The organism is Bradyrhizobium sp. SZCCHNRI3052, assembly GCF_032484895.1.
Taxonomy (GTDB): domain Bacteria; phylum Pseudomonadota; class Alphaproteobacteria; order Rhizobiales; family Xanthobacteraceae; genus Bradyrhizobium.
Map to the genome: position 1 here is coordinate 285,739 of NZ_JAUETW010000006.1, position 101,831 is coordinate 387,569.

Sequence of the window (101,831 nt, forward strand, 5' to 3'; positions counted from 1 at the left end):
CCGAAAGCCTCCAAGGGAGGACACCGTGCATGGTGGGCAGGACTGGCGCGGCAGGCTCTATGGGGATTTGAGCGCTGCAGGCGAGCTCGCTGATCGAGCTCGAAATGGTGCAGCGAGCTTCGCGACGATGGCGCGGCGTTGCGCCTCGCGTGAAGTCGGTCTGCCTCGCGCTCCAGCAACCGGAGCGCTACGGCACCCCGCTCGGGCAATCGCTGACGACGCGTACGTCCCTCTCGTGGGCAGGACGGGGCGGAGCACGCACGACTTCCGAAAATAAGAAACAGAAATATTTTTTCAGGAGGGGCTGGACGGGCTTTCGCAGACACGACCCGTCGGGCAAATCATCACACCTATCCGCCGTCGTCGCCGGCGGCTTGGCTTTGATGGATCATGACTGCCCTGGCCGCGATCAGGCGATCCGCTTCAGGACGACCCGGAAGTGACATTCTGTCGGTGACGACTTCGGTGAGATAGTTCGCGATCGACTCGGCATCGGCACCATCGTCAAGCATGCTGAAGACCTGCAGAGCGTAGCGGTCATATTCGTCTTCGGCGCCCTCGCAGCCCGAAACACCGATCGGGTCCCACTCGGACAGCAGAAGAGCTCTGATGAGATCCAGCTTGGATGGCATTGTCTCGCGATTGCTCGGCTGCGGAGGTCCGCTGATCCTCTACGAAGCCGCCGCGCCGTTCCCCGCCGTCTCGTTCCGGAACGCCGCCGCAAACAGCGCGCGAGTGTAGTCGGTCTTCGGCGCCTTGAACAGCTCCACCGCCGGCCCCTCCTCCACCACCTTGCCGTGGCGCATCACGATCAGGTGGCTGGCGAGCGAGGCGACCACGCGCAGATCATGTGAGATGAACATGTAGGTGAGATCGAGCTTGCGCTGCAGGTCGCGCAGCAGCGCGACCATTTGCGCCTGAAACAGCATGTCGAGCGCCGAGGTCGGCTCGTCCAGCACGACGAAGCTCGGCTCGAGCACGACGGCGCGCGCGACCGAGATGCGCTGGCGCTGGCCGCCGGAGAATTCGTGCGGATAGCGGAAGCGCGTCGTCGGATCGAGCCCGACCTCGTTCAGCGCCTTGATGACCTTGGCCTCCCGCTCCTCTTCGCTGAGCCTGGGCTGATGCACGCTGATGCCCTCAGCGATGATGTCGCCGACCGACATGCGCGGGCTGAGCGAGCCGAACGGATCCTGAAACACGATCTGCATGTCGCGGCGGAACGGCCGGACATCCTTGAAGGACAGGCCCTGGATCTCCTTGCCCAGGAACACGATCGGGCCGTCGGAGGAGATCAGCCGCAGCAGCGCCAGGCCCAACGTGGTCTTGCCGGAGCCGGACTCGCCGACGACGCCGAGCGTCTCGCCCTTGCGCACGGCGATGCTGACGCCGTCCACGGCCTTGATGTGGCCGACCGTGGAGCGGAACAGGCCGCGCTTGATCGGAAACCAGACCTTGAGGTCCCTGGCCTGCATCACGACCGGCTGATCGGGCCGCGGCGGCGCCGGGTCCGGCTTCGGCTCGGCCGCGAGCAGCGCCTTGGTGTAGGGATGGGAGGGCGCGGTGAACACCTGCTCCACCGGCCCCTGCTCGACGATCTTGCCACCGTTCATGACGCAGACGCGATCGGCGATGCGCCGGACGATGCCGAGATCGTGGGTGATGAAGAGCAGGCTCATGCCGAGCCGCGCGCGGATGTCGGCGAGCAGCGCCAGGATCTGTGCCTGCACGGTGACGTCGAGCGCGGTGGTCGGCTCGTCGGCGATCAGCAGATCCGGCTCGTTGGCGAGCGCCATCGCGATCATCACGCGCTGGCGCTGGCCGCCGGAGAGCTGATGCGGATAGCTGCCGAGCCGGGTTTCCGGCTCGGGGATGCCGACCTGCGTGAGCAGCTCGAGCACGCGCGCCCGCGCCGCGCCGTTCGAGATCGGTCGATGCAGATGCAGGATCTCGCCGATCTGCCGCTCGATCGTGTGCAGCGGATTGAGCGAGGTCATCGGCTCCTGGAAGATGATGGAGATGTCGCTGCCGCGGATGCCGCGCATCTCGCCCTCCGACAGCGGCAGCAGATCGCGGCCGTTGAAGCGGATGCTGCCCGACGGGTGCGAGGCGACCGGATAGGGCAGCAGCTTCAGCACCGACAGCGCGCTGACCGATTTGCCCGAGCCGGACTCGCCGACGAGGGCAACGCACTCGCCGCGCCTGATGTCGAACGAGACGTGGTCGACGGCGGTCGACACGCGGCCCTGCTGGTGGAAGGTCACCGAGAGATCGCTGACCGAGAGCAGCGGCTGGCTGATCGCATCCATGTCGGTCACCTGAACGTCTTGCGCGGATCGAACGCGTCGCGCACGGCCTCGCCTATGAAGATGAGCAGCGACAGCATGATCGCGACCGAGAAGAAGCCGGTCAGGCCGAGCCACGGCGCCTGCACATTGGCTTTGGCCTGCGACAGCATCTCGCCCAGCGACGGCGAGCCGGGCGGCAGGCCGAAGCCGAGGAAGTCGAGCGCGGTCAACGTCATCACCGAGCTCGACACGATGAAGGGCAGGAAGGTCATGGTCGCGACCATCGCGTTCGGCAGGAGATGCCGCCACATGATGACGGCATTGGAGACGCCGAGCGCGCGCGCGGCCTGGATGTATTCGAAATTGCGGCCGCGCAGGAATTCGGCGCGGACCAGGCCGACCAGCGACACCCAGGAGAACAGCAGCATGATCCCGAGCAGCGTGAAGAAGCCGGGCACCAGCACCGCCGACAGGATCAGGAGCAGATAGAGATAGGGAATCGCGTTCCAGATCTCGATGAAGCGCTGGAACAGGAGATCGACCCAGCCGCCGAAATAGCCCTGCACGCCGCCGGCGGCGATGCCGATGATCGAGGAGAAGAACGTCAGGGACAGGCCGAACAGGACGGAGATGCGGAAGCCGTAGATCAGCCGCGCGACGACGTCGCGACCCTGGTCATCGGTGCCGAGCCAGTTGTATTCGAGATCCCGGCAGCTCTTCAGCCCCTTTCTCTCGACCACCGCCTTGCACTGCGATTCCTTCAGCATCCAGGTCGGCGGCGACGGTGCGGGCGTCGGCAGGTCGAGATTATGCGTGGCGTAGGAATAGCGGATCAAAGGCCAGATCACCGTACCGCCCTTGTCGGCGATCAGCTTCTGCAAATAGGGATCGCGGTAGTCGGCCGCGGTCTCGAAGTCGCCGCCGAATGCCGTTTCCGGATAGGAGACGAACGCCGGGAAGTAAAGGTGGCCGTCGAACTTGATCAGGAACGGCCGGTCGTTGGCGATCAGCTCGGCGAACAGCGACACGACGAACAGGAACAGGAACAGCCACAGCGACCAGTAGCCGCGGCGGTTGGCCTTGAAATTCTGCCAGCGGCGCTGGTTGAGCGGCGACGGGCGGAAACGATGCCGCGTCGGCGGCACGGCCTCGCCGAGCGGGGCCTGCGTCGTGGTCTCGACCGGAGGGGTGGCTGTGATCGTCATCAGACCTCCCGCGCCTCGAAGTCGATCCGCGGATCGATCCACATGTAGGTCAGATCCGAGACCAGGTTGATGGCGAGGCCGAGCAGCGAAAAGATGAAGAGATTGCCGAACACAACGGGATAATCACGATTCAGAATGCTCTCGAACGAGAGCAGGCCGAGCCCATCCAGCGAGAAGATGGTCTCGATCAGCAGCGAGCCGGAAAAGAACGCGTGGATGAAGGTGCCCGGAAAGCCGGCGATCACGATCAGCATGGCGTTACGGAAGACGTGGCCGTACAGCACCTGGTTCTCGCTGCAGCCCTTGGCGCGCGCAGTCATGACATATTGCTTGCGGATCTCGTCGAGAAACGAGTTCTTGGTCAGCAAGGTCATGGTCGCGAAGGCGCCGAGCGCCATCGACACCAGCGGCAAAGTGAGATGCCAGAAATAGTCGATGATCTTCCAGTACCACGGGAAGTCCGACCAGCCATCCGAGGTCAGCCCGCGCAGCGGGAAGATGTTGAGGAACGAGCCGCCAGCGAGCAGGATGATCAGCAGGATCGCGAACAGGAAGCCCGGAATGGCGTAGCCGACGATGATCACGGCCGAGGTCCAGACGTCGAAGCGCGAGCCATCCTGCACCGCCTTGCGGATCCCCAGCGGAATCGAGATCAAATAGGTCAGCAAGGTCATCCAGATGCCGAGCGACATCGACACCGGCAGCTTCTCCTTGATGAGCTGCAGTACTGACGTGTCGCGGAAATAGCTCTTGCCGAAATCGAAGCGCGCGAAGTTCCAGACCATCAGCGCGAACCGCTCCGGCGCCGGCTTGTCGAAGCCGAACTGCTTTTCGAGCTGCTTGATGAAGGCGGGATCGAGCCCCTGCGCGCCGCGGTATTTCGAGTTCAGCTCGCTGCCGGATCCCACCTGTCCCGGCGGCCGCGCGCCGAAATCCGAACCGCTGCCGCCTGAAATCCGCGAGGTGCCGCCGGTGTCGGCGCCGGTCAATTGCGCGATGACGCGCTCCACCGGACCGCCTGGCGCGAACTGCACCACGACGAAGGAGATGAAGAGAATCCCGAGCAGGGTCGGGAGCATCAGCAAGATGCGACGGGCAATATAGGCAGCCATGAACTACTTCGCCTGCTCCAGCTTTGCGGCCTTGGCGGCATCGTACCACCAGATGTCGGGGGCGCCGACGCCCGAGGCGTATTTCGGCGGCTTCGGCGGATGGTCGAACTGATCCCAATAGGCGATCGGGTGGGTCTGGCGATACCATTGCGGTATCCAGTAGTGGCCGGCGCGGAACACGCGGTCGAGCGCCCGGCAGGCCAAGGTCAGCTCGCTGCGCGTCTCCGCGGCGATCGCCTTGGCGACCAGCGCATCGATCGCGGGATTGCTGATCCCGGCGAGATTGTAGGAGCCCTTGGTCTTGGCCGTGTCCGAGGTGAAATAAGCCCGGAGGCCGTCGCCGGGGGTCGGCGACATCGACATCCGCTGAATGGCGATGTCGAAATCGAAATCCTCGACGCGGGCGCGGTACTGCACGGCGTCGACGATGCGCAGATCGGCGTCGATGCCGAGCGTCTGCAGGTTCTTGATCAGGGTGCCGTGGTGCGGCTTGAACGAGACCTCGTCGATCAGGAACTCGATCGCGAACACCTCGCCGGACGGCAGCAGCCGCTTGCCGTCCTTGACCGGCAGGCCGGCCTGCTGCAGCAGTTGCGTCGCCTTGCGCAGCAGCGCGCGATCCTGGCCGGAGCCGTCCGAGACCGGCGGCACGAACGGCTCGCCGAACACATCGTCGGGCACCTGGCCGCGGAACGGCTCGAGCAGCTTCAGCTCCTCGGGCGAGGGCGGCCCGACCGCGACCATGTCCGAGTTCTGGAACGGCGACACCGTGCGCGCATAGGCGCCGTACATGATGGTCTTGTTGGTCCACTCGAAGTCGAACGCGTAGGTCAACGCCTGGCGGACGCGGGGATCCTTGAACTTGTCGCGGCGGGTGTTGATGAACCAGCCCTGCCCGCCGGACGGCGTCTCGTCCGGCAAGAGCTCGCGCTTGACGCGGCCGTCCTTGATCGCCGGGAAATCGTAGCGCGTCGCCCAGATGCGCGCGGTGAACTCCTCGCGGAACAGATAGCTCTTGGCGGTGAAGCCTTCGAACGCGACGTCGCGGTCGCGATAGAATTCGTAGCGCACGATGTCGAAATTATACATGCCGCGGCTGACCGGCAGATCGGCCGCCCACCAGTCCTTGACACGCTCGAACTCGACGTAGCGGTTGATCTCGTATTTGCCGACCTTGTACGGCCCCGAGCCGAGCGGCACGTCGAGCGGACCCTCGTCGAACGCGCGGTTGGCGTACCAGGCCTTGGAGAAGATCGGCAGGGTCACGACATAGAGCGGCACGTCGCGCGCGCGCTTCTCGACGAAGCTCACCACGACGGTCGCATCGTCGATCGCCTCGGCCTTCACGAAGTCGCGCAGCTGAACAACGATCAGTGGATGGCCCTTCTCCTTCAGCGTGTTCAGCGAGAAGGCGACGTCTTGCGCGGTGATCCTGCTGCCGTCATGGAAGCGCGCCTCGGGCCGCAAGGTGAAGCGGTAGGCCAGCTTGTCCGCGGAGATCGCCACGGATTTCGCGACCAGCCCGTACACCGCGTCCGGCTCGTCGCTCGCGCGCACCATCAGGGTCGCGAACGTCATGTCCATGCCCTGCGCGCCCTCACCTTTCAGGACATAGGCATTGAACGAATTGAAGGTCTGATAGGACTGGTTATAGGCGCGCACCGACGGGATCAGCGAGAACAGCCCGCCCTTCGGCGCGTCCGGATTGACGTAGTCGAAATGGCGAAAGTCGGCCGGGTACTTCAAGTCGCCGAAGGCCGACATGCCGTGCGACTCGGGGCCGAACTCCGCGGCCACGGCCGGCGTCAGCAGCGGATAGCTGAGCGCGCCGAACCCAAGCCCGAGCACGCCGCGGCGCGACAGATGCGGGAGCCGGCTCAAGAGCGCTTCACCTTGGCGGCCTTGTCGGCATCGTACCACCACAGATTCGGCCAGCCGGACCGCGCATATTTCGGGAACGGCGTGAAATGGCTGAAGCGGTCCCAGCGCGCGCTGCGCGCAAACGGGTAGGTGAACTGGGGGACGACGTAGAAATTCCACAGCAGCACCCGGTCGAGCGCATGCGTCGCCGCTTCGAGGGAGGCACGATCCTTGGCGTAGATGATCTTCTCGATCAGCGCGTCCACAGCGGGGTTCTTGATGCCGATCGTGTTCTTCGAGCCGGACTCGTCGGCGGCCTTGGAACCCCAGAAATCGCGCTGCTCGTTGCCGGGCGACAGCGACTGCCCCCAGACGTCGATGATCATGTCGTAGTCGAAGGTGCGCACCCGGTTCTCATACTGGACATTGTCGACCTGGCGTACCGTCACGGCGACGCCGAGGCGCTCCAGCGACGGCTTGTAGAACAGCACGATCCGCTCGGAGGACGGGTCCTGGACCAAGAGTTCGACCGTGACCGGCTTGCCGGCGGGATCGACGAGCTTGCGGTCCTTGATCTCGAAGCCTGCGTCCTTCAGCAGCCTGGTGGCCTCGCGCAGATTGGCGCGAACGTTCTCGGGATTGCCGCCCACCGGGGCCTGGTAGACCGTGGTGAACACGTCCGGCGGCACCTTGTCGCGCAGCTCCTCGAGGATCTGCAGCTCCTGGCCCTGCGGCAGCCCGGAACAGGCCAGATCCGTGCCTTCGAAATAGCTGTTGATCCGCTTGTACTGACCGTAGAACAGCTGCTTGTTCATCTCCTCGAAATCGAAGGCGTAGTTGAAGGCACGCCGCAGCCGCGCGTCCTGGAATTGCGGACGCCGCAGGTTGAAGGCGAAGCCCTGCATGCGGCCGGAATCGCTGATCGGGAATTCGTCCTTGACCACACGCTTGTCGTTGATGGCCGGGAAGTCGTAGGCCGTCGCCCATTGCTTGGCGGAATTCTCGTTGATCCAGTCGGCCTGATCGGCCTTGAAGGCCTCGAGGGCGACGATGTTGTCGCGGAAATATTCGAACTGCAGCTCGTCGAAATTGTTCTGGCCGATCTGGACCGGCAGGTTGGCGCCCCAGTAGTCCTTGACGCGCTCCATCTTGATCGAGCGGCCGGGCACGAACTCCTTGATGCGATACGGGCTCGACCCGAGCGGCGGCTCCAAAGTCGTCGCAGTGACGTCGCGCTTGCGGCCCTGCGCGTCGGTGCCTTCCCACCAGTGCTTGGGCAGAACCAGCAGCTCACCGACGATGTGCGGCAGCTCGCGATTGCCCGGACCATCGAAGGTGAACTTGACCTCGAGGTCGCCGGTCTTCTCGGCCTTTACGACATGGCGGTAGTAGGAGGAGTAGTGCGGGCTGTTCTTCTTGAGCACGTCGAGCGAGAAGATGACGTCCTCGGGCGTCACCGGCTTGCCGTCGTTCCAGCGCGCTTCCTTGCGCAGCCGGTAGATGACCCAGGAGTAGTCGTCCGGATAGGCCGCCGACTCGGCGAGGAGGCCGTATTCGGTCGACACCTCGTCCTGCGAGCGCGTCATCAGGGTCTCGTAGACCAGCCCCGCCGCGGACGCGATATTGCCCTTCACATACATCACGACGATGTTGAAATTGTCGAAGGTGCCGAGCGAGATCATCCGCGCTGTGCCGCCCTTGGGCGCGTCGGGATTGACGTAGTCGAAGCGCTTGAAGTCCGCCGGGTACTTGATCTCGCCGAACAGCGACAGGCCGTGGCGCCAGACCAGTTGTTCACCGGCCTGCGCCTGCGCGGCGTCGAGCGGGGCAAGGCTGGCGGCGGTGCCGAGCACCGGGGTCATCGCAGCGAAGACGCTGCTCTGCAGGAGCTGTCGTCGGGTAATCGTCAAATGAGACTTCCTCTGAATAAGACCGCTTGAAGCAGGTGGTCGGCCGTGGCCGCTGCTGCTCCCAGATCCAACGTTCGATCGTAACCCAATTCGCAAGGGCAGGTTTCGCCGGCCTCAGCCAGGGTGCTCCGGCCCCGCGAACCCGTTCCATTCAGGGGACCAATATACGGCAAGGTTTCGACCAATAACCTTGCTTTTTCCTCATGATACCGGGTTGTGAACGAGGTGGATGCGACCAAAGGTCCCAAATGCGGCGAATTTCGTCCCGCAAAGCAAAACGGCCGGGCTTGAGGCCCGGCCGTCGGAAATTGGGGGGTTAGCAGCCGATCACTTGGCTGCGGTCGGCAGCGGCGCCGGATTGTCCGACAGCGAGTTCAGGTAGGCCAGCACGTCGGCGCGCTCCGAGTCCTTCTGGATGCCGGCAAAGCCCATCGCGGTGCCCGGGATGTAGCCCTTCGGATTGGCGATGAAGTGGTTGAGATCCTCGATCGTCCAGGTGCCGCCCTTGGCCTTCATCGCGGCCGAGAAGTTGAAGCCGCGGCCTTCGCCGATCTTGTCGCCGACGATGCCGTAGAGGTTGGGGCCGACGGCATTCTTGCCGCCCTTGTCGAAGGTGTGGCAGGCCGCGCATTTCTTGGCGGCGGCAGCGCCCTTCTCAACCGAGGCGGTCTGCAGCAGCTTCTCGATCGGCTCGGCCGCGGCCGGCGCAGCGGCTTCCTTGCCTGCGCCCTGGGCCTCCTTCACGGCGATCTCGAACCCCGGTTTCTCCGGCATTTTCGGCGCGAAGATCGCGCCAGCGGAGAAGCTCGTGACCAGCACGACCAGACAGGCGGCCAGAACGGCGCCGAGGATTTTGTTCAGTTCGAAGGAGTCCATTTTGGAATCAGGCTCCGAGGGCGGATTTCATTGCTTGGGAGGCCGCGGGGCCGCGACCGTGAATCGCCCCAGGATTCGTCAAGGCATCGAGCGGAATCGAGCCGTCGCGCCTCCCCCTGCGGCAGAAGTGAGATATCGGTTTGCCCGTGCTCTGGCAACCCGTATAAGCGGGCCGCCCCTGCTGTCCCCATCCAGTCCGGCCCGCGCTGTTGCGACCGGCTCCGACCTGCCGTTTCCCGGATGACCAAGTCCAAAATCCTCGTGCTGATCCCTGCCCGCATGGCCTCGACCCGCCTGCCCGGCAAGCCGCTGCTCGATATCGCCGGCCAGCCGATGATCGTGCAGGTGCTCCGGCGCGCGCAGGAGGCCGCGATCGGCCGCGTGGCCGTGGCAACCGACACGCTGGAGATCGCGAACGCCGTGACGGCGGCGGGTGGCGAGGTGGTGATGACCAAGCCCAATCATCCCTCCGGGTCGGACCGCATCTACGAGGCCATGTGCAAGCTCGACCCTGCGCGCGAGGCCGAGATCGTGGTCAATCTGCAGGGCGATTTCCCGACCATCGACCCGCAGAACATCAGCGACGTGCTGCCGCCGCTGGACGATCCCGCCGTCGACATCGCGACCCTTGCCGCGCAGATCCATACCGAGGAGGAGAGCCTCAATCCGAACGTCGTCAAGGCGGTCGGCTCGCCTCTCGGCGGCCGGCGCATGCGCGCGTTGTATTTCACCCGGGCCACGGCGCCGTATGGCGACGGACCGAGGTACCATCACATCGGGCTTTACGCCTACCGCCGGGCGGCGCTGGAGCGCTTCGTCAGCCTGCCGCCGTCGCCGCTGGAGCAACAGGAAAAGCTGGAACAGCTGCGGGCGCTGGAAGCCGGCATGCGCATCGACGTGATGGTCGTCGACGCCGTGCCCCGCGGCGTCGACACCCCCGCCGACCTCGAAACCGCACGCCGGCTGCTGTCCAAGTCCTAAGCTGCTGCTACAAGGCCCCTCATGAGCAAGATCTTGAAAATCGCATTCCAGGGCGAGCCGGGAGCCAATTCCCACATCGCCATTTCCGAGGCCTATCCGACCGCCGAGGCCATGCCGTGCGCGACCTTCGAGGACGCGCTGAGCGCGATCTCCTCCGGCGAGGCTGACCTGGGCATGATCCCGATCGAGAATTCGGTCGCCGGCCGCGTCGCCGACATCCATCACCTGCTGCCGGCCTCCGGCCTCTACATCATTGGCGAGTGGTTCCTGCCGGTCCGCCACCAGCTGATGGCGCTGAAGGGCACCAGGCTCGCCGACATCAAGACGGTCGAGAGCCACGTCCATGCGCTCGGCCAGTGCCGCCGCATCATCCGCCAGCTCGGCGTCCGGCCGATCGTCGCCGGTGACACCGCGGGCAGCGCCCGGGACGTCTCCCAGCGCGGCGACAGGAGCGTCGCGGCGATCGCCTCGCGCCTCGCCGCCGAGATCTACGGCCTCGACATCCTCGCCGAGGACATCGAGGACGAGGCCCACAACACCACCCGCTTCGTCGTGCTGGCGCGCCAGGAGCAATGGGCCGAGCAGAACTCCGGGCCGTTGGTCACGAGCTTCGTGTTCCGCGTCCGCAACCTGCCGGCTGCGCTGTACAAGGCGCTCGGCGGATTCGCGACCAACGGCGTCAACATGACCAAGCTCGAGAGCTACATGGTCGACGGCAATTTCTTCGCGACGCAGTTCTACGCCGACGTCGACGGCCATCCCGACGACAAGGGGCTGGCCTTCGCCCTGGAGGAATTGAAGTTCTTCTCGCGCGAACTGCGCATCGTCGGCGTCTATCCGGCGCATCCGTTCCGCGCGACCTTCAGCGAGCGGATGGAATGATCGGACCGTCATCCCGCGGCTCCACATAGGCCGCCAGCTCGGCCGGCGTTCCCACCGGGAATGCCTGCTTCAGATGGTCGAGAAAGGCGGAGACGCGCGCGCTCAACAGCCGCCGCGACGGATACAGCGCCCACAGCGCAACCGCTGGCGCGTCCAAATCGCCCCAATGCGCCAGCCGGCCAGCCGCCAGATCGTGGCTGACGAGCGAGAGCGGCAGGCATGCGGCACCGACGCCGGCACGGACCGCATCGCGCACCATGATCAGCGATGACAACCGCAGGATCGGATCGATCGCGATGCGCGACGATCCCGTTGCAGCCATGACGTCCCACGCTGCGATCTGCTCGGTGCTACGAACAACCGCAGGAACGAGCGCGCCGTCCGCCGGCCGCGTCAGGCTTGGGCTGGCCACGACCACCAGCCGATCGCGCAGGAAGATGCGGCCGACGAGGCTCTCATCGGGATCGGGATTGACCCGGATCACTAGGTCATAGCCCTCCTCGACCATGTCGACGGCGCGGTCGTCGGTCGTCACCTCGAGCCGGACCTCCGGATATCTGAGCGCGAACGTAGCGGCGAGCTTACCCATCGCGGTCTGCGAGAACAGCAGCGGCGCGCTGATCCGCAACCGGCCGCGCGGCTGATCGCCGCCTGAGGCTATCGCACCGACGGTCTCGTCGAGCTCGGTCAGCAGCGCGCCCGTGCGCTCGAACAGCGCCCGCCCTTCCTCGGTCAGCCTCAGTGTGCGCCCGCCGCGCTCGATCAGCCTGATGTCCAGGCTCGCTTCGAGCTCCGCGACGCGGCGGGACAGCGTTGCCTTCGGACGACCGCTGGCGCGGGCGGCCCGGCCGAAGCCGCCGTGGCGGGCGACGAGCGTGAAATCGGCGAGCGCGAGCAGATCCATCTGTTCCATCAATGAGACGACATGTCCAAATATAGCGCCTATTGGCTCGCGTTTGGATCGATATCTTCCGGGTGTCTCAACACCAACCCCGGAGTGATCCCATGACCATCCTCGTGACCGGTGCCACTGGAACCGTCGGCCGTCGCGTCGTCGAACAACTCGTCAGGCGCGGGGCCGATGTCCGCGCCCTCGTCCGCGATCCTGGGAAGGCCAAGCTTCCGGCGGGCGTTCAGATCGCCCAAGGCGACCTGCTCGACGTCGATTCGCTGCGCGGCGCGTTCTCGGGCGTCTCGACCCTGTTCCTGCTCAACGCCGTCACGCCTGATGAATTCACTCAGGCGCTGATCGCGCTCAATCTGGTCCGCGAGGCCGGCATCGAGCGCATCGTCTATCTGTCGGTGATCCACGGCAACGTCTACGTCAACGTGCCGCACTTCGCCGGCAAGTTCGCCGTCGAGCGGATGGGCCTGAACGCCACCATCTTGCGCCCCGCCTACTTCATGAACAACGATCTCGCGATCAAGGACGTCGTGCTCGACTACGGCGTCTACCCGATGCCGATCGGAGCCAAGGGCCTCGCGATGATCGACGTCAGCGACATCGGCGAGATCGCAGCGATCGAGCTGATCCGCCGCGAGCAGTCAGCCGTGCCGCTGCCGCTCGATCGCATCAACCTGGTCGGTCCGGACACGCTGACCGACGCTGATGCCGCTGCGATCTGGTCTGACGTGCTGGGCCGCACGATCGCCTATGGCGGCGACAACACCGCGCAGTTCGAGACCAACCTCCGGCAGGTCATGCCGAGCTGGATGGCGTTCGACATGCGACTGATGGCCGAGCGCTTCCTGACCGACGGCATGGTGCCGGGCGAGGGCGACGTCGCGCGCCTCACCACGCTGCTGGGCCGGCCGCGGCGCTCGTACCGCGACTTTGTCGCCGAGATCTCGGCCACGGCCTGAAGCCGAGCCGCTCATCATCCCCCGAAACCAAATTGCGCGGCGCGCTTCCGCGAATGCGCCCCCTCCATGGAGATCATCATGACCAGTCAAGATAGCAATGTCACCACACCCAAGTCTAACATCCTCGTGCTTGGCGCCACCGGCGGCACCGGACGGCTGATCGTGCGCGACGCGCTGGCGCGCGGCCATCACGTCACCGCGCTGGTGCGCTCGCCCGACAAGGCCGGGGACCTGCAAGGCGCGCAACTGATCGTCGGCGATGCGCGCGACGAAGCCACGCTTCGCAAGGCGCTCAAGGGACAGGATGTCGTCATCAGTTCCTTGGGCACCTCGCTCAGCCCGTTTCGCGAGGTCACCACGCTCTCGACATCGACGCGGGCGCTCGTCAAGGCGATGGAGGCCGAGAATGTTGCGCGCCTTGTCGCCATCACCGGGATCGGCGCAGGCGACAGCCGGGGACATGGCGGCTTCGTCTACGACCGGCTGATCCTGCCGCTGCTGCTGCGCAACGTCTATGCCGACAAGAACCGGCAGGAGGCGATCATCCGCGATAGCGGGCTCGACTGGGTCATCGTCCGTCCCGCCATGCTCAACGACAAGCCGGGCGGCCAGACGGTCCGCGCGCTGACGGACCTCACAGGTTTTCACGGCGGCACGATCGCGCGGGCCGATGTCGCGCGCTTCGCGGTGGACCAGGTGAGCGACGACAGCTTCCTGCGTCGTTCGCCGCTAATCACGTGGTGAGCAGGGAAGACGCGGAGCTGTCCCGACGAATAAGCCTGCTTGTGAATTACTCAGTCATGCCCGGGCTTGTCCCGGGCATCCACGTCGTTCTCAACATGCCGATCGACGTGGATGGCCGGGACAAGCCCGGCCATGACGATGTGGAGAGCGAGGGGCGCAAAACTCAGATCCTCGATCGAGATGGCGGGGAGATGATCCTGCTCTGCCGCTCCCCCCAAATCCGATCGAGGTCTGTTGACGACTCTCGTTACGCCGCCGCCTTCCGCTCGAGGCCGAAGGCGTCGGCAAGCAGGCTGTAGGAGCGCTTGCGGGCGTCGTGGTCGAAGGTCGCCGTGATCACCATCAGCTCGTCGGCCTGGCTTGCCGCGATCATCGGATCGAGCTTGGCTCGCACCGTCGCCGGGCTGCCCACGAACAGCCGCGACCGGTTGCGTGCGATCGAGGCGCGGTCGGCGTCTGTATACATGTACGCCGCGGCCTCCTCGGGGCTCGGCAGCGGCAGGAACTGGCCGCGGTCGCGCCTGAGGCGGTTGAGGTCCATCGACGACGCCAGCCGCTCCGCCTCGGCGTCGGTCTCGGCCGTCACCACCGCGACCGCCAGGATCGCATGCGGCTGTGTCCGCCAGCGCGACGGCGTGAAATGGGCGCGGTAGGTTCGCATCGCGTCGACGGCGTCGTGGCTGGCGAAATGATGTGCGAAGCCGAACCCCATGCCGAGCTGCGCCGACAGCTCGCTGGAATAGTCGCTGGAGCCGAGCAGCCAGATCGGCGGCAATGGCGCGTCGTCGGGCATGGCGATGACGTTGTTGTAAGGATGACCGGCAGGGAACTCGCGGGTCTCCCACAGCATCAGCTCATGCAGCCGCTCCAGGAAGTCGTCGCCCTCGCGGCGGTCGAGCCGGCTGCGCAGCGCATAGGCCGTGGTGCCGTCGGTGCCCGGCGCGCGGCCCAGGCCGAGATCGATCCGGCCGGGAAACAGTGCCTCCAGCATCTTGAAGCGCTCCGCGACCACCAGCGGCGCATGGTTGGGCAGCATGACGCCGCCGGAGCCGACGCGGATGTGCTGCGTCGCTGCCGCGATCTGCCCAATCATGATGTCGGGCGACGGGCTCGCCACCGACGGCAGGCTGTGGTGCTCAGCCAGCCAATAGCGGACGTAGCCGAGCTGATCGACATGGCGGGCCAGATCGATGCTGTTGCGCAGTGCCGCCGAGGCAGGCGTGGCGGTGGTCGTGACGGAGAGGTCGAGCACTGAAAGCGGGATCATGGCTTCAACCTAATGACTGCGCGGCGTGCCACAATGGGCCAACCGCGGCGGAGCCCTGCTGGAAATGCAGGGATCGACATCATCCCGAGTTGGGACGCGGACATTGTATACAACGTCGCCCTCGAAACATCCCACACTCGATCTCGATCAAATCCGTTCACCCACAGCCAACACACATTGAAACATCAACATTTTATCTGCCCATCACATGATCGATGATAGCGGACAAAAGTCATCAAAATACATACAAGTGGGCTAAATCCCATTTAGGGTGGGCTGTCTATTGCGACGCACTTCCCTTATCTTCCCACATCCAAAGAGCGATCCCCTCTTGAGTTGAAATTTACGCGCCACCGGGAACCTGCGCTGCCATGACCGACCTCGCCACCGCCATCGCCGACGGCCACTCCGCAATCATCCGGCCGAAGATCTCGTTCGAGTTCTTCCCGCCGAAGACCGAGGAGATGGACCGGACGCTGTGGGCCTCGATCGAGCGCCTCGCCCCTCTGGAGCCGAGCTTCGTCTCGGTGACCTACGGCGCGGGCGGCTCGACCCGCGAGCGCACCCACGCCACGATCGCGCGCATCCTGAAGGAGACCGCGCTGCTGCCGGCGGCGCATCTCACCTGCGTCGGCGCTTCGCGCCACGAGATCGACGAGGTCGTCGACCGCTATCACGAGGTCGGCGTCCGCCACATCGTGGCGCTTCGCGGCGATCCGCCCGGCGGCATCGGCACGCCCTACTACACCCATGCCGAGGGCTATCAGAGCTCGCCCGAGCTGATCGCCGGCATCAAGAAGCGCCATCCCGACATCGAGGTCTCGGTCTCGGCCTATCCGGAGAAGCACCCCGAGAGCCGCGACTTCGACGCCGACATCGACATGCTCGAGGCCAAGGTCGACGCCGGCGCCACCCGCGCCATCACCCAGGTGTTCTTCGACAACGATCTCTACTTCCGCTACCTCGACCGTGTCCGCGCCCGCGGCATCACGATCCCGATCGTGCCCGGCATCATGCCGATGCACAATTTCAAGCAGGCGCGTGGCTTCGTGACGCGCGCCGGCACGACGGTGCCGGACTGGCTGGCCGAAAAATTCGACGGTCTCGACGACGATCCCGAGACCCGCAAGCTGGTCGCGGCGACCGTCGCCGCAGGCCAGGTGCAAAAGCTCGCCAAGCATGGCGTCGACACCTTCCATTTCTACACCATGAACCGCGCCGACCTCGTGTTCGCGATCAGCCATCTGCTCGGCATCCGTCCGAAGTCCGCCAACAAGGCTGCCGCCTGATGTCCGTTCCCGTATCTCCAGCGCGTACCGCCTTCCTTGCCGCTGCAGCTAAGCGCATCCTGATCCTCGACGGCGCCATGGGCACGATGATCCAGGCGCTGCAGCTCGACGAGGCCGCCTTCCGCAGCGAGCGGTTCAAGGACTTCCATCGCGACCTCCGCGGCAACAACGACCTGCTGATCCTGACGCAGCCCGACGCCATCGAGGACATCCACGCGCAATATCTGCGCGCCGGGGCCGACATCGTCGCCACCAACACCTTCTCGGCAACCTCGATCGCGCAGGCCGATTACGACCTCTCCGACATCATCTACGAGCTGAACCGCGAGGGCGCCCGGCTCGCCCGCAATGCCGCGACCCGCGTTGCGGCCGAGGACGGCAAACAGCGCTTCGTCGCCGGCGCGATGGGCCCGACCAACCGCACCGCCTCGATCTCGCCCGACGTCTCCAACCCCGGCTACCGCGCCGTGACCTTCGACGACCTCCGGCTCGCCTATGGCGAGCAGGCGCGCGGGCTCCTGGACGGCGGCGCCGACATCCTGCTGCTCGAGACCATCTTCGACACGCTCAATGCCAAGGCGGCGCTGTACGCCATCGCCGAGCTCTGCGAGGAGCGCGGCATCGACGTGCCCGTGATGATCTCGGGCACCATCACCGACAAGTCCGGCCGCCTGCTCTCGGGCCAGATGCCGGAGGCGTTCTGGAATTCGGTCCGCCACGCGAAACCGCTGACCATCGGCTTCAACTGTGCGCTCGGCGCCGAGGATCTGCGCGCCCATGTCGCCGACATCGGCCGCGTCGCCGACGCGCTGGTGTGCGCCTATCCCAATGCCGGCCTGCCCAACGAGTTCGGCCAGTATGACGAGACGCCGGCCTACATGGCGCGACTGATCGGCGAATTTGCGCGGGACGGCCTCGTCAACATCGTCGGCGGCTGCTGCGGCACCACGCCCGAACATATCGCGGCGATCGCCGCCGCCGTCGCCCCGCACAAGCCTCGCGCCGTGCCGGAGATCGCGCCGCGGCTGCGGCTGTCGGGCCTCGAGCCGTTCGAACTCACGCCCGCCATTCCGTTCGTCAATGTCGGCGAGCGCACCAACGTCACAGGCTCGGCCAAATTCCGCAAGCTGATCACCGCCGGCGATTACACCGCGGCGCTGCAGGTCGCGCGCGACCAGGTCGAGAACGGCGCCCAGGTCATCGACGTCAACATGGACGAGGGCCTGCTGGATTCGGAAGCCGCGATGCGGACCTTCCTCAACCTCGTCGCTGCCGAGCCGGACATCGCCCGCGTTCCCGTGATGGTCGACTCCTCGAAATTCCACGTCATCGAGGCCGGCCTGAAATGCGTGCAGGGCAAGCCGGTGGTGAACTCGATCTCGCTCAAGGAAGGCGAGGAGAAGTTCATTCACGAAGCGAAGATCGCGCGTCGCCACGGCGCCGCCGTGGTCGTGATGGCGTTCGACGAGACCGGCCAGGCCGACACCTACAAGCGCAAGACCGAGATCTGCGCCCGCGCCTACAAGATCCTGGTCGAGCAGATCGGCTTTCCGCCTGAGGACATCATCTTCGATCCCAACATCTTCGCCATCGCGACCGGACTTGAGGAACACAACAATTACGGCGTCGACTTCATCGAAGCGACACGCTGGATCCGGCAGAACCTGCCGCATGCGCATGTCTCGGGCGGCGTCTCCAATCTCTCCTTCTCGTTCCGCGGCAACGAGCCGGTGCGCGAAGCGATGCATTCGGTGTTCCTGTATCACGCCATCAAGGCGGGCATGGACATGGGCATCGTCAATGCCGGTCAGATGATCGTCTATGACGACATCGATCCGGAGCTGCGCCAGGTGTGCGAAGACGTCGTGCTCAACCGCGACCCCGGCGCCTCGGAGCGGCTGCTGGCGCTGGCCGAGAAATTCCGCGGCCAGGGCAAGCAGACCAAGGAGGCCGATCTCGCCTGGCGCGAATGGCCGGTCGACAAGCGGTTGAGCCACGCGCTGGTGCATGGGATCACGGAGTTCATCGAGCAGGACACGGAAGAGGCACGCGCCGCCTCGACGCGACCGCTCGACGTCATCGAAGGCCCGCTGATGGCCGGCATGAACGTGGTCGGCGACCTCTTCGGCGACGGCAAGATGTTCCTGCCGCAGGTCGTGAAGTCGGCGCGCGTGATGAAGCAGGCGGTGGCCTATCTGATGCCGTTCATGGAGGCGGAGAAGGCTGCTAACAAGGGCCGGGCCAACGAGCGCTCCAACGCCGGCAAGATCGTACTCGCCACCGTCAAGGGCGACGTCCACGACATCGGCAAGAACATCGTCGGCATCGTGCTCCAGTGCAACAATTTCGAGGTCATCGACCTCGGTGTCATGGTGCCCGCGGCCAGGATCATCGAGACGGCCAAGGCCGAGAACGCCGACATCATCGGTCTCTCCGGCCTGATCACGCCCTCGCTCGACGAGATGGCGTATCTCGCCTCGGAGATGGAGCGCCAGGGCCTGAACGTGCCGCTCCTGATCGGCGGCGCCACGACGAGCCGTGTCCACACTGCGGTCAAGATCGATCCGAACTACCAGAATGGCCCGGTCGTTCACGTCAACGACGCCAGCCGCGCCGTCGGCGTCGCCTCCTCACTGCTGTCGCCGGAGCGCAAGGATACCTACGCCACGGAGGTTCGCAGCGAGTATCAGAAGATCGCCGCTGCGCATCTGCGCGGCCAGGCCGACAAGAAGCGGCTGAAGCTCGCGGACGCCCGCGCCAACGCGCCGAAGATCGACTTCGCCAAGGCGAAGCCGGTCAAGCCGACCTTCCTCGGCACCAAGACGTTCGTCGACTACGACCTCGCCGAGCTTGTGCCCTATATCGACTGGACGCCGTTCTTCCAGACCTGGGAGCTCGCCGGCCGTTTCCCTGGCATCCTCGACGACGCCAAGGTCGGCGAGGCCGCGCGCGCGCTGTATGACGACGCGCTGAAGATGCTGAAGCGCATCGTCGACGAGAAGTGGTTCACGGCGCGCGCCGCGATCGGCTTCTGGCCGGCGAATGCGGCCGGCGACGACATCGTGCTCTATGCCGACGAGGGCCGCACCAAGCAGATCGCGACGCTGCACACGCTGCGCCAGCAGCTCGAGAAGCGCGAGGGTCGCTTCAATACCGCGCTCAGCGACTTCATTGCGCCGCAGGGCTCGGGCGTGCCGGACTATGTCGGCGGCTTCGTCGTCACGACAGGCCTCGGCGAGGATGCCGTCGCCGACCGCTTCAAGAACGCCAATGACGACTATTCCTCGATCCTGGTGAAGGCGCTGGCCGACCGCCTCGCCGAGGCGTTCGCCGAGCGCCTGCATGCCCGCGTCCGCCGCGAGTTCTGGGCCTACGCTCCGGACGAGGCGCTCTCGCCGGACGATCTGATCCTGGAGAAGTATCACGGCATCCGTCCCGCGCCCGGCTATCCGGCGCAGCCCGACCACACCGAGAAGGCGACCTTGTTCGAACTGCTCGACGCCGAGAAGAATGCCGGCGTGCGGCTGACCGAGAGCTTTGCGATGTGGCCGGGCTCGTCGGTGTCGGGCCTCTATTTTGCCTCGCCGGAGAGCTTCTATTTCGGCGTCGGCAAGATCGAGCGCGACCAGGTCGAGGACTACGCCGCGCGCAAGGGCATGACCGTCGCCGAAGTCGAGCGCTGGCTGGCGCCGATCCTGAACTACATTCCGGCAAGGGGCGGCCAGCAGGCGGACGCGGCAGCGCGCGCCGTCGCTTCGCCCGCTCCGGCCAACGACGCCGCCCCCGCCGAGCTCGCGAGCCATCCGATGGGCTGCACCTGTGCCGTTCATCTCGCCTGGCGCAAGAAGGCGGTCGGCGCGAAGTAGCCGGCGCGGTCGCCCCATCCACAGCTGTCGTCCCCGCGAACGCGGGGACCCATACCGCGTGATCTACCCGTCGTCCGCGGTGGCTGATATCGCGCAAAACGACATCTCCCTGTGGTTATGGGTCCCTGCGTTCGCAGGGACGACAGCGGTTATGACGCCCCCTGCTCGGCTCACACGCTGCACTTGGACGCCCCTCCTCCGTGTCCCCCGCGCCACGGCCGCCGCGAATGACAAAGCGCCACAGCCGGCGCCATGCGATGCAGCGTGGACTTATCCCCGCTAACCGGCTGAAATGCCGCCGGGGCCTCCGGGTGGTTTTTCGTTCATGTCGTTGCAGTTCAGGCTTGCGTCCCGAAACCTGTTCCATGACAGGCTTCGATTCATTGCCACCATCATCGGCATCATCTTCTCGATCGTGCTGGTGACCGTGCAGATGGGCCTCTATGTCGGCTTCCGCCGGATGGTCACGACCATGATCGACCATTCCCCGGCCGAGCTGTGGATCATGCCGGTCGGCACCAAATGCTTCGAGGATCCCTCGCTGCTCGACGAGCGGCAGCGGTTCCGGGCGCTGGCGGTTCCCGGAGTGGCGGAGGCGACGCCGCTGGTGATCGGCTATGCGCAATGGCGGCTGCCGCAGGGCACCACGACGCCGGTCTTCGTGGTCGGCTCGGAACTGCGCGGGCTCGGGCTGCATCCCTGGAACGTGGTGGAGGGACGGCTGGACGACCTGTCCGTGCCGGGCGCGGTCGCCATCGACCAGACCTATTTCGAGCGGCTCGGCATCGGCGGCGCCGGCCAGGCTGCGGAGCTCCGCGACCAGAAGGTGCAGGTGATGGCTGTCACCAAAGGCATCCGCTCGTTCACGACAACGCCTTACGTGTTCACCGACGTCGACCGCGCCCGCGCCTATACCGGCATCGCCTCGAACAAGGCGTCCTATCTGGTGGTCAAGCTGGCGGCCGAGGCCGACCTCTGGACCGCGCAGCGGGCGCTGCGCGACAGCCTGTCCAATGTCGACGTGCTGACCGCAGCCGAGTTCGCGAGCCGCAGCCGCTCGTTCTGGCTGTTCGGCACCGGCGCGGGTGCCGCGCTGTTCGCCGGCGCCCTGCTCGGCCTCATCGTCGGCACCGTGATCGTGGCGCAGACGCTCTATTCCAGCACCAAGGATCACATCAACGAGTTCGCGACCCTGCGCGCGATCGGCTCGTCCAGCCGCTACATCTACACCGTCATCATCTGGCAGGCGCTGCTCAGCGCCATCGTCGGCTTCGCCGGCGCTGCGGCGATCGGCAGGATCGTGGCGGCCGCGACCGCGGAATCGGCGCTGCCGGTCATCATGACCCCGACGCTGACGGTCGCGCTGTTCGTGCTGACGTTGACGATGTGCGTCGGCTCGGCGATCGCGGCGATCCTCAAGGTCATGCGCATTGATCCGACCCTGGTGTTCTCGCGATGACCGACACCGTGCTCGAGGCCACCGATCTCGTGCATCACCTCGGCCAGGGGGCCGGAAGGGTGCAGGCGCTGAAGGGCGTGAGCCTGTCGCTGAAGGGCGGCGAGCTGGCGCTGCTGATGGGCCCCTCGGGCAGCGGCAAGACGACGCTGCTGTCGATCCTGGGCTGCCTGATGACGCCGGATGGCGGTGCCGTGCGGGTTGCCAACCAGCCGGTCGCGGGGCTCGATCCCGAGGCGCTGGCGAAGCTGCGCCGCGAGCGCATCGGCTTCATCTTCCAATCCTATCATCTGTTTCCGACGTTGAACGCCGAGGACAATGTGCGGCTCGCGCTCGACGTGCGCGGCGAACGCGCGCGGGCCGCGAAACTGGCGGCGCGCGAGGTGCTCGAGCGGGTCGGCCTCGGCCCGAAGAAGCGGTCGTTCCCGCGCCAGCTCTCGGGCGGCGAGCAGCAGCGCGTCGCGATCGCCCGCGCCATCGTCGGCAAGGCGCAGGTCATTCTCGCCGACGAGCCGACCGGCGCACTCGATACCGCCAACGGTCAGGCGATCATGACCCTGCTCGCCGATATCGCCAAGGATCCGTCGCGCGCGGTGCTGGTGGTGACGCACGATCCGCGCATCCTGCCGTTTGCCAATCGCGTCATTCACATCGAGGACGGCCGCATCGTCCGCGAGGAGAGCGGCGGCGAGTCCATGAAGAAAGTCTCGCACGCATGATATCGGGAATTCCAGAACGCGCTCACCTGCTCGGGCTCGTCGCCGCGGCTGCATTGGCTATCATCGTCACGCCGACCTCGATTCCACCGACAGCGCGTGCCGCCAATGCCCAGGAGGAACGCTGGCTGGCCGTCGCACCCGGCCGGGTCGAGCCGGCATCCGGCCTGATCAAGCTCGGCGCGCCGGTGGTTGGGCTGATCCAGGAGGTGCTGGTCAGGCCAAACGAGACCGTGTTCGCCGGCCAGGCCCTGGTGCGGCTCAGCGATGGCGAAGCTCGCGCGCAGCTCGCCAGCGCCGAGGCGCAGGTCGCGATGCGCAAGCGCGTGCGCAACAAGGAGTCGACGCCGTCTGGCGCGGGTCCCCGGCGCCGCGCCGAAGACGGCCTCGCCGATGCGCAGGCGGCGGTGTTCGACGCGCGTGCTGCGCTCGACAAGGCCGTGACCGAGCGGCGCGCCGGGCGCGGCGCCGATGCCGATGTCGACACCGCACGCACGCAATTGACAGCCGCGCAGGCGAAGCTGGAGCAGCAGGCCGACGAGCTGCGCAAGGTCACCGCTGATGCGCCACTGCCGATCAGCGCCGAGGGCCAGCTCAACGTCGCCCGCAGCGAACTGCAGGGCGCCCGCGCCACGTTGGAAAAGCTCACCATCCGCGCGCCGCTCGACGGCACGGTGCTACAGGTCAATGCGCGCACCGGCGAGATCGCTTCGCCGCAGACGACGCCACCGCTGGTGCTGCTCGGCGATACGTCCTCGCTGCGCGTGCGCGCCGAGCTCGACCAGCGCGACCTCGACAAGATCAAGGTCGGCCAGCAGGCGGTGGTCCGCTCCGACGCCTTCCGCGGCCGCGACGTCGCCGGCAAGGTCGCCGCCATCGCCCCGCTGGTCGAGAGCAGCCGCACTGCTGCGCTCAGCCAGCGCAACATGACCGACGTCGACGTGGTGGAAGTGCTGGTCGATCTCGCCGAGCCGGGCCCGTTCGCGGTGGGTATGAAGGTGGACGTGTATTTCAAGCCGTGAGGGGCGCGCCGCTCGGCCCACGCCTCTTGCGCTGCTGCCCACCCTCCCCTGGAGGGGGAGGGTCGCTCGCACGCGCAGCGGGCGATCGGGGTGGGGCGAAGCCACGAGCACTGCTGCTGATGAGAGATCACCCCACCCCGCCTCACGTTTCGCTTCGCTCATCGTGCGGCGACCCTCCCCCTCCAGGGGAGGGTGAGCACCGAGCAAGCTGCACGGTCTGACGTCTCGATGGACTCCATCAATCCCCGCTCGGCGGGGCCAGCGGCTGGACGATCTCCTGGAATGGCGGCAGCGCCTCGCACCTTGCGGCGTGGGCCGCCAGCGCCGGATAGCGCGCGGCGTCGAACAGATGCGGATGCGCCTCGCGTGTGAAGCGCAGCACGCAGGCGACGGCGATGTCGGCGTGGCCGATGTTGTCGCCATACCAATAGGCGCTCGTCACATCTGCGCGCTCGGCCTCCAGCATCGCCAGCACGCCGGAGATCTGCGTCTCGCAGCGTGCGACCCACAGCGCGAGACGGTCCTTGCGCAGCACGCGCTCGTAGATCAGGCTGACGGCCTTGTCGCCGAGACCGGTCGCGAGCGCGATCGTATGCAGCTGCCTGCGGCGCAGCGCGCCGCTCCGCGCCAGCATCGCGCGCTCGGGCCCGACGGTCTCGTCGAGATGATCGAGGATCGCCACCGAGTCGATCAGCGCCTCGCCGTCATCCAGCACCAGCACCGGCACGCGCAGCAGCGGATTGTACGGCGCGATCTTGTCGGCATCGCCGAAGGTCGACCAGGGCTTGTGCTCGAACGGCACGCCGTAGAGCTTGAGCGCGATCGCGGTGCGGCGGACGAAAGGCGAGTCGTATTGGCCGATCAGGAACATCGGTTATCCTCCTGTGCGGCGCATTGAAGCGCCGTTCGGCGCCGTTGTCAGCTCCGATGTTCAGGCCAACAGCGGCACATGCGCTGCGACGTCGCGCGGCAGCGTGCCGTCGAGGCGCGGGTCGGGGGCGATCTCGATCTGGCGGCGATAGGGGCGGAAGCCGGAGCGCTGGTAGAAGACGAGCGCACGGGGATGATCGAAGCTGCAGGTGTGGACCCAGAGCCGCGTCAGCGGCTGCGCCCAGGCGCGGCGCAGCGCGTGGTTCATCAGCAGCCGTCCGGCGCCGGTGCCGATCAGCTTCGACGTGACGCCGAACAGCGCCAGCTCGCAATCGGTCTTCTTGCGGAAGTCGAGCTCCAGCAGGGCTTCATCACCGCCGCCATGCGCCAAGGTGTAGATCTCGACTCCGTCAGCGCGAATCGTCTTGGCAAGCTCCGCATCGCTCATCCGCGTGCGCTGTGACCACAGCCACTCCCAGCCGACGCGGGCATAGAGGTCGCGGTACCAAGCGAGATCGGGCTGCGCGACGCGGCGAATGCTCCAGTCGCCGATCGGATCGGGCGGCAGCACCGGCGGCGCCAGCATTTCCAGCGAGGTCACCACGGCCGCGACCTTGCCGGGCGGGACGTCGACATATCCGTCGGGAATGGTCACTCAAGACGACCTGATTGAAGGGTGATCGGCAACCTGCTTACCCCGGACGTAATTGGAACCGCACAGCGGTCCCGGCATGGTCGGCGCATTCAACATCAGGAGCCATGCCCATGCAACGACGAGACGTGCTGCTGACCGCGGCAGCAGCCAGCTTCGCGGCGACGGGAGCGGGCCTCGCCGCCGCACCGACCGCGGCGCGCCCACGTATCCGCTGCAGCGACGGCGTGACGCTCTATCACGAGGAGTGGGGCAGCGGCCGGCCGGTGCTGTTCGTACATGCCTGGGCGCTGACCAGCGCGATGTGGACCTACCAGATCTCCGATCTCAGCCAGCGCGGGCTGCGCTGCATTGCCTTCGACCGCCGCGGCCATGGACGCTCCGACGTGCCGGGCTGCGGCTACGAGCTCGACCGGCTGGCCGACGACATCGCCGAGGTCATCGCGCAGCTCGACCTTGATGACGTCGCGCTGGTCGGCATGTCCATGGGCTGCAACGAGATCCTCAACTACGTCGCGCGGCACGGCACGGGACGCATCTCGCGCATCGCGATGCTCGGACCGACGACGCCGTTTCCGCTGCAGACCGCGGACAATGCGCTCGGCGCGCCCCACGGCTATTTCAAGCAGTGCTGGGCCGCGTGGCAGAGCGACTTCCCGAAATGGATCGAGGACAACAAGCTGCCGTTCTTCACTAAGGACGCCTCGCCGCAGATGATGGAATGGGTCGCGGCGATGATGCGCCAGATGCCCATTCCCGTCGCGGTCGCCACCAACCGCGCGCTGATCGCGACCGACCTGCGGCCGGTGCTTGCGAAGATCGACCGTCCCGTGCTGATCCTGCACGGCGACAAGGACGTCTCAGCGCCGCTCGACATGACGGCACGGCCGACCGCCAAGGGCATCAAGGGCGCCGAGCTGAAGGTCTATCCCGGCGGCCCGCATGGGCTATTCGTGACCCACATGAAGCAGGTCAATGCCGACCTTGCTGCGTTCCTGGCTTAGCTGCTGTGGGAGGCGAGCGCCCTACTCGCCCTCGTCGCTCGCCAGCACCCCCTTCACGGCGCGAGCCCAGCCGGCGAGCTTGCGCTCTCGCGTCGCCGCGCTCATCGCCGGCCGGAAGCGGTGCTCGAGCCGCCAATTGTCGGCGAACTTCTCCGGCTCCGGATAGACGCCCGCGTGGAGGCCGGCGAGATAGGCGGCGCCGAGCGCGGTGGTCTCCTGGATCATGGGACGGTCGACTGGTGCGTCGAGCAGGTCGGCGAGACGCTGCATGGTCCAGTCCGAGGCGGTCATGCCGCCGTCGACGCGCAGCACGATCGTGGCGGCGGACGCATCGGGCCAGTCGGCGCGCATCGCGGCCCACAGATCGTAGGTCTGGTAGCACACGCTCTCCAACGTGGCATGCGCGAGCTCGGCCGGGCCGGTATTGCGGGTCAGGCCGAACAGCGCGCCGCGCACGCGCGGATTCCAATACGGTGCGCCGAGGCCGACGAAGGCCGGCACCAGATAGACCGACTGCATCGAGTCGGACTTGTCGGCGAGCGGGCCGGTTTCGGCGGCATGCTTGATGATGCCGAGCCCGTCGCGCAGCCACTGCACGGCCGAGCCGGCGACGAAGATCGAGCCTTCGAGCGCGTAGGTCCTGACGCCGTTGAGCTGATAGGCGATCGTCGTCAGCAGCTTGTTGTTCGATTTCACCGGCGTGGCGCCGGTGTTGAGCAGCGCGAAGCAGCCGGTGCCGTAGGTCGACTTCATCATGCCCGGCGTGAAGCAGGCTTGGCCGATGGTGGCCGCCTGCTGGTCGCCGGCGATCCCCGCGACCTTGATCGGGCCGCCGAACAGATCGGGCGTGGTGGTGCCGAAATCGGCGGAGGAATCCTTCACCTCGGGCAGCATCGAGCGCGGCACGCGCAAGAGCTTCAGCAGCGTCTCGTCCCACGCACCGGTGTGGATGTTGAACAGCAGCGTGCGCGAAGCGTTGGTGGCATCGGTGGCATGCACCTTGCCGCCGGTCAGCCGCCACAGCAGGTAGCAATCGACGGTGCCGAACATCAGTTCGCCGCGTTCGGCGCGCTCGCGCGCGCCAGGGACGTGGTCGAGGATCCAGGCGACCTTGGTGCCGGAGAAATAGGGATCGATGATCAGGCCGGTTTTGGCGCTGACATCCGGCTCGTGGCCATCGGCCTTGAGCTTGGCGCAGATGTCGGCGGTGCGGCGGTCCTGCCAGACGATGGCGCGGTGGACGGCCTGGCCGGTGGCGCGGTCCCATACCACGGTGGTCTCGCGCTGGTTGGTGATGCCGATCGCCGCGATGTCCTTGGCCGTCAGTCCCGCCTTCTCAAGCGCATCGCGGCAGGTCATCACCGTCGAGGTCCAGATGTCCTCCGGCTCGTGCTCGACCCAGCCGGAGGCCGGGAAATGCTGCGGGAATTCCTGCTGCGCGACCGCGGCGATCGAGATGTCGGAGCGGAACACCATCGCGCGCGAGGACGTGGTGCCCTGATCGATGGCCAGCACGAAGGACATGGGTTTTCTTCCCGGTAGGTTGACGACGTTGGGCCGACAAGCAAGCGGATCGGGCGGGCGAGGTCAAGGTGGAGCGGCACGTGTCTATCCACCCTCCCCTGGAGGGGGAGGGTCGATCGCCCGCGCAGCGGGCGAGCGGGGTGCGGTGAGCCACGGGCGATGGCGATTGTGGAGAGATCACCCCACCCCGCCTCACGTTTCGCTTCGCTCGTCGTGAGGCGACCCTCCCCCTCCAGGGGAGGGTGAACACCCGCGATCAGCTCCGCCGCTCGGATACGAAGGCTACACCGCGGCCGTTGTCACGCCGCCGTCGACGACGATGGTCTGGCCGGTCATGAAGGTCGACGCATCCGAGGCGAGGTAGGCGACCGCGCCGGCGATCTCGTGCGGCTCGCCGATGCGACGCAGCGGGGTGGTGGCACAGCGCTGCTTCAGGCGGGCTTCGTCCTCCCACAGCGCGCGGGCGAAATCGGTCTTGATCAGGCCGGGCGCGACGCAATTGATGCGCACGCCGTGCGGCCCCCATTCGCCGGCAAGGCTGCGGCACAACGCGAAGTCGGCGGCCTTGGAGATGCCGTAGGCGCCGATCACGGTCGAGCCGCGCAGGCCGCCGATCGAGGAGACGATGATGACCGAGCCCTTGCCCCTCGCGGCCATCGGCGGGATCGCCTTGGCGCAGAGCCAGAGATTGCTCTTCACGTTGGAGGCCATGATCTTGTCGAAGGCCTCGTCGGTGATGTCGAGCAGCGGACCGTAATACGGGTTGACCGCAGCATTGCAGACGAGGATGTCGACCTGGCCGCAATGCTTCACGGCGCCGTCGATCAGCGCGTCGACCTCGGCCCGCCGGGAGATGTTGCAGGGGATGACGTGGGCCTCGCCACCATTGGCGCGGATGGCGCTCGCAACCTCCTCGCATGCGTCCGGCTTGCGGCTGGAGATCACCACCTTGGCGCCGAGTTGCGCGAGCAGCTCCGCCGACGCCCGGCCGATTCCGCGGCTCGAGCCGGTGATGACGGCGACCTGACCGGAGAGGTCGAAGGGATTGGGGGTCATGTCTGCTTCCTCCGCGTCATTGCGAGGAGCGAAGCGACGACGCAATCAAGCATACCGCCCTGGATTGCTTCGCTTCGCTCGCAATGACGGCTCGATTGATCAAATCACTCCGGAGCCGCTCGACACCGGCAGCGTAGCCCTCTCAAATCCGTCATGCGCGGGCTTGACCCGCCTGCGGGGCCGAAGCCCCTTCGGCGCGGCGAAGGCCCGCGCATCCATCTTCAGAAAGCGATGGGTTGCCGGGTCAAGCCCGGCAACGACAAAGCTTTCTAGATCAACCCGCCCGCCTCGCTGACGCGGCGCATGTGGTAGTCGGTGTCGCCGAAGGTGCTCTCGATCATCGTCAGACGCTTGAAGTAGTGGCCGATCTTGGCCTCCATGGTCATGCCGATGCCGCCATGGAGCTGGATCGCCTGCTGGCCGACGAACTTAGCCGACTTGCCGATCTGCACCTTGGCCGCGGCGATCGAGGTGGCGCGCTCCTTGGCGTCGTCGAACTCGGCGGCCATGGTCGCGAACATCGACATCGAGCGGGCCTGCTCCAGCGCGACGAACATGTCGGACGCCCGGTGCTGCAGCGACTGGAACGAGCCGATCGCGACGCCGAACTGCTTGCGCGTCTTGATGTACTCGACCGTGGTCTTCAGCGACTCGTCCATCAGGCCGACGGCCTCCGCGCACAGCGCGATGCGGGCCTCGTCGACGACGCGTTCGATCAGCGGCAGGGCGTTGACCGGATCGCCGATCGCGGCGTCGGCGCCGACTTCCACACCGGTGAAGGTGATGTCGGCGGCATGCAGACCGTCCTGGGTCGGATAGCCCTTGCGGGTGACGCCCTTGGCGTCGGCCGGCACGATGAACACGCCGATGCCCGACTTGTCGCGCTGGCCGCCCGAGGTGCGCGCGGTCACGATCAAGGTGTCGGCGTTCTCGCCGTTGAGCACGACGAACTTTTCGCCGTCGATGACCCAGCCATCGCCCTTCTTCTTCGCAGTCGTCGCAACGTCGAACAGGTCATAGCGCGACTGCTTCTCGAGCTGGGCGAACGCAAACGTCCTACTGCCGTCGATGATTCCAGGCAGATGCGCGGCCTTCTGCGCCGCCGAGCCGCCATGACGGAGAAAACCGCCGGCCAGCACCACGGTTGCGAGATACGGCTCGAGCACCAGCGCGCGACCCATCGCCTCCATCACGATCATGGTCTCGACGCCGCCGGCGCCGAAGCCGCCGTCGTCTTCCGAGAACGGCAGACCGAGCAGGCCCTGCTCGGCGAGCTTGGACCACATCGCGCGGCTCCAGCCGCCCTTCTCCTTCATGTACAGCTTGCGCTTGTCGAAATCGTAGGCATCCGCCAGCAGGCCGTCGATGCTGTCCTTGAGGAGACGCTGCTCCTCGGTGAGATCAAAATCCATGCTCTCTATCCTCGTACCCGGAATTCATCATCGGCGTCATTCCGGGACGCGCCGCAAGGCGCGGGCCCGGAATCCATACTCACGATGGTGGTTATGGATTCTCCGACGCGCAACTGCGCGTCGTAGCTCGCCGCTTCGCGGCGCCCCGGAATGACAGCAACTCAAAGCCCCAGCACCGCCTTGGCGATGATGTTGCGCTGGATCTCGTTGGAGCCGCCGTAGATCGAGACCTTGCGGTTGTTGAAGTAGCTCGGCGCGATCTGGGCGGTCCAATCCATGGTCTCGTTGCTGTCGTCGTCGCCATGGACGTCGTAGGGCGCGGCAAACGGGCCGATCACCTCCATCAGCAGCTCGGTCGTGGTCTGCTGGATCTCCGAGCCCTTGATCTTCAGCACCGAGGACGCCGGATTGGGCTTGCCCTTGCCGTGCTTGCCCTCGTCGGCGACGACGCGCAGTTGCGTCAGCTCGAGCGCCTTCAGCTCGACCTCGCAGGCCGTGAGCTTCTCGCGGAACGACGGATCCTCCAGCACCGGGCGGCCGCCGGATTCGATCTTGCCGGCGAGCTCCTTGATGCGGCGGATGCGCTCCTTGGAGACGCCGACACGGGCGATCCCGGTGCGCTCATTGCCAAGCAGGAACTTGGCGTAGTCCCAGCCCTTGTTCTCCTCGCCGATCAGGTTCTCGATGGGCACCTCGACGTCGTCGAAGAACACCTCGTTGACCTCGTGGCCGCCGTCGATGGTCTGGATCGGACGCACCGTGACGCCCTTCGACTTCATGCTGAAGACGATGAAGGAGATGCCCATCTGCTTCTTCGCCGCCGGATCTGTGCGGCAGAGGCAGAAGATCATGTCGGCGTGCTGCGCGAGCGTCGTCCAGGTCTTCTGGCCGTTGATGATCCACTTGTCGCCGCGGCGCTCGGCCTTGGTCTTCAGCGATGCGAGGTCGGAGCCCGAGCCCGGCTCGGAGAAGCCCTGGCACCACCAGTCGTCGACATTGGCGATGCGCGGCAGATACTTCTTCTTCTGCTCCTCGTTGCCGAAAGTGTAGATGACGGGGCCGACCATGCTGACGCCGAAGGCGAGCGGCTGCGGCGCCGGATAGGCCTGCAACTCCTCGTTGAAGATGTAGTGCTGCACCGAGGTCCAGCCGGTGCCGCCATATTCCTCCGGCCAGTGCGAGACACCCCAGCCCTTCTTGTTGAGGATGCGCCACCAGGTCACCATCTCGTCCTTCGACAGATGGCGGCCTTCGATCATCTTCCGTCGCGTCTCCGCGGGCACGTTGTCCCTGAAGAACGCCCGGACTTCCTCGCGGAACGCCTGCTCTTCCTTCGTGAATGCAAGATCCATCGGATCCTCCCGTGTGTATATATTCGTCGACAAATCGAGCTGTCATTCCGGGGCGCCTCGAAGAGGCGAACCCGGAATCCATAACCACCATCGTGAGTATGGATTCCGGGCTCGCGCTCCGCGCGCCCCGGAATGACGAAGACCTATTGCAGCACCTCGAACAGGCCGGCGGCGCCCATGCCGCCGCCGACGCACATCGTCACCACCGCGTACTTGGCCTTGCGGCGGCGGCCTTCGATCAGCGCGTGGCCCGTGAGCCGCGCGCCCGACATGCCGTAGGGATGGCCGACCGCGATGGCGCCGCCATTGACGTTGATCTTGTCGGGGTCGATGCCGAGCTTGTCGCGGCAGTACAGCACCTGCACGGCGAACGCCTCGTTGAGCTCCCACAGGCCGATGTCGTCGACGGTCAGCCCGTGGCGCTTGAGCAGGCGCGGCACCGCGAACACCGGGCCGATGCCCATCTCGTCGGGCTCGCAGCCATGCGCGACGAAGCCGCGGAAGATGCCGAGCGGCTGCAGGCCGCGCTTCGCCGCGGTGGCGTCGCTCATGATCACGCAGGCAGAGGCGCCGTCGGAGAGCTGGCTGGCATTGCCGGCGGTGACCGAGAAGCCGTCGCCGCGCACGGCCTTGAGGCCGGCGAGGCCTTCGGCCGTCGTCTCGGGACGCGGACCTTCGTCCTGCGACAGGGTGACGTCCTTGAACGAGACGTTGCCGGTGGCCTTGTCGGTGACCGCCATCTTGGTCGAGATCGGCGCCAGCTCATCGTTGAACTTGCCGCCCTGCTGCGCGGCAGCGGTGCGGCGCTGGCTCTCCAGCGCATATTCATCCTGGCGCTCGCGGGAGATGCCGTAGCGCTTGGCGACGATCTCGGCGGTGTCGATCATCGGCATGTAGACGTCGCCCTTGATCTCGAGCAGCGCCGGATCGGTGGCCTGGAACGTGTTCATCTTGTCGTTCTGGACCAGCGAGATCGATTCGCCGCCGCCGCCGACCGCGATCTCGACACCGTCGAAGATCACCGAGCGCGCCGCGAGCGCAATCGCCTGCAGGCCGGAGGCGCACTGGCGGTCGATGGTGGTGCCGCCGACCGACACCGGCAGGCCGGCACGCAGCAGCGCCTTGCGCGCGATGTTGCCGCCGGTCGAGCCCTGCTGCAGGGCTGCGCCCATCACGACATCCTCGACCTCGGCCGGATCGACCTTGGCGCGCTTGACGGCCTCGCCGATGGCGTGGCCGAGCAGCGTCGCGCCGCCGGTGGCGTTGAGCGCGCCGCGATAGGCCTTGCCGATCGGCGTGCGGGCGGTGGAAACGATGACGGCATCGGTCATGGGCGACCTCCTGTTGTTGTTACGGATGTTTGCTGTGAGACGTGGGTGATTGCTGCTGGCGCAGTTCGTGACGCGACAGCTTGCCGACCGGCGTGCGCGGCAGCTCGTCGACGAACTCGACCGCCGCCGGCAGCTCGTGCTTGCCGAGCTTGCCGGTGAGGAAGGCGCGGAGATCCTCGACCGGGAACGGCGCGAAGCCGTCGCGCAGCTTGATGAAGGCCTTGGCCGCCTCGCCGCGATAGGCGTCGGGAATGCCGATCACGATGACCTCCTGCACCGCCGGATGGGTGTAGATCGCCTGCTCGATCATCTGCGGATAGACGTTGAAGCCGCCGGAGATGATCATGTCCTTCTTGCGGTCGACCAGGAAGTAGAAACCGTCGGCGTCGACATAGCCGATGTCGCCGGTCAGGAAATGATCGCCGACGAACGACTGCGCCGTTTCGTCCGGCCGGTTCCAATAGCCCTTGGTGACGTTCGGCCCCTTGATCCGGATCTCGCCGACCTCGTTCACGCCGAGCACCTTTGCGGGATCCTCGAGCGACACGACGTCCATCTCGATGCCGGGCAGCGTGATCCCGATCGAGCCGGGCTTGTCCGGGCCACCCTTGGGATGGGCGGTGCCGGGCGAGCAGGTCTCGGTCATGCCCCAGCCGCTCTTCAGCTTCATGCCGACGCGGCGCTCCAGGATGCGCGCGACCTCGACTGGCAGCGGCGCGCCACCGGAGCCAACGCTGGTCAGCGACGACAGATCGCGCGTGTCGAGATCGGGCAGGTTGGCGATCGCGATCCACATCGTCGGCACGCCGGGAAAATAGGTCGCGCGCTTGACCTCGATGTCGTGCATCACAGCTTCCAAGTCGAAGCGCTGGTGCAGCGAGATCAGGCTGCCGAGACGCAGCGAGGTCAGCAGCACCACCGTCAGTGCATAGATGTGGAACAGCGGCAGCACGCAGATGACTCGGTCGGAGCCGTTGCCGTTCGCGCGCGTCGCGCGGCCCCAGATTTCGGCGATCGACACCGCCGAGGTGAGATTGCCATGGGTCAGCATCGCGCCCTTGGGCAGGCCGGTGGTGCCGCCGGTATATTGCAGCAGGGCGATGTCGTCGGGCGAGATGGCCGGCCACGCTGCCGGCGCCACGGCGCCCTCGACGAAGGCACGATGGGTGGTCACGGCGGAGCTATCCGGCAACGGCGTCTGTGACGTACCGACCTTGCCCCAATGATCATCCTCGCAGACGATCAGGCGGTCGAGCAGGCCCTTCTCGAGGAACTTCAGCGCCGTCGGCAGCAGCGCCGACAGGTTCGAGGTGACGAGAATGCGTGCGCCGGAATCGCTGAGCTTGTGCGACAGCGCGATCTCGCCATCGAGCGGCGACAGGTGCACGACGCGGGCGCCGGCCTTGAGCGCGCCGAAGAAGTTGATCGGATGATCCGGCGTATTGCCGAGGAACAGCGCGATCGACGCGCCCTTGCCAAAACCGGCTCGCAGGAACGCGGCGGCAGCCTGGTCGACGAGCGCCGCGAGTTGCTTGAAGGTGACGGGGCGGTCGCGGAATTCCAGCGCATCGCGATCGCCGAAGTCACTGACCGCCTTTGCCAGCAGATCTGGCAAGGTGCCACGCGCGATCGGCGCGTCCCAGCGGACGCCTTCGGGATAGAACTGTTCGCCAGGATGGGTCATGCGGACTCTGTGTTTCTTGCCGTAAGGCGGCCCCGCTCTTCCCGTTCCCTACCCCCTTGTGGGGGAGGGCCAGGGAGGGGGGTGGCTCCGGGCGAGACTGCCGTTGTGGACCCCCACCCACAACCCCTCCCCGCAAGGGGGAGGGGGGCGCAGCTGTGCACGGAGCTAGGGCAAAGCCTCAAGCGGCCTTCCCCTGCGCCAGCGAGGCGAACGTCTTGCCTTCCTCCGCGAGCTGCTTCAGCAGCGGCGCCGGCTCGAGCGAGGGATCATTGGTCTCCTTGGCATAGAACGCCAGCCGCTCGGCGATGTGCTTCAGGCCGACGCTGTCGGCCCAGTACATCGGGCCGCCGCGATAGATCGGCCAGCCATAGCCGTACAGCCAGACCACATCGATGTCGGACGGACGCGCGGCAATGCCTTCGGCGAGGATCTTCGCGCCCTCGTTGATCATCGGATACATCATGCGCTCGAGGATCTCCTCGTCGCTGACCGCGCGCCGCTTGAGGCCGAGCTTGGCGAGCGTCTCGTCGATCAGCTTCTCGACATCGGGATCCGGCAGCGGCGCGCGCGAGCCCGCCTCATATTTGTAATAGCCCTTGCCGGTCTTCTGGCCGAAGCGGCCGGCCTCGCACAGCGCATCCGCGATCTCGCTCTTGATGCCGCGGTCCTTGCGCGAGCGCCAGCCGATGTCGAGACCGGCGAGATCGCCCATCGCGAACGGGCCCATCGGCATGCCGAACTTGGTGACGACCGCATCGACCTGCTGCGGCAGCGCGCCTTCGAACAACAGCTTCTCGGCCTGCTTGCCGCGCTGCGCCAGCATGCGATTGCCGACGAAGCCGTCGCAGACGCCGACCACGGCCGGCACCTTTGCGATCTTGCGCGCGATCGACACCGCGGTGACGAGCGCATCCGGCGCCGTCTTCTCCGCACGCACGATTTCGCACAGCTTCATGACGTTAGCCGGCGAGAAGAAATGCATGCCGAGCACGTCCTGGGGCCGGCTGGTCTCTGCGGCGATGGCGTCGATGTTCAGATAGGACGTGTTCGAGGCCAGCACCGCGCCCGGCTTTGCGTATTGATCGAGCTTGCCGAACACTTCCTTCTTCACCGCCATGGTCTCGAACACCGCCTCGATGACGAGGTCGGCGTCCTTGACGTTCTCGAGACCGACCTTGCCGTCGATCAACGCCATGCGCTTGGCCGGTGCATCCGCCGGGATGCCGCCGCGCGCGGCGGTCGCCTCCCAGTTCTTCTGCATGACGCCCATGCCGCGCTTCAGCTGCTCCTCGGCGGTCTCGATCAGCGTGACCGGAATGCCAGCATTGGCGAACGACATCGCAATGCCGCCGCCCATGGTGCCGGCGCCGATGATCGCGACGCGCTCGACCTTGCGGCCCTTGGTGCCCTCGGGCACGCCGGCGATCTTGGCGGCCTCGCGCTCGGCGAAGAACGCATAGCGCTGCGCCTTGGACTGATCGCTGGTAAGCAGCTTGAGGAAACCTTCGCGCTCCTTCTTCAGGCCCTCGTCGAACGGCAGGTCGATCGCGTAGCCCACCGCGTCGGCCGCCGCGAACGGCGCCTCGAGCCCACGCGACTTCTTGGTGATCGCCGCCACCGCACTGGTGAAGATCGTGCGATCGGCCTTGGCGGCCGCCAGCTTGGAATCGTCATCGCGCAATTTGCGCAGCGGACGGTTCTCCGCCACCACCTTGCGCGCGAAGGCTTCGCCGCCCGATGCCGGCCCCTCGACGATCTCCTCGATCAGGCCCGCCTTCAGCGCTTCCGCTGCGCCGATCGGATCACCGCCGACGATCATCTTGACTGCGAGCTCGGGGCCTACGGCGCGCGGCAGGCGCTGGGTGCCGCCCGCGCCCGGCAGCAGGCCGAGCTTCACCTCGGGCAGTCCGAGCTTCGCCTCCTTGGTGGCGACACGATAATGACAGGCGAGCGCCACTTCGAGACCACCGCCCAGGGCCGTTCCATGAATCGCCGCAATGACCGGCTTGGGGCTGTTCTCGATCGTGCTCAGCACGTCGTTGAGCGCCGGCGGCTTCGGCGGCTTGCCGAACTCGGTGATGTCGGCCCCGGCGATGAAGGTACGGCCGCCGCAGGTCAGCACGATCGCCTTGATCGCGGGATCGGCGATCGCCGCCTTGACGTTGTCCAGGATGCCGCCGCGAACTGCGGCACTCAGCGCATTGACGGGCGGGCTGTCGATGGTGACGATGCCGATGATGTCATGACGGTCAAGCTTTGCCACTTCGCTCACGCGTAAGCTCCTTGGATGTCGTTTCTTTGCGGCCGGTTAACGCACCGGCCAATTCTTGGCTCTTCATTTGCGCAGAGTATCAGCCTTGCTTGCGTCTACCCGCTGCCGAACATCAATTCCGCAGTGCGAAATCTAATTCCACATCTTGACATCCAGGGTTATTTTGAAGCACGAGCGTTGTCAACGAGGCTCATCAATCAACAGCCGATGACATGAAACGCCCAGGGAAGAAACCCGCGACCGATCGGAGCTTCGTCGTCGCGCTGGCGCGCGGCCTCGACGTGCTGCGGGCGTTCCGGCCGAATGACGGCCTGCTGGGCAATCAGGAAATCGCCGCGCGCACCAACCTGCCGAAGGCGACGGTCTCGCGCCTCACTTACACGCTCACCAAGCTCGGCTATCTCACCCCGGTGCCGCGCTTCGAGAAATACCAGCTGGCCCCAGCGGCGCTGGCGCTGGGCTACGCCGCGCTCGCCAATCTGGGCATCCGCCATCTTTCCGAGCCGTTCCGCGAGCAGCTGATGCGCGAGACCGGCGGCGCGGTCGCCATCGGCGGCCGCGACCGGCTGAGCATGATCTATTTCGGCCAGAGCCGTCACGGCGTCATCAACGTTCAACTCGACGTCGGCTCGCGCATTCCGATTGCAACGACCGCGATGGGCCGCGCCTACATCTGGGCGCTGCCGGACGAGGACCGCGCCGCGCTGATGCGGGAGATGCGCGAGCATTACGGCAGCCGTTGGCCGAAGATCCGCGACGGCATCGAGCGCGCCGGCGAGACCGTCGCGAAATATGGCTTCACGATCTCCGCCGGCGAATGGCAGGACGACGTTCATGCGGTCGGCGTCGCGTTGCGGCTGAACGACGGAACCGGTCCCTACGCCGTGAATTGCGGAGCACCGGCATTCCGCTTCACGGAAGAGCGCTTGCGCACCGACATTGGACCTCGTCTCGTCGCGATGGTAAGGAACATCGAAGCGGCGCTCGGCGGCCTCGCGCCGTCAACTAATCAAACAAGCAGCCCATCAAACAAAGAACTCAATAAAAAGCCGAAGCCAGGAGGAAAAGTTGCCCGTGTTGCCGAGGGTATCAGATAGCCTGCATCATCGCGGTCGGCTGGCGCCGCGTCCTGACCTGAACGATTTGGGGAGGGGCGAGACGAGATGACGCAGGCACAACTCGCCCAGACCAACGATCCGCTGCTCGTCGTCCGCGACGTCAGCGTAGTGTTCGGCGGCATCGTGGCGCTGAACGGCGTCTCGTTCGAGATGCGCGAGGGTCAGATCCTCGGCCTCATCGGCCCGAACGGCGCCGGCAAGACCACCCTGTTCAACTGCCTCAGCCGGCTCTACCAGCCGAGTTCCGGCGACATCCTGATGGAAGGCCACAGCATCCTGAAGCGGCCGCCGCACCGCATTGCCGAGATCGGCATCGGCCGCACCTTCCAGAATGTCGCGCTGTTTCCCAATCTCTCCGTGCTCGACAACGTCCGCGTCGGCACCCATGCGCGCACCTCCAGCGACATCATCTCGGATTCGCTGCGTCTGGCCTGGGTCCGGCGCAGCGAGAATTCCGTCAACACCAAGGTTCACGAAATTCTCGCCTATCTCGACCTCGAGGAGGTCGCGCACAAGACCGTGTCCGGGCTGCCGTTCGGCACCCAGAAGCGCGTCGAGCTGGCGCGCGCGCTCGCCGCCGATCCCAAGATCCTGCTGCTCGACGAGCCCGCCGGCGGGCTCAATCATGAGGAAGTCCATGTGCTGGGCGATCTGATCCGGCGCATTCGCGACGACCGCAAGGTGACCGTGCTGCTGGTCGAGCATCACATGGGACTGGTGATGTCGATCGCCGACCACGTCGTGGCGCTGAATTTCGGCCGCAAGCTCGCCGAGGGCACGCCCGCCCAGGTGCAGGCCGATCCCGACGTCATCAAGGCCTATCTCGGGAGCAAGGATCAATGACGCCGCTGCTCAACGTCAAGGACCTGCGCGCCTATTACGGCCAGGTCCAGGCCCTGCACGGCCTCTCCTTCTCCCTCAACGAGGGTTCGCTGACGACCCTGCTCGGCGCCAATGGCGCCGGCAAGACCACCACCCTGCGCGCCATCTGCAACATGGTGCGCTCGACCGGTGCGATCGAGTTCGAGGGGAAGCCGCTCAACAACAAATCGACCGAGAGCATCGTGCGCTTCGGCATCGCGCACGTGCCGCAGGGCCGCGGCACCTTCACCAACATGACGGTGGAAGAAAACCTGCAGCTCGGCGCCATCACGCGCAGCGACAAGGCGGGCATCGTCGCCGACATCGAGCGGATGTACTCCTACTTCCCCAAGCTGAAGGAACGCCACACCCAGCAGGCCGGCACCTTATCCGGCGGCGAGCAGCAGATGCTGGCGGTGGCCCGCGCGCTGATGCTGCGACCCAGGCTGATGCTGCTCGACGAGCCGTCGTTCGGCTTGGCACCGCTGGTGGTCCGCGACCTTTTCGGCATCCTCGGCAAGATCAACCGCGAGGAAAAGGTCTCGATCCTCGTGGTCGAGCAGAATGCGCAGCTCGCGCTCGAGCTCGCCGATCGGGCCTATGTGATCGAGACGGGCCGCATCGTCATGTCGGGCGCGGCCTCGGACATCGCGAAAGACGAGAACGTCCGCAAATCCTATTTGGGCTACTAACGGAGGCGGGACAATGGAGCTCTTCACCAACCAGGTCCTGGCCGGCATTGCGACGGGCGCGATCTACGCCTGCATGGCGCTCGCCGTCGTGATGATCTACCAGGCCATCGACCATCTCAACTTTGCGCAAGGCGAGATGGCGATGTTCTCGACATTCATCTCCTGGCAGCTGATGCAATGGGGCCTGCCCTACTGGGTCGCCTTCGTGGTGACGCTGGCCTTCTCCTTCGCCGGCGGCATCGTGATCGAGCGGGTGCTGTTCAAGCCACTGACCAAGGCGCCGATCCTGACCCAGGTCGCCGGCTTCATCGCGCTGTTCTCGATCATCAACTCCTGCGCCGGGCTGATCTGGGACTTCACCATCAAGCAGTACCCGACGCCGTTCGGCTCCTCGCCGTTCCTGGGCAGCCAGCTGATCTCGACCCATCAGGCCGGCATGATCGGCATCACCCTGCTGCTCCTGATCGGGCTGTACTTCTTCTTCCAGTACACCCGTGTCGGACTTGCGATGCGCGCGGCCGCAGCCTTGCCGGAATCGGCGCGGCTGGTCGGCATCAACACCTCCTGGATGATTGCGCTCGGCTGGGGCATGGCGGCCGCGATCGGCTCGATCGCCGGCATGCTGATCGCGCCGGTGGTGTTCCTCGAGCCCAACATGATGGGCGGCGTGCTGATCTACGGTTTCGCCGCGGCCGTGCTTGGGGGCCTCACCAGCCCCTTCGGTGCGGTGCTCGGCGGCTTCCTGGTCGGCATCTTCGAGAATCTCGCCGGCACCTACATTCCCCACGTGGGCAATGAGATGAAGCTGCCGATCGCACTGGCCCTCATCATCTCCGTCCTAGTCATCAAACCGGCCGGCCTGTTCGGCCGCAACATCGTGAAGCGAGTCTGATCATGAGCGCAGTCGAGGACATCGCATCCCAGGCGCCCGCGGTCGATGCCGTTCCGAAGCGGGCCATGACCTTGAGTTCCGGCACCACCTTCGTCGTCGTGCTTCTGCTTCTCGTGGTTCCGCTGTTCGTCAAGAACTTCATCATCTTCCAGATGACGATGCTCCTGATCTACGGACTCGCCGTGCTGGCGTTGAACATCCTGACCGGCGGCTCCGGACAGTTCTCTCTCGGGCAGAGCGCGTTCTATGCGGTCGGCGCCTATACGTCGGCGATCCTGATGGAGCAGTACAATGTCAACTACGCGCTGACCCTGCCGGTCGCCGGCGTCATCTGCTTCGGCTTCGGCTTCCTGTTCGGCCAACCGGCGCTGCGGCTCTCGGGCGTGTATCTCGCGCTCGCCACCTTCGCGCTCGCCACCGCGATGCCGCAGATCCTCAAGCTCGGCTTCTTCGAGGAATGGACCGGCGGCGTGCAGGGCCTCGTCGTCACCAAGCCGGACGCGCCGTTCGGCCTGCCGATGTCGCAGGACATGTGGCTGTACTACTTCACGCTGGCGATCACGATCGCGATCTACGTGTTCTCGGTGAACCTATTACGCTCGCGTTCGGGGCGGGCTTTCATGGCGATCCGCGACAACGAGATCGCAGCGTCCGCCATGGGCATCGACGTCGCGACCTACAAGACGCTGGCGTTCGGCGTCAGCGCCGGCATCACCGGCGTCGCCGGCGGCCTCGGCGCCATCGCCGTGCAGTTCGTGGCACCCGACAGCTACACGATCGTTCTCGCGATCTCGCTGTTCCTCGGCATGGTCGTCGGCGGCGTCGGCTGGCTGCCCGGATCGTTCGTCGGCGCGGCCTTCATCATCTTCGTTCCCAACATCGCCGAAGGCATTTCGAAGGGCCTGTCCGGCGCGGTGTTCGGCGTGCTGCTGTTCCTCGTCATCTTCCTCGTGCCGCACGGCTCGCGGCAGGTGGCGATGGTGGCGCAGCAGCTGCTCGGCAAACTCAGAAAGAACTAAGGAGGAACTCTTGCAGGTCGTTCAACAACTACGAATCGCCGCGATCGCGACGGCGGTCATCGCCCTCACCTCGGGCGCAGCACTCGCCCAGAAGAAATACGACGCCGGCGCGTCGGATACCGAGATCAAGATCGGCAACATCATGCCCTATAGCGGGCCGGCGTCCGCCTACGGCGTGATCGGAAAGACCGAGGAGGCGTATTTCAAGAAGATCAACGCCGAGGGCGGCATCAACGGCCGAAAGATCAACTTCGTCAGCTATGACGACGCCTATTCGCCGCCCAAGGCGGTCGAGCAGGTGCGCAAGCTGGTCGAAAGCGACGAGGTCCTGTTCGTCTTCAACCCGCTCGGCACGCCCTCAAACTCGGCGATCCAGAAATATCTCAACGGCAAGAAGATCCCGCAACTGTTCGTCGCCACCGGCGCAACCAAGTGGAACGACCCGAAGAACTTCCCCTGGACCATGGGCTGGCAGCCGAGCTACCAGAGCGAGGGCCGCATCTATGCGAAGTACCTGCTCAAGGACAAGCCCGGCGCCAAGGTCGGCGTGCTGTTCCAGAACGACGATTTCGGCAAGGATTATCTGAAGGGCCTCAAGGATGGCCTCGGCGACAAGGCCGCGTCCATGATCGTCATGGAAGAGAGCTACGAGACCTCCGAACCCTCGATCGACGGCCACATCGTCAAGCTGAAGGCCTCCGGCGCCGACGTCTTCTTCAGCGTCACGACGCCCAAGTTCGCGGCGCAGGCGATCAAGAAACTTGCCGAGATCGATTGGCATCCGACGCATCTGGTCGTCAACGTCTCGGCCTCGGTCGGCAGCGTGATCAAGCCGGCCGGCTTCGAGAACTCGCAAGGGATTCTTTCGGCCGCCTATGCCAAGGACGCTGCGGATCCGCAGTGGAACGATGATCCCGGCATGAAGAAGTTCTTCGACTTCCTCGCGCAGTATTATCCCGACGCCAACAAGCTCGACAGCTCGACCGTCTATGGCTACGGCGCCGCACAGACGCTCGTGAAGGTGCTGCAGATGTGCGGCGACGACCTCACCCGCGCCAATGTGATGAAGCAGGCCGCCAGCCTGAAGGACTTCGCGCCCGACACCTTGCTGCCGGGCGTCAAGATCAACACCTCGGCTACCGACTTCGCGCCCATCGAGCAATTGCAGATGATGCGGTTCAAAGGCGAGAAGTGGGAGCTGTTCGGCGAGGCGATCAGCGGCGCCATCGAGTAATCGTGCAATCGAGCATCGCCGCCGAGAGCGGTGCCGATCTCAACCTCGCCCTCCGCGCCATCCGCGCGGAGGGCTTTTTCGTAGGTCGCACCGACGATGCCATGAACGGTGGACAGACACCGTTAGCTGATCTCAGGCTGTTCTCGCAGAGCAATCACCCGCCCAAATTGTGCGCACTTCTCGCAACTGCGCAGATGTTGCGCGGACGCGGACCGATAAAACACGGACCGTGCCGTGATGTCGCAACCACGCCGCGGCGGCTCTGCTATAGTCCCCCGACACACGAGAGCTTCCGTCAAGGAGGCCACGGCACGTCATCCAGAACCAACACGGGAGAAACGCACCATGATGATCACGCGACGGGCCGCCCTTGCCTCGGCTGCCGCCATCGTCCTCGCCTCGAGTTCCGCGATCGCCGCCAACAAGAAGTACGACACCGGCGCCTCCGACACCGAGATCAAGATCGGCAACATCATGCCCTATAGCGGGCCGGCCTCGGCCTACGGCATCATCGGAAAGACGGAAGCGGCCTACTTCAAGAAGATCAACGCCGAGGGAGGCATCAACGGCCGCAAGATCAACTTCATCTCTTATGACGACGCCTATTCGCCGCCAAAGACGGTCGAACAGGCACGCAAGCTGGTCGAGAGCGATGAGGTGCTGTTCATCTTCAATTCGCTGGGCACGCCGCCGAACTCGGCAATCCACAAATACATGAACTCGAAGAAGGTCCCGCAGCTGTTCGTCGCCACCGGCGCCACCAAGTGGAACGACCCGAAGGATTTCCCCTGGACCATGGGCTGGCAGCCCAACTACCAGAGCGAATCCCGAATCTACGCAAAATATCTGCTGAAGGAAAAGCCGGACGCCAAGATCGCGGTGCTGTATCAGAACGATGATTACGGCAAGGATTATCTGAAAGGGCTGAAGGACGGGCTTGGCGCCAAGGCCGCCTCAATGATCGTGATGGAGGAGAGCTACGAGACCGCCGAACCCTCGATCGACAATCACATTGTCAAACTCAAGTCCACCGGCGCCGATGTATTCGTGAACATCACCACGCCGAAATTTGCGGCGCAGGCAATCAAGAAGGTCAAGGAGATCGACTGGAAGACGCTGCATATCCTCAACAACGTCTCCGCCTCCGTCGGCAGCGTCCTGAAGCCGGCTGGCTATGAGAATTCGCAGGACATCATCTCGGCGGCCTATCTCAAGGACGTCTCCGATCCGCAATGGAAGGATGACGCCGGGATGAAACAGTTCCTCGACTTCATGGCAAAGGATTTCCCCGAGGGCGACAAACTCGATGGCGGCACCGTCGTCGGCTACAGCGTGGCCCAGACGCTGGTGCAGGTGCTGAAGCAATGCGGCGACGACCTCACTCGCGAGAACGTCATGAAGCAGGCCGCATCGCTGCGCAACTTCCGCACCGAGATGCTGCTGCCTGGCATCACGATCAACACCTCGGCGACCGACTTCGCACCCGTCAGCCAGCTGCAACTGATGCGCTTCAAGGGCGAGAAGTGGGAGCTGTTCGGCGACGTGATCTCCGCCGACGTCGGCGGCTAACGACGAGACGCAGTTGAAACCGCCGCCTGCGGCCTCGCGCCGCAGGCGGCGCTCTCTCCAAGCATCTTTGCTGTCTTTGCCAAGAATTTCTTAAGCTAGGAGTTGAAAGAGAGGCGGTCATGCAGCGGCGGCGGTTACGCCGAGCGCGCGGCTGCGCTATGGGGACTCGTCCGGAGTGAAACGAGTCGCCCGCCTTGCGGGCGGATCCAACAACAAGGCCAAGCTCCAAGGCCGAGAAGGAGTCCCCACGTGACCACTGCCCTCACCCGCCGCACGCTCTCCAGCATGCTCGGTCTCGCCTTGGTTGGCGCCGCTGCCGGCAGCGCCCATGCCGACAAGAAATACGACACCGGAGCCAGCGACACCGAGATCAGGATCGGCAACATCGTGCCCTATAGCGGCCCGGCCTCGGCCTATGGCTCGGTCGGCAAGGCGATGTCGGCAGTGTTCAAGAAGGTCAACGACGAGGGCGGCATCAACGGTCGCAAGATCAATTTCATCTCCTACGACGACGCCTATTCGCCGCCAAAGACCGTCGAGCAGGCGCGCAAACTGGTGGAGAGCGACGAGGTGCTCTTCCTGTTCGGTGTGCTCGGGACTGCGCCCAACACGGCGATCCAGAAATACATGAACGCCAAGAAGGTGCCGCAGCTGTTCGTCGCCACCGGCGCCACCAAGTGGAACGAGCCCAAGACCAATCCGTGGACCATGGGATGGCTGCCGAGCTATCAGTCGGAAGCCCGCATCTATGCCAAATATCTCACCGCGCAGCAGCCGACCGGCAAGATCGCAGTGCTCTACCAGAACGACGACATGGGCAAGGACTATCTGAAGGGTCTCAAGGATGGCCTTGGCGACACGTCCCGCGTGGTGCTGGAGGAGAGCTACGAAATCGCCGAACCCACGGTGGAGTCGCACATCGTCAAGATGAAGTCGGCCAATCCGGACATCGTCGTGCTGTTCACCACACCGAAATCCGGCGCACAGGCGATCAAGAAGCTCGGCGAGATGAACTGGAAGCCGCTCACCATCATCTCGAACGTCAGCGCCTCGACCGCGGCGGTGATGCGGCCGGCCGGCGTCGAGAACTCGCAAGGGGTGATCTCGGCCGCCTATGCCAAGGATGCCTCCGATCCGCAATGGGCCAACGACCCCGGTCTTGGCGCGTTCAGGGAGCTGCTCGCCAAATATCTGCCGGAAATCAACCCCGTGGATTCGTCGGCGCTGACCGGTTACAACATCGCCACCACAATGGTCGAGGTGCTGAAGCGATGCGGCGACGAACTGACCCGCGCCAATGTCATGAAGCAGGCGGCAGGCCTGAAGCAGTTTGCGCAGGGCGGGCTGTTGCCCGGCATCACGCTGACCACCGGTCCGGACGACTTCCAGCCGATCGAGCAGCTGCAGCTGATGCAGTTCAAGGGCGAGCGCTGGCAGTTGTTCGGCGAGGTCATGAGCGGCGAGCTGAAATAGGCTCTGCACGGCAGATGGGCGGCGCCGCATGACCAGCCGCCGTCCGTTGTTGCGCTCGATCTTCGATGCCGCCGTCGCCGCGGCGCATCCCGACGTCGTGCTGCCGGCATTCCTGCCGGCGGCTCCCAAAGGACGAATCATCTGCCTCGCCGCCGGCAAGGGCGCGGCCGCGATGGCGCTCGCGGCCGAGCGCCATTACCTGGACACGCTCGGGTTCGATCCCGCGAAGCTGACCGGCATCGCAACCACCCGCCACGGCCATGGTGTGCCGACCCGGCGGGTGAAGGTGATCGAGGCCGGACATCCGATGCCGGACGAGGCCGGGCTGAAGGCCGCCGACGAGACGCTGCAATTGGCGGCAACCGCCGAGCCCGGCGACCTGATGCTGGTGCTGCTCTCCGGTGGTGGGTCCGCCAATTGGGTCGCGCCGGTGAACGGTGTCAGCTTCGCGCAGAAGCAGCAGCTGACCCGCGCGCTGCTCCGCTCGGGCGCACCGATCGGCGAAATGAATACGGTCCGCAAGCATCTGTCGCGAATCAAGGGCGGCCGGCTGGCGCGGGCCGGGCAGAAGGCCGAGATCGTGACGCTGGCGATCTCCGACGTGCCGCATGACGATCCCTCGGCGATCGCATCGGGTCCGACGGTGCCCGATCCGACCACGCTGGCCGATGCCCGCGGCATCGTCGCCAAATACAAGCTCGAGGTCGACCCGGCGATCGGTCGGGCGCTCGATGATGCCGCCAATGAGAGCTGCAAGCCCGGCGATGCCGCCTTCGTCCGCGCCTCGTTCGAGCTGATCGCGCGCCCCGCCAGCTCGCTGGAGGCGGCCGTGGCCAGCGTCAAGGCCGCGGGCTACGACGTGCTCGATCTCGGCGCCGATCTCGAGGGTGAGGCCCGCGAGGTCGCGGCCGATCACGCCAAACTGGCGCGCGAGGCCCGCGCGCTCGGCCGCCGCATGGCGATCATTTCCGGCGGCGAGCTCACCGTGACGGTGCGCGGCCAGGGCCGCGGCGGCCCGAACCAGGAATATGCCCTGGCGCTCGCCGACCTCCTCAAGGACATGGAGGGCGTCGCGGCGCTCGCCGGCGACACCGACGGCGCCGATGGCGGCGGCGGCAGCGCCTCCGATCCGGCCGGTGCGCTTGTCGATGCCGAGGTCATCGCCGCGATGCGGGCGCAGGGGCTGGATCCGCAGGCCTATCTCGCCAACAACGACGCCACCGCGTTCTTCGCCGCGACCGGCGGCCTGCTGCAGACCGGACCGACGCTCACCAACGTGAACGACGTCAGGGTCATCCTGGTCGATTGAAGGGCGCGACTGCGTCCTTCAGAACTCCTCCGCGATCTTGGTGAGCATCGCCAGCAGCGCGTCGCGGCCATCCGGGCCCAGCAGCTCGTTGAGCCGCGCCTCGTGCTTCGACACCACCAGCTTCTTGGCGCGGGCCAGCACGGCGCGGCCCTTCTCGGTCAGCATCAGGATGTGCGAGCGCCGGTCGTTGGCCGAACGCACCCGCGCACACAGGTCGCGGCTCTCGAGGCTGTCCAGCAAGGACACGAAGTTCGGCCGCAGGATGCCCAGGGTGTTGGCGATCTCGGTCTGGTTACGGCCCGGATTGGCGTCGAGCAGCAGCAACACCGAGAACTGGGCCGGCGTCAGTTGCAGCGGCGCGACGCAGCGCAGGAAGTCCTCGAACACCTTCAACTGCGCCCGTTTCAGCACATAGCCAAGCAGATCCGACAGCTCGCCGAGCTGGACCGCTTGCGTCTCGTCGGCCGCTACGGCAGCTTCCTTGCGGCTTTCCCTCTTGCTGACGGGCTTGGCGCTATCGGCCATCACGGTCCGCCAAATTCATCGCATTTGCTTCCATCCCTGGTCTCGAATGCCGCAGCCGGAACAGCGGCCTTGAGATTATAATCGATAATTGTTATCCACTATATCAAACACGGGCAGCCCAATTCAACTGCCCAAGACCGGCGGACGGCGCAGGGCGCCGGCCGCGCCCGGTCACCACAGAGGGGGAGCGTCCTGTCTTGAACACAACGATCTTGCTGTTCCTGTTGCAGGACGGCATTACCAATGGCGCGATCTACGCGCTGCTCGGGCTGGCGCTCGTGCTGGTGTTTGCCGTCACCCGGGTGATCCTGATCCCGCAGGGCGAATTCGTCACCTACGGCGCCCTCACCTATGCCTCGCTCGCTGCCGGCCAAATGCCGGGCACCGCGAAGCTCGCCGTCGTGATCGGGCTCGCGGCCTTCGCCTTCGACCTCTACGCCATGCGCAAGACGCTGCACGCGCCGAAGATCGCGCGCACCTTCGGCCTCAACGTCGCCCTCCCTGTCGTCATTCTGCTCGCCAGCATGTGGGCGGCGAACCAGCGCATGCCCGCCGGCGTCAGCCTGGTGCTGTCGCTGCTGATCGTGGCCAGCATCGGCCTGTCGCTCTACCGCATCGTGTTCCAGCCGCTCGCGCACACCTCGGTGCTGGTGCTGCTGATCGCCTCGGTCGGCGTTCACCTCGCACTGCAGGGCCTCGGCCTGCTGTTCTTCGGCGCCGAGGGTCAGCGTGGCCCGACCCTGCTCAATGCCACGGCGACGCTCGGCTCGCTGCGCTTCACCGGGCAGGGCATAGCGGTCTACGGCATCACCATCGCCTTCATCGTCGGCCTCTGGCTGTTCTTCGGCCTGACGCTCTACGGCAAGGCGCTGCGCGCCACCGCCGTCAACCGGCTCGGCGCCCGCCTCGTCGGCATCCGCACCACGCTGTCGGGCCAGATCGCGTTCCTGCTGGCCTCCACCATCGGCGCGCTCTCGGGTATCCTGATCGTCCCGATCACGACGCTCTATTACGACACCGGCTTCCTGATCGGCCTCAAAGGCTTCATCGCCGCGATCATCGGCGGCCTGATCAGCTATCCGCTGACTGCGGTCGCCGCGCTCGTCGTCGGCATCGTCGAGGCGTTCTCCTCGTTCTATGCCTCCAACTTCAAGGAGGTGATCGTCTTCACGCTGCTGATCCCGGTTCTGCTGCTGCGTTCGCTCGCCGCGCCCGCGGTCGAAGAAGAGAAGGATTGAGCCGTGCGCGAGCGTTGGCCTCTCATCGTCTTTGCCGTCATCGTCGCGGCGATCCCGTTCGTCCCGGGCATGCCGCCGTTCTGGATCGTGCTGCTCGACAATATCGGCCTGTCGGCGCTGGTCGCGATGGGGCTGGTGCTGCTGACCGGCGTCGGCGGTCTGACCTCGTTCGGCCAGGCCGCCTTTGTCGGCTTCGGCGCCTACACGACTGCGGTGCTGTCGGCCAATTACGGCGTATCGCCGTGGCTGACCCTGCCGCTGTCGCTGCTGGTGTCCGGCCTCGCCGCCGTTCTGCTCGGCCTCGTCACGGTCAGGCTGTCCGGCCACTATCTGCCGCTCGGCACGCTCGCCTGGGGCCTCGGCCTGTTCTATCTGTTCAGCAAGCTCGCCTTCCTCGGCCGCAACGACGGCATCTCCGGCATCCCGCCGCTGTCGATCGGCAGCCTCAAGATGCTCGATCCCGGCACGATCTATTTCGCGATCTGGGCCGCCGTTCTGATCTCCGCACTGTTGACGATGAACCTGCTGGACTCCCGCACCGGCCGCGCCATTCGCGCGCTGCGCCGCGGCCACATCGCCGCGGAAGCGTTCGGCGTCTATGCACCTCGCGCCAAGCTGCTGGTGTTCATCTATGCCGCCGTGCTCGCCGGCCTCTCGGGCTGGCTCTATGCGCACTTCACCCGCGCCGTGAACCCGACGCCGTTCGGCGCCCAGGCCGGCATCGAATATCTGTTCGTCGCCGTGGTCGGCGGCGCCGGCTATGTCTGGGGCGGCGTGCTCGGCGCGGCGATCGTCGTCGTGCTGAAAGAGGTGCTGCAAAGCTACCTCCCGCTGCTGCTGCATGGCGAGGGCCAGCTCGAGACCATCGTGTTCGGCATTCTCCTCGTCACGCTTCTCCAGCTCGCCCCGACCGGCCTGTGGCCGTGGCTGACGGCGCGGCTGCCGTTCAAGCCGGTTGCCAAGCAGCCGGACACGTCGGTCAAACTGCCGGCGCGGGAGCGATCTGCGACGACTCCAAACGTGCTGCTCCAGGTCGACAACGCGCGTAAGCAGTTCGGCGGCGTGGTCGCGGTCAACAACGTCTCGTTCGACGTCCAGTCCCGCGAGATCGTCGCGCTGATCGGCCCGAACGGCGCCGGCAAGAGCACGACCTTCAACCTGATCACCGGCGTGCTGCCGCCGACCTCCGGCAACATCTCGGTGCTCGGCAAGGCCGTCGGCAACGCCCCGCCGCAGGACGTCGTCAAGCTCGGCATTTCCCGTACCTTCCAGCACGTGAAGCTGGTGCCGGACATGACGGTGCTCGAGAACGTCGCGATCGGCGCGCATCTGCGCGGCCATTCCAACGCGCTCACGAGCATGTTCCGGCTCGATCGCGGCGACGAAGCCAAGCTGCTCGCGGAAGCCGCGCGGCAGATCGAGCGCGTCGGGCTCGGCGACCAGATGCACCAGCTTGCCGGCTCGTTGTCTCTCGGCCAGCAGCGCATCGTCGAGATCGCCCGCGCGCTGTGCGTGGATCCGATGCTGCTGCTGCTCGACGAGCCGGCCGCCGGCCTGCGCCACATGGAGAAGCAACGCCTCGGCGCGCTGCTGCGCGACCTCCGCGCCGGCGGCATGTCGGTGCTGCTGGTCGAACACGACATGGGATTTGTCATGGACCTCGCCGACCGCATCGTGGTGCTCGATTTCGGCACCAAGATCGCCGAGGGCACACCTGCCGCGATCAAGACCAATCCGGAGGTCATCAAGGCGTATCTCGGAGCCACCGCATGAGCACGCTGCTGGAAGTCACCGACGCCCATGTCTCCTACGGCAAGGTCGAGGCGGTCCGCTCGGTCTCGCTCACCGTGGCCGAGAACGAGATCGTCACCATCATCGGCGCCAATGGCGCCGGCAAGACCACGCTGCTCAGTGCCATCATGGGCGTGTTTCCGCTGAAGGGTCGCGTCTCCTTCCTGGGCGAGGACATGGCCCGGCTGGAGATCGAGGACCGCGTCGCGCGCGGTCTCTGTCTGGTGCCGGAGCATCGCGAGCTGTTCGCCACCATGAACGTCGAGGACAATCTGCAGCTCGGCGCTTTCAGAATGTCGAAGGCCCACGCCGCACGCGGCTTCGAGCACGTCTACACGCTGTTTCCGAAGCTCAAGGAGCGGCGCAAGCAGCTCGCCGGCACGCTCTCCGGCGGCGAGCAGCAGATGCTGGCGATGGGGCGCGCGCTGATGGGCGCGCCAAAGATGCTGATGCTGGACGAGCCCAGCCTTGGCCTGGCGCCGATCATCGTCGCCGGCATCTTCGAAATCGTCGCCAAGCTGCGCCAGGAAGGCGTCTCGGTGCTGCTGGTCGAGCAGAACGCCAAGGCCGCGCTCAAGGTCGCCGACCGCGCCTATGTCATGGAGCTCGGCGAGTTCGTGCTTAACGGCAAGGCCAGCGAGATCGCCACCGACGAGCGCGTGGCGGCGAGCTATCTCGGCTTTGCCGAGGCGGCCGCGAGCTGAGCCCGATGTCGATGGGGTGAGGCGCTGCTTCAGGAGGGCGCCTCCTTCGACAGCAGGAAATCGACCATCACGCGCTCCAGCGCCCGGTACATGTCGGTGCCGGTCGCCGTCAGGCAGCCGCGCTGGCGCGCAGCGGCGATGAAGGGCGAGACCTCGGGCCGGGTGATGACACAGCCGCAATAGGCCGACGGGCTGACGGTCGTCATGTCGACCGGCAGAGGATCGCCGGGCTGCATGCCTGCCGGCGTGGCGTTGGCAACCATGTCGAAGCCTGTTGCGTTCATCGAGCCGACAACGGCGCGGCCTTTGCCCCGCTCGTTGAGGCGCGCGATCAGCACATCGCGGCGTCCGGCATCGCTGTCGTGAATGGCAAGCTCGCGCACGCCGGAATCGATCAGCGCCAAAGCGATTGCCGAGCCCGCACCGCCCGCGCCAATCTGTAGCGCGCGGCAGCCTGCAGCATCGAAGCTCGCCCCCTTCGCAGCGCCGATGAAGCCAAGGCCGTCGACCATGTCGCCATGCCAACGGCCGTCAGGACCACGCCGCATCAGATTCACGGCGCCGATGAAATGCGCGCGCTCCGTGGCCGTCGCACAGGCGCGGTAGCAGGCGAATTTGTGCGGGATGGTCGCGACGATGCCGTCGAGATTCTTCACCCGTGTCATCGTCGCCAGGAAGTCAGTCAGGTCGCGCGGCGCGACTTGGACCGCAACCAGGATCGCATAGCTGCCGCGCTCCGAGAACGCCTGGCTGACGCCGGCCGGCGCGCGCACCTGCGCGACGGGATCGCCGATGATGATGTGGAGCCGCGTGGCTCCGGTGGGGGCGGGAATCATGGTAGGCTCCCAAAACGACAAAGATCATCGTCCAAATGGCCGAAAGGCCGGCTCACCGAGCCGGCCTTCCTCACTCGAAGATATCGTCCGTCCAGTTACTTCGCCGGGACGTATTTGCCATCCTTCACCGTCAGGATGATGCGGGCGCGGTCGTCGAGGCCGGAGCGGTCCTTTTCGGTGAAGTTGTAGACGCCCTGCGAGGCCGCCAGATCCTTCTCGGTCAGCAGCGCCTGGCGGATGGCCTCGCGGAACTCCGGCGTGCCGGGCTTGGCAGTCTTCAGCGCCACCGGGATGATGCGCTTGAGGATCTCGAACGCGTCGAACGAATGGCCGGCGAACTGGCTGCGGCTGTTCGGGCCATACTTGCCCTCATACGCCTTGTTCAGCTCCATGCCCGGCTTCTTGGTCAGCGCGCTGTCGTCCTGCGTCTCCGGCGACATCACCGGACCGGACGCCATGATCACCCCCTCCGCCGCCTTGCCGGCGATACGGATGAAGTCCATGCTCGCGGCGCCATGGGTCTGATAGATCAGGCCGGTGTAGCCACGCTCGCGCAGCTCGGTCTGCGGCAACGCCGCGGCGGTGCCGGAGGCGCCGACCAGGATGGCGTCCGGATTGGCGGCGACCAGCTTCAGCACCTGGCCGGTGACCGAGGTGTCGGGACGCGCAAAGCGTTCCTCGTCGGCGATGGTGATGCCCATCGGCACAGCCTGATTCTTCAGATCGTTGAACCAGAGGTCGCCGTAGGAGTCGGAGTAGCCGATATAGCCGACGGTCTTGATGTTGTGCGCCTTCATGTGCTCGTACAGCACCTTGCCCATGATCGGCACCGGCTGCGGCATCACAACCGACCATTTCATCCGCTCCGGCGTGACCGGGAACGGCGCCAGGCCGAAATGCGGAATGCCGGCCTCGTTGGCGACGTTGGACACCGCGATGGTCGGCGGCGTCAGCGCCGAGCCCATGATGATATCGGCCTTCGATTCCGTCACGAAGCGACGGGCGTTGGTCGTGGCCGTGGTCGGATCGCCGCCGTCGTCGAGCACGATCACCTTGAGCGGCACGCCGCCGATCTCCTTCGGCACGAACTCGAGCGCATTGCGCTCGGGAATGCCGAGCGCCGCGCCCGGCCCCGTCGTCGTCGTGGTGATGCCGATGGTGATCTCGCTGGTCTGCGCCAGCGCCGGCGCTGATGCCAGCATCGCGATGACGCCAGCCGCCGCCAGATAGGCCTTCCTCATAAAATCCTCCCTCAATCTTTTCGGTTCAGCTCGTGATCCGCCGATCCTGTTTGCAGTCCCGCCCCCTGTCTGGGGCATCTTCCAACACGACCGGCCGATATGTGTCCAAACGTGATCATAGCATTGAACACGAGAAGATCACTCCTCACCAGTCGACCAAAGCACGACAGCTGAACATCCTTAAGACGGCCGCATGTCGCACCCATTTCCGCGCCTCATTCCCCGAGAAACTTGGCTCGCATCTCCTCCGGGAAAGGTGCCGATTTCAGCTTCTCCGGGTCGGCCGGATCGCGCCCGACCAGCACCCGGGTCTCGAACCCTTCGATGGCCAGCGCCTCACCCTTGAACACCTTGTGGGTGACGTCGAAGGACGAGCGCTTGATGCTCTCGATCCGGCTCTCGATCGTGATCCAGTCGCCATAGGTCGAGGGGATGTAGAACTTGGCGCGGGTGTCGACCATGGGGATGCCGACCAGGCCGTAGCGACGGACGATGTCCTGCTTGGAGAACCCGGCCGCCTCGAACATGACCGAGGTCGCATCGTCGAACATCGCGAAATAGCGCGGGTAGTAGACGATGTTGGCGGGATCGCAGTCGCCCCACTGGATCTGCACGTCGCGGCGGTGAACGAACATGTCTTGAAAGCCTCACACCATCGCCGATAGCGATCTGTAGAGTGGGCAACGGCGCGCAGCGCCTTGCCCACCATTTTCAGCGGCGGTGGGCACGCTACGCTTTGCCCACCCTCCGTTTCTCTACGTCGTCATTCCGGGGCGCGCGGAGCGCGAGCCCGGAATCCATCTCTCAGCAGTGCTAGACGCCGAATGGATTCCGGGCCCGACGCTGGCGCGTCGTCCCGGAATGACAACCACGTGGACGTCGGCGCGCGGCACTTACTTCGGCGCCATGCGCAGCGAGCCGTCGAGGCGAACGACTTCGCCGTTGAGGTAGGCGTTCTCGACCATGTGCAGCGCCAGCGCGGCGAACTCATCGGCGTGACCGAGGCGGCGAGGGAACGGGATCGCGGCGGCGAGCGAGTCCTGGGCCTCCTGCGGCAGGTTGGCGAGCAGCGGCGTCAGGAACAGGCCGGGCGCAATGGTCAGCACGCGGATGCCGAACTGCGCGAGCTCGCGCGCGATCGGCAGGGTCATGCCGACGATGCCGCCCTTGGAGGCGGAATAGGCCGACTGTCCGATTTGGCCGTCATAGGCGGCGACCGACGCGGTATTGATGACGACGCCGCGCTCACCGGTCGCCTGCGGCTCCAGCTTGGTCATGCCGTTGGTGACCAGACGCAGCATGTTGAACGAGCCGATCAGGTTGACCTTGATGACCTTCTCGAAATCGGCCAGCGGCATCGGACCGTCGCGGCCGACGACGCGCTTGGCGACCCCGATGCCGGCGCAGTTCACCAGCACGCGCGGCTGCTGGCCGAGCGCCTCGACGGCCTTGGCAACAGCCGCTTCCGCGCCGGCGGCGTCCGAGACGTCGCAGACCACCGGCACGCCCTTGATCTCGGCCGCGACCTCGTCCGCCAGCTTGGCGTTGAGATCGAACACCGCGACCTTGGCGCCCTGCGCAGCGAGCTTGCGGGCGGTGGCGGCCCCGAGGCCGGAAGCGCCGCCGGTGACGATGGCGGCCTGGTCCTTCAACAACATTGTCGTTTCTCCCTTGGATGCGTCGATCAGCCGGCGATGATGATGTCGTCGTCCGGCGTCGCGGCGTAGATGCGTTCGATCAGGTCCTTGCGGTTCTCCAGCACGGCGCGCTGGTTGATCGATCCCTTGTCGGTGACCTCGCCCTTGTCGATCGACAGCGGCACGCCGAGCAGGACGGCGCGCGTGATGCGCGTCGACGAGCCGGTCGCGGTCTGCAGGAATTTTGCGAAGCGCTGACGGAAGGCCTCGATGATCAGCGGATCGGCCGCCGTGGCGGCGAGGTCGTCGAACGGCAAGGTCGCGTTGATCAGGCGGCAACCATCGAGATCGAGCACGACGATTGCTGCGATCTCGTCGCGGTTGATGCCGGCGATGATCACATCGCGCGCCAGCGGCGCGCACGCAGCCACGAAGCGGGCCCGCAACGGGCCGACGGAAACCCAGGTGCCGCTCGCCAGCTTGAAGTCCTCGGCAACACGGCCGTCAAAATCGAAGCCGGCATTGAAGTCGTCGGGATCGACGGGCTTCAGCGCGTCGCCCATCTTGTAGTAGCCTTCGTCATCAAAGGCCGCGGCCGAGACCTCCGGCAGGCGCCAATAGCCCGGCGTCACGTTCGGCCCCTTGGCGCGCACTTCCATCTTGCCGTTGTTGGGAACGAGCTTGGCCTCGTTGCCGGAGACGGGCAGGCCGACATGGCCGGAGCGGCTGGTGCGCGGATTGACCGACATGAAGAACGGTGCGGTCTCGGTGGAGCCGAGGCCCGTCAGCATCGGCACACGAGTGCCCGTCTCGGCCACCGAGAGCTCGTCGAGCTCGTTCCAGACATGCGGCGCCAGTGCGGCGCCGGAGAAGAACATCGCGTGCAGCCGCTGGAAGAAGGACTTCCGCAGCGCCGGGTCCTCGCGGAAATAGGGCAGCAGCGACTCGTAGCCCTTGGGGACGTTGAAATAGACCGTCGGCGAGATCTCGCGCAGGTTTCGCACGGTCTCCTCGATGCCGCCTGGCACCGGCTTGCCCTGGTCGAGATACATCGAGCCGCCGTTGAACAGGGTCAGGCCGATGTTGTGGTTGCCGCCGAATGTGTGATTCCAGGGCAGCCAGTCGATGATCACGGGCGGCTCGTCCTTGAGGAAGGCGAGCGTCTCGCGGATCATCACCTGGTTGGCGCAGATCATCCGCTGGGTGTTGATCACGGCCTTCGGATTGCCGGTCGAGCCCGAGGTCAGCAGGAATTTCGCGATCGTGTCCGGACCGATCTTGTCATGGGCGGCGTCGAGGCCAGGAAACAGCGGCGATGCGATCAGATCGGCGAGCATCGTGATCTTGCGGCCCGGCACCGAGCCGAACGACGCCACGATCTCGGTGCCTTCGGGTACGTTGGCGATGAGCGCGTCGGCGAACTTGTCGGCGTCGTCGACGAAGACGAGGCCCGGCGTCAGCAGCTTCATCAGGTAGGCGAGCTTGCCGTAGTCGCGCGCCACCAGCGAATAGGCCGGCGACACCGGACAGAACGGCACGCCGGCATAGAGCGCGCCGAACGCGACCAGCGCATGGTCGATCGAATTGCCCGACAGGATCATGACCGGCCGGTTCGGCGACAGCCCGCGCGCGAGCAGCCCCGACGCGATGTGCCGGCTCGCCGCCAGCAGCGTGGCATAGGTCAGCTCGCGCCAGCCCTCCGGGCCAACGCGCTCGGCCATGAACACGCGCTCAGGCGTGGCTTTGGCGAAGTGATGCAGCCGGTCGGTGATCCGCGGCGGATAGTCGCCGAGCGGCTGCTTCGGACGGAGATAGATGGTGCCGTCGTCTCGGCGGTCGACCGTGACGGCCGGGTCATTGAACGAGATCGCGCGCAACGGATGAACACTGGCGCTGCGCGCCGTGTCGTCCGTTCCTCCCTGTGTGCTTGTTATTGTTTGTGCGGTCATGTCACGTCGGCTTCACTTTGGCGGTCTTGTGATCGAGGAAGGCGCGGATGCGATTCTTGGCCTCCTTGTCGCTCTGCGCGACGGTGGCCATCAGCGATTCCATCAGCAGGCCGGTCTGCGGATTGGCCTCGGCGATCATCGGCAGCGCCTGCAGCACCGCGAAATTCGTCAGCGGCGCGTTGTTCGCGATCTTCGCCGCCAGCTCCATCGCCTTGGTCATCGAGGCGCCGGCCTCGACCAGATATTGCGCGAAGCCGTAGGACGAGCCTTCGGTCGCCGAATAGACCCGGCCGGTCAGCATCATGTCCATCATGCGGGCGACGCCGATCAGGCGCGGCAGCCGCACCGAGCCGCCGCCACCGACGAAGATGCCGCGCTGGCCCTCGGGCAGCGCGAAGTAAGCCGACGGCTCGGCAACACGGATATGCGCGGCGCAGGCGAGCTCGAGACCGCCGCCGATGACGGCCCCCTTCAATGCGGCGATCACCGGCACGCGGCAATACTGGATGCGGTCGAACACGCGATGCCACATCTGCGAGTGCACCAGGCCTTCGGTGGCGTCACGTTCGCGCAGCTCGGAGAGATCGAGGCCGGAGGAGAAATTGTCGCCAATCCCGTGGATCACGATGCAGCGGACGTCGTCAGGCAGGCTGGTGAAGCACTCGCCGATGGCGAGGATGATGCCGTCATTCAGCGCGTTGCGCTTGGCCGGGCGGTTGAGCCCGATCGTCAGGACGGCGCCCTGCTGTTCGATCTGCAGCAGAGACGAATCCCCCGCAGGCGTGGCGGTGTCGGCGTTTCCCATGGGCTCTATTGTGTCCTGTTCAGAATAGTTATGTTTTATAACGATCTTCGCGGGAGTCAACAAGCGGCGCCCGACATCATGTTGTGCAATGCAAAAGAACAAGCCGCCGAGGGGCTCGGTCGCGCAGCATCGTAAGGCCCGCCTGCGCGCAAAGGCAAATGACATGATCCGGCATTCCCGCGGCGAAATCACGCCCGGGGCTTGCTGATATTCTTCACCCTCCGGTGCGGAGGGCGCAGGGAAGGCCAGGCGCCGGCTGACGCCTGCGGCCCGCCTGCGAGAAAAATGCAGGCGGCAGGTACCACAGGTGTAGCCGGGAACGCCCGGCCTTCCCTGCGCGATAGTCTTCACGCCTATACGCAGTCTCCCTGGTGCACCGGCTTGTTGGCCACCATGATCCGCGCGGCGCGTTGGCGCCATCGCGAACGTAACACCGGCAACGGGGTGTCAGGACGCTGCGACTTCACGTCCGCGTCACATCGTTCGTCCGCGCGCCCGAAGACACGCTGCGACATGATCGCGGCCACCGCTCCCCGCCCCGCGTGTCGTGACGATCGCGCGCTACGCCCCTCGGCTTGGGACGGGATGGCGAGAGGAAACCACGTTTTCCGATAACACGCAAGATATTTATTTTTATCAGAATATGCTGGGAGGCTGCCGTTTAGGCCGGAGCCCCGGGGCGACTTCCGAGATGAACGGCCGACAACATTGCATTCAGGGTGGCTTCAAAGCGCGCCCTATAGAACGTCATCGTCACCACACTTCCCAATGGAGGGGACCATGGTTTCGCTGAAGACATCTCTCGCAGGCGGCATCGCCGCGCTCGCCGTCACCGCCACCCTGCTCGCCGGCGCGGCGCCGGCTCAGGCTCACGACGGGCGCAACGCGGCGCTGTTCGGCGGCCTGGTGGCCGGAGCTCTCATCGGGGGCGCGCTGGCGGCAGCGTCGGACGCGCAGGCGTATGAGCCTGCGCCGGTCTACCGGTCCCACTATCGCGACGCGGCGTATGGCGGCTACGGCTACGGCTACGAGCGCTACCGCTATGTGCCGGCTCGCCACTATCGCAATTGCGACCACGACGGCTACGGCCGGGCTTCGGGCTGGGACGACGAGGATTAGTCGTAGGTCTACCGAATACGAAGCCGTCGCGACGAACAGCCGTTTCAACCAGTTGCTCCGTCATGCCCGGGCTTGTCCCGGGCATCCACGTCGTTCGGAGCATGCAGAACCACGTGGATGGCCGGGACAAGCCCGGCCATGACGACGTGGAGACAGGCAAGCCCTAAACTCCCGACCGCTTTATGCGATCGCCCTTCGCAAGGAGAGCGTAGCCTACAGCACCACATGCACGTCGATGAGGACGCGATCGGCGTGGCGGGCGGCGGAGCCTATGAAGACGTGCTCCATCAGCCAGCGATACTTCTCGTGGCCGGTCTCGAAGCGCGGGTGGGTGCGGAAGTAGATCAGCCTGGGGTCCACCGGCTCGCCGCGCTTGAGCTTCTGCAGCAGGTCGACCGGCCCGAAGCGGATGCCGCGGTTCTCGACGTAAATCGTCGCGCCGTCGTCGGTCTCGAAGCCGTATTTCGCTTCGAGGTCGATCAGCTCGTTGGGACGGATGACCTGGAAGTCGGCGCCGAAGTTGCAGATCCTGCCGCTGATGCCCTCACCGGCGCGACCGGGGCCCTTCACCTCGCCGCCATGGATCGGGATGATCCGGCGCACGCCGATGCCGGTCTCGCCGGCACTGGTGACGTCGCCGATCATCACGGTGAGGGTGAAGACGTAGCGGGTCTCGAGGATCGGAGTCGTCATCAGCGGGCCATCATCTGTTGCGGCAGCCAGGTGGCGAGGAGCGGGAAGGCGATCAGGATCACCAGCCGGATCAGGTCGGTCGCGACGAACGGCAGCACGCCCTTGAAGATGGTCGAGAACGACACGTCCTTCACCACGCTCTTGATCACGAACACGTTCATGCCGACGGGGGGATGGATCAGGCCAAGCTCGACGGTCATCACGATGATGACGCCGAACCAGATCGGATCGAAGCCGAGATGCGAGATCACCGGGAAGATGATCGGCACGGTCAGGATGATCATCGCCATCGCGTCCATCAGGCAGCCGAGGACGAGATACATCACCATGATCAGCGCCAGCACCCCGTAGGGCCCGAGGCCGAGACCGGTGAGGAACTCCGTCACCTTCTGTGGCGTCTGCGTCACCGTCAGGAAGTAGCCGAAGATCAAGGCGCCGATCAGCACAGTGAACACGGCCGCGGCGGTACGCGTCGCCTGCAGCAGCGAAGCCAGGATCTTCTCCTTGTTCAGCCGGCCGGTGAACACGCCGATCAGGAACGCGCCGGTGGCGCCGACGCCGCCGGCTTCCGTCGGCGTGAAGCGCGGCAGGAAGGGCAGACCGTAGAGGCCGCCGATCACGAACAGGAACAGCAGCACCGGCGCCCAGATGCCCTTCAGGCCGGCGATGCGCTCGCGCCACGGCGGCGCCTCGCCCCTGGGCAGGAAATCCGGCCTGACACGGCCGATCACCGTGATGGTGATCATGTACATGGTCATCGCCAAGAGGCCGGGGATGATGCCGGCGATGAACAGCTTGCCGATGTCCTGCTCGGTGATGATGCCGTAGACGGCGAGCACGGTCGACGGCGGCAGCATCGCGCCCAAGGTGCCGCCGGCGGCGATGACGCCGGTGGCGAAGGATTGCGGATAGCCGAAGCGGCGCATCTCCGGATAGGCCACGGCCGAGAAGGTCGCGGCGGTCGCCACCGACGAGCCGCAGATCGCGGCGAAGCCGCCGCAGGCCGCCACCGTGGCGATGCCGAGCCCGCCGCGCAGATGGCCGACGAAGCCGTTGGCGGCGCGGAACAGCTCGCGGCTCATGCCCGAGTTGGACACGAACGTTCCCATCAGCAGGAACATCGGGATCACGCCGAACGTGTAGTCCGTGACCGTGCGCATCGAGGTCTGGCCGACCAGCTTCAGCGCCGCCGTACCGTTGACGAGATAGGCGAAGCCGGACACGCCGACGAGTCCCATCGCCATGCCCACCGGCACGCGCAGCAGCATCAGCGCAAACAGCGCAACGAAGCCGATGACGGCAACCGCATCCGTGCTCATGCGGCGCTACTCCGTGGGCTTGACTTGAGGGTCATGAATCTCCTCGGGGTGGAAGATCAGGCGATAGGTCCGGATGGCGATCAGGAGCACCGCCGAAACGTCGCCGATCCAGGCGACGGCGAAGAACGGCCAGGTCGGCATGTGCAGATCGAAGGTGAGGACGTTGTCCTCATAGGTGCCGCGCACCTTGTCGAACAGGGTCCAGGTCTGCACCGTGACGACGAACAGCAGTACCAGCGTTGCGAAGATGTCGATCCAGCGCTGATAGCGCGGGCCAACATTGCCCCAGATGAGATCCACGGTGATGTGGGTGCCGCGGTATGACGTCGCAGCGATGCCCCAGAAGATCAGGATGCCGAGCAGCATGCGCCCGATGTCGAAGGAATCGGGGATCGAATAGTTCAGCGTGTTGCGGAGCAGCACCGACAGGAAGATGTCGAGCGCGACGATGCCGACGAAGAACGCGGCGATCCACTCGATCCCGTCGATGATCCGGTCCATGAAGGCGCGCTGCATGGCGTCCCCGTGTCAGAAAGCTTGGTGGTTATGCTGGATGCGAAGCGAGCTGCTGCGTAGCAGTCGGTGGGCCCCCTCGCCCCGCTTGCGGAGAGAGGGTTGGGGCGAAGAAGTACAAGTCTAACGGACGACACCACCCGTGCGTCTGCCCTCACCCCGGCCCTCTCCCCGTAAGAAACGGGGAGAGGGAGCGCACCGTCCGCCGCGCAAGAGCTTGGGTATGAAAAGAAGCTACTGTGCCAGCGCCTTGTACTTGGCGAGCGAGGCCTTCAGCTCGGTCATGGCGGCCTCGGCATCGATGCCGGTCTTCTTGACGCCGTCGGCCCAGGTCTTGAACAGCGGCTCGGAGGCCTTTTTCCACAACGCGGTCTGCTCCGGCGTCAGCTTGTAGACCTCCTGGCCGGACTCGGCCTTGATCTTGTCGACGCCGGCGTCCTCGAACTTGCCCCAGGGCTCACCGACCTTGCCGGCGGCCTCCGTGTTGCAATTGTCGTCGATCGCCTTCTTCTGCATCGCCGACATCTGGTTGTACTTGTCCTTGTTCATGACGAACACGAAGGTCGTCACGTAGAACGGCGCATCCATGTGGTACTTCGTGACCTTGTCGACTCCGAACAGCACCAGCGAGCCCGCCGGAAAGGTGACGCCGTCGGCGACGCCGCGCTCGATGATGTCGCGCACTTCCGGCGCCGACGACTGCACATTGGTGCCGCCGAGCAGGGTGACGAAATTGGCGATCGTCGCATCGGCCGGGCGGATCTTCATGCCCTTGACGTCCTCAGGCACGACGACCTTCTTGGTGCGGGTATGGAAGGCCGACGGCGTGTGGACGAAGGCGAGGCAGTACTTGACGTCCTTCATCTCCTTCTCGGCATATTTGCGATACCACGCGTCCAAACCTTCCGAGCCGCCCTTGGCGTCGGAAATCAGGAACGGCAACTCGCCGGCGCCGATGATCGGGAAACGGCCAGGCTGATAGCCGGGATTCACATAAGTGACATCGGCGATGCCGTCGCGCGCCATGTCATAATGGTCGAACGCCTTGCCGAGCTGCTGGGCCGGGAACACCTTGCCCTTGATGGTGCCGCCCGAGGCCTTTTCGACCGACGCGGCCCAATCCTCCAGCGCCTTCTGCAGCGGATGGCTCGCCGGCACCCAGTGCGAGATCTTCAATTCGAATGTCTTGTCCTGCGCGAGCGCGGGGGTCACACCGGCGGCCAGAGCCAACGCCAGAAGCGTCTTCCTCATCGGGATCGTCTCCTCCATCAGTGGGCCTTCGAGGGCCCTTTGCTTCATTGTTATAGCATATAAGCATCATTGCAAGCGCGGCAGCAGGTTGGCCACCAGTGCACGCGCCAAGCGGAGCCTAGCGCGCCCGCCAGCGCAAGTCTGGCAGACGAAAGTTGCAGGCCCGTGGCCATTTCATTAACACGTTAAGGATCTCGCCTGCACCCGAAATTGCACGGCGGGAGCATCGCACCACGAAATTGCCGCAGGGCCGCACCGGACGCCCGGCGACATCGCGCGCGACCCATCCCGTGCATCCGACGCGCAACGTGTCAAACGCCCGCGCAAAAGACGTTTGAAACTTTGTAGGCGGTGCAAAATCCGCGCTGATGTCGTTGACTGCGGACATCGTCAGCAACGATCGAGACACGCATGAGCAGCGTCCCCGCCGGATTCGAACCGCATTTCCGCAAGAGCCCGTTCACCGATCCCTGGGAGCCGCTCTACGCCAAGAAAACCGACAAGGCCGTCATCCTCGGCCTGCGGCTCGCCACGCCGCACACCAATTCGCGCGGGCTGATCCATGGCGGGCTGATCGCATCGCTGGCCGACAATGCGATGGGCTATAGCTGCGCCCAGGCGCTTGGCTGGAAGGCGTCGCTGGTGACGATCAACCTCGCGGTGGACTACATCGGCAGCGCCGGGACCGGACAGTGGCTCAGCGTCGAGAGCGACGTCATCAAGAGCGGACGCACCGTCTGCTTCGTCCAGAGCCTGGTGCTGGCCGACGACGCCGTGATCGCGCGTGCAAACGCGACCTTCCGGGTGGTGCCGAAGAAGGGGTGATCGAAACCGCCGATCTTTCGCATCAAGACCAGTGTCGCACCAAGGTCGGCGCAATCGCATCCACTCGTCATTCCGGGGCAATCGGCAACGCGCATCTGCGCGTTGTCGATTGAACCCGGAATTTCGAGATGATGAAGAACAGAGGCAAGACAACATCGGGATTCCGGGTTCAAGGAATGACGGGGTGTGGCGTTGTAGTCGCTTTCAGTCGAAACGCCAGTCGCAGGTTGCGGTGATCAGGTCGATGAAGGCGCGCACTTTGGCGGAGAGCAGGCGGGAGCTCGGAAACACGATGTGGATCGGGAGCGGCGGAGGCTCGTATTTCGCCAGCACCCGCTTGAGACGGCCGCCGCGCAGCGTGTCCGCCGCCTGATAGGCCATCACCCGTGTCACGCCGCCGCCCGCCTCGGCATACTGGATCGCGGCGTCGGCATTGTTGGTGACGAGCCGCGGGCTGACCGCCATCCGCAGTTCCCTGCCGTCCTTGACGAAGCGCCATTCGTCGGACGGACCGAACTGGATGGTCTGGTGCTTCGTCAGCGCCTCGGGCGTCCGCGGCTCACCATGGACCTTGAAGTAGGCGGGAGCTCCAACCACGATCCGGCGCATGCTGCCGACCTGGCGGGCCACGAGCGACGAATCGCCGAGATGCCCGATACGAACGGCACAGTCGACGCCGTCCTCCACCAGATTGATCTGGCGGTCCTCGAGGCGCAGCTCGGCCGCGACCTCGGCATAGCGGCTCAGATAAGCGGCCATGACCGGACCGACATGGAGCCGGCCGAAGCCGACGGGCGCCGAGACCACCAGCCGCCCCACCGGCTGCAGGCGCTCGCTCTCCGCGGCGCGCTCCGCCTCCGCCAGATCGGCCAGGATGCGGCTGGCGCGGTCGAGATAGCGTCGTCCGGAATCGGTCAGCGTCACCGAGCGCGTCGTCCGCTGCAGCAGGCGGACGCCAAGATGCGATTCGAGCGCGGCGACCAAACGGGTGACCGCCGATGGCGACAGCTTGAGCCGGCGCGCCGCCGGTGCGAAGCCGTTCAGCTCGGCGACGGTGACGAAAGCCTGCATGGCATCGATGCGGTCCATGGGATTATTGCAGCATCTGCAACGATCCAATGTCAACTGGCCAGATTATTTCCGAAGAGGATTGGGACCATATTGGCTCCACGGCGGCAGTCACTGCCGCAGCGACAAGGAGTCATTGCGATGACCCAGACAACCATCCAGGCACCCGGCGACGTCATGTTCTCACCCGCCGCCAAGGCGATCCAGGCGCGCAAGGGGTCGCGCGAGAGCTACGCGCATGTGGAGCGGAGCCGCGGCTTTCGCCACGAGGTCGACGCCGATCTCGCCGGCCGCCTCGCCGAGGCCACGAGCTTCTATCTCGCGACCGCCTCGGCCGACGGCCAGCCCTATATCCAGCACCGCGGCGGACCGAAGGGCTTTCTCAAGGTGCTCGACAGCCACACGCTGGCCTTCGCCGACTTCAGCGGCAACCGGCAATATATCACCCAGGGCAACCTGTCGGAGAACCCGCACGCCTACATCTTCATCATGGACTACGCGCATCGCCGCCGGGTGAAGATCTGGGGGACGGCGCGGGTGGTGGAGGATGATGCCGCGCTGACGGCCTCGCTGATGCCGAGAGGCTACAAGGCGCGGCCCGAGCACGTCATCCTGTTCACGATCAGCGCGTGGGACACCAACTGCCCGCAGCACATCCCGCAGAAGTTCGACGCGGCCGACGTCGCGGAAGCGCTGGCCGTTCGCGATGCTCGCATCGCGGAGCTCGAGACCGAACTGGCGCGGTTGAAGGGCGAGAGCAAGCCCTCCGCCTAGGTCCTGCGCGCTGCGGGCTATGCCTTTGGCTTGTTAGTCATTCCGGGGCACCCGGAATCTCGAGATTGTTGACAACGAACGCAGGACGACATCGAGATTCCGGGTTCAAGGCCTGCGGCCTTGCCCCGGAATGACGGTGAGTGGGACTCGACTGACCGGCTCAGGCGGCCTCGGCCGCCCTGCCCCATTCGAACTCCGGAAAATATTGCGCCATCATGCGCTCGGCATAGGCGACCAGATTGCCGAAGCTTTCGGTGCGGCGGCGCAGCTCGGACTCGAAGAACGGCGTGAGGATGCCGGCGACGACGGCGAACGCCGTCGCATCGGTGCCGCAAGGACGATCGCCCATCAGATAGGGCCGGTCGCCGAGCTGCACCGACAGCGCGCGCAGCGAGCGTGCGGCGAGATCGACGTCCTCGTCCGGCGCGTGGCGGCCGAGCCCGGAGATCAGATAGTTCTCGGCGACGCGAAACTGCGCGTCCTCGCGCAGCTTCTCGCGCTTGTCGGCCGGCACGCCGTCGAAGAAGTGGGCCGGCCCCTTGGCGAAGTTGACCGGATCGACCCAGCGCGCCCCGACCAGCGCGAAATACAGGTGATGCTCGATCATACGCTCGAACCCCCAGGCCTGCGCCCGCGCGCGCACGTCGAGCCCATGATCGAAGTCGAAGCCATATTTGCGCTCGACATGAGCGCGGATGAAGGTCGAATCGGCGATCAGCTCGCCGCTGTCGTCGATGAAGGGCAGCTGCCCCTTCGGCGATGCCGGCGGCATCGCCCGCTGCTTCCGAAAAGCGAGGCCCGCCATCTTCAATTGCACCTCCGTCTTGGTGACGAAGGGGCTGATCTCCGGCAGGCCGAAGCCCGCGCCCAAACCGAACAATGTGATCATGACAGCACTCCCGACTTCCTGAGCAGACGCCGGACGCTACGAGCATGCTGCTGCCACCATGGTGTCAGCAGCGGCAGTAGCGTGGTGGCAAGGCCAAGGCCATAAAACATCATCATCGACATCACCCCTTCAATCTCGTTGTTGGCCCGGTATAAGGACAGGCTGCTGCCAGCATCCTGTCAGCATCGGCGGGGGTGCTCGCCCATGCAGGACACACCATGAGACGCGCCGACCGGCTATTCCAGATCATCCAGGTGCTGAGACGCACGCGCCGCCCATTGACGGCGGATGCGATCGCGGCCGAGCTCGAGACCTCGAAGCGCACGATCTATCGCGACATCGCCACCCTGATCGGCCAGCGCGTGCCGATCCGCGGCGAGGCCGGCATGGGCTACATCCTGGAGAAAGGTTTCGATCTGCCGCCCTTGATGCTGACGCCGGACGAGATCGAGGCGGCGGTGCTTGGCGCGCAATGGGTCGCGGTCAACGCCGACCCGGTGCTGGCGCGCGCGGCGGAGGACCTGATGGCCAAGATCGCCGACACCGTGCCGGAGCGGCTGCGGCCATTCGTGCTGGAACCGGCGAGCCGAGCGCCGCGGCCGTGGATGCGCGAGCCGGACCGCATCGACATGTCGCGCACGCGCTCGCAGATCCACGAGGGACGCAAGATCAGGCTGCGCTATCGCGACGAGCAGGGCCGCGACAGCGAGCGCGTGATCTGGCCGATCGCGATCGGCTATCATGACGCGGTGCGCATCCTCGCCGCCTGGTGCGAGCTGCGCCGCGACTTCCGCAGCTTCAGGACCGACCGTGTCGTCGAGGCGGATTATCTCGACGATAAATATCCCGAAAGGCGCGAGGCGCTGCGCGCCAAATGGCGGCGCAGCCTAGTGTGGGAGGTTCCCAAGGATGTCTGAACCGATGTCTGGCGAGACTGACAGCAGCCCCTGTCAGAGCTGCGGCGCGTGCTGCGCCTATTCGTCGAACTGGCCGCGCTTCACGATCGAGGAGGATGCCGCGCTCGACCTGATCCCGGCCGAGCTGGTCAACGAGCGGCTGTCGGGCATGCGCTGCGACGGCAACCGCTGCTGTGCGCTCGATGGCGAGATCGCGCGCGCCGTGGCGTGCCGGATCTACGCGATCCGCCCCGAGGTGTGCCGCATTTGCATGCCGGGTGACGCCGAATGCGCGATGGCCCGGCGCAAGTTCGGGCTGCCCGTGCTCGCCTGAGCAGAGGCAAGGAAGACGGGGAGTCAGGCCGTGACCGGCTCGGGGCTGTCGTCGAGATCGTCCTCGAACGGCTTCATCACCGAGAGTGGCTTGGTCGACAGCGAGATTGGCTTGCGGCTCGAGGTCGCGCCGGCCGGACCCGCCCGACCGCCGCGGGACTGCGCATACAGCGCCGATCCGACCCGGCCACCGAACTGCGACAGGACCTGCTCGCTGCACGTGGATGCAATCGCAAGCGCCAGCGGGTGAAGATGCGTGCGCCGGTAACAGAATAGCGCCAGCATGGCCCTCACATCGGCGGAGACGCTCTCGACCAGCGCGGGTAGCCCGTTGGCGTCGGCACGGTAGAGCTCACCGAGAAGCTCGTCGCCGACCGGGCACGAATCGCTGTCGAACGCATCGCGGCTTTGAAGCATCGGTTTGATTGCCATGACGCGACGATGCAGCGCGAATCGCTAATGACCGGTTAACCAAACCGAACGGTCGTCCCACCCCCGGCTTGACACGGGACTGCCGCGGTCGGTGCGGCTTCGCCGCGACGCACCGCGGCCGAACGCTCAGCCGTTTGCGGCCATGAAGATCGAGAGCCCGAATCCGGTGAGGTGATGCAGCGCCTGGTCGACGCCGATCAGGGTCCAGAACCAGGGGTGCTCGGTGTTCATGCCGAACCGCGACGAGCAGATGCCCTTGATGCGATCGATCGTGATGTGAATGGCGAAGTCGATCACGGCGACGAACCAGAATCTCGGCGCGACGATCAAGATCAGGACCATGGCGACGGCGAGATGGATCAGGCAGTGCACCAGCAGCGGCAGCGCCCAGCCCTTCCGCTGGTCCTTGCCATAGGCCATCCAGGCGTTCTGCAGCACGAAGTCGCCAATGATGTGCTTGAAGGTCAGCAGCAGCATCCAGCCGACCAGCGCACCAACCGGAACCTGCGACGACAAAGAGGGAAAAGACAAAGCTGACGCTCTCGCTACGACTAACCCTTGGAACCAACCCTTGGACGCACGGGGAACTGGAGGCGTTCAGCGCAATCTGATGAGAATACCCGGCCAATTCGACGCGTATGCGACGCTTATGACATCTCCGGTAGCGAATTGCACGCGAAAGGGAACTTCAAATCGCACCTTGCTACCCTTCGCGGCAATCCCGCCGGGGGTAAGGTTACCCACGCCGCGGCGCATCCGGCGGCAACCGTCGCCGCGGCGACGTCATTCCGCGGCGTTGGTCTTCGGCACTGAGAGCGCCCTCGCCCGGATCTGCGCGATGGTCCGCTTCAGCGCCCCCTGTCCCGGCTCTGCCAGCGCAACGGCGCGCGCCTCGGCGATGGCGGAGGCGAGATCCGAGATCGGCAGGACGCCATCGAAGGTGGGCTTGGCCAGGCCATCGATGATGGCATGCCAATCAGCGAGACCCTGCCGGTAGCCGTCGCCCTGCCCCTGGATCATGGTCGCCGTCGCGATCACGGCGGGCGCCGCCGCAGGCTGCTTGTCCAGCGCGCGCGCGATCATGTGCAGCCACCGCTCGGCCCAGGCGCGCTCCTCGCCATAGCGCACCGACTGCAGCCGCCAGCGCCGCAGGCCGGCCATCAGCTTGAGGCGGCGAATGGCCAACCGCGATCGGACCGAAAAGCGGACCTTGACCCGGCGCCGACCTAACCAGCCGATCTGCTCGAAGGCTGCCAGCAACGATTCCGCCACGGCTTGCGGCAGCGCACCGATCAGCTCGTCGAGGCGAAACCTCCTGACGTCGTCGCTCTCGCGTCCCCCCGGGCGCTTCCCCATGTCGAGGCTGATCAATCTGAGCTGGGCGATCCGGATCGGATCCTCGTAGGCCATGCGGGCGGCCAGCAGCTGCGCGATCTGAGACAGCATGCCGGCATCGACGTTCGATCTTCGCACGAACCGCTTGATGCGATCGACATAGAGCTGCGCGTAGCTCGCGCCCTGATACTCCATCAGCAGATGGATGCCATCGCTCACCGCCGGCACGGCGGCGTCAGGAAGGCCCTGAGGCAGAAAAGGCGGCTCGCCATCGTCGACGCCGATGACGTCGGCGAACAGATATCGCAGCGAGGACCGGACGCTTTCCACTGGGCTTCAGACTCCCCGGATCACGCCGGCTTGGCGACGGGCGCCGGCGCGGTGGTCTGTTGCGCCAGCCGCCGCTCGAGCGTTTCGATGTTCTGGAACAGCCGGGCGCTGGCGAGGCGCAGGAAGTAGAAGGCAAAGGCGGGGTTCTGGACGTAGAGCTGCTCGACCTGGTCGTAGGAGACCGACAGGATCAGACCGCCCTCGACGCATTCCAGCGTCTGCGTGCGCGTATTGGACGGCGAGATCATGCCGAACTCGCCGACGATCGCACCGACCGGCAGCTCGATACCGGATTCGACCAGGCGGAAGCGGCCGCTGACGATGTAGTACATGCTGTCGGCCTTCTCGTCCTTGTAGAACAGCACCTCGCCTGGACCGCATTTGCGCTCGGTCATGAACGGCTTCAGCCATTCCATGGAGAGGTCGCTGTTGACCGACTGCTTCACGTCGCGGACCAGCTGCAGCATCTGGTGGAGCCGGTAGCTGTTGAGCGGCAGCAGCACCCCGTGCAGGATCAGGACCGGGTAGTTGTGCATCGGCACCGCGGTCGCGATCAGGACGATATTGGTGAGGATGGCGAATACCCGCAGCGGAATCATCGTCCGCATCGACAGCGTGGCGACCACGAAGATCGAGGCGAAGAGGCTGCCGGCGGCGCCCGCATGTTCGACCAGGTGTGAGGTATCCATCGGGATCAACCAGACTCTTGGGACGCAGGAGGGCGGACGCTCGGTTCCGAGCCTCCTTTTGCCTAATTTAGCGTGTCCATGCCGACCTCTGATATACGGCGAACAGACGACGTTTGAACCGGTATTTGAGCCGGTACGGAAAAATTCCCCGGTCGAAGTAGAACGGTTGGACCTGCCGGATGACGCTGCAAAACCGATCCACCCGCATCGTTGACGGGATTCCCCCGATCGGGGCACCTTGACGCCGCCGCGATCTCCTGCGGCTCTGAGATCAGCGACTGACGCCCGCCCGCAATGACCAAACCGCAGCACCCTGCCCTGGCGGCATTCGTCACCGCGCTGACCGGACGCAACATGACCAGAGCGGCCTATGTGGCCGTGGCGCTCGGCATGAGCGCCATGGTGTTGTTGACGATGGACCCCGCCTACGAGGCCGGGGGGCGCTGGATCATCGCCCTGCTGTGGGGATGCCTTGTCTTTTTCGTCGTCGAATGGGCCGCTCGGGTTCAGCAGGCCGTGCGGGCGCATCGCGCCGCCGCCTACCTGATGTCGGGCCGGGGACTGCTGGACACGCTCTCCGCCCTCGCCGTGCCGGTTGCGCTGGTCTCGGGCATGGAGTCACGTACCGCGTGGCTGCTGGCGGTCATCTGGGTGCTCAAGGTGATCCCCGGCGTGCCTGGCCTGCGCCAGCTCCGCCGGGTGCTCGTGGTCGAAGCACGCCCGCTGCTGTCGGTGCTGGTGCTGTTCCTGCTGGTGCTGTTTCTCGGATCGGTCGCCGAATACGCGCTCGAACATGACGAGCAGCCGGCCACCTTCGGCACCATCCCCTCCGCGCTATGGTGGGCCGTCGTGACCCTCACCACCACGGGCTATGGCGACGTGGTGCCGATCACGCCGCTCGGGCGGGTGGTCGCCGCCACGGTGATGATCTCCGGCCTCGGCGTGTTCGGCCTATGGACCGGCATCCTGGCGACCGGCTTCGCCGCGGAAACCCGGCGCGACAACTTTCTGAAGACCTGGGAATCGGTCAGCAGGGTACCGTTCTTCGCCAGCCTCGGGCCCGCCACGATCGCCGACGTCGCGCAGATGCTGCGCACCATCGACCTGCCGCCGCGCGCCACCGTGATCCGCAAGGGCGAGCCGGGGGACTGCATGTATTTCATCGCCGCCGGCGAGGTCGAGGTCGACCTTCCCGGCAAGAAGGTCCGGCTCGGCGAGGGCGCGTTCTTCGGCGAGATGGCGCTGCTCGGGAACAACCTGCGTTCGGCCGACATCAGCACGACCGGACTGTCGAAGCTGCTGGTCCTCGACCTCGTCGATTTCCGCGTGCTGATGGCACGCCACCCCGATCTGGCGCAGAGCATCGATGCCGAGGCCAGGCGCCGAACCATGGAGAACAGGACATGACGACAGGACGGACCAGCCAGGCCGATGACGCACCGAGCATGCCGCTCCTGACCATCGACGGCGCACGCGCCACCATTCGGCTCAATCGTCCGCAGCATCTCAACCGGCTCCAGCCAGAGGATCTCGGCGAGCTGCTGGCGCTGTTCGACCGGGTCGAGGCCAACGCCGCCTTGCGCGTGCTGGTCCTGACCGGCACCGGGCGGGCGTTCAGCGCCGGCTTCGACCTTGGCGCCATCGGCGCAACGCCGGCGGATACGGCCGAGGCTTCCAGCCCGGCATTCGAGGAGGTCGTCGACCGGCTGGAGGACCTCGCACTGCCGACGATCTGCCGGCTCAACGGCGGGGTCTATGGCGGCTCGACCGATCTGGCGCTGGCCTGCGATTTCCGGATCGGGGTCGATACCAGCGAGATGTTCATGCCGGCAGCGCGGCTCGGGCTGCACTACTACCCGAATGGCATCAAGCGCTACGTGTCCCGCCTTGGTATCGACAATGCCAAGCGTCTGTTCCTGACGGCAGAGAAGATCGACGCGGCCGAGATGCTGCGCATCGGCTATCTCACCGGCGTGGCGACGGCCGATGCGCTCGACGCGGAGATCGACCGGCTGGCGGCCATTCTGGCCGGCAACGCCCCGCAGGCCATGCGCGGCATGAAGCGCGCCATCAACGAGTTTGCACGCGGAGCCCTCGACGATGCGGCGGCTCGTCGCAGGCATCGGGACAGCATGAGCGGCGCCGAAATCCAGGAAGGCATGAAATCGTTTGCAGAGAAGAGAACGCCGAAATTCTGAGCGCAGCCGCGTCCCGAACTGATAAATTTTGCATGCAAACGTCTGTATCCAGCCGGTGTTCTGACACACGCTCAACGAACTATCGACCTGAATCTCCAATTTGCGGTTGACAGCCTTTTGTCCGTGGCTAGCTTGAACCACGGGCGGAGACTTTCACATGCAAGTGATGGACGCGTATTGGGGACGACGAGCTCTGGAGTACGTCGATGCGATCGAAGCGTCGAAGACCAGCGCGAGCGTGCTCTCCCAGTTCGAGAAGATGATCAGCAACCTGGGCTTTCACGCCTACATCATGGCCGGCGTGCCGACCTCGGGCCAATCGCTGCAGCAAACCATTCTCGCCAACGGCTGGCCGCGGGAATGGTTCGACATGTATGCGCGCGAGCAGTTTCACCGCTGCGATCCGATTCCGCGGCACTGCATCTCGACATTGAATCCATTTGCGTGGTCGGAGGCTCCCTATGACCGCGAGGACGAGCCCGGCGCGCACGAGGTGATGACGCGCGCGAAGGACTTCCGATTGAACGAAGGCTTCTGCGTTCCCATCCACTACGACGATGCCGTGGGCGCCGTCAGCCTTGCAGGCGAAAATCCGAATCTCGCTCCCGATGCGCGGGGCGCGCTGCACCTGATCAGCATCTTCACGCACAGCAGGCTTCGCGCACTGGCGCGCTCCGCCGCGAGCGACCAGAGCCGACGCCTGTCGCGAATCGAGGCCGAGGTGCTGGGCTGGGCGGCGCGCGGCAAGACCGCGTGGGAGACGGCGCGCATCCTCGGTGTCTCCGAACGCAACGTCCGGTGGCATCTGGAAGAAGCACAGCGCAAGCTAGCAACGAAGAACAAGACGGCGACGGTTGCGACCGCTCTTGTCAACGGCGAGATCTCGATCTGATCTGTCGTTTCTCCCACTGGATCAATTCGAGCGCATCGGCAATCTGCAAACCCCAATTTGATTCAGACGACCGGGGGTTTCGATGCCTGAGATTCATGTCGTTCGAAAAGATAATCGCGCTCTGTACGAGAAATATTTCGATCCGTATTACCGGCTGCGCCACGAGATCTACGTCAAGCAACGCAAGTGGATGGCACTCGATCGTCCCGACGGGCGCGAGATCGATCAGTTCGACACCGAGGATTCGGTCTATCTGTTCTGCATCGACAACGGCCAGTTGATCGGCTCGATGCGCGCGGTGCCGACGCAGTTGCCGACGCTGATGAGCGACATCTTCCCGTATCTGAATCTGCGCGGCCCGATCCAGCGCCCCGACGTCTACGAACTGTCGCGCATCTTCGTGATCCCGGAGCGCCGCGGCGAGCATGCCGGCCCGCGGATCGACATGCTGCTGCTCACCGCAATCATGGAGTACGGCATCTCGATCGGGTTGACCGGCTTTTCGATCGTGCTCGAAACCTGGTGGCTGCCGCGGTTCGAGAAGTGCGGCTGGAAGGCGCGGCCGCTCGGCGTACCTCACATGATGGACGGGATGTCGGTGATGGCCGTGCTCGTCGACTGCGATGAAACGACATGGAAGTCACTCTGCGAGCAGATCGGCCTGACGCGGCCAACCCTCACGTGGCAGGGGCTCGAAGACGTCAGCCGCCAGGCCCTGCCGGATATCTTTCTTCATCTTCCACCAGCCGCTCAGCCAGCGCAATGATCTGTTCCCTGTGCCGCTTCAGCCTGAGCTTATGGAAAGCCTTCAAGAGGCGGTGACCAAGGAGCGTCGCCTCGTCCACCTCGAGGGCATAAAGGTTGGACGGCGTGTTCATGGAATCCATCGCTGACACTTCAGGTTTTGAGCCGTGACTGAACCTTCAATCGAGAAGATCATCGAGCGTCTGCAATTTTGCATCGTTGACGCTCGGGCGATGCAACTCAAAATGTTAGAGAGAATTTTGTCAATATCATTGCTTGAAGCCCACGAGCTGAAGGAAAAGTGCGCGCCCAATTCGACCAACAGCAGCCATTAGCGCTCCTGCACCGACTCTCGCAACACGTCCGGTCCTGCAGCGGCGCGTCTCGACTGGTGCATCGCAGACACAAACTGTTGATTTCAGGGCGGCTTTCGATGTGAAGGTCGGACAGGAGAGCACGAGCATCGTTGCCGAAACGCGCTCGCCGAACGTGGACGACACCTCGGCAAAATCATGGCGCCGCCGCCGGAGCTGCTCCCTGTTCAGCAAACTCGGTTTACAAAAATGGACTCGTGGGGCATCTCGCCCCCTCCGGAGTCCCGGATAACGGAACTCCGCCGGCAACAAATACGCGCGTACGACCTACGGACGGGAAGTCATTCGTCGTGAAAGCGGACCGTTTCGGCGACCGTGGCGCGGCCGGTGCGGTAGGAGTTGGCCTTGTCACCGAGATCGGGACAACCGAACGAGATGCCGCAGACCACCTTGCGGTCGGCGCCAAGCCCGAAGTGCTGCCGCACCACGTCGGAGTGAAACGCGAGCGCCGCCTGCGGCACGGTGGCAATGCCGAGCGCCTGCGCCGCCAGCATGAAGCTCGTGACGTAGCCGCCGCAATCGATCGCGCCATAGGTGCCGAGCGCCTCGTCGCTGTGGATGACCGCCACATGCGGCGCGCCGAAGAAATTGTAGTTCTCCAGCGCCTGCCGGGCATAACCCGCCTTGTCGCCGCGCGGGATGTCGAGCGCGTTGTAGAGCTGGAAACCGCTCTCGCGCCGCCGTTCCAGATAGACGCCGGTGTATTCGCGCGGGAAAGGAAAGTCGCCCGACGCCGCCTTGCCGCTGGAGGCCGCCGCATACATCACCTTCCGGAAAGCCTCGGTCGCCGCACCAGAGGTGATCTCGACACGCCACGGCTGGCTGTTGCACCAGGACGCAGTTTTCTGCGCCGCCGTCAGGATGCGCTCGATGGTCGCGCGCGGCACGGGCTCGGGCCGGAACCTGCGGCAGGAGAAGCGCGCGGCCATCAGCTCTTCGAGAATGGTGATGGGATCCTGCTCTGACTTTGGCGCCGCAGATGACATGACAACCTTCCGTACAGTTCGACCGGCGACGCTCGCTTTGTGCTCGCCCTCCACACCCCGTCTTTCCGGACCGGTCGCCACAGCGACCGACCCCGGAAGACGGCCGTCGTGATGCCGTCGGATCAGCTGCGCCCCTTGGTCGGCACCTTGTTGAACGGCACGTCCTTGTCGACCCGGATGTCACCGGGCAGACCGAGCACGCGCTCGGCGATGATGTTGCGCAGGATCTCGTCGGTGCCGCCGGCGATGCGCATCGAGGGCGAGGTCAGCAGCATCTGCTGAAACTGGCCCTGCGTCACCGTCTCGTCCGCGCCGGTCAGCACGCCGGCGCCGCCTTCGAGATCCAACGCGTAGGTCGCGATATCCTGCAGCATGACGCCGGCGACCAGCTTGCCGATGGAATTCTCAGGTCCGGGCCGCTCGCCCTTGGACAGCGCCGAGATCGCGCGGTAGCTCGTGTATTTCAGCCCACTGGCCTTGACCGCCCACGACGCCAGTTTCGAGCGCGTGGCGCGATCGTCGATGGCGAGTCCGCTCTCGGTCATCAGATTGGCGCAGAACTCGAACATCTCCGGGAAGCCGGTGGCGAGCCGCGCGCCGATCGACATGCGCTCGTTCATCAAGGTGGTCAGCGACACGTTCCAGCCGTCGCCGACCGCGCCAAGGCGCTGGCAGTCCGGGATCACCACGTCGGTGAAATAGACCTCGTTGAACTCCTGCATACCGTTGGCCTGCTTGATCGGGCGGACCTCGACGCCCGGGCTCTTCATGTCCAGGAAGAACATCGTCAGGCCCTTGTGCTTGGGCACATTGGGATCGGTGCGCGTGATCAGCAGGCCGTAATCCGAGTAGTGCGCCCCCGACGTCCAGATCTTCTGGCCGTTGATGAGCCAGTCGTCGCCGCGCTTCTCGGCGCGGGTGCGCAGGCCAGCGACATCGGAGCCGCCGGCGGGCTCGGAGAACAGCTGGCACCAGATCTCCTCGCCGGAAGCGAGCTTCGGCAGATAGCGCCGCTTATGCTCTTCGCTGCCATAGGCCATCACGGTCGGGCCGCACATGCCCTCGCCGATCTGGAACGGCTGCGTCAGCTTGCCATAGACGCCCTCCTCCTGCTGCCAGATCACCCGCTCGATCGGCGTCGCGCCGCGGCCGCCATACTCCTTCGGCCAGTGCAGGCAGGCCCAGCCGGCATCGGATTTCTTCTTCTGCCAGGCCTTGCCGACCTCGACGATGTCGGCGTGCTTGAGCCGGATGCGGCCGAGCGAGGAGCTCGCGAGCTCCTCCTCCAGCTCCCTCGGCGCGTTGGCCGCGATCCAAGCGCGCGCGGTGTCGCGAAAAGCGGCTTCCTGCGGGGTGTCGTCAAAGTTCATGCCTGACCCTCACTTGATATGCGTAGGGCGGGGGTTGGCCGAAGGCGTAACCCGCCACTTGATCAGCGTTGTACGAGCTAGCGGCGGGTTACGCTGCGCTAACCCGCCCTACGACTGCACTTGTTAGCTTCGTCCCTTGGTCGGAACCTGGTTGAACGGAAGGTCCTTGTCGACGCGGATGTCGCCAGGAAGACCCAGCACGCGCTCCGCGATGATGTTGCGCATGATCTCGTCGGTGCCGCCTTCGACGCGGGTGCCGGGCGCGCGCAGCAGCATCGCCTGGAATTTTCCGGCGAGCTCGGCCTCGGGACCGCTGAGCACGCCGGCGGCGCCCTGCAGGTCGAGCGCGTAGGTCGCGACGTCCTGGATCATCGGTCCTGCGACCAGTTTACCGATCGAGTTCTCAGGTCCCGGCCGCTCGCCCTTCGACAGCGCCGAGATGGCGCGGATGCTGGTGTATTTCAGCCCGCTCGCCTTCACCGCCCAACTCGCGAGCTTCGAGCGCACATTGCGGTCCTCGATCGCGGGACGATCGTCCAGCATCAGGTTGGAGCAGAAGTCGAACAGCTCCGGGAAGCCGGTGGCGACGCCGGCGCCGATCGACATGCGTTCGTTCATCAAGGTGGTGAGCGCGACGTTCCAGCCGTCATTGACCGCGCCGAGACGCTGCGAGTCCGGGATCACGACGTCGGTGAAATAGACCTCGTTGAAATCCGAGTGCCCGCTCGCCTGCTTGATCGGCCGGACCTCGACACCCGGGCTCTTCATGTCCAGGAAGAACATGGTGAGACCCTTATGCTTGGGCACTGTTGGATCCGTGCGCGTCAGCAGGATGCCGTAGTCGGAGTAGTGCGCGCCCGAGGTCCAGATCTTCTGGCCGTTGATCACCCAGTCGTCGCCGCGCTTCTCGGCGCGGGTGCGCAGGCCGGCGACGTCGGAGCCGCCGGCCGGCTCGGAGAACAGCTGGCACCACACCTTCTCGCCCGAGGCCAGCGGCGGCAGATACTGCCGCTTATGCGCCTCCGAGGCGTAGGCCATCATGGTCGGCCCGCACATGCCATGACCGATGATGAACATGCCGGACAGCTTGCCGTAGGGCCCCTCCTCCTGCTGCCAGATCACGCGCTCGATGGGTGAGGACCCGCGACCGCCATACTCCTTGGGCCAATGCAGGCAGGCCCAGCCGGCATCAGCCTTCTTCTTCTGCCAGGCCTTGGCGACCTCAAGGATATCGGCGTTCTTCAGCCCGACGCGGCCGAGCGAGGTCGCGCGCAGCTCGTCTTCATACTGCTTCGGCGCATTGGCGGCGATCCAGGAGCGCGCCTCGGCGCGGAACGCAGCCTCTTGCGGGGTGTCATCGAAATTCATGGCGAATCCCTTTCAACTCGTCATTCCGGACGACCCGCAACGCGGGTCGATCCGGAATCCAGAGGTTGGTGATCTCGAGATTCCGGGTTCGCTTGCGTTGCGAGCGCCCCGGAATGACGTGCACTTCTCACGCCGCATTGCGCTTGCGCATGCGGTCGATCAGCTGGTCTTCCCAGTAAGAGAGACTGCCAAGGCCGAGCGCGAGCGCGTTGGCGCGTCGGTAGTACATGTGACAGTCGAACTCCCAGGTGAAGCCCATGCCGCCATGAACCTGGATGTTGTTCTTGGCGCAGTGTTGAAAGGCTTGCGTCGCGCTGATGCGCGCTGAGGCCGCGGCCTCCGGCAATTCCGGCGCATTGGTCGAGAGCGCCCAGGCGCCATAATAGGAGTTGGAGCGCGCCAAGGTCGCCGAGACGTACATGTCGGCCAGCATGTGCTTGACCGCCTGGAACGAGCCGATCGGACGACCAAAGGCGATCCGGTCGAGCGCGTAGTCGCGGCCCATCTCCAGCGCGCGGTCGGAGCCGCCGACCTGCTCGAACGCCGTCAGCACCGCGGCGCGATCGAGCACCTGGGTGATGATGCTCCAACCCTCGCCGGCGGCGCCGAGCGGCTCCGCCTTGCAGTTCTTGAAGGTGAGCTCGGCCTGGCCGCGCGTCGGATCGAGATTGGTCAGCGCCTTGGCTTCGACGCCGCCCGCCTTGGGGCCGACCAGGAACAGCGAGATGTCGCCGTCGCGGCCGGTCGAGCCGGTACGCGCGGCAACGATGATGAGATCCGCGATGGCGCCGTCGGCGACCGGCTTCTTGGTGCCGTTGAGCACGCCGTTGGCGGCCTCACACTTGATCGCTTTCGGCGACGGATTGCCGGTGCCCTCGAATAACGCCAAGGTGCCGATCGCCTCGCCATTGGCGATCTTCGGCAGCCAGGCCTGCTTCTGCGCATCGCTGCCGGCCAGCATCAGCGCCTCCGCCGCAAGATACACGGTCGACGAGAACGGCACCGGCGCCAGCGCGCGGCCGACTTCCTCGGCGATCACGCAGAGCTCGAGATGGCCGGCGCCCGCGCCGCCGTACTCCTCCGGAATGGCGACGCCGAGGAAGCCCATCTCGGCAAAGCCTTTCCACAGCGCTCGGTCATACGGCTCCTTGCCATCGAGCACGACACGCACCGCCTTGGGCGGACACTTCTCGGCGAGGAATTTCCGCGCCTGGTCCCGCAACTGCTTCTGGTCGTCGGAGAAATCGAAGTTCATGGCCTCACCTGCTTCCTGATCGTCATTCCGGGGCGATGCGCAGCATCGAACCCGGAATCTCGATCTGATTTATCTCTGGATTCCGGGTTCACTCGCTTCGCGAGGGCCCCGGAATGACGGTTTCAAAATGCGTCGTCACAACACGATCACGTCGCTGTCGGGCTCGGCCGCGTAGAGCCGCTCGACCAGTGCGGCACGGCGTTCGAGACCGGCGCGCTGGTTGATGTAGCCCTTGTCGGTCAGCTCATGGCCGTCGATCGAGGGCGGCTCGACCATCAGCATGGCGCGGCCGATGCGCCGGCTGGTCGCACCCTCGCACTCTTTATTATGGGCTTCGAGACCACGGCGGACGCAGTCGATGACGGCCGGATGCTTCACCACGTCCTCGAACGTCGCGTTGGGATCGCCGACCAACTGGCGGCAGGCGTGCAGATTGGGCCAGGCCAGGAGACCGACATATTCGCGATCCTGCCCGGTCACCAGTGCATCGTGGATCGCCGGCGTTGCGGCTGCGATCGCATCGGTGCGAAGCGAGCCGACATGGACGAAGGTGCCTGTCGTGAGCTTGAAATCTTCGACCACGCGGCCGGCGAAGATGATACCTTGCGCCGGGTCATTGGGATCGACGAACACGCCGGCATCGCCGATACAATAGAACCCTTCCTCGTCGAACGCCTTCTTCGTCAGCTCGGGCTGGCCGAAATAGCCCGGCATCACGTTGACGCCGCGCAGGCGCAGCTCGTATTTGTCGCCGGTCGGCACCATCTTCAGCTCGACGCCGGGGAACGGCAGGCCGATGAGCCCGACCCGCTCCGTGTTCCAATAGGTGCCGGTCGAGGTCGGCGCCGTCTCGGTCGAGCCCCAGCCGGTGTAGAACACGATGCGCTCGCCGGTGGTCTTGACCGCCAGCGCCTGCATGCGCTCGTACAAATCGTCCGGCAGCCGCGCGCCGCCATAGGCCATGATGCCCAGATCCTTGAAGAAGGAGCGGCACAGCGCGTCGTCCTTCTCCATCGCCGCCGCCAGCGCCGCATAGCCGGCGGGCACATTGGCGTAATAGGTCGGCGACACCTCGCGCAGGTTCCGGATGGTTTCGTCGAACATGCCGGGCATCGGCCGGCCGTCGTCGATGTAGAGCGTGCCGCCCTCGATCAAGAGCGGATTGAACAGCGCATTGCCGCCCATGGTGTGATTCCATGGCATCCAGTCGAGCACCGTCGAGATCGGCGCATCAGGCCCGCGCGGCCGCGTCTGCATCATCATCGCCGCATTGGCGCACATCATGCGCTGGGTGTTGATGACCGCCTTGGGCATGCCGGTCGAGCCGGAGGTGAACAGCAGCTTGCCGACCGTGTCCGGTGTGATCTGCGCAATCGACGCGTCGACCGCGCCGGTGACCGGCGTCGCGGCGAGATCAGCGAAGCTGATGCTCGCAATGCCCTCGCACGGACGCGCGACATGAACGACGGTGACGCCGTCGAGATCGAGCGCCTTCAGCGCCTTCTCGAAGGTCGGGCCGTCCTGCACCATGACCACGCCCGGCTTCACGAGGCCGAACAGATATTTCAGCTTGAGATGATCGTGGCTCATCAGTGAATAGGCCGGCGACACCGGAGCGGCCGGCGAACGGGCCTGCATCGCAGCCATGGTGATGAGCGCATGCTCGATCGAATTGCCGGAGAGGACGGCGACGGGGCGGCCGTCCAGCTTCAAATCGAGCAGGCCCTGCGTCAGCCCATCGACTGTGCGCTTGGCCTCGGCATAGGACAGCTTGCGCCATTGCCGCTCGGCTCCGCTGCGTTGCGCGAGCCAGGTCCGCGTCGGCGCCTCCTTGGCCCAGCGGGCGAGCGGCGCCGCCAAATGCGGCTCATAGGCCTGCAGCGGAATGCGCGATTTGATGACGATGACGCCGTCACCGCGTCTCTCGATATCGATGTCGCGCGCCAGCCAATTGACCTTGCGGAATGCCGGCTTCTCCAACACCTTCGCTGCCGTCCCGTCCATTTTGCGTCTCCCGAAATATCGTCCTTTGCGGATCTTGATATCTAGCGGTTGGTATAGACCGGCTTTCGCTTCTCGAGGAAGGCTTGAATGCCCTCCTTGAAATCCTCCGAGCGGCTGCACAGCACCTGGTTGCGATCTTCCATCGCGATGACGGCTTCGATCGACGACGCATCGACGCTCATGTTGAGACATTCCTTCGAGAGTCGAAGTCCGACCGGCGAGGCCGTCATCATCGCATCGACGAAGGGCGCGGCCGCGCTCTCGAGCATATCCTCCTCGACGATCTCCGACACCAGTCCGACCATCAACGCGCGCTCGGCGCCGATGAAGCGTCCGGTGAGGATCAGTTCTGAGGCGACGGAGACGCCGACGAGGCGCGGCAGGAAGTAGCTGGTGCCGATGTCGCAGCCCCCTAAGCCAAGCTTGATGAAGGCACAGTTCATCCGCGCCGAGCGGCTGGCGATGCGGATATCGGCCGCGAGCGCCAACGCAAAGCCGCCGCCGGCGGCTGCGCCCTGCACCAGCGCAATAATCGGCTGCGGGCAACGCCGCATCAGCATCACGATGTCGGCGATGCGGCGCTGCGAGTCCAGCGACTCGGTCACGCTGGGCGGCTCATTGACGCCGCCGCGCCGCTGCATCGCGGCCTTCAGATCGAGCCCCGCGCAGAAGTTCTTGCCGGCGCCCTTGAGCACGACGACTCGCGTGGTGCGATTGCGCTGCAGGCTTTCGAAATAAGCGTTGAGCGCGTCGATCAGCGCCGGGTCGAGCGCGTTCAGGCTCTCCGGGCGATTGAGCGTCACCCGGTCGACGCCCTTGTCGTGTTCGATCAGCAGCGGTTGGGACATGGCGCGCGCTCCACCCTCAGTGTCATCCCGGCGAACGCCGGGATCCATAGCCACCGGCTTGATTGGTGAGAGTGCGGCGTCTGCCAGTCTGCCTATCACAGACGCCGCGGAGTATGGGTCCCCGCATTCGCGGGGACGACGGCGGAGGTTGCCGTCAGCGCGGGGCCATGCGGATGGCGCCGTCGAGGCGGATGGTTTCGCCGTTCAGCATCGGGTTCTCGACGATGTGGACGGCGAGGTTACCGTACTCGGAGGCGTCGCCGAGCCGGGCCGGATGCGGCACCTGGGCGCCCAGGCTCTTGCGCGCTTCTTCGTTCAGTCCCATCAGCAGCGGTGTCAGGAACAGGCCGGGCGCGATGGTGTTGACGCGGATTTTCTGGCTGGCGAGATCGCGCGCAGCGGGCAGGGTCAGGCCGACGACGCCGCCCTTCGAGGCCGAATAGGCGATCTGGCCGATCTGGCCTTCATAGGCCGCGACGCTGGCGGTATTGATGATGACGCCACGCTCCTCGCCGACCGGCTCGGCGGTGACGAGGCGCTCGGCAAACAGCCTCAGCACGTTGAAGGTGCCGATCAGGTTGACGTTGATGATGCGCGCGAACTTGGCGAGCGGATAGACGCCGTCCTTGCCGACGATGCGCTGCGAGCCGCCAATGCCGGCGCAGTTCACCAGCACGCGGGCGATGCCGTGGGCCGCCTCGGCCTTGGCGAGGCCGGCCTTGACCTGATCCTCATTGGTGACGTCGGCATGCAGCGCGACGCCCTTGATCTCGGCGGCGATCTTCTCGGCGTTTTCCAGGCTCTGATCGAGCACGGCCACCTTGGCCCCCTTGGCCGCCATGGCGCGCGCCGTAGCTGCGCCGAGACCCGAGCCACCGCCGGTGATGAGAACGGCAACGTTGTTCAACTGCATGTCAGGTTTCCTCCCTAGACGTTTTTGCTTGCGAATAGCGAATAGGGAGTAGCGAATAGAGGCTTCCCCCATTCGCTACTCCCTATTCGCCACTCGCCCGTTTCAATATTCCACCGCAGATCAGCGCCTCCATGTGGGCGATGTACTGACGGCAGACATCATCGGTGACCGGGCCGACGCCGATCGCGCGCGACATCGCGTGGCGGCCGAAGAACAGGTGATCGCAGGCGCCGATCAGGCTGGTGTAGAACAGCACCGGATCGACGGCGCGAAACTCGTCCCTGGCGACGCCCTCCTCGATGAGCCGGCGATGGAAATCGAGCAGCGGCGCCACGAAGAACTTCGACACTTCGTCGGCCGCCTCCGCGCTGCTCTCATGCAGCAGATAATGGATCAGCCGGTTCATGTAGGGAAACCGGTGATAGGCGCGGATGATGCCGCTGATGTGCAGCTTCAGCTTCGCCGTCGGCGGCAGCGGCTGCGCCAGGAGATATTCGAGATTGGCCACCTCGGTCGCCGCGTCGCGGGCGAGCAGCGCCAGCAGCAGGCCGTCCTTGTTGCCGAAATGATATTTCACCAGCGCTGCATTAGAGCCGGACTTCTGCGCGATGTCGCTGAGCGAGATTTCGATCGAGGACCTCGCGATCATCAGCTCGCTGGCGGCGTCCAGCAGCTTCTCCGCCGTCGCATTCCGCCCCGCGGGAAGTTTCTCTGGCACGCTGTTGTGAAGCTGAGGTCCCAAGACATGTCTCGCGCTTGATCGAGGCAGATAAGCCGAAGCCGGAGTTGATCTCAAGAGTTAATTGATCGATTGACTAACGCTCGATCGGGCATTTAAATCGCAGCCAATCACGAACACCAAGTCTAGGGAGGATACGTCATGGCGGAAGCCTACATCGTCGCGGCCGCACGCACGGCCGGCGGCCGCAAGGGAGGACGGCTGGCCGGCTGGCATCCGGCCGACCTCGCGGCGAAGGTGCTGGACGCGCTGGTCGATCGCTCCGGCGCCGCGCCGGACCAGGTCGAGGACGTGATCATGGGCTGCGTGATGCAAACCGGCGAGCAATCGAACAACATCGCGCGCAATGCGGTGATGGCCTCGAAGCTGCCGGAGAGCGTGCCGGGCACCTCGATCGACCGGCAGTGCGGCTCGTCGCAGCAGGCGCTGCATTTCGCCGCGCAGGCCGTGATGTCGGGCGCGATGGATGTCGTGATCGCCGCCGGCGTGGAGTCGATGACCCGGGTGCCGATGGGTCTCTCCTCCACGCTTCCGGCGAAGAACGGCTTCGGGCACTACAAGAGCCCTGGCATCGAGAGCCGCTATCCGAACATCCAGTTCAGCCAGTTCACCGGCGCGGAAATGATGGCGGAGAAGTACGGTCTCTCCAAGGATGAACTCGACGAATATGCCTATAACAGCCATCAGCGCGCGATTGCCGCCACGCAGGCAGGCCACTTCAAGGACGAGATCATCCCGCTCGAGATCACCCGTGCCGACGGCTCGACCGACACCCACCACATCGACGAGGGCATCCGCTTCGACGTCAGCCTCGACGGCATCAAGAGCGTCAAGCTGATCGCCGAGAACGGCAAGCTGACGGCGGCCACGGCCAGCCAGATCTGCGACGGCGCGTCCGGCGTCATGGTCGTCAACGAGCGCGGCCTGAAGTCGCTCGGCGTCAAGCCGCTGGCCCGCGTCCATCACATGACCATGATGGGCGGCGACCCCGTCATCATGCTGGAGGCGCCGCTCCCGGCGACGCAGCGCGCGCTGCAGAAGGCCGGCATGTCGATCGACGAGATCGATCTCTATGAGGTCAACGAGGCGTTCGCTTCCGTGCCGACCGCCTGGCTGAAGACCATCGGCGCCGATCCGAACCGCCTCAACGTCAATGGCGGCGCGATCGCGCTCGGCCATCCGCTCGGCGGCTCCGGCACCAAGCTGATGACCACGCTGCTGCATGCGCTGAAGGCCCGCAACAAGCGCTATGGGTTACAGACGATGTGCGAAGGCGGCGGCATGGCCAACGTGACGATCGTGGAAAGGCTATAGGAGGCGAATAGCGAATGGCGAGTGGCGAATAGGGAGAGCGATCCCGCTCCGCTCGCCCAGACGCTCCGCTATTCGCCATTCCCTATTCGCTACTCGCCATTCGTTACTCGCGCCTCCCCGCCGGAGTCTTTCATGACCCACCCCTCCATTCACGCCCGCAGCCATCCCGACAAGATCGCCTATCAGATGGCCGGCACCGGCAAGGCCATCACCTATCGCGAGCTCGACGAACTCTCGAACCAGGGCGCTCATCTATTCCGTGCGCTGGGGCTCAAGGCCGGCGACCATATCGCCTTCCTGATGGAGAATCGGCTGGCTTTCATGGAAATCGCCTGGGCGGCGCAGCGCTCCGGCCTGTACTACACCGCGATCAGCCGCTATCTCACCAAGGACGAGATCGCCTACATCATCAGGGATTGCGGCGCCAAGGTCTTCATCACCTCGCCGAAATGCGCCGAGCAGGTGCGCGATCTCGTGAGCGCCACGGACGGCCCGCTGTTCTTCATGATCGACGAGCCCGAGCCCGGCTTCCGCTCCTGGGACAAGGAGGCCGGCGCCCAGCCCAAGACGCCGATCGCCGATCAGGTCGCCGGCTACGACATGCTGTATTCGTCGGGCACCACCGGACGGCCGAAGGGCATCAAGAAGGATTTCGAAGGCAATCCGATCGATCAGCCGAACCAGTTCCTGCGCGTGCTGTGCGCCGACATGTGCGGCATGAACGCCGAGAGCACCTATCTGTCGCCGGCGCCGCTCTATCATGCAGCTCCCTTGCGCTTCAACATGATGGTCTCAGTGCTCGGTGGCACCTCGATCATCATGGAGCATTTCGACGCCGAAGACTTCCTGAAGCTGGTCGAAAAGTACAAGGTCACGCAGTCGCAGCTTGTGCCGACCATGTTCGTGCGCATGCTGAAACTGCCGGAGGACGTGCGCAAGCGCTACGACGTGTCGACCCTGAAGGGCGCGATCCATGCCGCTGCGCCCTGCCCGGTCGACGTCAAGGCCAGAATGATCGAGTGGTGGGGTCCGATCCTGATCGAGTATTATGCCGGCTCCGAAGGCAACGGCGTCACGGTGTGTACCTCGAAGCAGTGGCTCGAGCACCGCGGCAGCGTCGGGCGCGCCGTTGTCGGCAAGATCAAGATCCTCGGCGAGAATGACGAGGAGCTGCCGACCGGCGAGATCGGCACGGTGTATTTCGCCGACGCGCCGGTGTTCTCCTATCACAACGATCCGGAGAAGACGAAGCGGGCCTACAACGACAAGGGCTGGTCGACGCTCGGCGACGTCGGCTATCTCGACGCCGACGGCTTCCTCTATCTGACCGACCGCAAGTCCTACATGATCATCTCCGGCGGCGTGAACATCTACCCGCAGGAGACCGAGGACGTCCTCATCACGCATCCCGACGTCGCCGATGTCGCCGTGTTCGGGGTGCCGAACGAGGAGATGGGCGAGGAGGTCAAGGCGGTGGTGCAGCCGCACGACATGGCGCGCGCCGGCAAGGCGTTCGAGGAGCAATTGATCCTGTTCTGCCGCCAGCATCTGTCGCCGATCAAGTGCCCGCGCTCGATCGATTTCGAGCCGGAGCTTCCGCGTACGCCGACCGGCAAGCTGGTCAAGCGCCACCTGCGCGAACGCTACTGGCCGAAGAAGGGCGCGGCCTAGCTCCAATAACGGTAGCTGTCGTCCCGGCCTTGCGCCGGGACCCATAGCCACCGCAGCCGATGATGCGAAGGGTATAAGCTCCAGCTTGGCGCCACATGAGCGCCTGTGGTTATGGATCCCGGCTCGCGCTCGCTTCGCTCGCTTGGCCGGGACGACGCGAGGAGAGTGCACGCCATGTCCCAGTCCCTTCCCCCGCTTCCCCTCCCACCCACGATCCGGTCCCGCTTCGTCGACGGCATCAACGGCCTGCGCATGCACGTGCTCGAAGCTGGCTTCGAGACGCCCGGCCGTCCCTGTTTGCTGCTGCTACACGGCTTTCCCGAGCTGGCCTATAGCTGGCGCAAGGTGATGCCGGCGCTGGCCGCCGCCGGCTACCACGTGCTGGCGCCGGACCAGCGCGGCTATGGCCGCACCACAGGGTGGAGCGCCGACTATGACGGTGATCTCGCGCCGTTTCGCTTCACCAATCTGGTGCGCGATGCGCTCGGCGTGGTCTATGCATTCGGCCATCGCCATGTCGCGTCTGTCGTCGGCCACGACTTCGGCAGCCCCGTCGCGGCGTGGTGCGCGGTGATCCGCCCCGATGTCTTTCGATCGGTCGTGATGATGAGCGCACCGTTCCCGGGGCCACCCGCAGCACCGTTCGACATCGCCAGCCATCCCCTCGCGGCGCAGGAGGATCCCGTGCATCGCGAACTGGCTGCGCTGCCGCGTCCGCGCAAGCACTATCAATGGTACTACGCGACGCGGCAGGCCAATGCGGACATGCATCATCCCCCGCAGGGGCTGCATGAATTCCTGCGCGCCTATTACCATCACAAGAGCGCAGACTGGGCGGCCAACGCCCCTTCTCCTCTGCAGGCCTGGGACGCGGCCGAACTCGCCAAGCTACCGACCTACTACGTCATGGACCTCGACAAGACGATGGCCGAGACCGTCGCCGAGGAGATGCCGGATGCGGCGGCGATCGCGGCGAATCGCTGGCTGCCGGACCATGAGCTCGCGGTCTATACCGCCGAATATGAACGAAACGGCTTCCAGGGCGGGCTGCAATGGTACCGCTGCGGCACGTCTGGTCTATTCGACGCTGAATTGCAGACCTGGTCGGATCTCACGATCGACGTTCCGTCCGCATTCATCTCCGGCCTGCAAGACTGGGGCATCTACCAACGGCCCGGTGTGTTCGAAGCGATGCAGTCCCGAGTGTGCACCAACATGATCCTGTGCGAGCTGATCGATCGCGCCGGACATTGGGTGCAGCAGGAGCAACATGAACGAGTCAATAAGCTCCTGTTCACGTTCCTGAACAAATCGACAGCCTGATTTCGGACGCCGTTCCGACGTATTAGGCGAATCGAGGAACGAACATTCGGGGTTGACGTTTTTGCATCCGGGCAATGCGCATCAGGAGAAGATTTATGGATAAGAAGATCGCAGGCTTGTTGGGCGCGGTCGCCGCTGTCGGCGCGCTCGGCACGGCGCAGGCGTCAGCGGCTCCGGCCCCGAGCGACGTGCTGAAGGCCAACTCCTACGCCGACCTGCTCGAGCCGATCCCGAATGCGGCCAAGGTGCTGCAGGCGCTCGACGAGCAGGCGCCGCCGGAGGCCGAACCGAAGGTGCAGCTGGCGCAGTGGTACCACCACCACCACCATCATCACCACCATCACCATGGCTACTGGCGCGGCTATGGCTACGGTCCTGGCTATGGGTACGGCTACGGCCCCCGGGTCTATGTGGTGCCGCGCCGGTACTACCATCACCACCACCATCATCACCATCACCACTGGTACTACGATCGCTACTGATCGTTGAGAGGTGAAAGCTCGGGGGGCGCCGACCGTGAGGTCGGCGCTCTTTCGTTTGAGGAAGACGGAAGCGTCAGGACTTGCGCGCCTTGTCCTTCGCCGCGCGATGCAGGTGGCGGTAGGTGCCGTCGAACACCGTGTCGGTGCTCGACACCCATTCGGTCTCCTTGGCGAGCACCGGACGGCTGGCGTGGATGCGGCGCGACTGCAACTCGCGCTCGGCCGCCTCGTCCGGAGTCATGGGCTCGACCGTGAAGTTTGCCTCCTCCGGAATCACGATCACCTGAGCGAACGGCTCGCCCGGACGGAAGATATGCGTCCGCCCTTCCGCGGGCGCCTTGAACACGCAGAAGAACAGCATCGGCCAGAAATTGCGCACCAACGCCGGCACCGCGATCGGGCAGGTATCGCTGCGGTCGGTATAGAAGCGCGGATGCGGCTCGGTCCGGATCGCGAAGCCGTTGGGCACCTTGAGATCGAGCAGGATCTGGTAGGTGTAGAAGGCATCGCCAAAATTGCGGAACGGCGGCCATTGCAGGCTCGGGCTCGGCGGCTCGCCCCAGTCGCCGGACAGCTCCAGCTTGCCGTCGCGCGTGGTGACGTGCAGCTCGAAGTCGTACGGATAAAATAGCTCGATGCCATATTGCGCACCTTCCGAGAATGGTACGCAATGCCAGACCTGCTCATGCGAGCCATTCGCTCGTGGCTGGCGTTCGCCTGCCCAGCCCGGGATATCCATCCGGGTGCGGCGCGGCGCCAACCCTGGATCGTTGAGCCGATATTTGACGCTATCCATGAGAACTCCTTAGGTGGCTGAGCGGAACGCGAACGACGGACTATCCTCGCAGTTCCATGACTGGAGCTTGAATGCGCTGTCACCGAAGGGTTTCGCGACCAATCAGCGGCCGGAGTTTGACCGCGGTGCGGCAAATCCATATAGACTTTAGAACCGTTCTAAACACTCGAATGTTGAGAGCGAGAGATCCGGGGACCTTGGAATGAAGAACTTCGCCGACCTCACCGAGCGCGAGATCCTGGCAATCGCGATCTCGGCCGAAGAGGAAGACGGCCGTATCTATATGAGCTTCGCGGAGGATCTGGCGGAACGTTATCCGGATTCAGCCAAGCTGTTCGAGCAGATGGCCGAGGAGGAGAAGGGCCACCGCCACATGCTGCTCGAACTCTATGAGGAGCGCTTCGGCAAGAACCTGCCGCCGATCCGGCGCGAGAACGTCAAGGGCTTCATGCAGCGCCGGCCGATCTGGCTGACCAAGAACCTGTCGCTCGACGCCATCCGCCGCGAGGTCGGCACGATGGAGTTCGAGGCCGAGCGCTTCTACGCCAAGGCGGCCGAGCAGGCCAAGGACGTCGGCGTGCGCCGGCTGCTCGGCGATCTCGCCGAGGCCGAGAAGGGCCACGAGAAGGTCGCGGCGAAACTGACCGACAAGATCCTCAGTCCGGACGTCCGGCACAAGGAGGACGAGACGCGGCGGCGCGTGTTCGTGCTGCAATATGTCCAGCCCGGTCTCGCCGGCCTGATGGACGGCTCGGTCTCGACGCTGGCGCCGCTGTTCGCCGCCGCCTTCGCCACGCATCAGAATTTCCAGACTTTCCTGGTCGGTCTGGCCGCTTCGATCGGCGCCGGCATCAGCATGGGCTTCGCCGAGGCGCTGTCCGACGACGGCTCGCTGACGGGCCGCGGCTCGCCGTGGCTGCGCGGCGCCGTGTGCGGCGCGATGACGACGCTCGGCGGACTGGGGCACACGATGCCCTATCTCGTCCCCGACTCCTGGACCAACGCGTTCTGGATCGCGACCGCGATCGCGAGCCTCGTCGTGTTCTTCGAGCTGTGGGCGATCGCCTACATCCGCGCGCGCTATATGGACACGCCGTTCCTGCAGGCGGTGTTCCAGATCGTGCTCGGCGGCATCATCGTGCTCGGCGTCGGAATTCTCATAGGAGCGGCCTAGCATCCGCACCCCGGCGTCTTGCCAACCGCTCAGCCGCGAGGCTGATGGCGCCGGACCGATCACAACGGAAAACTCGTCATGACGCCACGCCTGCATTACGGCACGCCCGCGAAGATCCTGCACTGGCTGGTGGTGGCGCTGCTCGCCATCCAGTATCCGATCGGCTGGCTGATGCCGGACCTGCATGCCAATACCCCCCCCGGCGCGCCGATGATCCTGCACATTTCATTCGGCCTCACCATTCTGGCATTGATCGCCGTGCGCTTCGTCTGGCGGCTCACCCATCCGGTCGCACCGGAGAGCTCGCTGCCGCCCTGGCAGCGGCTGAGCTCGGAGATCGTGCACTGGATGCTCTACGTGATGGTGCTGGCGAGCACCATCACCGGCTGGCTGTTCGCCTCCTTCCGCGGTTGGAGCGTGTCGTTCTTCTACCTGCTTCCGTTGCCGATGCTGGCCGCGCGCAACCCGGCCGGCAACCGCGCCATCGACGGGCTGCACCAGGCCTCCGAATGGCTGCTGCTGATCCTGATCGTCGTTCACGTCGCCGCCGCACTCGCGCACGTCTTCATCTATCGCGACCGCGTCATGCAGCGGATGCTGCCGGGCTAGAATCCGCAATTTTGGTCAAGCGATCGCCATCCGCATCGGTTAGGACTCCCGGCAAACATCGCACCGGGAGGATCGACCTTGGCCGCACCGCAATGGACGTTCGCAACCGCTGTCGACACAGCGAAGGCGTTGGCAGATCGTCAGATCTCGTCGGTCGAGCTGACCAAGCTCGCCATCGACCGCATCGAACGTCATGACTCCGAGATCAACGCCGTCTGCGTGCGCGATTTCGAGCGCGCGCTCGCTGCCGCCGACGCCGCCGACGCCGCGCTGGCGCGCGGCGAACGGCGGCCCCTGCTCGGCCTTCCGCTCACGGTGAAGGAATCCTACAACGTCGCCGGCCTGCCGACGACCTGGGGTTTTCCGCAGCACAGGGATTTCATCGCGGCCGAGGATGCGCTGACGGTGACGCGCGTGAAGGACGCCGGCGGCATCGTGCTCGGCAAGACCAACGTGCCGCTCGGGCTCGGCGACTGGCAGAGCTACAACGACATCTACGGCACCACCAACAATCCCTACGATCTCGGCCGCACGCCAGGCGGTTCGTCAGGCGGATCGGCCGCGGCCCTGGCGGCCGGCTACGGCTCGCTGTCGCTCGGCTCCGATATCGGCGGCTCGCTCCGGGTGCCGGCGTTTCATTGCGGCGTCACCGCGCACAAGCCGAGCTACGGCCTGGTGGCCTCGCGCGGCCATACGCCGCCGCCGTTTCAGCCGCTGCCGGGCGAGGCCGACCTCGCCGTCGTCGGCCCGATGGCGCGCTCGGCCGCCGATCTGTCGCTGCTGCTCGATGTGATCGCAGGCCCCGACCCGCTCGAGGCCGGCAAGGCATATCGCCTCGACCTGCCGCGGCCGCGCCACGGTCGCCTGCAGGATTTCCGCGTGCTGGTGGTCGCGAGCGATCCGCTGCTGCCGACCGACAACGCCGTGCGCGGCGCGATCGAGCGGCTGACGGCCGACCTCGCACGGGTCGGCGTGAGCGTCACGACGGACAGCCCGCTGCTGCCGGACTTCGCCGCAGCGAGCCGGCTCTACATGCGCATGCTGCTCGGCTTCATCGGCGCCACCATGCCGGCGGAGGTCCACGCCGGCGCCAGTCACGCGGCCGCGCAATTGCCGAAGGAGGCAGCGAGCCTCGCGGCCGAGCGGCTGCGCGGCATCGCGCTCAGCCATCGCGACTGGGTGCAGGCCGGCGGGGCGCGGGCGCGGCTACGCGCGCAATGGCGAACGCTGTTCGAGCAGTTCGATGCCGTGATCTGCCCGATCATGCCAACGCCGGCCTATCCGCACGACCATTCGCCCGACCAGGAGCAGCGCCGCATCAGCATCGACGGCGTCGAGCATTGCTACACCGATCAGCTCGCCTGGCCGGGCATCGCCACCTTGCCCGGACTGCCCGCCACCGCGATTCCGCTTGGACTCGCCGACGGCCTGCCGGTCGGGGTGCAGATCGTCGGCCCGTTCCTCGAGGACCGCACGCCGCTCAAGCTCGCCGACCTGATCGAGCGCGAATTCGGCGGCTTCGTCCCACCGCCGCGGTTCGCGAACTAGTTCGCGATCGGGCTTATTCAACAACGCCTCGCCAAATTCCGCCGTCGTCCTACATCGTCATGGCCGGGCTTGACCCGGCCATCCATCTTGCAGAGAGGCTGGATGCCCGGGTCAGGCCCGGGCATGACGGGTAACTAATAGGCAGACCCGCCGAACCTCATCACCTGCCTCACACCCGACCACCCACCTCACGCATCGAACATGATCACGCTGCGCAGCGTCTTGCCTGCCTTCATGTTGGCAAAGCCCTCGTTGATCTCCGACAGCTTCAGCTTGGCGGAGATCCAGTCCTCCAGATGCAGCTTGCCGCGCAGATAGAACTCGACGAGGCGGGGCATGTCGACGCGGAAGTGGTTCGAGCCCATCGACGAGCCCTGGACGCGGCGCTCGCGCAGGAAGTCGAAGCCGTGCAGCTCGATCTTCTGGCCGAACGGGATCATGCCGACGATGGTCGCGGTGCCGCCCGGCGCCAGCATCGCGAACGCCTGCTCGGCGGTCTCCTTGCGCCCGAGCACCTCGAAGGCGTGGTGCACGCCGCCCTTGGTGAGCTCGCGCACCTGGGCCACGACGTCGCCCTCAGTGGGATTGATGATGTCAGTCGCGCCCAGTTTCGTCGCAAGCTGCAGCTTGGCCGGATTGGTGTCGATGGCGATGATGCGGCCCGCGCCCGCGATCTCGGCGCCGTTGATCGCAGCCATGCCGACGCCGCCGCAGCCGATCACGGCTACCGTCTCGCCGGCCTGCACCCGCGCCGTGTTGACGACGGCGCCATAGCCGGTGATGACGCCGCAGCCGATCAGCGCCGCGAGATCGAGCGGCATGTCCGGGCGGATCTTCACGATCGCGTTCTCGTGCACCAGCATCTGCTCGGCGAAGGACGAGAGGTTGAGGAACTGGTGCAGCTTCTCGCTTCGTCCCCATGACAGCCGGTTGGAGGCGCCGGGCGGCATCTTCACCGTCGTATCGGTGCACAACACCGGGCGGCCCGTGGTGCAGTTGTCGCAGGTGCCGCAGAACACGGACAAGCACGTGACGACGTGATCGCCCGGCTTCACATAGGTCACGTCGGCGCCGACCTGCTCGACGATCCCAGCCGATTCATGGCCGAGCACGGCGGGCAGCGGATGCGGATACAGGCCTTCGATGAAGTGCAGGTCGGAATGGCAGAGACCGGCAACCGCCGTGCGGATCAGCACTTCCCGCGGCCCCGGCTTGGGCACACTGATGTCCTCGATCACCAGCGGCTTGTTGACCTCCATCAGCACGGCGGCTTTCATTGGCGTTCTCCCGATCTTGTTTGTTGTTGGTCGCGGCAAGCCTACGCCGCTGACAGCAGTTCGCCAACCTCCTCCATGTCAGCGGTACGTTCGCCGAGCAGCAGTGTCGCGATGGCATCATCCATCCTATTTTCCGCGAGCCGGAACGGATCGGACGGCGTCAGCCGGTGCGCGACGATGAGCTTCGCCAGCAACAGCCTGCGCGCGTCGCCGCGCATCGCGTGGATGCGCCCGCTTTCCCAAGTCGTCGAGACGGCGCTTGCCACGTGATACAGCAGGCTGGTGGCGCGGCGCGCTTCGGACTCGTTGTCGGCGCGTCCCGCGACCTCGCGCGCAAAGCCCACGGCACGATCCACGAGTCGATGCAGCTGATCGCGCCAGGCCTGCGGCACGACGGCGCTGTCGTCGAGCCGCGCATGCAGGTCGGCTGCCAGCGCGGCCTCCGCACCGTGCCGGCCCACGGCGCGCTTCAGCGCATCGAGCGCGACGATGTTGCCGGTGCCTTCCCAGATCGAGCCGAGATGGGCGTCGCGCAGCAGCCGCGCGGTCACGAACTCCTCGACATAGCCGATCCCGCCGCGCATCTCCAACGCATCGCCGCAGACCTTGCGCGCGTCGCGCGTGGCGCGGAATTTCAATGTCGGCGTCAGAATGCGCAGCAGCGCCGCGGCATCCTGGCTGCCGGCCTCGGCACGGTCGAGCGCGTCGGCGGTGAGGAAGCTCAGCGACAGCGCCTGCTCGGTCGCGAGCAGGATCTTCAGCAGTTGCCGCCGGCCGAGCGGCAGGTCGACGATGCGTTTTCCGAACACCACGCGGTTGCGCGCGACCGTAATTGCGTCGTGCCAGGCCCGCCGCATCAGCGCCGTCGACTTGACGCCGTTGGAGAGACGCGACGAGTTGACCATCTCGGCCATCTGCACGAAGCCGCGATCGAGCCTCCCGACCGCATAGGCGACGGCGCCCTCCAGCTTGATCTCGCCCGAGGCCATCGAGCGCGTTCCGAGCTTGTCCTTCAGGCGCACGATCCGATAGTGGTTCTGGCTGCCGTCATCGAGGAAGCGCGGCATCAGGAACAGACCGACGCCGCGCGTTCCCGCTTCGGCACCTTGCGGCCGCGCCAGCAGCATCACGACTTTCGCATCGGCATTGGAGCAGAACCATTTCTCGCCATGCAGGCGCCAATGGTCGCCCTCCGGGACGGCGACCGTCGTCAACGTGCCGACATCGGAGCCGCCCTCCTTCTCGGTCATGAACTGGCCGCCCTGGGTCAGCTTTCTCATGTCGGTCTGGGTCAGGCCATCGAGGTACTTGGCCTTGAGCCCGTCGCTACCGAAGCTCGCCAGCAGCTTGGCGCATCCGTCGGTGACGTTGATCGGACAGCCCAGCCCGAACTCCGCCTGGTTGAACAGGAAGGTGAAGGCGTGCTTGGCCGTGACCGGATACTTGGTCGGCCAGCCGAGAATGCCCTTGCGGATCGACATGGCGTGAATGCCGAACTCGCCAAAGGCGGCGCGCTCGAGCTCGCGATAGGCCGGATGGTACTCGACCCACTGCACGTCGCGGCCGAAGCGGTCGCGCTGGTGCAGCACAGGGCCATGGCGGTCAGCCAAGCGGGCGCATTCGTCGAGATAGGAGCCGGCGAGCTCGCCGAGACGGTCGAGATGCGGCACGAGGTGCCGAAACAGCGCCTCGGGCAGATGGATGCGCAGGAGATCGGCGAGCGCGGGGTCGGCGCGATAGAAGTTCAGCCCGGTGGTATCGGGCGCCAGCAGCTCCGGCCTTGCGCCGCCGGTCATCACGTCATCGCGCCTCAGGAACTGATGCATGATCGTTAAGCCCTCGTTCGTTTCCGCAAGTCTCTGATGGACTCTTCGACAGGTTGCGCCTGATCGGATACACAACAGGCAGCGGCGTGCGCCGAACCGGGAGCAGATCCATGACCAATCAGCCGACGGAGGTTTATCGCATCTTCGGGGCGGAGATGTCGCCCTATTCGGTCAAGGTGCGATCGTATCTGCGTTACAAGGGCATCCCGCATCATTGGATATTGCGCAATGCGGAAAGCGAGGCGGAGTTCGCGCGGCACGCCAAGCTGCCGATCATTCCGCTGGTGGTCGCCCCCGACGAGGTGCCGATGCAGGACTCGACGCCGATCATCGACGCACTGGAGCTCGACTTTCCGCAACCCACGATTCATCCCGGCGACGCGCTGACGAGCTTCATCTCGGCCTTGATCGAGGAGTTCGGCGACGAGTGGGGCAACAAGTGGATGTTCCATTATCGCTGGGCGCGCGATCTCGACCAGCGCGCCTCGGCCGGACGCATCGCCCGCATCCGCGCCCCCAGGGCGGACGAGGCCGAGTTGGGCGAGCTGGCCGAGAAGATCCGCGCGCGCATGGTCGAGCGGCTGTGGTATGTCGGCTCCAACGAGATCAACGCGCCGCAGATCGAGCAGGGCTTTGCCGAAATGCTCGACCTGCTCGAACGGCATCTCTCGGTCAGGCCATATCTGTTCGGCCACCGTCCGGCCTACGGCGATTTCGGACTGTGGGGCCAGCTCTACGAGCTGTGGACCGATCCGACGGCCGGCGCCCTGATCGAAGGCCGCGCGCCGCATGTGCTGGCCTGGATCCACCGCATGCTATGGCCGCGCGCCGAAGGCGAGTTCGAGCTGTGGCCGGAACTATCACTGACCTTGATGCCGATCCTGACCCGCCAGGTCGGCGCGCTGTTCATGCCATGGACGCTCGCCAACGAGCAGGCACTGGCCGAGAACCGCAGCGTCTTCCGCGTCCATTTCGGCGACTTCACATGGATGCAGAAGCCGCAGAAATATCACGCGCGCTCGCTGGCGATGCTCCGCGGCAAATACGCTTTCCTGCACGATCGCAGCCGGCTCGATGTCGTGCTTGAGGAGATCGGCTGCCTCGCCGGATTGCAGCCGCGTCCCACCTGAGGACGCGCGGCAAAATTGTGGGGACGAGCCGTAGGAAGTCGGCCGCCGGTGCACTAGCTTGATGTCTGCGGACGCTTTGGCCCAAGGACATGCCCATGGACATCCCTGCCTACAAGATCGCCCTCATCGTCGGTGCCGGCGAGGGGCTCTCGGCCTCGCTGGCGAGGCTGTTCGCGCGCGAGAAGATCCGCGTGGCGCTGGCCGCCCGCAAGATCGAGAAGCTCGGCGCGCTCTGCAACGAAACCGGCGCCCGCGCCTACCCCTGCGATGCGACCAATCCGGAGGAAGTCGAGCGGCTGTTCGGCATCGTCGAGCGCGAGATCGGCGCGCCTGATCTCGTGGTCTACAATGCCAGCGCGCGGGCGCGCGGAGCGCTCACCGATCTCGTGCCGGCCGACGTGCAGCAGTCGATTGCCGTCAGCGCCTTCGGCGGCTTCCTGGTGGCGCAGCAGGCGGCACAGCGCATGCTGCCGAACAAGCACGGCGCCATCCTGTTCACCGGCGCCTCCGCCAGCGTGAAGGGCTACGCCCAGTCGGCGCCGTTCGCGATGGGCAAGTTCGCGCTGCGCGGCCTCGCCCAGAGCATGGCGCGCGAACTGTCGCCGCAGGGCATCCACGTCGCGCATTTCGTCATCGACGGCGCGATCAAGAGCGCAGAGCGTCAGGAAGCCGCGGAGCGCCCGAATTCGATGCTCGATCCGGATGCCATCGCCGCAAGTTATTGGAGCGTGCTGCAGCAGCCACGTAGTGCCTGGAGCTGGGAGATGGAGCTGCGGCCGTGGGTGGAGACGTTTTGAGAAGTTGATGTTCCGTATGACGTGGGCAAAGACGCACCACGATCACCGTCATTGCGAGCGAAGCGAAGAATCCAGGGCGGAGCAAGGACTCTGGATTGCTTGGCTTGCGCTCGCAATGACGCGGATCGATGGTCGCTTCATAGCAATTGTGATCGCCCGGCTCGACCGGGCGATCCAGTACACGCAACTGACAGCTGGTGACACGGTGAGGCCGCGGCGTACGGGATGCCCCGCCTTCGCAGGCATGACGTCATTTGATCTCGGACGTGGCGACTTGCGGCTCGCGACCGACCACGCGCAAATCTGCCCCCACTGAATGAGCCACCACTCCGCTTAGACCCTTCTCGAACCGCACCAGGGTCCAATCGTCCGCATGCGGCTTGATCGCGAAACCGGCCTTGCGGGCCAATGCAATCATTACGTCGTTGGTACGCAGCGCATCGCCCGACAGGGTCACGCCACCCAACGCCAGCGCGCGTTCTTCCAGATTCGCGATGAGCGCCGGACCGATGCCGTGGCCTTGCCAGCGGTCATGGACCGACAGGCCAAACTCGACACGACCGACGCCGCGATCGAATGCATAGCGCGCCTCGGCCACGATGGTTTCGACACCTTCATGGTCCATCGTCGCGATCAGGCTGTAGCGGTCGTTGCGGCCGAGCGCGACGAAATCCTCGAGCACCGCCTTTGGCAGCTCGTTGAGTGCGCCGAGGAAACGCTTGTGGCGCGAGCGTTGGCTCAAGGACCGGACATAGCTCTGCAGCGCCTCGGCGTCGTCAGATGTGACGAAGCGCAGGCGCACCTCCTCGCCACGCCGCGTGTGAATGATGTTGGAGCCGGCAGCTAGATCGGCAATGGCGGGCGTCGGCATGCGCGGCTCCAACCGGGAAGCTTGCCGGCGCCCTCCTTTGCGGAGCGGCACCGGCGCGGCGGGATGAGTAAGGGGGATCAACCCCGCCAGAACGGCTTGTCGATCTCGGCGGCGATATCGCTGCGGGACAGACCGAGGTCGTGCAGGTCGCGCTCCGACCATTGCGCCAGCTCGTGCCGTGTGCGGTAGCGGAAGCGCCAGGCGGCGAGCAGCTCCACGACGCCGGACCAGAACCCCGGGCCATGATGTTTCGTCATTGACGAGGAGACGTAGATGGACATGAAGGCCTCCTGAAAATTCCTTGAGGCTGCAATATCGAGCGCTTGCGCTTCATCCACAAACGACATTTACTACCGTTTCGGATGAAATAACGTCATGAACCGGGGAGGCCGTGAATGGCCCGACTGCCGTCGCTGAATGGATTGCGGGCGTTCGAGGCTGCGGCGCGGCATCTGAGCTTCACCCGCGCGGCCTCCGAGCTGAACGTGACGCAGACCGCAATCAGCCATCAGATCAAGCGCTTGGAGGACGAGCTCGGGCTGCGCCTCTTCGTCCGCCAGAACCGTAGCCTGGCGCTGACGCCGCAGGCCCGCGACTATCTCCCGCTGGTGCGCGCCGCGTTCGACGATCTCCGGCTGGCAACGGAACGGCTGGTCCGCAAGGACAACGCCAAGGTGCTGACGGTTTCCACCATCGCCTCGCTGGCCGCCAAATGGCTGCTGCCGCGGCTGACGGCCTTTCAGGAGGCCCATCCCGGCATCGACGTGCGGATCACGACGTCGACCGGCCTGGTCGATTTTCGCAAGGACGACGTCGACGCCGCGATCCGCTATGGCCGTGGCCATTGGCCGGGCGTGCGGGCGGAGTGGCTGATGGCCGACGAGCTGTTTCCGGTGTGCAGCCCGGCGCTGCTGCAGGGCGACAAGCCACTACGCTGTCCGGAGGACCTCGCACATCACACGCTGCTGCAGGTCAGCGGCGGCTATGACGACGACTGGCGGCTATGGCTGACCGCGGCGGGTCTGCCGGTGGAGATGTCGAGGCAGGGTCGGCTGAGCTTCGACCTGTCGCTGATGACCGTTCAGGCCGCGATCGACGGGCTCGGCGTCGCGATCGGGCGTACGGCCTACGTCCAGGACGACATCGCCAAGGGCCGGCTGGTGGTGCCGTTCAAGATGACGCTGCCGAGCGATGCCGGGTTCTATCTGGTGACGCCGGAGGGCCGGACCGATCCGCCGAAGCTGAAGGCGTTCCGGCAATGGCTGAAGGGTGCAATGCAGCAGAAGTCGGCCGCCGCCAATTCTGTTCAGGCCTAGGGCGCCTTGAGCGCAAAGCTATTGGCCGCCAGGGCTTGGCGTGGCAGATTGTCGCACCTTTCCCCTCGGCCGGCGTAGAAATCCTCCGCACGAGCCTCTCGACGGTAGGAGTTTCCCCGCGTGTCCTCAACGTCAATCCCGCAGCCGGCTACGATCCATTCGCGCATCGGCGCGATCCTGCGCGCCACCAGCGGCAATTTCCTCGAGCAGTTCGACTTCTTCCTGTTCGGCTTCTACGCCCCGATCATCGCCAAGGCGTTCTTCCCATCGGAGAACGAGACTGCATCTCTGCTCAATGCCTATGGCGTGTTCTGGCTCGGCGCCCTGATGCGACCGGTCGGCGCCATCGTGCTCGGCGCCTATGTCGACAAGATCGGCCGGCGCCAGGGCCTGATCGTGACGCTCGGCATCATGGCGATCGGCACGATCGTCATCGCATTCTGCCCGACCTATGCGACGATCGGCATCGCGGCCCCGATCATCGTGCTGCTCGGCCGGCTGTTGCAGGGCTTCTCGGCCGGTGTCGAGCTCGGCGGCGTGTCGGTCTATCTGTCCGAGATCTCCACGCCCGGCAATCGCGGCCTCTACACCTCGTTCCAGTCGTCCAGCCAGCAGGTCGCGATCTTCGTCGCGTCGGTCATCGGCTACGTGCTCAACCAGGCCATGCCGGCGGACATGGTGGCCGCCTGGGGCTGGCGCATTCCCTTCTTCATCGGCTGCCTGATCATTCCGCTGATCTTCTTCCTGCGCCGCACGCTGGAGGAGACGCCGGCCTTCCTCGCGATGAAGAAGCACCCGACCGCGCGCGAAGTATTCGCCTCGGCGCTGGAGAACTGGCGCATCGTGATCCTCGGCATGATGATCGCGGTGCTGACCACGACGACGTTCTACTTCATCACCGTCTACGGTCCCGGCTTCGGCAAGCAGCTGAAGCTGTCGGCGGCGGATTCACTGCTCGTCACTTTGCTGGTCGCCGTGACCAACTTTCTCTGGAATCCGGTCGGCGGCGCGGTGTCGGATCGGATCGGACGCAAGCCGGTGCTTGTGACCATCGCGACGCTGGCGTTCCTCACCGCCTATCCCGCCTTGCACTGGCTCGCGGCGGCGCCGAGCTTCGGCAAGCTGCTCGCGGTCGAAATGCTGTTCTCGTTCTATTTCGGCGTCTACAGCGGCACCATGCTGGGCTGCCTGGTCGAGATCGTGCCTGCGCATGTCCGCACCACCTGCTTCTCGATCGCCTTTGCGCTGGCGGCTGGGCTGTTCGGCACCGCGACGCCGGCGGTCTCGACCTGGCTCATCAACAAGACCGGCGACAAGGCCTCGCCCGGCTACTGGCTGATGTGCGCCGCCGTGCTCGGTATCATCGCAGCGATGACCGTCTATCGCGGCGGCCGCCAGGCCGTCGCGGCGCGCGAGCCGATCATTGCGTGATCGCTGCGAGGGGCAGCGCCTTCCTTGGCGCGCGCTTTCGGCGCATGATGGTGGGGAATGAACAGCAGCCGGCAGCGGCGGGTGTCGACGCTGCCGAAGGATGAACGCCATGCAGCACCTCATCGCTGTCGCCGAGAAGGTCGCGGCGCGGCTGATCGCCAAAAAGCAGACCATTGCCGTTGCGGAATCCTCCGCCGGCGGCCTGATCGCGGCGGCGCTGCTCGCGGTGCCCGGCGCCTCCGCCTATTTCCTCGGCGGCGCCGTGGTCTATACGCGCGACGCCCGCCGCGTGCTGATGGACATTCCGGGCGAGGCGATGAAGGGCATCCGCTCGGCGTCGGAGCCTTATGCGGAGCTGCTGGCGCGGCAGATCAGGACGCGCTTTGCGACTGATTGGGGAGTGTCGGAGACCGGTGCCGCGGGTCCTGCCGGCAATCGCTACGGCGACGCGGCGGGACATGCGTGCTTCGCGGTTGCGGGGCCCGCGACCGCAGTCGTCACTCTGGAGAGCGGCCACAGCGACCGTTTTGCCAACATGCAGCTGTTCGCGAAGAGCGCGCTGGAGCTGTTACTCAAGAAACTCGACGAATAAACCGCTGTCGTCCCGGGCAAGCCCGATGACGCGCAGCGTCGGCGGGCGCCGACCCGGCAACTGTTATGTTGATGGAGTGATCGCATAAGGTTTTCGGTCGCGCATCATGGCATTCAGGATGGTTAGAAGC

The 101,831-nt window shown here is 65.5% G+C and carries 91 protein-coding genes; 43 read left to right on the top strand and 48 right to left on the bottom strand.

Annotated elements, in window-relative coordinates; translation table 11 throughout:
• Positions 1-350: 350 nt before the first annotated feature.
• The 7 genes from QW887_RS19065 to QW887_RS19095 all read right to left on the bottom strand — a co-directional run bounded on the left by QW887_RS19065 (position 351) and on the right by QW887_RS19095 (position 9,251).
• The gene (locus QW887_RS19065) at positions 351-632 is read right to left on the bottom strand and encodes a hypothetical protein (protein WP_315714400.1); all 282 of its coding nucleotides are present in this window, start codon (positions 630-632) and stop codon (positions 351-353) included.
• A 39-nt stretch (positions 633-671) separates the two neighbouring features.
• Positions 672-2,309 carry an ABC transporter ATP-binding protein gene (locus QW887_RS19070; protein WP_315767908.1) on the bottom strand — a complete coding sequence of 546 codons (1,638 nt, stop codon included), beginning with the start codon at positions 2,307-2,309 and terminating at the stop codon, positions 672-674.
• A gap of 5 nt (positions 2,310-2,314) precedes the next feature.
• A complete protein-coding gene (locus QW887_RS19075) occupies positions 2,315-3,493 on the bottom strand; it encodes an ABC transporter permease (protein WP_316194817.1) in 1,179 nt (392 codons plus the stop codon).
• Positions 3,493-4,605: a microcin C ABC transporter permease YejB gene (locus QW887_RS19080; protein WP_315713801.1), complete on the bottom strand. Its 1,113-nt coding sequence runs from the start codon at positions 4,603-4,605 to the stop codon at positions 3,493-3,495. Before QW887_RS19080 ends, QW887_RS19075 begins: the two co-directional genes overlap by 1 nt.
• Before the next feature lie 3 nt (positions 4,606-4,608).
• The gene (locus tag QW887_RS19085; RefSeq protein ID WP_316194818.1) at positions 4,609-6,486 is read right to left on the bottom strand and encodes an extracellular solute-binding protein; all 1,878 of its coding nucleotides are present in this window, start codon (positions 6,484-6,486) and stop codon (positions 4,609-4,611) included.
• Positions 6,483-8,327, bottom strand: coding sequence for an extracellular solute-binding protein (locus QW887_RS19090; RefSeq protein ID WP_316167400.1), 1,845 nt, complete (start codon positions 8,325-8,327; stop codon positions 6,483-6,485). The genes QW887_RS19085 and QW887_RS19090 overlap by 4 nt, the downstream gene beginning before the upstream one ends.
• 375 nt (positions 8,328-8,702) lie before the next feature.
• Positions 8,703-9,251, bottom strand: coding sequence for a c-type cytochrome (locus QW887_RS19095; RefSeq protein WP_315825971.1), 549 nt, complete (start codon positions 9,249-9,251; stop codon positions 8,703-8,705).
• Between the two features lie 240 nt (positions 9,252-9,491).
• Here QW887_RS19095 and QW887_RS19100 point away from each other — a divergent pair, with 240 nt between their 5' ends.
• Both QW887_RS19100 and QW887_RS19105 read left to right on the top strand, forming a co-directional pair.
• The gene (locus QW887_RS19100; RefSeq protein ID WP_316172672.1) at positions 9,492-10,232 is read left to right on the top strand and encodes a 3-deoxy-manno-octulosonate cytidylyltransferase; all 741 of its coding nucleotides are present in this window, start codon (positions 9,492-9,494) and stop codon (positions 10,230-10,232) included.
• A 21-nt stretch (positions 10,233-10,253) separates the two neighbouring features.
• The gene (locus QW887_RS19105) at positions 10,254-11,114 is read left to right on the top strand and encodes a prephenate dehydratase (protein ID WP_316169528.1); all 861 of its coding nucleotides are present in this window, start codon (positions 10,254-10,256) and stop codon (positions 11,112-11,114) included.
• On the opposite strand, the gene QW887_RS19110 is transcribed toward QW887_RS19105, so the two are convergent.
• Positions 11,095-12,018 carry a LysR family transcriptional regulator gene (locus QW887_RS19110; protein WP_316172754.1) on the bottom strand — a complete coding sequence of 308 codons (924 nt, stop codon included), beginning with the start codon at positions 12,016-12,018 and terminating at the stop codon, positions 11,095-11,097. The two genes, QW887_RS19105 and QW887_RS19110, sit on opposite strands and share 20 nt — an antisense overlap.
• Positions 12,019-12,119: 101 nt before the next feature.
• Between QW887_RS19110 and QW887_RS19115 the strand changes: the two genes are divergently transcribed.
• Together QW887_RS19115 and QW887_RS19120 are read left to right on the top strand one after the other, a co-directional pair.
• Entirely contained in the window at positions 12,120-12,977 is an 858-nt protein-coding gene (locus tag QW887_RS19115) for an SDR family oxidoreductase (RefSeq protein ID WP_316172673.1), read from the top strand.
• Between the two features lie 78 nt (positions 12,978-13,055).
• The gene (locus tag QW887_RS19120) at positions 13,056-13,721 is read left to right on the top strand and encodes an SDR family oxidoreductase (RefSeq protein ID WP_316169531.1); all 666 of its coding nucleotides are present in this window, start codon (positions 13,056-13,058) and stop codon (positions 13,719-13,721) included.
• A gap of 247 nt (positions 13,722-13,968) precedes the next feature.
• On the opposite strand, the gene QW887_RS19125 is transcribed toward QW887_RS19120, so the two are convergent.
• On the bottom strand, positions 13,969-14,988 hold the full coding sequence (locus tag QW887_RS19125; protein ID WP_315713793.1) for an LLM class flavin-dependent oxidoreductase: 1,020 nt from the start codon (positions 14,986-14,988) through the stop codon (positions 13,969-13,971).
• Between the two features lie 371 nt (positions 14,989-15,359).
• Here QW887_RS19125 and metF point away from each other — a divergent pair, with 371 nt between their 5' ends.
• The 5 genes from metF to QW887_RS19150 all read left to right on the top strand — a co-directional run bounded on the left by metF (position 15,360) and on the right by QW887_RS19150 (position 23,337).
• On the top strand, positions 15,360-16,277 hold the full coding sequence (metF, locus tag QW887_RS19130; protein ID WP_315713792.1) for a methylenetetrahydrofolate reductase [NAD(P)H]: 918 nt from the start codon (positions 15,360-15,362) through the stop codon (positions 16,275-16,277).
• Entirely contained in the window at positions 16,277-20,143 is a 3,867-nt protein-coding gene (gene metH / locus QW887_RS19135) for a methionine synthase (RefSeq protein WP_316194819.1), read from the top strand. The genes metF and metH overlap by 1 nt, the downstream gene beginning before the upstream one ends.
• A 325-nt stretch (positions 20,144-20,468) precedes the next feature.
• The gene (locus tag QW887_RS19140) at positions 20,469-21,602 is read left to right on the top strand and encodes an ABC transporter permease (RefSeq protein ID WP_316194820.1); all 1,134 of its coding nucleotides are present in this window, start codon (positions 20,469-20,471) and stop codon (positions 21,600-21,602) included.
• Complete coding sequence (locus QW887_RS19145; RefSeq protein WP_315713789.1) at positions 21,599-22,318, top strand: ABC transporter ATP-binding protein; 720 nt, start codon at positions 21,599-21,601, stop codon at positions 22,316-22,318. Before QW887_RS19140 ends, QW887_RS19145 begins: the two co-directional genes overlap by 4 nt.
• The gene (locus QW887_RS19150) at positions 22,315-23,337 is read left to right on the top strand and encodes an HlyD family secretion protein (RefSeq protein ID WP_316169535.1); all 1,023 of its coding nucleotides are present in this window, start codon (positions 22,315-22,317) and stop codon (positions 23,335-23,337) included. Before QW887_RS19145 ends, QW887_RS19150 begins: the two co-directional genes overlap by 4 nt.
• 238 nt (positions 23,338-23,575) lie before the next feature.
• On the opposite strand, the gene QW887_RS19155 is transcribed toward QW887_RS19150, so the two are convergent.
• Complete coding sequence (locus QW887_RS19155; protein WP_316194821.1) at positions 23,576-24,208, bottom strand: glutathione S-transferase family protein; 633 nt, start codon at positions 24,206-24,208, stop codon at positions 23,576-23,578.
• Positions 24,209-24,268: 60 nt separating this feature from the next.
• On the bottom strand, positions 24,269-24,862 hold the full coding sequence (locus QW887_RS19160) for a GNAT family N-acetyltransferase (RefSeq protein ID WP_315825961.1): 594 nt from the start codon (positions 24,860-24,862) through the stop codon (positions 24,269-24,271).
• 110 nt (positions 24,863-24,972) lie between these two features.
• Between QW887_RS19160 and QW887_RS19165 the strand changes: the two genes are divergently transcribed.
• Complete coding sequence (locus QW887_RS19165) at positions 24,973-25,863, top strand: alpha/beta hydrolase (protein WP_316194822.1); 891 nt, start codon at positions 24,973-24,975, stop codon at positions 25,861-25,863.
• A 21-nt stretch (positions 25,864-25,884) separates the two neighbouring features.
• On the opposite strand, the gene glpK is transcribed toward QW887_RS19165, so the two are convergent.
• The 7 genes from glpK to QW887_RS19200 form a co-directional block, all read right to left on the bottom strand.
• Entirely contained in the window at positions 25,885-27,387 is a 1,503-nt protein-coding gene (gene glpK, locus QW887_RS19170) for a glycerol kinase GlpK (protein ID WP_316194823.1), read from the bottom strand.
• Positions 27,388-27,669: 282 nt separating this feature from the next.
• Positions 27,670-28,443, bottom strand: coding sequence for an SDR family oxidoreductase (locus QW887_RS19175; protein WP_315825958.1), 774 nt, complete (start codon positions 28,441-28,443; stop codon positions 27,670-27,672).
• Between the two features lie 269 nt (positions 28,444-28,712).
• Entirely contained in the window at positions 28,713-29,855 is a 1,143-nt protein-coding gene (pimD, locus tag QW887_RS19180; RefSeq protein ID WP_316194824.1) for a pimeloyl-CoA dehydrogenase small subunit, read from the bottom strand.
• 161 nt (positions 29,856-30,016) lie between these two features.
• Positions 30,017-31,207 (bottom strand): pimeloyl-CoA dehydrogenase large subunit, encoded by a 1,191-nt coding sequence (pimC, locus tag QW887_RS19185; protein ID WP_316194825.1) that lies wholly within the window; start codon positions 31,205-31,207, stop codon positions 30,017-30,019.
• A gap of 143 nt (positions 31,208-31,350) precedes the next feature.
• Complete coding sequence (locus QW887_RS19190) at positions 31,351-32,538, bottom strand: acetyl-CoA C-acyltransferase (protein ID WP_316194826.1); 1,188 nt, start codon at positions 32,536-32,538, stop codon at positions 31,351-31,353.
• A 19-nt stretch (positions 32,539-32,557) separates the two neighbouring features.
• Positions 32,558-34,222 (bottom strand): dicarboxylate--CoA ligase PimA, encoded by a 1,665-nt coding sequence (pimA, locus tag QW887_RS19195; RefSeq protein WP_316194827.1) that lies wholly within the window; start codon positions 34,220-34,222, stop codon positions 32,558-32,560.
• Between the two features lie 178 nt (positions 34,223-34,400).
• Positions 34,401-36,494, bottom strand: a complete 2,094-nt coding sequence (locus QW887_RS19200; RefSeq protein WP_315825954.1) for a 3-hydroxyacyl-CoA dehydrogenase NAD-binding domain-containing protein — start codon at positions 36,492-36,494, stop codon at positions 34,401-34,403.
• Between the two features lie 212 nt (positions 36,495-36,706).
• Here QW887_RS19200 and QW887_RS19205 point away from each other — a divergent pair, with 212 nt between their 5' ends.
• From QW887_RS19205 to QW887_RS19245, 9 genes are all read left to right on the top strand, one after another.
• Entirely contained in the window at positions 36,707-37,591 is an 885-nt protein-coding gene (locus tag QW887_RS19205) for an IclR family transcriptional regulator (RefSeq protein ID WP_315713776.1), read from the top strand.
• Positions 37,592-37,657: 66 nt separating this feature from the next.
• Positions 37,658-38,455, top strand: a complete 798-nt coding sequence (locus tag QW887_RS19210; protein ID WP_315713775.1) for an ABC transporter ATP-binding protein — start codon at positions 37,658-37,660, stop codon at positions 38,453-38,455.
• Complete coding sequence (locus QW887_RS19215) at positions 38,452-39,165, top strand: ABC transporter ATP-binding protein (RefSeq protein ID WP_315713774.1); 714 nt, start codon at positions 38,452-38,454, stop codon at positions 39,163-39,165. Before QW887_RS19210 ends, QW887_RS19215 begins: the two co-directional genes overlap by 4 nt.
• A 13-nt stretch (positions 39,166-39,178) precedes the next feature.
• On the top strand, positions 39,179-40,057 hold the full coding sequence (locus QW887_RS19220) for a branched-chain amino acid ABC transporter permease (RefSeq protein ID WP_315713773.1): 879 nt from the start codon (positions 39,179-39,181) through the stop codon (positions 40,055-40,057).
• 2 nt (positions 40,058-40,059) lie between these two features.
• Positions 40,060-41,076, top strand: a complete 1,017-nt coding sequence (locus QW887_RS19225) for a branched-chain amino acid ABC transporter permease (protein ID WP_315713772.1) — start codon at positions 40,060-40,062, stop codon at positions 41,074-41,076.
• A gap of 10 nt (positions 41,077-41,086) precedes the next feature.
• Positions 41,087-42,310 (top strand): ABC transporter substrate-binding protein, encoded by a 1,224-nt coding sequence (locus QW887_RS19230; protein ID WP_315713771.1) that lies wholly within the window; start codon positions 41,087-41,089, stop codon positions 42,308-42,310.
• 345 nt (positions 42,311-42,655) lie between these two features.
• Positions 42,656-43,879: an ABC transporter substrate-binding protein gene (locus QW887_RS19235; protein WP_316169545.1), complete on the top strand. Its 1,224-nt coding sequence runs from the start codon at positions 42,656-42,658 to the stop codon at positions 43,877-43,879.
• A 249-nt stretch (positions 43,880-44,128) separates the two neighbouring features.
• Positions 44,129-45,352, top strand: a complete 1,224-nt coding sequence (locus QW887_RS19240; RefSeq protein ID WP_316186651.1) for an ABC transporter substrate-binding protein — start codon at positions 44,129-44,131, stop codon at positions 45,350-45,352.
• A gap of 28 nt (positions 45,353-45,380) precedes the next feature.
• Positions 45,381-46,661: a glycerate kinase gene (locus QW887_RS19245; RefSeq protein WP_316169547.1), complete on the top strand. Its 1,281-nt coding sequence runs from the start codon at positions 45,381-45,383 to the stop codon at positions 46,659-46,661.
• Positions 46,662-46,679: 18 nt separating this feature from the next.
• Here the strand turns inward: QW887_RS19245 and QW887_RS19250 are convergent, their stop codons facing one another.
• Positions 46,680-47,186, bottom strand: coding sequence for a MarR family winged helix-turn-helix transcriptional regulator (locus QW887_RS19250; protein ID WP_315713766.1), 507 nt, complete (start codon positions 47,184-47,186; stop codon positions 46,680-46,682).
• A 197-nt stretch (positions 47,187-47,383) separates the two neighbouring features.
• Here QW887_RS19250 and QW887_RS19255 point away from each other — a divergent pair, with 197 nt between their 5' ends.
• The 3 genes from QW887_RS19255 to QW887_RS19265 are packed head-to-tail and all read left to right on the top strand — an operon-like array spanning position 47,384 to position 50,919.
• Entirely contained in the window at positions 47,384-48,424 is a 1,041-nt protein-coding gene (locus QW887_RS19255; RefSeq protein ID WP_315713765.1) for a branched-chain amino acid ABC transporter permease, read from the top strand.
• A gap of 3 nt (positions 48,425-48,427) precedes the next feature.
• Positions 48,428-50,197, top strand: coding sequence for a branched-chain amino acid ABC transporter ATP-binding protein/permease (locus tag QW887_RS19260; protein ID WP_315713764.1), 1,770 nt, complete (start codon positions 48,428-48,430; stop codon positions 50,195-50,197).
• Positions 50,194-50,919 carry an ABC transporter ATP-binding protein gene (locus tag QW887_RS19265; protein WP_315713763.1) on the top strand — a complete coding sequence of 242 codons (726 nt, stop codon included), beginning with the start codon at positions 50,194-50,196 and terminating at the stop codon, positions 50,917-50,919. The genes QW887_RS19260 and QW887_RS19265 overlap by 4 nt, the downstream gene beginning before the upstream one ends.
• Before the next feature lie 29 nt (positions 50,920-50,948).
• Here QW887_RS19265 and QW887_RS19270 read toward each other — a convergent pair whose 3' ends face one another.
• The 6 genes from QW887_RS19270 to QW887_RS19295 form a co-directional block, all read right to left on the bottom strand.
• A complete protein-coding gene (locus tag QW887_RS19270) occupies positions 50,949-51,755 on the bottom strand; it encodes a shikimate dehydrogenase (RefSeq protein ID WP_315713762.1) in 807 nt (268 codons plus the stop codon).
• A gap of 95 nt (positions 51,756-51,850) precedes the next feature.
• Entirely contained in the window at positions 51,851-52,996 is a 1,146-nt protein-coding gene (locus tag QW887_RS19275) for an ABC transporter substrate-binding protein (RefSeq protein WP_315713761.1), read from the bottom strand.
• Between the two features lie 215 nt (positions 52,997-53,211).
• Entirely contained in the window at positions 53,212-53,631 is a 420-nt protein-coding gene (locus tag QW887_RS19280; protein ID WP_315713760.1) for a thioesterase family protein, read from the bottom strand.
• Positions 53,632-53,889: 258 nt separating this feature from the next.
• On the bottom strand, positions 53,890-54,654 hold the full coding sequence (locus QW887_RS19285) for an SDR family NAD(P)-dependent oxidoreductase (protein WP_315713759.1): 765 nt from the start codon (positions 54,652-54,654) through the stop codon (positions 53,890-53,892).
• A 26-nt stretch (positions 54,655-54,680) separates the two neighbouring features.
• Positions 54,681-56,582 carry a feruloyl-CoA synthase gene (locus QW887_RS19290; protein WP_316194828.1) on the bottom strand — a complete coding sequence of 634 codons (1,902 nt, stop codon included), beginning with the start codon at positions 56,580-56,582 and terminating at the stop codon, positions 54,681-54,683.
• Position 56,583: 1 nt separating this feature from the next.
• Positions 56,584-57,387: a crotonase/enoyl-CoA hydratase family protein gene (locus tag QW887_RS19295; protein WP_315714363.1), complete on the bottom strand. Its 804-nt coding sequence runs from the start codon at positions 57,385-57,387 to the stop codon at positions 56,584-56,586.
• A gap of 780 nt (positions 57,388-58,167) precedes the next feature.
• Here QW887_RS19295 and QW887_RS19300 point away from each other — a divergent pair.
• Positions 58,168-58,506, top strand: coding sequence for a hypothetical protein (locus tag QW887_RS19300; RefSeq protein WP_316194829.1), 339 nt, complete (start codon positions 58,168-58,170; stop codon positions 58,504-58,506).
• A 213-nt stretch (positions 58,507-58,719) separates the two neighbouring features.
• Here the strand turns inward: QW887_RS19300 and QW887_RS19305 are convergent, their stop codons facing one another.
• From QW887_RS19305 to QW887_RS19320, 4 genes are all read right to left on the bottom strand, one after another.
• Positions 58,720-59,199 (bottom strand): DUF3237 domain-containing protein, encoded by a 480-nt coding sequence (locus tag QW887_RS19305; RefSeq protein ID WP_315713756.1) that lies wholly within the window; start codon positions 59,197-59,199, stop codon positions 58,720-58,722.
• Entirely contained in the window at positions 59,199-60,518 is a 1,320-nt protein-coding gene (locus QW887_RS19310; RefSeq protein ID WP_315713755.1) for a TRAP transporter permease, read from the bottom strand. The genes QW887_RS19305 and QW887_RS19310 overlap by 1 nt, the downstream gene beginning before the upstream one ends.
• 6 nt (positions 60,519-60,524) lie before the next feature.
• On the bottom strand, positions 60,525-61,034 hold the full coding sequence (locus QW887_RS19315; RefSeq protein ID WP_315713754.1) for a TRAP transporter small permease: 510 nt from the start codon (positions 61,032-61,034) through the stop codon (positions 60,525-60,527).
• A 231-nt stretch (positions 61,035-61,265) separates the two neighbouring features.
• The gene (locus QW887_RS19320) at positions 61,266-62,282 is read right to left on the bottom strand and encodes a TRAP transporter substrate-binding protein (protein ID WP_316194830.1); all 1,017 of its coding nucleotides are present in this window, start codon (positions 62,280-62,282) and stop codon (positions 61,266-61,268) included.
• 411 nt (positions 62,283-62,693) lie between these two features.
• Here QW887_RS19320 and QW887_RS19325 point away from each other — a divergent pair, with 411 nt between their 5' ends.
• Positions 62,694-63,107, top strand: a complete 414-nt coding sequence (locus QW887_RS19325) for a PaaI family thioesterase (protein ID WP_315713752.1) — start codon at positions 62,694-62,696, stop codon at positions 63,105-63,107.
• Between the two features lie 204 nt (positions 63,108-63,311).
• On the opposite strand, the gene QW887_RS19330 is transcribed toward QW887_RS19325, so the two are convergent.
• Entirely contained in the window at positions 63,312-64,196 is an 885-nt protein-coding gene (locus tag QW887_RS19330; protein ID WP_315713751.1) for a LysR family transcriptional regulator, read from the bottom strand.
• A gap of 120 nt (positions 64,197-64,316) precedes the next feature.
• Between QW887_RS19330 and QW887_RS19335 the strand changes: the two genes are divergently transcribed.
• The gene (locus QW887_RS19335) at positions 64,317-64,949 is read left to right on the top strand and encodes a pyridoxamine 5'-phosphate oxidase family protein (protein ID WP_316194831.1); all 633 of its coding nucleotides are present in this window, start codon (positions 64,317-64,319) and stop codon (positions 64,947-64,949) included.
• A 160-nt stretch (positions 64,950-65,109) separates the two neighbouring features.
• On the opposite strand, the gene QW887_RS19340 is transcribed toward QW887_RS19335, so the two are convergent.
• On the bottom strand, positions 65,110-65,838 hold the full coding sequence (locus QW887_RS19340; protein WP_315713749.1) for a glutathione S-transferase family protein: 729 nt from the start codon (positions 65,836-65,838) through the stop codon (positions 65,110-65,112).
• A gap of 218 nt (positions 65,839-66,056) precedes the next feature.
• On the opposite strand from QW887_RS19340, the gene QW887_RS19345 reads away from it, so the two are divergent.
• Both QW887_RS19345 and QW887_RS19350 read left to right on the top strand, forming a co-directional pair.
• Positions 66,057-66,755, top strand: a complete 699-nt coding sequence (locus QW887_RS19345; RefSeq protein WP_315713748.1) for a YafY family protein — start codon at positions 66,057-66,059, stop codon at positions 66,753-66,755.
• On the top strand, positions 66,748-67,068 hold the full coding sequence (locus QW887_RS19350; protein WP_315713747.1) for a YkgJ family cysteine cluster protein: 321 nt from the start codon (positions 66,748-66,750) through the stop codon (positions 67,066-67,068). The genes QW887_RS19345 and QW887_RS19350 overlap by 8 nt, the downstream gene beginning before the upstream one ends.
• 23 nt (positions 67,069-67,091) lie before the next feature.
• On the opposite strand, the gene QW887_RS19355 is transcribed toward QW887_RS19350, so the two are convergent.
• From QW887_RS19355 to QW887_RS19370, 4 genes are all read right to left on the bottom strand, one after another.
• On the bottom strand, positions 67,092-67,484 hold the full coding sequence (locus QW887_RS19355; protein ID WP_315714362.1) for a hypothetical protein: 393 nt from the start codon (positions 67,482-67,484) through the stop codon (positions 67,092-67,094).
• 141 nt (positions 67,485-67,625) lie between these two features.
• Entirely contained in the window at positions 67,626-67,976 is a 351-nt protein-coding gene (locus tag QW887_RS19360; RefSeq protein WP_315714361.1) for a DUF3307 domain-containing protein, read from the bottom strand.
• 306 nt (positions 67,977-68,282) lie between these two features.
• Positions 68,283-69,164 (bottom strand): DUF6537 domain-containing protein, encoded by an 882-nt coding sequence (locus tag QW887_RS19365; RefSeq protein WP_315825939.1) that lies wholly within the window; start codon positions 69,162-69,164, stop codon positions 68,283-68,285.
• A gap of 20 nt (positions 69,165-69,184) precedes the next feature.
• Positions 69,185-69,853 carry a cyclic nucleotide-binding domain-containing protein gene (locus QW887_RS19370; protein ID WP_315713745.1) on the bottom strand — a complete coding sequence of 223 codons (669 nt, stop codon included), beginning with the start codon at positions 69,851-69,853 and terminating at the stop codon, positions 69,185-69,187.
• A gap of 294 nt (positions 69,854-70,147) precedes the next feature.
• Here QW887_RS19370 and QW887_RS19375 point away from each other — a divergent pair, with 294 nt between their 5' ends.
• The 4 genes from QW887_RS19375 to QW887_RS19390 all read left to right on the top strand — a co-directional run bounded on the left by QW887_RS19375 (position 70,148) and on the right by QW887_RS19390 (position 73,709).
• Positions 70,148-71,260: a cyclic nucleotide-gated ion channel gene (locus QW887_RS19375; protein WP_315825938.1), complete on the top strand. Its 1,113-nt coding sequence runs from the start codon at positions 70,148-70,150 to the stop codon at positions 71,258-71,260.
• Positions 71,257-72,051, top strand: coding sequence for an enoyl-CoA hydratase/isomerase family protein (locus QW887_RS19380; RefSeq protein ID WP_316174596.1), 795 nt, complete (start codon positions 71,257-71,259; stop codon positions 72,049-72,051). The genes QW887_RS19375 and QW887_RS19380 overlap by 4 nt, the downstream gene beginning before the upstream one ends.
• A 157-nt stretch (positions 72,052-72,208) precedes the next feature.
• The gene (locus QW887_RS19385; RefSeq protein WP_316174594.1) at positions 72,209-72,943 is read left to right on the top strand and encodes a LuxR family transcriptional regulator; all 735 of its coding nucleotides are present in this window, start codon (positions 72,209-72,211) and stop codon (positions 72,941-72,943) included.
• 82 nt (positions 72,944-73,025) lie between these two features.
• Positions 73,026-73,709 carry an acyl-homoserine-lactone synthase gene (locus tag QW887_RS19390; RefSeq protein ID WP_315713741.1) on the top strand — a complete coding sequence of 228 codons (684 nt, stop codon included), beginning with the start codon at positions 73,026-73,028 and terminating at the stop codon, positions 73,707-73,709.
• Between the two features lie 633 nt (positions 73,710-74,342).
• Here QW887_RS19390 and QW887_RS19395 read toward each other — a convergent pair.
• The 8 genes from QW887_RS19395 to QW887_RS19430 all read right to left on the bottom strand — a co-directional run bounded on the left by QW887_RS19395 (position 74,343) and on the right by QW887_RS19430 (position 83,547).
• A complete protein-coding gene (locus QW887_RS19395) occupies positions 74,343-74,990 on the bottom strand; it encodes a nitroreductase (RefSeq protein ID WP_315714360.1) in 648 nt (215 codons plus the stop codon).
• Between the two features lie 179 nt (positions 74,991-75,169).
• A complete protein-coding gene (locus QW887_RS19400) occupies positions 75,170-76,417 on the bottom strand; it encodes an acyl-CoA dehydrogenase (protein WP_315713740.1) in 1,248 nt (415 codons plus the stop codon).
• 123 nt (positions 76,418-76,540) lie between these two features.
• Entirely contained in the window at positions 76,541-77,785 is a 1,245-nt protein-coding gene (locus tag QW887_RS19405; RefSeq protein WP_315713739.1) for an acyl-CoA dehydrogenase, read from the bottom strand.
• A gap of 127 nt (positions 77,786-77,912) precedes the next feature.
• Positions 77,913-79,040, bottom strand: a complete 1,128-nt coding sequence (locus tag QW887_RS19410; protein WP_315713738.1) for an acyl-CoA dehydrogenase family protein — start codon at positions 79,038-79,040, stop codon at positions 77,913-77,915.
• Between the two features lie 135 nt (positions 79,041-79,175).
• The gene (locus tag QW887_RS19415) at positions 79,176-81,044 is read right to left on the bottom strand and encodes an AMP-binding protein (RefSeq protein WP_315713737.1); all 1,869 of its coding nucleotides are present in this window, start codon (positions 81,042-81,044) and stop codon (positions 79,176-79,178) included.
• A 41-nt stretch (positions 81,045-81,085) separates the two neighbouring features.
• Positions 81,086-81,892 (bottom strand): enoyl-CoA hydratase/isomerase family protein, encoded by an 807-nt coding sequence (locus QW887_RS19420; protein WP_315713736.1) that lies wholly within the window; start codon positions 81,890-81,892, stop codon positions 81,086-81,088.
• A gap of 154 nt (positions 81,893-82,046) precedes the next feature.
• Positions 82,047-82,805, bottom strand: a complete 759-nt coding sequence (locus QW887_RS19425) for an SDR family NAD(P)-dependent oxidoreductase (RefSeq protein WP_315825931.1) — start codon at positions 82,803-82,805, stop codon at positions 82,047-82,049.
• A gap of 82 nt (positions 82,806-82,887) precedes the next feature.
• Complete coding sequence (locus QW887_RS19430; RefSeq protein WP_316167343.1) at positions 82,888-83,547, bottom strand: TetR family transcriptional regulator; 660 nt, start codon at positions 83,545-83,547, stop codon at positions 82,888-82,890.
• A gap of 138 nt (positions 83,548-83,685) precedes the next feature.
• Between QW887_RS19430 and QW887_RS19435 the strand changes: the two genes are divergently transcribed.
• The 4 genes from QW887_RS19435 to QW887_RS19450 all read left to right on the top strand — a co-directional run bounded on the left by QW887_RS19435 (position 83,686) and on the right by QW887_RS19450 (position 88,334).
• On the top strand, positions 83,686-84,858 hold the full coding sequence (locus tag QW887_RS19435; protein WP_315825929.1) for an acetyl-CoA C-acetyltransferase: 1,173 nt from the start codon (positions 83,686-83,688) through the stop codon (positions 84,856-84,858).
• A 132-nt stretch (positions 84,859-84,990) separates the two neighbouring features.
• Positions 84,991-86,529 (top strand): acyl-CoA synthetase, encoded by a 1,539-nt coding sequence (locus QW887_RS19440; RefSeq protein ID WP_316183769.1) that lies wholly within the window; start codon positions 84,991-84,993, stop codon positions 86,527-86,529.
• Positions 86,530-86,781: 252 nt separating this feature from the next.
• The gene (locus tag QW887_RS19445; protein ID WP_316167397.1) at positions 86,782-87,852 is read left to right on the top strand and encodes an alpha/beta hydrolase; all 1,071 of its coding nucleotides are present in this window, start codon (positions 86,782-86,784) and stop codon (positions 87,850-87,852) included.
• A 95-nt stretch (positions 87,853-87,947) separates the two neighbouring features.
• On the top strand, positions 87,948-88,334 hold the full coding sequence (locus QW887_RS19450; RefSeq protein WP_315713731.1) for a hypothetical protein: 387 nt from the start codon (positions 87,948-87,950) through the stop codon (positions 88,332-88,334).
• Positions 88,335-88,407: 73 nt separating this feature from the next.
• Here the strand turns inward: QW887_RS19450 and QW887_RS19455 are convergent, their stop codons facing one another.
• Positions 88,408-89,130: a hypothetical protein gene (locus QW887_RS19455; RefSeq protein ID WP_315713730.1), complete on the bottom strand. Its 723-nt coding sequence runs from the start codon at positions 89,128-89,130 to the stop codon at positions 88,408-88,410.
• A 202-nt stretch (positions 89,131-89,332) separates the two neighbouring features.
• Between QW887_RS19455 and mbfA the strand changes: the two genes are divergently transcribed.
• The 3 genes from mbfA (at position 89,333) to QW887_RS19470 (ending at position 92,461) form a co-directional block, all read left to right on the top strand.
• Positions 89,333-90,304 carry an iron exporter MbfA gene (mbfA, locus tag QW887_RS19460; protein WP_315713729.1) on the top strand — a complete coding sequence of 324 codons (972 nt, stop codon included), beginning with the start codon at positions 89,333-89,335 and terminating at the stop codon, positions 90,302-90,304.
• Between the two features lie 78 nt (positions 90,305-90,382).
• On the top strand, positions 90,383-90,913 hold the full coding sequence (locus tag QW887_RS19465) for a cytochrome b (RefSeq protein ID WP_316194832.1): 531 nt from the start codon (positions 90,383-90,385) through the stop codon (positions 90,911-90,913).
• 78 nt (positions 90,914-90,991) lie between these two features.
• Positions 90,992-92,461 (top strand): amidase, encoded by a 1,470-nt coding sequence (locus QW887_RS19470; RefSeq protein ID WP_316194833.1) that lies wholly within the window; start codon positions 90,992-90,994, stop codon positions 92,459-92,461.
• A gap of 188 nt (positions 92,462-92,649) precedes the next feature.
• Here QW887_RS19470 and QW887_RS19475 read toward each other — a convergent pair whose 3' ends face one another.
• Positions 92,650-93,738, bottom strand: a complete 1,089-nt coding sequence (locus QW887_RS19475) for a Zn-dependent alcohol dehydrogenase (RefSeq protein ID WP_316194834.1) — start codon at positions 93,736-93,738, stop codon at positions 92,650-92,652.
• A 41-nt stretch (positions 93,739-93,779) separates the two neighbouring features.
• Positions 93,780-95,564, bottom strand: coding sequence for an acyl-CoA dehydrogenase family protein (locus QW887_RS19480; RefSeq protein ID WP_316172697.1), 1,785 nt, complete (start codon positions 95,562-95,564; stop codon positions 93,780-93,782).
• Between the two features lie 110 nt (positions 95,565-95,674).
• Between QW887_RS19480 and QW887_RS19485 the strand changes: the two genes are divergently transcribed.
• Both QW887_RS19485 and QW887_RS19490 read left to right on the top strand, forming a co-directional pair.
• A complete protein-coding gene (locus QW887_RS19485) occupies positions 95,675-96,694 on the top strand; it encodes a glutathione S-transferase family protein (RefSeq protein WP_316194835.1) in 1,020 nt (339 codons plus the stop codon).
• Positions 96,695-96,789: 95 nt separating this feature from the next.
• Positions 96,790-97,491, top strand: coding sequence for an SDR family NAD(P)-dependent oxidoreductase (locus tag QW887_RS19490; protein ID WP_315713724.1), 702 nt, complete (start codon positions 96,790-96,792; stop codon positions 97,489-97,491).
• 250 nt (positions 97,492-97,741) lie between these two features.
• Here the strand turns inward: QW887_RS19490 and QW887_RS19495 are convergent, their stop codons facing one another.
• Together QW887_RS19495 and QW887_RS19500 are read right to left on the bottom strand one after the other, a co-directional pair.
• A complete protein-coding gene (locus QW887_RS19495) occupies positions 97,742-98,362 on the bottom strand; it encodes a GNAT family N-acetyltransferase (RefSeq protein ID WP_316194836.1) in 621 nt (206 codons plus the stop codon).
• A gap of 77 nt (positions 98,363-98,439) precedes the next feature.
• Positions 98,440-98,643: a DUF1127 domain-containing protein gene (locus QW887_RS19500; protein ID WP_315713722.1), complete on the bottom strand. Its 204-nt coding sequence runs from the start codon at positions 98,641-98,643 to the stop codon at positions 98,440-98,442.
• A gap of 114 nt (positions 98,644-98,757) precedes the next feature.
• On the opposite strand from QW887_RS19500, the gene QW887_RS19505 reads away from it, so the two are divergent.
• From QW887_RS19505 to QW887_RS19515, 3 genes are all read left to right on the top strand, one after another.
• On the top strand, positions 98,758-99,678 hold the full coding sequence (locus QW887_RS19505; protein ID WP_315713721.1) for a transcriptional regulator GcvA: 921 nt from the start codon (positions 98,758-98,760) through the stop codon (positions 99,676-99,678).
• Between the two features lie 120 nt (positions 99,679-99,798).
• Entirely contained in the window at positions 99,799-101,109 is a 1,311-nt protein-coding gene (locus QW887_RS19510; protein ID WP_316169565.1) for an MFS transporter, read from the top strand.
• A gap of 109 nt (positions 101,110-101,218) precedes the next feature.
• Positions 101,219-101,701 (top strand): CinA family protein, encoded by a 483-nt coding sequence (locus tag QW887_RS19515; RefSeq protein ID WP_316194837.1) that lies wholly within the window; start codon positions 101,219-101,221, stop codon positions 101,699-101,701.
• Positions 101,702-101,831: the final 130 nt, after the last annotated feature.

Coding starts and splice junctions, on each gene's coding strand:
- QW887_RS19065 (WP_315714400.1), bottom strand. CDS start 632: ATGCCATCCAAGCTGGATCTCATCAGAGCTCTTCTGCTGTCCGAGTGG.
- QW887_RS19070 (WP_315767908.1), bottom strand. CDS start 2,309: ATGGATGCGATCAGCCAGCCGCTGCTCTCGGTCAGCGATCTCTCGGTG.
- QW887_RS19075 (WP_316194817.1), bottom strand. CDS start 3,493: ATGACGATCACAGCCACCCCTCCGGTCGAGACCACGACGCAGGCCCCG.
- QW887_RS19080 (WP_315713801.1), bottom strand. CDS start 4,605: ATGGCTGCCTATATTGCCCGTCGCATCTTGCTGATGCTCCCGACCCTG.
- QW887_RS19090 (WP_316167400.1), bottom strand. CDS start 8,327: ATGACCCCGGTGCTCGGCACCGCCGCCAGCCTTGCCCCGCTCGACGCC.
- QW887_RS19095 (WP_315825971.1), bottom strand. CDS start 9,251: ATGGACTCCTTCGAACTGAACAAAATCCTCGGCGCCGTTCTGGCCGCC.
- QW887_RS19100 (WP_316172672.1), top strand. CDS start 9,492: ATGACCAAGTCCAAAATCCTCGTGCTGATCCCTGCCCGCATGGCCTCG.
- QW887_RS19105 (WP_316169528.1), top strand. CDS start 10,254: ATGAGCAAGATCTTGAAAATCGCATTCCAGGGCGAGCCGGGAGCCAAT.
- QW887_RS19110 (WP_316172754.1), bottom strand. CDS start 12,018: ATGGATCTGCTCGCGCTCGCCGATTTCACGCTCGTCGCCCGCCACGGC.
- QW887_RS19115 (WP_316172673.1), top strand. CDS start 12,120: ATGACCATCCTCGTGACCGGTGCCACTGGAACCGTCGGCCGTCGCGTC.
- QW887_RS19120 (WP_316169531.1), top strand. CDS start 13,056: ATGACCAGTCAAGATAGCAATGTCACCACACCCAAGTCTAACATCCTC.
- QW887_RS19125 (WP_315713793.1), bottom strand. CDS start 14,988: ATGATCCCGCTTTCAGTGCTCGACCTCTCCGTCACGACCACCGCCACG.
- metF (WP_315713792.1), top strand. CDS start 15,360: ATGACCGACCTCGCCACCGCCATCGCCGACGGCCACTCCGCAATCATC.
- metH (WP_316194819.1), top strand. CDS start 16,277: ATGTCCGTTCCCGTATCTCCAGCGCGTACCGCCTTCCTTGCCGCTGCA.
- QW887_RS19140 (WP_316194820.1), top strand. CDS start 20,469: ATGTCGTTGCAGTTCAGGCTTGCGTCCCGAAACCTGTTCCATGACAGG.
- QW887_RS19145 (WP_315713789.1), top strand. CDS start 21,599: ATGACCGACACCGTGCTCGAGGCCACCGATCTCGTGCATCACCTCGGC.
- QW887_RS19150 (WP_316169535.1), top strand. CDS start 22,315: ATGATATCGGGAATTCCAGAACGCGCTCACCTGCTCGGGCTCGTCGCC.
- QW887_RS19155 (WP_316194821.1), bottom strand. CDS start 24,208: ATGTTCCTGATCGGCCAATACGACTCGCCTTTCGTCCGCCGCACCGCG.
- QW887_RS19165 (WP_316194822.1), top strand. CDS start 24,973: ATGCAACGACGAGACGTGCTGCTGACCGCGGCAGCAGCCAGCTTCGCG.
- glpK (WP_316194823.1), bottom strand. CDS start 27,387: ATGTCCTTCGTGCTGGCCATCGATCAGGGCACCACGTCCTCGCGCGCG.
- QW887_RS19175 (WP_315825958.1), bottom strand. CDS start 28,443: ATGACCCCCAATCCCTTCGACCTCTCCGGTCAGGTCGCCGTCATCACC.
- pimD (WP_316194824.1), bottom strand. CDS start 29,855: ATGGATTTTGATCTCACCGAGGAGCAGCGTCTCCTCAAGGACAGCATC.
- pimC (WP_316194825.1), bottom strand. CDS start 31,207: ATGGATCTTGCATTCACGAAGGAAGAGCAGGCGTTCCGCGAGGAAGTC.
- QW887_RS19190 (WP_316194826.1), bottom strand. CDS start 32,538: ATGACCGATGCCGTCATCGTTTCCACCGCCCGCACGCCGATCGGCAAG.
- pimA (WP_316194827.1), bottom strand. CDS start 34,222: ATGACCCATCCTGGCGAACAGTTCTATCCCGAAGGCGTCCGCTGGGAC.
- QW887_RS19205 (WP_315713776.1), top strand. CDS start 36,707: ATGAAACGCCCAGGGAAGAAACCCGCGACCGATCGGAGCTTCGTCGTC.
- QW887_RS19210 (WP_315713775.1), top strand. CDS start 37,658: ATGACGCAGGCACAACTCGCCCAGACCAACGATCCGCTGCTCGTCGTC.
- QW887_RS19215 (WP_315713774.1), top strand. CDS start 38,452: ATGACGCCGCTGCTCAACGTCAAGGACCTGCGCGCCTATTACGGCCAG.
- QW887_RS19220 (WP_315713773.1), top strand. CDS start 39,179: ATGGAGCTCTTCACCAACCAGGTCCTGGCCGGCATTGCGACGGGCGCG.
- QW887_RS19225 (WP_315713772.1), top strand. CDS start 40,060: ATGAGCGCAGTCGAGGACATCGCATCCCAGGCGCCCGCGGTCGATGCC.
- QW887_RS19235 (WP_316169545.1), top strand. CDS start 42,656: ATGATGATCACGCGACGGGCCGCCCTTGCCTCGGCTGCCGCCATCGTC.
- QW887_RS19245 (WP_316169547.1), top strand. CDS start 45,381: ATGACCAGCCGCCGTCCGTTGTTGCGCTCGATCTTCGATGCCGCCGTC.
- QW887_RS19250 (WP_315713766.1), bottom strand. CDS start 47,186: ATGGCCGATAGCGCCAAGCCCGTCAGCAAGAGGGAAAGCCGCAAGGAA.
- QW887_RS19265 (WP_315713763.1), top strand. CDS start 50,194: ATGAGCACGCTGCTGGAAGTCACCGACGCCCATGTCTCCTACGGCAAG.
- QW887_RS19270 (WP_315713762.1), bottom strand. CDS start 51,755: ATGATTCCCGCCCCCACCGGAGCCACGCGGCTCCACATCATCATCGGC.
- QW887_RS19275 (WP_315713761.1), bottom strand. CDS start 52,996: ATGAGGAAGGCCTATCTGGCGGCGGCTGGCGTCATCGCGATGCTGGCA.
- QW887_RS19280 (WP_315713760.1), bottom strand. CDS start 53,631: ATGTTCGTTCACCGCCGCGACGTGCAGATCCAGTGGGGCGACTGCGAT.
- QW887_RS19285 (WP_315713759.1), bottom strand. CDS start 54,654: ATGTTGTTGAAGGACCAGGCCGCCATCGTCACCGGCGGCGCTTCCGGC.
- QW887_RS19290 (WP_316194828.1), bottom strand. CDS start 56,582: ATGACCGCACAAACAATAACAAGCACACAGGGAGGAACGGACGACACG.
- QW887_RS19295 (WP_315714363.1), bottom strand. CDS start 57,387: ATGGGAAACGCCGACACCGCCACGCCTGCGGGGGATTCGTCTCTGCTG.
- QW887_RS19300 (WP_316194829.1), top strand. CDS start 58,168: ATGGTTTCGCTGAAGACATCTCTCGCAGGCGGCATCGCCGCGCTCGCC.
- QW887_RS19305 (WP_315713756.1), bottom strand. CDS start 59,199: ATGACGACTCCGATCCTCGAGACCCGCTACGTCTTCACCCTCACCGTG.
- QW887_RS19310 (WP_315713755.1), bottom strand. CDS start 60,518: ATGAGCACGGATGCGGTTGCCGTCATCGGCTTCGTTGCGCTGTTTGCG.
- QW887_RS19315 (WP_315713754.1), bottom strand. CDS start 61,034: ATGCAGCGCGCCTTCATGGACCGGATCATCGACGGGATCGAGTGGATC.
- QW887_RS19320 (WP_316194830.1), bottom strand. CDS start 62,282: ATGAGGAAGACGCTTCTGGCGTTGGCTCTGGCCGCCGGTGTGACCCCC.
- QW887_RS19325 (WP_315713752.1), top strand. CDS start 62,694: ATGAGCAGCGTCCCCGCCGGATTCGAACCGCATTTCCGCAAGAGCCCG.
- QW887_RS19330 (WP_315713751.1), bottom strand. CDS start 64,196: ATGGACCGCATCGATGCCATGCAGGCTTTCGTCACCGTCGCCGAGCTG.
- QW887_RS19335 (WP_316194831.1), top strand. CDS start 64,317: ATGACCCAGACAACCATCCAGGCACCCGGCGACGTCATGTTCTCACCC.
- QW887_RS19340 (WP_315713749.1), bottom strand. CDS start 65,838: ATGATCACATTGTTCGGTTTGGGCGCGGGCTTCGGCCTGCCGGAGATC.
- QW887_RS19345 (WP_315713748.1), top strand. CDS start 66,057: ATGAGACGCGCCGACCGGCTATTCCAGATCATCCAGGTGCTGAGACGC.
- QW887_RS19350 (WP_315713747.1), top strand. CDS start 66,748: ATGTCTGAACCGATGTCTGGCGAGACTGACAGCAGCCCCTGTCAGAGC.
- QW887_RS19355 (WP_315714362.1), bottom strand. CDS start 67,484: ATGCTTCAAAGCCGCGATGCGTTCGACAGCGATTCGTGCCCGGTCGGC.
- QW887_RS19360 (WP_315714361.1), bottom strand. CDS start 67,976: ATGCTGCTGCTGACCTTCAAGCACATCATTGGCGACTTCGTGCTGCAG.
- QW887_RS19370 (WP_315713745.1), bottom strand. CDS start 69,853: ATGGATACCTCACACCTGGTCGAACATGCGGGCGCCGCCGGCAGCCTC.
- QW887_RS19375 (WP_315825938.1), top strand. CDS start 70,148: ATGACCAAACCGCAGCACCCTGCCCTGGCGGCATTCGTCACCGCGCTG.
- QW887_RS19380 (WP_316174596.1), top strand. CDS start 71,257: ATGACGACAGGACGGACCAGCCAGGCCGATGACGCACCGAGCATGCCG.
- QW887_RS19385 (WP_316174594.1), top strand. CDS start 72,209: ATGCAAGTGATGGACGCGTATTGGGGACGACGAGCTCTGGAGTACGTC.
- QW887_RS19390 (WP_315713741.1), top strand. CDS start 73,026: ATGCCTGAGATTCATGTCGTTCGAAAAGATAATCGCGCTCTGTACGAG.
- QW887_RS19395 (WP_315714360.1), bottom strand. CDS start 74,990: ATGGCCGCGCGCTTCTCCTGCCGCAGGTTCCGGCCCGAGCCCGTGCCG.
- QW887_RS19400 (WP_315713740.1), bottom strand. CDS start 76,417: ATGAACTTTGACGACACCCCGCAGGAAGCCGCTTTTCGCGACACCGCG.
- QW887_RS19405 (WP_315713739.1), bottom strand. CDS start 77,785: ATGAATTTCGATGACACCCCGCAAGAGGCTGCGTTCCGCGCCGAGGCG.
- QW887_RS19410 (WP_315713738.1), bottom strand. CDS start 79,040: ATGAACTTCGATTTCTCCGACGACCAGAAGCAGTTGCGGGACCAGGCG.
- QW887_RS19415 (WP_315713737.1), bottom strand. CDS start 81,044: ATGGACGGGACGGCAGCGAAGGTGTTGGAGAAGCCGGCATTCCGCAAG.
- QW887_RS19420 (WP_315713736.1), bottom strand. CDS start 81,892: ATGTCCCAACCGCTGCTGATCGAACACGACAAGGGCGTCGACCGGGTG.
- QW887_RS19425 (WP_315825931.1), bottom strand. CDS start 82,805: ATGCAGTTGAACAACGTTGCCGTTCTCATCACCGGCGGTGGCTCGGGT.
- QW887_RS19435 (WP_315825929.1), top strand. CDS start 83,686: ATGGCGGAAGCCTACATCGTCGCGGCCGCACGCACGGCCGGCGGCCGC.
- QW887_RS19440 (WP_316183769.1), top strand. CDS start 84,991: ATGACCCACCCCTCCATTCACGCCCGCAGCCATCCCGACAAGATCGCC.
- QW887_RS19445 (WP_316167397.1), top strand. CDS start 86,782: ATGCACGTGCTCGAAGCTGGCTTCGAGACGCCCGGCCGTCCCTGTTTG.
- QW887_RS19450 (WP_315713731.1), top strand. CDS start 87,948: ATGGATAAGAAGATCGCAGGCTTGTTGGGCGCGGTCGCCGCTGTCGGC.
- QW887_RS19455 (WP_315713730.1), bottom strand. CDS start 89,130: ATGGATAGCGTCAAATATCGGCTCAACGATCCAGGGTTGGCGCCGCGC.
- mbfA (WP_315713729.1), top strand. CDS start 89,333: ATGAAGAACTTCGCCGACCTCACCGAGCGCGAGATCCTGGCAATCGCG.
- QW887_RS19465 (WP_316194832.1), top strand. CDS start 90,383: ATGACGCCACGCCTGCATTACGGCACGCCCGCGAAGATCCTGCACTGG.
- QW887_RS19475 (WP_316194834.1), bottom strand. CDS start 93,738: ATGAAAGCCGCCGTGCTGATGGAGGTCAACAAGCCGCTGGTGATCGAG.
- QW887_RS19480 (WP_316172697.1), bottom strand. CDS start 95,564: ATGCATCAGTTCCTGAGGCGCGATGACGTGATGACCGGCGGCGCAAGG.
- QW887_RS19485 (WP_316194835.1), top strand. CDS start 95,675: ATGACCAATCAGCCGACGGAGGTTTATCGCATCTTCGGGGCGGAGATG.
- QW887_RS19490 (WP_315713724.1), top strand. CDS start 96,790: ATGGACATCCCTGCCTACAAGATCGCCCTCATCGTCGGTGCCGGCGAG.
- QW887_RS19495 (WP_316194836.1), bottom strand. CDS start 98,362: ATGCCGACGCCCGCCATTGCCGATCTAGCTGCCGGCTCCAACATCATT.
- QW887_RS19500 (WP_315713722.1), bottom strand. CDS start 98,643: ATGTCCATCTACGTCTCCTCGTCAATGACGAAACATCATGGCCCGGGG.
- QW887_RS19505 (WP_315713721.1), top strand. CDS start 98,758: ATGGCCCGACTGCCGTCGCTGAATGGATTGCGGGCGTTCGAGGCTGCG.
- QW887_RS19515 (WP_316194837.1), top strand. CDS start 101,219: ATGCAGCACCTCATCGCTGTCGCCGAGAAGGTCGCGGCGCGGCTGATC.